Origin of the sequence: Neorickettsia findlayensis, assembly GCF_009856525.1 — a bacterium.
Classification (GTDB): domain Bacteria; phylum Pseudomonadota; class Alphaproteobacteria; order Rickettsiales; family Anaplasmataceae; genus Neorickettsia; species Neorickettsia findlayensis.
The window spans coordinates 173,015-286,472 of record NZ_CP047224.1; the positions used below are offsets into that span (position 1 = coordinate 173,015).

At 41.2% G+C, this 113,458-nt stretch carries 123 protein-coding genes and 6 tRNA genes (2 of these 129 cut by a window edge); 78 read left to right on the forward strand and 51 right to left on the reverse strand.

The window, feature by feature from the left end; translation table 11 throughout:
• From GP480_RS00775 to GP480_RS00785, 3 genes are all read left to right on the forward strand, one after another.
• Nucleotides 1-375: the final stretch of a gamma-glutamyl-gamma-aminobutyrate hydrolase family protein gene (locus GP480_RS00775; protein ID WP_160094980.1), read on the forward strand. Its footprint begins 564 nt before the window's first position; the window shows 375 of its 939 coding nt (coding positions 565-939); its start codon lies off the left edge, out of view; the stop codon is at nt 373-375.
• 149 nt (nt 376-524) lie between these two features.
• The gene (priA, locus tag GP480_RS00780) at nt 525-2,654 is read left to right on the forward strand and encodes a replication restart helicase PriA (RefSeq protein ID WP_160094982.1); all 2,130 of its coding nucleotides are present in this window, start codon (nt 525-527) and stop codon (nt 2,652-2,654) included.
• Between the two features lie 202 nt (nt 2,655-2,856).
• Nucleotides 2,857-3,963 (forward strand): hypothetical protein, encoded by a 1,107-nt coding sequence (locus GP480_RS00785; protein ID WP_160094984.1) that lies wholly within the window; start codon nt 2,857-2,859, stop codon nt 3,961-3,963.
• 5 nt (nt 3,964-3,968) lie between these two features.
• On the opposite strand, the gene GP480_RS00790 is transcribed toward GP480_RS00785, so the two are convergent.
• Genes GP480_RS00790 through GP480_RS00800 form a run of 3 tightly spaced genes read right to left on the reverse strand, consistent with a single transcriptional unit; the run spans nt 3,969 to nt 6,013 of the window.
• Nucleotides 3,969-4,592, reverse strand: a complete 624-nt coding sequence (locus GP480_RS00790) for an exopolysaccharide biosynthesis protein (protein ID WP_160094986.1) — start codon at nt 4,590-4,592, stop codon at nt 3,969-3,971.
• The gene (locus GP480_RS00795; RefSeq protein ID WP_160094988.1) at nt 4,585-5,385 is read right to left on the reverse strand and encodes a TrbG/VirB9 family P-type conjugative transfer protein; all 801 of its coding nucleotides are present in this window, start codon (nt 5,383-5,385) and stop codon (nt 4,585-4,587) included. Before GP480_RS00795 ends, GP480_RS00790 begins: the two co-directional genes overlap by 8 nt.
• Nucleotides 5,369-6,013 carry a VirB8 family type IV secretion system protein gene (locus GP480_RS00800; protein ID WP_160094990.1) on the reverse strand — a complete coding sequence of 215 codons (645 nt, stop codon included), beginning with the start codon at nt 6,011-6,013 and terminating at the stop codon, nt 5,369-5,371. The genes GP480_RS00795 and GP480_RS00800 overlap by 17 nt, the downstream gene beginning before the upstream one ends.
• Before the next feature lie 90 nt (nt 6,014-6,103).
• On the opposite strand from GP480_RS00800, the gene GP480_RS00805 reads away from it, so the two are divergent.
• The 7 genes from GP480_RS00805 to glyA all read left to right on the forward strand — a co-directional run bounded on the left by GP480_RS00805 (nt 6,104) and on the right by glyA (nt 11,009).
• Nucleotides 6,104-6,658 carry a nucleotide exchange factor GrpE gene (locus GP480_RS00805; RefSeq protein WP_160094992.1) on the forward strand — a complete coding sequence of 185 codons (555 nt, stop codon included), beginning with the start codon at nt 6,104-6,106 and terminating at the stop codon, nt 6,656-6,658.
• 41 nt (nt 6,659-6,699) lie between these two features.
• Nucleotides 6,700-7,680, forward strand: a complete 981-nt coding sequence (gene trpS, locus GP480_RS00810; protein ID WP_160094994.1) for a tryptophan--tRNA ligase — start codon at nt 6,700-6,702, stop codon at nt 7,678-7,680.
• A gap of 68 nt (nt 7,681-7,748) precedes the next feature.
• The gene (locus tag GP480_RS00815; RefSeq protein ID WP_160094996.1) at nt 7,749-7,949 is read left to right on the forward strand and encodes a large ribosomal subunit protein bL35; all 201 of its coding nucleotides are present in this window, start codon (nt 7,749-7,751) and stop codon (nt 7,947-7,949) included.
• Between the two features lie 13 nt (nt 7,950-7,962).
• On the forward strand, nt 7,963-8,316 hold the full coding sequence (gene rplT, locus GP480_RS00820; protein ID WP_067978778.1) for a 50S ribosomal protein L20: 354 nt from the start codon (nt 7,963-7,965) through the stop codon (nt 8,314-8,316).
• Nucleotides 8,313-9,290 (forward strand): phenylalanine--tRNA ligase subunit alpha, encoded by a 978-nt coding sequence (gene pheS, locus GP480_RS00825; RefSeq protein WP_160094998.1) that lies wholly within the window; start codon nt 8,313-8,315, stop codon nt 9,288-9,290. The genes rplT and pheS overlap by 4 nt, the downstream gene beginning before the upstream one ends.
• A 37-nt stretch (nt 9,291-9,327) precedes the next feature.
• Nucleotides 9,328-9,768 carry a ribose 5-phosphate isomerase B gene (gene rpiB / locus GP480_RS00830; RefSeq protein ID WP_160095000.1) on the forward strand — a complete coding sequence of 147 codons (441 nt, stop codon included), beginning with the start codon at nt 9,328-9,330 and terminating at the stop codon, nt 9,766-9,768.
• Nucleotides 9,768-11,009 (forward strand): serine hydroxymethyltransferase, encoded by a 1,242-nt coding sequence (gene glyA, locus GP480_RS00835; RefSeq protein ID WP_272898934.1) that lies wholly within the window; start codon nt 9,768-9,770, stop codon nt 11,007-11,009. The genes rpiB and glyA overlap by 1 nt, the downstream gene beginning before the upstream one ends.
• 12 nt (nt 11,010-11,021) lie before the next feature.
• On the opposite strand, the gene GP480_RS00840 is transcribed toward glyA, so the two are convergent.
• The gene (locus GP480_RS00840) at nt 11,022-11,267 is read right to left on the reverse strand and encodes a hypothetical protein (protein ID WP_160095002.1); all 246 of its coding nucleotides are present in this window, start codon (nt 11,265-11,267) and stop codon (nt 11,022-11,024) included.
• 131 nt (nt 11,268-11,398) lie between these two features.
• On the opposite strand from GP480_RS00840, the gene GP480_RS00845 reads away from it, so the two are divergent.
• The 6 genes from GP480_RS00845 (at nt 11,399) to GP480_RS00870 (ending at nt 19,249) form a co-directional block, all read left to right on the forward strand.
• Entirely contained in the window at nt 11,399-12,043 is a 645-nt protein-coding gene (locus GP480_RS00845; protein ID WP_160095004.1) for a thiamine phosphate synthase, read from the forward strand.
• Between the two features lie 180 nt (nt 12,044-12,223).
• Nucleotides 12,224-15,451 (forward strand): carbamoyl-phosphate synthase large subunit, encoded by a 3,228-nt coding sequence (carB, locus tag GP480_RS00850; RefSeq protein ID WP_160095006.1) that lies wholly within the window; start codon nt 12,224-12,226, stop codon nt 15,449-15,451.
• A 193-nt stretch (nt 15,452-15,644) separates the two neighbouring features.
• Nucleotides 15,645-15,718: transfer RNA gene (locus tag GP480_RS00855), tRNA-Ile, on the forward strand.
• Nucleotides 15,719-15,727: 9 nt separating this feature from the next.
• Nucleotides 15,728-17,119 carry a TldD/PmbA family protein gene (locus GP480_RS00860; protein ID WP_160095008.1) on the forward strand — a complete coding sequence of 464 codons (1,392 nt, stop codon included), beginning with the start codon at nt 15,728-15,730 and terminating at the stop codon, nt 17,117-17,119.
• An 86-nt stretch (nt 17,120-17,205) separates the two neighbouring features.
• Entirely contained in the window at nt 17,206-18,459 is a 1,254-nt protein-coding gene (locus tag GP480_RS00865; protein ID WP_160095010.1) for an adenylosuccinate synthase, read from the forward strand.
• A gap of 88 nt (nt 18,460-18,547) precedes the next feature.
• The gene (locus tag GP480_RS00870) at nt 18,548-19,249 is read left to right on the forward strand and encodes a phosphatidylglycerophosphatase A (protein ID WP_160095012.1); all 702 of its coding nucleotides are present in this window, start codon (nt 18,548-18,550) and stop codon (nt 19,247-19,249) included.
• Between the two features lie 109 nt (nt 19,250-19,358).
• Here GP480_RS00870 and GP480_RS00875 read toward each other — a convergent pair whose 3' ends face one another.
• The 5 genes from GP480_RS00875 to secA all read right to left on the reverse strand — a co-directional run bounded on the left by GP480_RS00875 (nt 19,359) and on the right by secA (nt 24,840).
• A complete protein-coding gene (locus GP480_RS00875; protein ID WP_160095014.1) occupies nt 19,359-19,697 on the reverse strand; it encodes a thioredoxin family protein in 339 nt (112 codons plus the stop codon).
• 150 nt (nt 19,698-19,847) lie between these two features.
• Nucleotides 19,848-20,861, reverse strand: coding sequence for an NAD(P)H-dependent glycerol-3-phosphate dehydrogenase (locus tag GP480_RS00880; RefSeq protein WP_237111369.1), 1,014 nt, complete (start codon nt 20,859-20,861; stop codon nt 19,848-19,850).
• Between the two features lie 38 nt (nt 20,862-20,899).
• Nucleotides 20,900-21,610: a RadC family protein gene (gene radC, locus GP480_RS00885; RefSeq protein WP_160095016.1), complete on the reverse strand. Its 711-nt coding sequence runs from the start codon at nt 21,608-21,610 to the stop codon at nt 20,900-20,902.
• 102 nt (nt 21,611-21,712) lie between these two features.
• Nucleotides 21,713-22,147 carry a helix-turn-helix domain-containing protein gene (locus GP480_RS00890; protein WP_160095018.1) on the reverse strand — a complete coding sequence of 145 codons (435 nt, stop codon included), beginning with the start codon at nt 22,145-22,147 and terminating at the stop codon, nt 21,713-21,715.
• A gap of 278 nt (nt 22,148-22,425) precedes the next feature.
• The gene (gene secA / locus GP480_RS00895; protein ID WP_160095020.1) at nt 22,426-24,840 is read right to left on the reverse strand and encodes a preprotein translocase subunit SecA; all 2,415 of its coding nucleotides are present in this window, start codon (nt 24,838-24,840) and stop codon (nt 22,426-22,428) included.
• Between the two features lie 481 nt (nt 24,841-25,321).
• On the opposite strand from secA, the gene GP480_RS00900 reads away from it, so the two are divergent.
• On the forward strand, nt 25,322-26,113 hold the full coding sequence (locus GP480_RS00900; protein ID WP_160095022.1) for a response regulator transcription factor: 792 nt from the start codon (nt 25,322-25,324) through the stop codon (nt 26,111-26,113).
• Nucleotides 26,114-26,208: 95 nt separating this feature from the next.
• Here GP480_RS00900 and purE read toward each other — a convergent pair whose 3' ends face one another.
• The 3 genes from purE to GP480_RS00915 all read right to left on the reverse strand — a co-directional run bounded on the left by purE (nt 26,209) and on the right by GP480_RS00915 (nt 28,864).
• Nucleotides 26,209-26,688 (reverse strand): 5-(carboxyamino)imidazole ribonucleotide mutase, encoded by a 480-nt coding sequence (gene purE, locus GP480_RS00905; protein WP_160095024.1) that lies wholly within the window; start codon nt 26,686-26,688, stop codon nt 26,209-26,211.
• Between the two features lie 179 nt (nt 26,689-26,867).
• Nucleotides 26,868-27,857 carry a tRNA (adenosine(37)-N6)-threonylcarbamoyltransferase complex transferase subunit TsaD gene (gene tsaD / locus GP480_RS00910; RefSeq protein WP_160095026.1) on the reverse strand — a complete coding sequence of 330 codons (990 nt, stop codon included), beginning with the start codon at nt 27,855-27,857 and terminating at the stop codon, nt 26,868-26,870.
• A complete protein-coding gene (locus tag GP480_RS00915; RefSeq protein ID WP_160095028.1) occupies nt 27,854-28,864 on the reverse strand; it encodes a TAXI family TRAP transporter solute-binding subunit in 1,011 nt (336 codons plus the stop codon). The genes tsaD and GP480_RS00915 overlap by 4 nt, the downstream gene beginning before the upstream one ends.
• Before the next feature lie 276 nt (nt 28,865-29,140).
• On the opposite strand from GP480_RS00915, the gene GP480_RS00920 reads away from it, so the two are divergent.
• The 3 genes from GP480_RS00920 (at nt 29,141) to GP480_RS00930 (ending at nt 31,961) form a co-directional block, all read left to right on the forward strand.
• Entirely contained in the window at nt 29,141-30,112 is a 972-nt protein-coding gene (locus tag GP480_RS00920; RefSeq protein WP_160095030.1) for a polyprenyl synthetase family protein, read from the forward strand.
• A gap of 161 nt (nt 30,113-30,273) precedes the next feature.
• Nucleotides 30,274-31,209, forward strand: coding sequence for a sulfite exporter TauE/SafE family protein (locus tag GP480_RS00925; RefSeq protein WP_160095032.1), 936 nt, complete (start codon nt 30,274-30,276; stop codon nt 31,207-31,209).
• Nucleotides 31,210-31,211: 2 nt separating this feature from the next.
• Nucleotides 31,212-31,961, forward strand: a complete 750-nt coding sequence (locus GP480_RS00930; protein WP_237111370.1) for a TIGR02186 family protein — start codon at nt 31,212-31,214, stop codon at nt 31,959-31,961.
• Between the two features lie 91 nt (nt 31,962-32,052).
• Here the strand turns inward: GP480_RS00930 and GP480_RS00935 are convergent, their stop codons facing one another.
• From GP480_RS00935 to sucC, 8 genes are all read right to left on the reverse strand, one after another.
• Nucleotides 32,053-33,570 (reverse strand): hypothetical protein, encoded by a 1,518-nt coding sequence (locus tag GP480_RS00935; RefSeq protein WP_160095036.1) that lies wholly within the window; start codon nt 33,568-33,570, stop codon nt 32,053-32,055.
• Nucleotides 33,571-33,988: 418 nt separating this feature from the next.
• Nucleotides 33,989-35,404, reverse strand: a complete 1,416-nt coding sequence (locus GP480_RS00940) for a Mur ligase family protein (protein ID WP_160095038.1) — start codon at nt 35,402-35,404, stop codon at nt 33,989-33,991.
• A gap of 92 nt (nt 35,405-35,496) precedes the next feature.
• Nucleotides 35,497-36,144, reverse strand: a complete 648-nt coding sequence (gene nth / locus GP480_RS00945; protein ID WP_160095040.1) for an endonuclease III — start codon at nt 36,142-36,144, stop codon at nt 35,497-35,499.
• Nucleotides 36,145-36,222: 78 nt separating this feature from the next.
• Nucleotides 36,223-36,960, reverse strand: coding sequence for a CDP-alcohol phosphatidyltransferase family protein (locus tag GP480_RS00950; protein WP_160095042.1), 738 nt, complete (start codon nt 36,958-36,960; stop codon nt 36,223-36,225).
• Nucleotides 36,961-36,966: 6 nt separating this feature from the next.
• Complete coding sequence (locus GP480_RS00955; RefSeq protein ID WP_160095044.1) at nt 36,967-37,644, reverse strand: phosphatidylserine decarboxylase; 678 nt, start codon at nt 37,642-37,644, stop codon at nt 36,967-36,969.
• Nucleotides 37,645-37,711: 67 nt separating this feature from the next.
• Nucleotides 37,712-38,143, reverse strand: coding sequence for an rRNA maturation RNase YbeY (gene ybeY, locus GP480_RS00960; RefSeq protein ID WP_160095046.1), 432 nt, complete (start codon nt 38,141-38,143; stop codon nt 37,712-37,714).
• Nucleotides 38,144-38,340: 197 nt separating this feature from the next.
• Nucleotides 38,341-39,213: a succinate--CoA ligase subunit alpha gene (sucD, locus tag GP480_RS00965; RefSeq protein ID WP_160095048.1), complete on the reverse strand. Its 873-nt coding sequence runs from the start codon at nt 39,211-39,213 to the stop codon at nt 38,341-38,343.
• Complete coding sequence (gene sucC / locus GP480_RS00970) at nt 39,213-40,391, reverse strand: ADP-forming succinate--CoA ligase subunit beta (protein ID WP_160095050.1); 1,179 nt, start codon at nt 40,389-40,391, stop codon at nt 39,213-39,215. Before sucC ends, sucD begins: the two co-directional genes overlap by 1 nt.
• Before the next feature lie 234 nt (nt 40,392-40,625).
• On the opposite strand from sucC, the gene GP480_RS00975 reads away from it, so the two are divergent.
• From GP480_RS00975 to GP480_RS01015, 9 genes are all read left to right on the forward strand, one after another.
• Nucleotides 40,626-40,699: transfer RNA gene (locus GP480_RS00975), tRNA-Met, on the forward strand.
• Between the two features lie 11 nt (nt 40,700-40,710).
• Nucleotides 40,711-41,616 (forward strand): thiamine-phosphate kinase, encoded by a 906-nt coding sequence (gene thiL / locus GP480_RS00980; RefSeq protein ID WP_237111371.1) that lies wholly within the window; start codon nt 40,711-40,713, stop codon nt 41,614-41,616.
• A gap of 179 nt (nt 41,617-41,795) precedes the next feature.
• Entirely contained in the window at nt 41,796-42,521 is a 726-nt protein-coding gene (tpiA, locus tag GP480_RS00985) for a triose-phosphate isomerase (protein WP_160095054.1), read from the forward strand.
• An 89-nt stretch (nt 42,522-42,610) separates the two neighbouring features.
• Nucleotides 42,611-43,444, forward strand: coding sequence for an oxygen-dependent tRNA uridine(34) hydroxylase TrhO (gene trhO / locus GP480_RS00990; protein WP_160095056.1), 834 nt, complete (start codon nt 42,611-42,613; stop codon nt 43,442-43,444).
• Nucleotides 43,445-43,608: 164 nt separating this feature from the next.
• A complete protein-coding gene (gene gatA, locus GP480_RS00995) occupies nt 43,609-45,069 on the forward strand; it encodes an Asp-tRNA(Asn)/Glu-tRNA(Gln) amidotransferase subunit GatA (RefSeq protein WP_160095058.1) in 1,461 nt (486 codons plus the stop codon).
• An 81-nt stretch (nt 45,070-45,150) separates the two neighbouring features.
• A complete protein-coding gene (gene rpmG, locus GP480_RS01000) occupies nt 45,151-45,330 on the forward strand; it encodes a 50S ribosomal protein L33 (protein WP_160096078.1) in 180 nt (59 codons plus the stop codon).
• Nucleotides 45,331-45,345: 15 nt separating this feature from the next.
• Nucleotides 45,346-45,894, forward strand: coding sequence for a cytochrome c oxidase assembly protein (locus tag GP480_RS01005; RefSeq protein ID WP_160095060.1), 549 nt, complete (start codon nt 45,346-45,348; stop codon nt 45,892-45,894).
• Between the two features lie 525 nt (nt 45,895-46,419).
• Complete coding sequence (dnaA, locus tag GP480_RS01010; RefSeq protein WP_410522090.1) at nt 46,420-47,901, forward strand: chromosomal replication initiator protein DnaA; 1,482 nt, start codon at nt 46,420-46,422, stop codon at nt 47,899-47,901.
• Between the two features lie 66 nt (nt 47,902-47,967).
• Nucleotides 47,968-48,972 (forward strand): aspartate-semialdehyde dehydrogenase, encoded by a 1,005-nt coding sequence (locus tag GP480_RS01015; RefSeq protein WP_160095062.1) that lies wholly within the window; start codon nt 47,968-47,970, stop codon nt 48,970-48,972.
• Between the two features lie 246 nt (nt 48,973-49,218).
• On the opposite strand, the gene rlmB is transcribed toward GP480_RS01015, so the two are convergent.
• Nucleotides 49,219-49,950, reverse strand: coding sequence for a 23S rRNA (guanosine(2251)-2'-O)-methyltransferase RlmB (rlmB, locus tag GP480_RS01020; RefSeq protein WP_160095064.1), 732 nt, complete (start codon nt 49,948-49,950; stop codon nt 49,219-49,221).
• A gap of 75 nt (nt 49,951-50,025) precedes the next feature.
• Between rlmB and GP480_RS01025 the strand changes: the two genes are divergently transcribed.
• The 28 genes from GP480_RS01025 (at nt 50,026) to rplQ (ending at nt 63,046) form a co-directional block, all read left to right on the forward strand.
• Nucleotides 50,026-50,108 (forward strand) — tRNA-Tyr (locus tag GP480_RS01025).
• A gap of 8 nt (nt 50,109-50,116) precedes the next feature.
• Nucleotides 50,117-50,187: transfer RNA gene (locus GP480_RS01030), tRNA-Gly, on the forward strand.
• A gap of 89 nt (nt 50,188-50,276) precedes the next feature.
• Nucleotides 50,277-50,588 (forward strand): 30S ribosomal protein S10, encoded by a 312-nt coding sequence (rpsJ, locus tag GP480_RS01035; protein WP_067978876.1) that lies wholly within the window; start codon nt 50,277-50,279, stop codon nt 50,586-50,588.
• On the forward strand, nt 50,581-51,213 hold the full coding sequence (gene rplC, locus GP480_RS01040; protein WP_160095066.1) for a 50S ribosomal protein L3: 633 nt from the start codon (nt 50,581-50,583) through the stop codon (nt 51,211-51,213). Before rpsJ ends, rplC begins: the two co-directional genes overlap by 8 nt.
• Entirely contained in the window at nt 51,213-51,857 is a 645-nt protein-coding gene (gene rplD / locus GP480_RS01045) for a 50S ribosomal protein L4 (RefSeq protein WP_160095068.1), read from the forward strand. Before rplC ends, rplD begins: the two co-directional genes overlap by 1 nt.
• The gene (locus GP480_RS01050) at nt 51,854-52,138 is read left to right on the forward strand and encodes a 50S ribosomal protein L23 (RefSeq protein ID WP_160095070.1); all 285 of its coding nucleotides are present in this window, start codon (nt 51,854-51,856) and stop codon (nt 52,136-52,138) included. The genes rplD and GP480_RS01050 overlap by 4 nt, the downstream gene beginning before the upstream one ends.
• A 4-nt stretch (nt 52,139-52,142) precedes the next feature.
• A complete protein-coding gene (gene rplB / locus GP480_RS01055; protein ID WP_160095072.1) occupies nt 52,143-52,982 on the forward strand; it encodes a 50S ribosomal protein L2 in 840 nt (279 codons plus the stop codon).
• An 8-nt stretch (nt 52,983-52,990) separates the two neighbouring features.
• Nucleotides 52,991-53,266 (forward strand): 30S ribosomal protein S19, encoded by a 276-nt coding sequence (rpsS, locus tag GP480_RS01060; protein WP_067978900.1) that lies wholly within the window; start codon nt 52,991-52,993, stop codon nt 53,264-53,266.
• A complete protein-coding gene (gene rplV, locus GP480_RS01065) occupies nt 53,263-53,604 on the forward strand; it encodes a 50S ribosomal protein L22 (protein WP_160095074.1) in 342 nt (113 codons plus the stop codon). Before rpsS ends, rplV begins: the two co-directional genes overlap by 4 nt.
• On the forward strand, nt 53,588-54,223 hold the full coding sequence (rpsC, locus tag GP480_RS01070; protein WP_160095076.1) for a 30S ribosomal protein S3: 636 nt from the start codon (nt 53,588-53,590) through the stop codon (nt 54,221-54,223). The genes rplV and rpsC overlap by 17 nt, the downstream gene beginning before the upstream one ends.
• 15 nt (nt 54,224-54,238) lie before the next feature.
• The gene (rplP, locus tag GP480_RS01075; RefSeq protein ID WP_160095078.1) at nt 54,239-54,658 is read left to right on the forward strand and encodes a 50S ribosomal protein L16; all 420 of its coding nucleotides are present in this window, start codon (nt 54,239-54,241) and stop codon (nt 54,656-54,658) included.
• Nucleotides 54,655-54,849, forward strand: coding sequence for a 50S ribosomal protein L29 (gene rpmC, locus GP480_RS01080; RefSeq protein ID WP_160095080.1), 195 nt, complete (start codon nt 54,655-54,657; stop codon nt 54,847-54,849). Before rplP ends, rpmC begins: the two co-directional genes overlap by 4 nt.
• A 1-nt stretch (nt 54,850) precedes the next feature.
• A complete protein-coding gene (gene rpsQ, locus GP480_RS01085) occupies nt 54,851-55,075 on the forward strand; it encodes a 30S ribosomal protein S17 (protein ID WP_160095082.1) in 225 nt (74 codons plus the stop codon).
• 17 nt (nt 55,076-55,092) lie between these two features.
• The gene (gene rplN, locus GP480_RS01090; protein ID WP_160095084.1) at nt 55,093-55,452 is read left to right on the forward strand and encodes a 50S ribosomal protein L14; all 360 of its coding nucleotides are present in this window, start codon (nt 55,093-55,095) and stop codon (nt 55,450-55,452) included.
• On the forward strand, nt 55,449-55,763 hold the full coding sequence (locus GP480_RS01095) for a 50S ribosomal protein L24 (protein ID WP_160095086.1): 315 nt from the start codon (nt 55,449-55,451) through the stop codon (nt 55,761-55,763). The genes rplN and GP480_RS01095 overlap by 4 nt, the downstream gene beginning before the upstream one ends.
• A 15-nt stretch (nt 55,764-55,778) precedes the next feature.
• Entirely contained in the window at nt 55,779-56,312 is a 534-nt protein-coding gene (rplE, locus tag GP480_RS01100; protein WP_160095088.1) for a 50S ribosomal protein L5, read from the forward strand.
• A gap of 17 nt (nt 56,313-56,329) precedes the next feature.
• Entirely contained in the window at nt 56,330-56,635 is a 306-nt protein-coding gene (rpsN, locus tag GP480_RS01105; RefSeq protein ID WP_160095090.1) for a 30S ribosomal protein S14, read from the forward strand.
• Between the two features lie 19 nt (nt 56,636-56,654).
• Nucleotides 56,655-57,050 (forward strand): 30S ribosomal protein S8, encoded by a 396-nt coding sequence (gene rpsH / locus GP480_RS01110; protein WP_160095092.1) that lies wholly within the window; start codon nt 56,655-56,657, stop codon nt 57,048-57,050.
• A complete protein-coding gene (gene rplF, locus GP480_RS01115) occupies nt 57,051-57,581 on the forward strand; it encodes a 50S ribosomal protein L6 (RefSeq protein ID WP_160095094.1) in 531 nt (176 codons plus the stop codon).
• 19 nt (nt 57,582-57,600) lie between these two features.
• On the forward strand, nt 57,601-57,954 hold the full coding sequence (locus tag GP480_RS01120) for a 50S ribosomal protein L18 (protein ID WP_160095096.1): 354 nt from the start codon (nt 57,601-57,603) through the stop codon (nt 57,952-57,954).
• Nucleotides 57,955-57,970: 16 nt separating this feature from the next.
• Entirely contained in the window at nt 57,971-58,489 is a 519-nt protein-coding gene (locus GP480_RS01125) for a 30S ribosomal protein S5 (protein WP_160095098.1), read from the forward strand.
• Nucleotides 58,486-58,935, forward strand: a complete 450-nt coding sequence (rplO, locus tag GP480_RS01130) for a 50S ribosomal protein L15 (RefSeq protein WP_160095100.1) — start codon at nt 58,486-58,488, stop codon at nt 58,933-58,935. The genes GP480_RS01125 and rplO overlap by 4 nt, the downstream gene beginning before the upstream one ends.
• Entirely contained in the window at nt 58,932-60,242 is a 1,311-nt protein-coding gene (gene secY, locus GP480_RS01135; protein WP_160095102.1) for a preprotein translocase subunit SecY, read from the forward strand. Before rplO ends, secY begins: the two co-directional genes overlap by 4 nt.
• Nucleotides 60,239-60,868 (forward strand): adenylate kinase family protein, encoded by a 630-nt coding sequence (locus GP480_RS01140; RefSeq protein WP_160095104.1) that lies wholly within the window; start codon nt 60,239-60,241, stop codon nt 60,866-60,868. The genes secY and GP480_RS01140 overlap by 4 nt, the downstream gene beginning before the upstream one ends.
• A 15-nt stretch (nt 60,869-60,883) precedes the next feature.
• Nucleotides 60,884-61,255: a 30S ribosomal protein S13 gene (gene rpsM / locus GP480_RS01145; protein WP_160095106.1), complete on the forward strand. Its 372-nt coding sequence runs from the start codon at nt 60,884-60,886 to the stop codon at nt 61,253-61,255.
• A 12-nt stretch (nt 61,256-61,267) separates the two neighbouring features.
• The gene (rpsK, locus tag GP480_RS01150; RefSeq protein WP_067978947.1) at nt 61,268-61,630 is read left to right on the forward strand and encodes a 30S ribosomal protein S11; all 363 of its coding nucleotides are present in this window, start codon (nt 61,268-61,270) and stop codon (nt 61,628-61,630) included.
• Between the two features lie 42 nt (nt 61,631-61,672).
• A complete protein-coding gene (locus tag GP480_RS01155; RefSeq protein WP_160095108.1) occupies nt 61,673-62,674 on the forward strand; it encodes a DNA-directed RNA polymerase subunit alpha in 1,002 nt (333 codons plus the stop codon).
• 18 nt (nt 62,675-62,692) lie between these two features.
• Nucleotides 62,693-63,046 carry a 50S ribosomal protein L17 gene (gene rplQ, locus GP480_RS01160; protein WP_160095110.1) on the forward strand — a complete coding sequence of 118 codons (354 nt, stop codon included), beginning with the start codon at nt 62,693-62,695 and terminating at the stop codon, nt 63,044-63,046.
• An 18-nt stretch (nt 63,047-63,064) separates the two neighbouring features.
• On the opposite strand, the gene GP480_RS01165 is transcribed toward rplQ, so the two are convergent.
• From GP480_RS01165 to GP480_RS01225, 13 genes are all read right to left on the reverse strand, one after another.
• On the reverse strand, nt 63,065-63,388 hold the full coding sequence (locus GP480_RS01165) for a MerR family transcriptional regulator (RefSeq protein WP_160095112.1): 324 nt from the start codon (nt 63,386-63,388) through the stop codon (nt 63,065-63,067).
• Nucleotides 63,375-63,884, reverse strand: coding sequence for a phosphatidylglycerophosphatase A family protein (locus GP480_RS01170; protein WP_160095114.1), 510 nt, complete (start codon nt 63,882-63,884; stop codon nt 63,375-63,377). The genes GP480_RS01165 and GP480_RS01170 overlap by 14 nt, the downstream gene beginning before the upstream one ends.
• On the reverse strand, nt 63,871-64,440 hold the full coding sequence (gene infC / locus GP480_RS01175; RefSeq protein ID WP_160095116.1) for a translation initiation factor IF-3: 570 nt from the start codon (nt 64,438-64,440) through the stop codon (nt 63,871-63,873). Before infC ends, GP480_RS01170 begins: the two co-directional genes overlap by 14 nt.
• A 34-nt stretch (nt 64,441-64,474) precedes the next feature.
• Complete coding sequence (gene thrS, locus GP480_RS01180; protein ID WP_237111372.1) at nt 64,475-66,385, reverse strand: threonine--tRNA ligase; 1,911 nt, start codon at nt 66,383-66,385, stop codon at nt 64,475-64,477.
• 88 nt (nt 66,386-66,473) lie between these two features.
• Nucleotides 66,474-66,546 (reverse strand) — tRNA-Lys (locus GP480_RS01185).
• 66 nt (nt 66,547-66,612) lie between these two features.
• Complete coding sequence (locus tag GP480_RS01190; protein WP_160095120.1) at nt 66,613-67,557, reverse strand: hypothetical protein; 945 nt, start codon at nt 67,555-67,557, stop codon at nt 66,613-66,615.
• A gap of 18 nt (nt 67,558-67,575) precedes the next feature.
• Nucleotides 67,576-67,911 carry a ferredoxin family 2Fe-2S iron-sulfur cluster binding protein gene (locus GP480_RS01195; protein WP_160095122.1) on the reverse strand — a complete coding sequence of 112 codons (336 nt, stop codon included), beginning with the start codon at nt 67,909-67,911 and terminating at the stop codon, nt 67,576-67,578.
• A gap of 1 nt (nt 67,912) precedes the next feature.
• The gene (locus GP480_RS01200) at nt 67,913-69,694 is read right to left on the reverse strand and encodes an Hsp70 family protein (protein WP_160095124.1); all 1,782 of its coding nucleotides are present in this window, start codon (nt 69,692-69,694) and stop codon (nt 67,913-67,915) included.
• Nucleotides 69,672-70,151, reverse strand: a complete 480-nt coding sequence (gene hscB, locus GP480_RS01205) for a Fe-S protein assembly co-chaperone HscB (protein ID WP_160095126.1) — start codon at nt 70,149-70,151, stop codon at nt 69,672-69,674. The genes GP480_RS01200 and hscB overlap by 23 nt, the downstream gene beginning before the upstream one ends.
• A 118-nt stretch (nt 70,152-70,269) precedes the next feature.
• Nucleotides 70,270-70,635, reverse strand: coding sequence for a HesB/IscA family protein (locus GP480_RS01210; protein WP_160095128.1), 366 nt, complete (start codon nt 70,633-70,635; stop codon nt 70,270-70,272).
• Nucleotides 70,636-70,662: 27 nt separating this feature from the next.
• A complete protein-coding gene (gene iscU, locus GP480_RS01215; RefSeq protein ID WP_160095130.1) occupies nt 70,663-71,079 on the reverse strand; it encodes a Fe-S cluster assembly scaffold IscU in 417 nt (138 codons plus the stop codon).
• Between the two features lie 55 nt (nt 71,080-71,134).
• On the reverse strand, nt 71,135-72,349 hold the full coding sequence (locus GP480_RS01220; RefSeq protein ID WP_160095132.1) for an IscS subfamily cysteine desulfurase: 1,215 nt from the start codon (nt 72,347-72,349) through the stop codon (nt 71,135-71,137).
• A 37-nt stretch (nt 72,350-72,386) separates the two neighbouring features.
• On the reverse strand, nt 72,387-73,949 hold the full coding sequence (locus GP480_RS01225) for an aminotransferase class V-fold PLP-dependent enzyme (protein ID WP_160095134.1): 1,563 nt from the start codon (nt 73,947-73,949) through the stop codon (nt 72,387-72,389).
• Between the two features lie 342 nt (nt 73,950-74,291).
• On the opposite strand from GP480_RS01225, the gene GP480_RS01230 reads away from it, so the two are divergent.
• The 3 genes from GP480_RS01230 to pth are packed head-to-tail and all read left to right on the forward strand — an operon-like array spanning nt 74,292 to nt 77,087.
• Nucleotides 74,292-75,926, forward strand: a complete 1,635-nt coding sequence (locus tag GP480_RS01230) for an ABC transporter permease (RefSeq protein WP_160095136.1) — start codon at nt 74,292-74,294, stop codon at nt 75,924-75,926.
• Nucleotides 75,910-76,497: a 50S ribosomal protein L25 gene (locus tag GP480_RS01235; RefSeq protein ID WP_160095138.1), complete on the forward strand. Its 588-nt coding sequence runs from the start codon at nt 75,910-75,912 to the stop codon at nt 76,495-76,497. The genes GP480_RS01230 and GP480_RS01235 overlap by 17 nt, the downstream gene beginning before the upstream one ends.
• Nucleotides 76,497-77,087, forward strand: a complete 591-nt coding sequence (pth, locus tag GP480_RS01240; protein ID WP_160095140.1) for an aminoacyl-tRNA hydrolase — start codon at nt 76,497-76,499, stop codon at nt 77,085-77,087. Before GP480_RS01235 ends, pth begins: the two co-directional genes overlap by 1 nt.
• A gap of 72 nt (nt 77,088-77,159) precedes the next feature.
• Here pth and gshA read toward each other — a convergent pair whose 3' ends face one another.
• From gshA to GP480_RS01290, 10 genes are all read right to left on the reverse strand, one after another.
• Complete coding sequence (gene gshA / locus GP480_RS01245) at nt 77,160-78,347, reverse strand: glutamate--cysteine ligase (protein ID WP_160095142.1); 1,188 nt, start codon at nt 78,345-78,347, stop codon at nt 77,160-77,162.
• A 173-nt stretch (nt 78,348-78,520) separates the two neighbouring features.
• Nucleotides 78,521-79,132, reverse strand: a complete 612-nt coding sequence (coaE, locus tag GP480_RS01250) for a dephospho-CoA kinase (RefSeq protein ID WP_160096082.1) — start codon at nt 79,130-79,132, stop codon at nt 78,521-78,523.
• Entirely contained in the window at nt 79,132-79,893 is a 762-nt protein-coding gene (locus GP480_RS01255; protein WP_160095144.1) for an NAD kinase, read from the reverse strand. The genes coaE and GP480_RS01255 overlap by 1 nt, the downstream gene beginning before the upstream one ends.
• Before the next feature lie 2 nt (nt 79,894-79,895).
• Entirely contained in the window at nt 79,896-80,165 is a 270-nt protein-coding gene (grxC, locus tag GP480_RS01260; protein WP_160095146.1) for a glutaredoxin 3, read from the reverse strand.
• A gap of 357 nt (nt 80,166-80,522) precedes the next feature.
• Nucleotides 80,523-80,690, reverse strand: coding sequence for an HIG1 domain-containing protein (locus GP480_RS04075; RefSeq protein WP_160095148.1), 168 nt, complete (start codon nt 80,688-80,690; stop codon nt 80,523-80,525).
• A gap of 5 nt (nt 80,691-80,695) precedes the next feature.
• Complete coding sequence (locus GP480_RS01270) at nt 80,696-82,558, reverse strand: sigma-70 family RNA polymerase sigma factor (RefSeq protein WP_160095150.1); 1,863 nt, start codon at nt 82,556-82,558, stop codon at nt 80,696-80,698.
• A 101-nt stretch (nt 82,559-82,659) separates the two neighbouring features.
• Entirely contained in the window at nt 82,660-84,882 is a 2,223-nt protein-coding gene (locus GP480_RS01275; protein ID WP_160095152.1) for an AAA family ATPase, read from the reverse strand.
• 25 nt (nt 84,883-84,907) lie between these two features.
• The gene (locus GP480_RS01280) at nt 84,908-85,219 is read right to left on the reverse strand and encodes a hypothetical protein (protein ID WP_160095154.1); all 312 of its coding nucleotides are present in this window, start codon (nt 85,217-85,219) and stop codon (nt 84,908-84,910) included.
• Between the two features lie 66 nt (nt 85,220-85,285).
• On the reverse strand, nt 85,286-85,960 hold the full coding sequence (locus GP480_RS01285) for an ABC transporter ATP-binding protein (protein ID WP_160095156.1): 675 nt from the start codon (nt 85,958-85,960) through the stop codon (nt 85,286-85,288).
• A gap of 471 nt (nt 85,961-86,431) precedes the next feature.
• Nucleotides 86,432-88,438, reverse strand: a complete 2,007-nt coding sequence (locus tag GP480_RS01290) for a ComEC/Rec2 family competence protein (RefSeq protein ID WP_237111373.1) — start codon at nt 88,436-88,438, stop codon at nt 86,432-86,434.
• A 276-nt stretch (nt 88,439-88,714) separates the two neighbouring features.
• On the opposite strand from GP480_RS01290, the gene ygfZ reads away from it, so the two are divergent.
• The 6 genes from ygfZ to GP480_RS01320 all read left to right on the forward strand — a co-directional run bounded on the left by ygfZ (nt 88,715) and on the right by GP480_RS01320 (nt 92,877).
• Nucleotides 88,715-89,647: a CAF17-like 4Fe-4S cluster assembly/insertion protein YgfZ gene (gene ygfZ, locus GP480_RS01295; RefSeq protein WP_160095160.1), complete on the forward strand. Its 933-nt coding sequence runs from the start codon at nt 88,715-88,717 to the stop codon at nt 89,645-89,647.
• Nucleotides 89,648-89,997: 350 nt separating this feature from the next.
• Nucleotides 89,998-90,246 carry a preprotein translocase subunit YajC gene (gene yajC, locus GP480_RS01300; protein WP_272898935.1) on the forward strand — a complete coding sequence of 83 codons (249 nt, stop codon included), beginning with the start codon at nt 89,998-90,000 and terminating at the stop codon, nt 90,244-90,246.
• A gap of 15 nt (nt 90,247-90,261) precedes the next feature.
• Nucleotides 90,262-90,996 (forward strand): pyridoxine 5'-phosphate synthase, encoded by a 735-nt coding sequence (locus GP480_RS01305; RefSeq protein WP_160095162.1) that lies wholly within the window; start codon nt 90,262-90,264, stop codon nt 90,994-90,996.
• A 69-nt stretch (nt 90,997-91,065) separates the two neighbouring features.
• Entirely contained in the window at nt 91,066-91,374 is a 309-nt protein-coding gene (gene rpmB / locus GP480_RS01310; RefSeq protein WP_160095164.1) for a 50S ribosomal protein L28, read from the forward strand.
• Nucleotides 91,349-92,239 (forward strand): lipoyl synthase, encoded by an 891-nt coding sequence (lipA, locus tag GP480_RS01315; RefSeq protein WP_160095166.1) that lies wholly within the window; start codon nt 91,349-91,351, stop codon nt 92,237-92,239. The genes rpmB and lipA overlap by 26 nt, the downstream gene beginning before the upstream one ends.
• A 158-nt stretch (nt 92,240-92,397) precedes the next feature.
• Nucleotides 92,398-92,877 carry a type II toxin-antitoxin system RatA family toxin gene (locus GP480_RS01320; RefSeq protein WP_160095168.1) on the forward strand — a complete coding sequence of 160 codons (480 nt, stop codon included), beginning with the start codon at nt 92,398-92,400 and terminating at the stop codon, nt 92,875-92,877.
• A 118-nt stretch (nt 92,878-92,995) separates the two neighbouring features.
• On the opposite strand, the gene GP480_RS01325 is transcribed toward GP480_RS01320, so the two are convergent.
• Nucleotides 92,996-93,808 carry a pyruvate, water dikinase regulatory protein gene (locus GP480_RS01325; protein WP_160095170.1) on the reverse strand — a complete coding sequence of 271 codons (813 nt, stop codon included), beginning with the start codon at nt 93,806-93,808 and terminating at the stop codon, nt 92,996-92,998.
• A gap of 69 nt (nt 93,809-93,877) precedes the next feature.
• On the opposite strand from GP480_RS01325, the gene GP480_RS01330 reads away from it, so the two are divergent.
• The 9 genes from GP480_RS01330 to rpe all read left to right on the forward strand — a co-directional run bounded on the left by GP480_RS01330 (nt 93,878) and on the right by rpe (nt 103,361).
• Nucleotides 93,878-93,951: transfer RNA gene (locus GP480_RS01330), tRNA-Arg, on the forward strand.
• 477 nt (nt 93,952-94,428) lie between these two features.
• Nucleotides 94,429-95,145 (forward strand): CBS domain-containing protein, encoded by a 717-nt coding sequence (locus GP480_RS01335; protein ID WP_237111375.1) that lies wholly within the window; start codon nt 94,429-94,431, stop codon nt 95,143-95,145.
• A gap of 120 nt (nt 95,146-95,265) precedes the next feature.
• The gene (locus tag GP480_RS01340; RefSeq protein WP_160095172.1) at nt 95,266-96,762 is read left to right on the forward strand and encodes a hypothetical protein; all 1,497 of its coding nucleotides are present in this window, start codon (nt 95,266-95,268) and stop codon (nt 96,760-96,762) included.
• Between the two features lie 196 nt (nt 96,763-96,958).
• A complete protein-coding gene (locus GP480_RS01345; protein ID WP_160095174.1) occupies nt 96,959-97,378 on the forward strand; it encodes a ferredoxin family protein in 420 nt (139 codons plus the stop codon).
• Between the two features lie 21 nt (nt 97,379-97,399).
• A complete protein-coding gene (locus tag GP480_RS01350) occupies nt 97,400-97,849 on the forward strand; it encodes a hypothetical protein (RefSeq protein WP_160095176.1) in 450 nt (149 codons plus the stop codon).
• Between the two features lie 117 nt (nt 97,850-97,966).
• The gene (gene cysS / locus GP480_RS01355) at nt 97,967-99,496 is read left to right on the forward strand and encodes a cysteine--tRNA ligase (protein ID WP_160095178.1); all 1,530 of its coding nucleotides are present in this window, start codon (nt 97,967-97,969) and stop codon (nt 99,494-99,496) included.
• Between the two features lie 97 nt (nt 99,497-99,593).
• Nucleotides 99,594-99,788, forward strand: coding sequence for a hypothetical protein (locus tag GP480_RS01360; protein WP_160095180.1), 195 nt, complete (start codon nt 99,594-99,596; stop codon nt 99,786-99,788).
• A 166-nt stretch (nt 99,789-99,954) separates the two neighbouring features.
• Entirely contained in the window at nt 99,955-102,405 is a 2,451-nt protein-coding gene (mutS, locus tag GP480_RS01365; RefSeq protein ID WP_160095182.1) for a DNA mismatch repair protein MutS, read from the forward strand.
• A 299-nt stretch (nt 102,406-102,704) separates the two neighbouring features.
• The gene (gene rpe / locus GP480_RS01370; protein ID WP_160095184.1) at nt 102,705-103,361 is read left to right on the forward strand and encodes a ribulose-phosphate 3-epimerase; all 657 of its coding nucleotides are present in this window, start codon (nt 102,705-102,707) and stop codon (nt 103,359-103,361) included.
• A gap of 153 nt (nt 103,362-103,514) precedes the next feature.
• Here the strand turns inward: rpe and map are convergent, their stop codons facing one another.
• From map to GP480_RS04080, 3 genes are all read right to left on the reverse strand, one after another.
• Nucleotides 103,515-104,327 carry a type I methionyl aminopeptidase gene (gene map, locus GP480_RS01375; protein ID WP_272898936.1) on the reverse strand — a complete coding sequence of 271 codons (813 nt, stop codon included), beginning with the start codon at nt 104,325-104,327 and terminating at the stop codon, nt 103,515-103,517.
• A 180-nt stretch (nt 104,328-104,507) separates the two neighbouring features.
• Nucleotides 104,508-105,035 (reverse strand): demethoxyubiquinone hydroxylase family protein, encoded by a 528-nt coding sequence (locus GP480_RS01380; protein ID WP_160095188.1) that lies wholly within the window; start codon nt 105,033-105,035, stop codon nt 104,508-104,510.
• The gene (locus GP480_RS04080; RefSeq protein WP_160095190.1) at nt 105,013-105,510 is read right to left on the reverse strand and encodes a disulfide bond formation protein B; all 498 of its coding nucleotides are present in this window, start codon (nt 105,508-105,510) and stop codon (nt 105,013-105,015) included. The genes GP480_RS01380 and GP480_RS04080 overlap by 23 nt, the downstream gene beginning before the upstream one ends.
• 503 nt (nt 105,511-106,013) lie before the next feature.
• On the opposite strand from GP480_RS04080, the gene GP480_RS01390 reads away from it, so the two are divergent.
• From GP480_RS01390 to hpf, 3 genes are all read left to right on the forward strand, one after another.
• On the forward strand, nt 106,014-106,880 hold the full coding sequence (locus tag GP480_RS01390; RefSeq protein ID WP_160095192.1) for an RNA polymerase factor sigma-32: 867 nt from the start codon (nt 106,014-106,016) through the stop codon (nt 106,878-106,880).
• Nucleotides 106,881-106,886: 6 nt separating this feature from the next.
• Nucleotides 106,887-108,005, forward strand: coding sequence for a cell division protein FtsZ (ftsZ, locus tag GP480_RS01395; RefSeq protein WP_160095194.1), 1,119 nt, complete (start codon nt 106,887-106,889; stop codon nt 108,003-108,005).
• Between the two features lie 322 nt (nt 108,006-108,327).
• A complete protein-coding gene (gene hpf / locus GP480_RS01400) occupies nt 108,328-108,888 on the forward strand; it encodes a ribosome hibernation-promoting factor, HPF/YfiA family (protein WP_160095196.1) in 561 nt (186 codons plus the stop codon).
• A gap of 257 nt (nt 108,889-109,145) precedes the next feature.
• Here the strand turns inward: hpf and tyrS are convergent, their stop codons facing one another.
• From tyrS to lon, 3 genes are all read right to left on the reverse strand, one after another.
• Nucleotides 109,146-110,321: a tyrosine--tRNA ligase gene (gene tyrS, locus GP480_RS01405; protein ID WP_160095198.1), complete on the reverse strand. Its 1,176-nt coding sequence runs from the start codon at nt 110,319-110,321 to the stop codon at nt 109,146-109,148.
• A gap of 19 nt (nt 110,322-110,340) precedes the next feature.
• The gene (gene bfr / locus GP480_RS01410) at nt 110,341-110,802 is read right to left on the reverse strand and encodes a bacterioferritin (protein ID WP_160095200.1); all 462 of its coding nucleotides are present in this window, start codon (nt 110,800-110,802) and stop codon (nt 110,341-110,343) included.
• A gap of 232 nt (nt 110,803-111,034) precedes the next feature.
• Nucleotides 111,035-113,458, reverse strand: the 3' portion of a protein-coding gene (lon, locus tag GP480_RS01415) for an endopeptidase La (protein WP_160095202.1). Its footprint extends 57 nt past the window's final position; the window shows 2,424 of its 2,481 coding nt (coding positions 58-2,481); its start codon lies beyond the right edge, outside the window; its stop codon occupies nt 111,035-111,037.

A 113,458-nucleotide genomic window follows, 5' to 3' on the forward strand; every position in this document is an offset into this window, starting at 1 on the left:
TATCCGGATAGGTTGATCAGAAAAGTTATGGTCAATCCTGCGAGCAAAGTAGCTGAGGTTATTTCACATGTACCTCTTGAGGTCACAGCGAATGGTTGGTTGATACTTTATATCCCAGAGCTACACTCAGAGGGCGTTGCGCTCAATAAGGACAATCTCAAGCTCCTAAGAGAGTCCGGTTACAATGTGGTTGGCTTTGCCGAAGATGGTGTTGTTGAAATTGTGGAAGATCAGTACGGAAATTTTTATTTTCAGCCCCATATAGAGAGTTTCTTGCTTGAATTTACGCCAGAAGAGATACATGAGCTGCCGGAGAAATTATTGAGAAGTGTCGATGCAGCGAGGTATTTGTTTCTCCATTTTATTGAGTCATAGACTCCTTGTATGTGCCGTGTTTGTCTCTAAAGTTGAACGAAGCATCAGTTTCTTCTGAAGAAATTTCGTTTATACCCTGGTTTGTGTGTGCAATTATTTAAACGCATTTTTCGAATGTTACTATCGTTTCCATTGATTTCCGTATTTAGATGCACCTGAATGTCGTGCTTCCGCTCCCATTGGATAGTGGGTTTCTGTACTCTTCTGGACATTTTGATGCGTATGTAGGGAATCTTGTTAAAGTTGATTTCCGTGGGAGAAAAATAACAGGGCTTGTCACATCCGTAGTACCGGAGAATGATCACGAGTACGTTCTAAAGGAAATCTTGGCTGTAGAACAGATACCGCCTTTTTCATCTGAGTATGTACAATTTCTCTCTTGGGTTGCATGTTACAATTTCACCAAGGTTGGTTTGGTACTACGTTCTGCACTGATTAGGGATATTCCTGATAGTGCTGTATACGTTATGACTAGCCATGATGTTAAAAGATCTAATTTAACCCCAGCAATGTGCCGTGTGCTTGAATTATTTGGAGGAAATCAACATATTACTTCGGATATATTGGACGCAGCAAAGGTTCAAAAGAAAACAGTGCAGAAACTTATCGATGTTGGTGCAATAGAGCGTGTTCATGCATCAATTAGTGAGGTAAAGGCTGTGTCTGAGGAGCTAAAAAAACTTGAGTTCAAGCTTTCGGATGAGCAGAGTGCTGCTAGAAACAAAATCTGTATGGATGGGTTTACTGTATACCTTTTGGACGGTGTTACAGGTTCGGGTAAGACATTAGTGTATCTTTCAGCTGTACTTGAGCTTCTACAGGGGGATGCAGAAGCTCAAGTTATAATGCTTTTTTCCGAGATAGCTCTTGCTTCTTACGTTTTTGAGCGAGTCAAGAAAAGTTTTCTCGGGATGATTGAAATTATAGAATGGCATTCGGAACTCTCTCCTGCACTTAGGAGAAAGAACTGGCACAAAGTTGTGACAAATAAAGCCAGATTGGTTATCGGAGCAAGGTCAGCAGTCTTACTTCCAATGCCAAATTTACGAATGATTGTTGTGGACGAAGAACATGATCAATCATTCAAACAGGATCAAGGAGATTTCACATATAATGCAAGGGATCTAGCCATAACGAGAGGTAAGCTATTCGATATTCCAGTAATTTTGTCGTCAGCCACACCATCTTTGGAAAGCTATTATAATGTGCAAAAAAAAGGGTTTGTCCATCTTAAATTGGAGCACAGATTTGGCGGAGCTCAGCTTCCAGATGTGAAGGTGGTGGATATGCGCAAAGCCCAAAAAGTGAGTCAGCATATCTCTCATGAGTTGTATGAAGAATTGAACTCTACTTTCGATGCTGGTATGCAGAGCCTTTTGTTTCTCAACAAACGAGGCTATGCGTCGATAATAATATGTTCGAGTTGTGGTCATAGAATGAAGTGTCCAGACTGTGTTGCATGGTTAGTTGAGCATAAACAAAACAACACACTTTTGTGTCACTTGTGTGGTTTCAAACGTCCCATGATAACGAAGTGCGAGAAATGTTCATCGGACACAATAATACCATTTGGTCCTGGGGTGGAAAAAATTGCGGAGGAAATCGGTGAACTTTTTCCAAGTAAAAGAGTAGTGATCATGAGTAGTGATACCAAGCTTACCGAGAACATCAGAAAAATAGAAAAGGGTGATGTCGATGTAGTGATTGGTACACAGATCATTGCTAAGGGTTATGATTTTCCTAGGCTCACTCTTTTGGCGATCATTGACAGCGATGTTTCCATGCATGCAGGTGATTTACGCAACTCGGAAAAGAGTTTTCAGATATTGCAACAAGCTATCGGACGGGTCGGAAGGAGAAAAATATATCCTGGTAAAGTAGTGATGCAGAGTTATTCACCAGATAGTGTCGTAATAGAGGCTTTAAAAAATAACGATAGACAAACTTTCTACGAAGAGGAGCTCAAAATGAGGCGCACTGAGGAAATGCCTCCTTTTAGTAGGCTCATCAGTATTATTATTTCTGGATTGATGGAAAGGGAAGTCATCATGTGTGCCAGGAAAATAGCGAAGGCTATTATTTCGGTTAGAGAAATAAATATTTTCGGGCCTTGTCCCGCTGCAATAGGGGTGAAAAAAAATCAATTTAGGTATAGAATACTCGTTGTTGTTCCTAAAAAATTTTCTTCTCGTACTATTTTAACAAACTTGCTTACCCAATTTACCGCTGAAAAAAAAGTAGGAGTACAAGTTGATGTGGATCCCCTGTGTTTTTTGTGAGTTCTAGATAGTAAAATACTTTACATGAACTATAGAATTCACTACCCTGATGGACCCTGTTCTTGTGTAATGATGTTTTTACTTTTAGTGCAGCTGGTTATTTTCTTTGCTTTGTACTTAGTTGTAGTATTTTTCTTTTTGGGATTCTTGTGCGTGCTTTTGTAGCAAATTTTTATCTTCTTTTTTATCTTGGATTGTAAATATGAAAACTCCATCTGAACTTAAAAGTGGCGTTAAAGATGTATCTCCTTTCTTATTAAGTGATATCGATAAGAGGCTGAGCGAGTGTTTTGCTACCTATATGAAACTTAATAAGGCGCGCGATTCTCTTCTTAAGCAAAATGAGGGTGAACACGGATACATATCTGAGGATAATATGCCTCTCCTGGTGGATGCTATAGAGAGAGAGCTTGGCACAGTTGTGGCGAGCTATATGAGGCTTAAGAAGCTGCAGAGAGCTTTTGTTCTTATAGAATTGGCAGCGCTATGTGTATTCACGGGTGGTAGCTTGAGTATTTTTGTAGCGTTACTGCGGCCTAAGTTGCTGATGAGCAGCACACTGGAGAAAACAGTGGAGACACTTTTTCTGTGTGGTACTGCTGCTTTTTTTGTAATTTTTCTTTTAAGGCGTCTTGCTCTGCCTAAGGTGCGTGCAAACATAGGGGCTCGCATCACTTTCTGTGAAGAAATGCTTGTTCCAAGCAAGAAACGGTTATCCAATATTGTCTGCACAATAAAAGACGATTGCAAACCTTCTCAACCTGCTAAGCCCGCTAGAATAGCTACTTATCTTCGGTTTTTTACTTTGCTTGGTGGTTTAATACTTGAGGTTCTTCTTGTCGTCGATCTGTTTCACGATTTCGGGCTGAAAAAAGCACATAAAGACTTTGTCCTCACGGTAGATGACATATTGGAGCTCATGTTTACGTTTATTGGATTGTTATGCACCTCACTATATCTCTACTCATACTACTCACAGCAGCGGAATAAGAGTGCGGGTAAAGCAGATTGTACACCAACAGAAAACAAGCCGTTTCTGCAAAGGACTCCAAATACGCTGTGGGTATTCTTTGGTATTGGAATCTTGTCCCTTGGGAATAGAGTCCTTAGAGGCTTGGAGGGTACTGGCGTTGTGGCGATTTCCATACAGGAGGGCGTACTACGTGTCGGTCTTTTATTTGCTGTGTTGTTATGTCTACTTGATATATATTTGACATGCAGAACACAGGAGGATCTCATTACTTCCGACCTTGCTGATGTGAGTGTGAGTGCCCGTGTTGTGCCTGTAATGATGGATATCGTTCCATAAAAGGATCACAATTTTACTCCTAGGATAGAAAGGAGCTCAATAACCATTTTTTGTCCTAGGATGATCACTAAGGCTGAGATAAAGAGTCCTGCGAATGATGTTACTACCCCTAGTATACTAATTATTCCATCCCTGTTTAATACCCCGAGCGACATTAGTACGATTCCCCCTGCCGGGATGAAATTTGTCAATGGTAACGGAATTGCGATCGAGATGGCACACATAAGAGAAATAACACCGTAAATCCTCTCACCAAAAGCGTTGTTCAAAATAGGGAATCTAGGACGCGTGAATTTCTCCACTTTGCGCAGTATTGGCACCGTTTTCTCGATTAAGAAAGCAAGACTTTTGCGCTTCATTGATTTTTCCCCAAGAAATTTTGGTAACCACGGAGAATCGCATCCAAGAATGATCTGCACAGAAAAAAACAATATAGGGATTGAGAGAACAGTTGTGTAGCCGGGTGGCACAGGCAAGGGTATCGAAAGCGGTAGCGAAAAAAGAAGAAGCAGTAGCGCGAACCCACGCTCATGCAGGGCGTGCTTTATTTCAAATAGTGTAATAGAGTCTGTTACACCATGTACGACAACTGATTCCAACACATCGGAGGTGTTTTGGTCCTTATCCATTTGTAAAAACCTTGGAACCGCCCTTTCTTTTTTTAAGGGCAGTTTTCATGTTGAAAACACATACGTGATCATGTCCATGACGCAATGTGAAAAGCGGTGCAACCTCTTGCACCACCAGATATTTGCCCGAAATATGGTAATTCACTAAAGCCTCGTACCCCTGCGAATCCACTCGAAAAACAGCCGGTAGATTTGCATTTACGCTTGGGAACTGCATATAAGTAAAGCGTCCATCATCAAAAACTTTGATTGGCTTTATTGCATCATATCCAGAAAGTTTATAGTCGAAATTTAGATATGCTTTTTTGCCGATATCAAGCCCGGTACTTTCCACGTTTCCGTTTTGCATGCTTGTGATACCAGCGTTTTGTATGCTGACAGCATTTGAAGGATACCGGAAACGCACTTCGTATGCCAGTTCTGGGTCACGTACATCACGCGCTTCCTTAGCGGTAAAAATGAAATGATAAACCCGCTTACTTGTAAGAATCGTGACGTTCGTTGTTGCGTTGTCTTCGACGGGTTTAAGGAAAAGTCTGTTGCCCTGAGCGTCAAGTTGCCAACCAGTTGAGTCACCCATAGAGATAGTGCTTATCACCTCTCCCTCCTCGAAAACTATGCTGGATTGGTAGCCAAAGAATCCGGTGTACGTGTGAATGCCATTTGGATTGTAAACAATCTCTTTTATATGCGGAGTAGAAGCCAACGAGTGGGCCCTTTGATCAGCAAGTGCTGGCAAACACAGCACGAGATGTAGCATGAGCAAGGTGGCAAAACTATATGATCTCTTCATAACCGCTTACTATTAACTCTAATGGTGTGATGTCTCTATGCGCCAAAATAACATCTGTTGTCCTGAAAGCAATCTTTACCATCTTTTCTTCGTTCTTACCATCTCCATAGGACCTTACCTTTGCTATTGCTACTTTTCCACTGGTTTTAGTATCTTTATGAATCTGTATGTCAATTATTTCGATACGTCTGTTTATCGCACTGGCAATCCTGGATCTAGACTGAAGGAATTTCTCATAAATCATATGAGAGGAATTTAGTTGTATAAACTTGTCTTGCTCTCCTGTTTCTTTTTCCCATACTTCTATGTACTTTGAGAGCAAATATTGATCTATGACCGTCTGCAAGTCATTGTTTTTTTTGTATAAGTCGTACAGCCTAATAGCTCTTATATTATCCGTGTCTATGCTATCTGTGTAACGAAGAAAGTTAGTTGTTGTTTTTAGTGGTAACATAGAGTACATGTTTAGTCCCATCACACAGAGCGTGGAAAAAAGGAGCGCTAGAAACATAAGCAACCAAACACGTTCCACGAAGATGTAGTAGTTCTTTGTGCAGTGCCACGAAAGTCCTTCCTCGTGATACTTGCCTCCTTCAACAAGAGCTTCCTTTAAATCTCGTTCGTGCATGAGAAGTTTTAATTTATCGAATTCGATAATATAACCTATACTGAGCGTATATGATAATAGGGTTAACTGGCAAAAGTTCGTGTGAGAGATATGACTGAGAAACAACCAGAAAAACACAAAAAAGTAGGGGAAAAGGAAAGTGCTGATTCAAAGAAGGATATTCAAGAGAGCCTTTTGAAAGTTGGTTTTATTTCTAAGGAAGAGTTCAACAATGAAAGGGAACAATGGAAGAAGAAACTAGCATACGCCCTTGCCGAGCAGGAGAATATCAAAAAGAGTGCTCAAAAGGAAATAGAGAAGGTGCGAGATTTTGCCATTTTAGATCTTGTCAAAGAGATTCTAGTGAGCGTTGAGAGTCTTGAGAAGGCAGTGGCTCATATGCTTGAGCATAATGTTGAAGGGCCCGTATTTGAAGGTTCAAAGCTTACTCTTGACGCGATTTTTTCTGCTCTAAAGAAAAATGGCATAGAGAAGATCGAGGCCAAAGGGGCTCGGTTTGACCACGATCTGCACCAGGCAGTAAGTACGGTCAAGGCTGCAGATTTGCCTAACAACACGGTTTTTGAGGTTCTACAGGATGGCTATACAATCAAAGGACGCCTTCTGCGTCCAGCAGTTGTTGTAGTAGTAGATAATTTAGAATAAAATCCGTTACTTAAAAGGTAAATAGTTAAATAATACGATCTATGGTAGAGGATAAGACTGTTCTGTCTGGGATACAGCCAACTGGGTATGTTCAGCTTGGAAACTTGCTTGGTGCCGTAGACGTCTGGGTAGAAATACAGTCTCGGTATAAAAGGAAGTTTTTTTTCATGGCTGATCTACATTCCCTCGATGGGGGAACACTAGGTCTGGCGGACGCTTCCGTAGAGATGGCTTGTACTTATATAGCGTGCGGTATAGATCCAAACGATTGTTGTATATTTGTGCAGTCCCATATTCCTCAGCATGCAGAGCTCTGTTGGTTGCTTGGTTGCATCACTCCTATGGGCCTACTCAACAGGATGACCCAGTTTAAGGATAAGTCGAACAGAGCAGGTGTTACGCCGATGCTTTCTTTATATGCATATCCGGTCCTAATGGTGGCTGATATACTCCTATACAATGCGGAAGTTGTGCCGGTGGGTGATGATCAAACCCAACACGTTGAATTGGCAAGGGATGTGGTGCTACGTTTTAATCAACGGTATGGTGAGTACTTCAAGTTACCTACGATTCTCAAAAAGAAGGAAGCCACTAGGATAATGAGCCTCACGGATCCAACAAAAAAAATGAGCAAATCTGATCCTTCGGATTTTTCTAGAATCAATTTGTCCGATCCAAAAGAGTTGATTGAAAAGAAGATATTATCTGCTAAGACAGACTCAATATTGGGCTTCTCCCATGAAGGATTGCAAAAGAGACCTGAGGCATCTAACTTGCTCAATATAGCAGCTTGCCTTAGTGGCAAAAAAGTGGAGCAACTCTGCAACGAGGTAAGTAATTTTTCCGCACTAAAATCTATGCTGATCGATCTTATTCTTGCAAAGCTTCTGCCAATACAGGAGAAAAGGAAGAATCTTGAGAGGGATGCAGTAAAAAGGATGCTTGCTGATTCTGCTGAGGCGATGAGAGAGATAGCTCGTGCAAACCTGACACGCATAAAACAGCTTATGCAGCTCATTTGATCACGTATAGTTTCGATTTGTTGCTGTGAGAAGGAATAGATGTTACTATTCTTTCCGAGGTTTTGAAGATGCCTAAGTTAAAGACTAATTCCAGCGCTAAGAAGCGATTTAAGGTGACTTCCACCGGAAAGGTCATGGTGACGCAGTCTGGTAAGCGTCATAACATGCGTAAGAGAAATAAGAGGATGCTTCTTGTTCAGAAGGGATATACCCTCATCAGTAAGAGCAAGATGCGTCTGATGAAGAGTGTGATGCCTTACAGTTTTTAGTTGGAGGAACAAAATGGCACGTGTAAAGAGGGGTGTACAGGTTAGGCAGCGTCACAAGAAGGTGATTAAGCAAGCTAAGGGTTTTCATGGGAGGTCGAAGAACTGCTATAGAATAGCTCTCCGCAGACTAGAGAAGTCCTGGCAATATGCGTACCGTGACAGAAAGGTTAGAAAGCGCGATTTTCGCAGTTTATGGATTCAAAGAATCAATGCGGCTGTGAGGTCGTTTGGCTTGGTTTATTCTGTCTTCATGAAGGGTTTGAAAGCCGCTGGGGTCGATATGAATAGAAAGGTACTTTCAGAGCTTGCAATAAGCCAGCCTAGTGCTTTTGGTGAGATAGTGGAAAAAGCTAAGGCTGCGCTGTGACTGTCGATTCTGGGGAAGTCAGAGACCGCTTTTACTCACGTCTTGGCTCTGTGTTTTCTGTTGAAGAGCTTAATAGGCTTCGGTTTGAGTACTTGTCTAACAAGGGTGGCCTAGTTAGAAATGCTCTGGCTACCCTCATCCAGCAGGGTACGCGGTCAGAACAGCTGGGTGAATGGACTAGCCTATTGAAGGAATTCAACTTGGCGCTAGCGCGTAGACTAGAGTTTATACGTGAAAAGGAATCAAATGAAAAACTTGCTTCTGAAGCAGTGGACGTGTCCTGTCCTGCCAGGCCTTTTAGGGTGGGATTGAAGCACCCTCTTATCAGAGTTATTGAGGACACTAGAAGGATTCTTACCTCTCTTGGATTGGAATATGTAGAAGGTCCGGAAGTGGAAGATGAATATCATGTGTTCGATGCTTTAAATACACCTGCACATCACCCATCACGGCAAATGCAGGATAGCTTCTATCTCTTTGAGGCAGATAAGCTTTTACGTACGCATACGTCTTCTGTACAGATTCGGATAATGGAGGAACGCGAGCCTCCTTTCTATATTTTCTCGCTGGGCAAAGTCTATCGAAACGATTGGGATGCTACACATACTCCTATGTTCCATCAGGTGGAGGTTCTATGTGTCGACGTGGATATAAATATGTCCCATATGCGGTATTGTGTTAGTTTCTTTCTAGACAATCTCTTTGGATGTGCCAAAATGAGGATGAGGCCAAGTTATTTTCCTTTTACTGAGCCCTCTGCTGAGATCGATATAAGAAGTCGAGATGGTAAATGGCTCGAGGTGATGGGATGTGGCATGGTGCACCCAAATGTTTTGCGTAATGTTGGTGTGTCACCTGATAAATATAGAGGTTTTGCATTTGGTGCTGGGTTGGAAAGGCTGGCGGTACTGAATTATGATATTCATGACTTGCGGAGCCTTTATTCAAATGATTTGAGGTGGAAAGTAAGCTGATCGTGGTGTTTTTGCTGTAAAATAAATTTTAGCTTGGATGAAGGTTTCCATAGGTGCTGATCATGCAGGATTCGCGCTTAAAGCGGTTTTAATAGACTTCTTTAGTGCACGGGGCTACTTTTCGGTGGATAGAGGTGCGTACTGTTCAGCTGTTTCTGATTATCCTGATTTTGCTAAATCTGTTTCCTTAGATGTGTTGGGTGGAAGGGCAGACTTTGGCATTTTGATATGCGGTTCTGGTATCGGGATGAGTATAACTGCTAACAGGTACAAAAAAATTCGGGCTGCCCTGTGTTACGATGTGCAAGCAGCAAAGATGGCTAGGGAACATAATGACGCAAATGTCTTATGTCTTGCGGGAAGAGCTTTAAATGTGTCAAAGTGTCTTGAGATAGTTGAGGCATTTGTAAATAGTAAATTTAGTTGTGAAGAGCGTCACAAAAAAAGGATAGAAAAAATTGATGAGGAAGGGGAATAGTGTTTTTTAAATCTAAAATCTCTGAAATTGATCCAACTGTTGCTAGGATTATTGATGGTGAAGTGAATAGGCAGCGTAAAAATCTGCAGTTGATTGCTTCCGAAAACTTTGCAAGTGCTGCGGTCCTGGAAGCGCAGGGATCCGTATTCACGAATAAATATGCGGAAGGTTATCCAGGTAAACGCTACTATTGTGGATGTGAATATGCAGATCATGTTGAGCGTCTTGCAATAGAGAGGGTCTGTAAGTTATTTGGGTGTTCTTATGCTAATGTTCAACCACACTCTGGTTCTCAGGCAAATCAGGCCGTATTTTTGGCACTTCTAAAGCCTGGTGACACGGTTCTTGGTTTTTCTCTTGCGTCAGGAGGTCACCTTACTCATGGTGCAGGTGTGAATCTTTCTGGTAAATGGTTTAATGCAGTTCACTATGATGTAAGAAGGGATAATTTCGAGATAGACATGGATGAGGTCCGTGATCTAGCAAAAAAACATTCTCCAAGAATGATCATTGCAGGTGCATCAGCATACTCGAGATATATAGATTTTAAGAGCTTTCGCGAAATAGCGGATGAGGTTGGGGCTTATCTACTGGGTGACTTGGCACATTATGCTGGTTTGATAGCTGCAGGTGAGTATCCGTCTCCCTTCCCCTATGTGGATGTTATGACGTCTACAACCCATAAAACTTTACGTGGTCCACGTGGTGCAATCATTCTTACAAATAGTGAGGAACTCATAAGGAAAATAAATTCTGCCATATTCCCAGGGTTGCAGGGTGGTCCTCAGATGCACGCAATAGCTGCTAGAGCTGTTGCTTTTGGTGAAGCTCTTACTACGGAGTTTAGAGACTACATTAGTGCTGTAGTGAGGAATGCGAAGACTCTTTCAAACGTTTTAAGAGATAGAGGTTTTGATGTTCTCTCTGGTGGTACTGATACTCATATCGTTATGATTGACTTGAGGAAACTTAATCTTAAGGGTAATGTGAGTGCCTCAAAACTTGAAAGTGCTGGAATAATCTGCAACAAGAATGCTATTCCGTTTGATGAGGAGAAGCCATTTGTGACGTCTGGTCTGCGATTTGGTAGCCCAGCTGAAACCACACGTGGAATGCGTGAATCCGAATTCACGCATATTGGAGGGTTGATTGCTGACTTACTTGAGGAAAAAATCAGCACGGATAGTGCGGCTGAAATAGTCTCGGACCTCACAAGCAAGTTCAACTTTTACAACGTGTAAGAGTGGTTAGTCTCATTCACCACGGTGCTTGATGAATTCCACAAGATCGAAGAGGGCTTTGCAGGCTAGAGGACAGAGAGATTTGATATTTATAGGTTCTTTTGCATTTATGTCGCAAAGCGCGTCTAGGTATGTCTTCTCTTCTGGGTTTGTAGGTGTGGTTGTAGGGTCTGCGGATGCACCTTCAGTTACGTTAGTAGAAAGCATTGAGTCGAATAAGTAATTTCCAGAATCGATTAAATCAGTAAATTCAGGCATAAAAACTATATATTTTCAAACTAAATCAATCGTACAAGGTGAGTGTTAAGAAGATATAAACAACTTAGAGTTGAATAACTTTATACACTCGTTTTCCGACTGTAAAATCTATAAGTGTATGTTGTTCGTATATGTTGTTGGATAAGACCTTCTATATACTATCACCAGATAGGCAAATTACTGCTCTTGAATATGCTGATCTAGCAAGACTTTTTCAAGATTTTTTCGCATATGTGTATGCATTCCAGCTACGAATCAAGGATAAGAGTTTATTGGAAAAAGAGATACCACGTTTGAGTAGCCTTTGTTGTGAGTATAAAATTCCCTTGATAATAAACGATTTTATTGATTTGGCACTAAGGTTTGAGACAGACGGTGTTCATGTAGGTGCAGGGGACAATACCTTAGAGCAGTGTCGGTATCTCCTACCAAAAGGAAAAATCGTAGGTGTAAGTTGTTATGACGACATTGAGCGGGCAAAAAAGAATCTCTTAGCTGATTATGTGTCTTTCGGATGTTTCTTCGAGAGTCAGACAAAACACAATCCCCCAGCTAAAGCGAGTTTGGCAACACTTGCCAAGTGGAAAAATGTAATTTCCGAAGTTCCTTGTGTGTGTATTGGCGGGATCAACAAAAAGAACTTTGTACAACTTCTGAGAAATGGTGCCAATATCGTTGCTTTTTCAGATTACTTATGGAGAGGAGAATCCCCCTATGAGAAATTTGCAGCACTTGTGGAAACAGGCAAGTATTATGAAAGGTCACTATATGGATGAAAATTGTAGTTTAATCATAATCGGTGCTGAGAGCAGTGAAAGTGTTGCATCCTTTGCATGGAGCTACACGAGAATACCCTGTTTAAATCATTTACCCCTTCCTACTTAGTTGCTTTTATAAGACTGTTGTACAAACTTTCCCGATATTAGGCTACAATCACAGAGAGCTTTCAATAAAGGATGCAGGAGAAGAAGTCTACTATACTTGTAATAGGTGCTGGTCCGATAGTAATAGGACAGGCGTGTGAATTTGATTACTCTGGTACGCAGGCGTGTAGGATCCTGAGGAAACGGGGGTACAAAGTGGTCCTAATAAATCCCAACCCGGCGACTATAATGACAGATCCCGATACAGCTGACGTCGTGTACATAGAGCCAATCAACATTGAGATAATAGAGAGCATAATTGCTAAGGAAAAACCTGATAAGTTGTTGCCGACTGTTGGAGGTCAGACAGCTCTCAATATAGCAATTGAGTTGTTCGATAGTGGGATACTTTCTAAGTACGGCGTTGAATTAATAGGGGCCTCTAAACGTGTAATCGAAAATGCAGAGAAAAGAAGTGTCTTTAATCAGATCATGGGCGAGATTGGTTTACAAGTCCCGAAGAATACTGTGGTTACCCATGTAAATGAAATAGAAAAGGCTTTTGAATTTATCGGTATTCCCGCAATAATAAGACCATCTTTTACTCTTGGTGGACTGGGTGGAGGTGTTGCAACCACAAAGTTTGACTTTTTTACAATTATTAATAACGGTCTTAAATTTTCACCGGTTAGTGAGGTGCAAGTCGATGAGTCAGTCTTAGGATGGCAGGAGTTTGAGCTTGAGGTTGTTCGTGATTCTGTTGGTAATTCGATTGTTGTCTGTTCAATAGAAAACACCGACCCAATGGGTGTTCATACTGGTGACAGTGTAACAGTCTCACCTATTTTAACACTCAGAGACGAAGAATATCAGGAGATGAGGGACGCAGCCTTTAAGGTTTTGGATTACATAGGTGTTACCACCGGTGGTGCAAATGTGCAGTTTGCTTTGAATCCGGAGAATGGCGAATTACGTGTAATCGAGATGAATCCAAGGGTTTCACGGTCATCGGCGCTTGCCTCAAAGGCAACTGGGTATCCAATTGCAAAGGTTGCGGCGCAACTGGCTACTGGGTTTACTCTACCAGAAGTTTATAATGATGCAGTTCCAACAATTCCTGCGTCTTTTGAGCCAGCAATGGACTACGTGGTTGTCAAAATACCTCGCTTCAATTTTGAGAAGTTTTTCCATGCTGAAGAGAGGCTTTCCAGTTCCATGAAATCTGTAGGGACTACAATGGCAATTGGGAGATGCTTTCAGGAAGCTTTGCAAAAGGCTTTCAGTTCTTTGGAGCAAGGTCTTGATGGTCTCAATACTGTCCTTGGTTCGAGTGTTTCTCGTGAGGTTATTAATAGAAAGCTATGCTCCCTTATACCGAATAAAATTCTTATTATTGCAGATGCCATTAGAGCTGGTTTTGATATCAAAGAGATTGCTCATTTGAGCAAATATAATGAGTGGTTTCTTTTGCAAATTGGCGAGCTAGTAAATTTAGAAAACGAAATTAAAAGCGTTGACTTTTCCCCGAATAGGCTTCTGGTTTGGAAGAAGAAAGGATTCTCAGATTCTAGGATAGCGTCTCTGAAGGGTTGCGATGAAGCTTTTGTAAGAAATATCAGGAAGAGGATGGGCATAAATCCTGTATTTAAACGTGTAGATACCTGTGCTGCAGAATTTGAAAGCAATATAAACTATCTCTATTCCACTTATGAGGGTGATACCGTCACTCAACCTGAATGCGAAGCCTATCCTTCAGATAAACAGAAAGTAATTGTTCTAGGTAGTGGGCCAAACAGAATTGGACAGGGGATAGAATTTGATTATACATGTGTACATGCGGTTTCTGCGATAAAGGAACTCGGCTATGAAGCAATAATGGTAAATTGTAATCCGGAAACGGTCTCAACGGATTATGATATTTCAGATAAACTTTATTTCAGTCCGATGAATGTTGAATCGGTTCTGGATATTGTAGAAAAGGAGTCTGAGAAAGGAGAGCTACTTGGTGTGGTGCTGCAGTGTGGTGGACAGACCCCACTTAAACTTGCAAAAGCGATGAGTGAGAATGATGTCAAAATAATCGGAACAAGTTTTGCGTCAATCAATGCTGCTGAGGATAGGAAAAGTTTCAATACCCTGGTGGCAGAATTAGAAATGCTTCAGCCAGAAAATGCGATTGTCTTCGAACGAGAAGAAATAGCCGAAAATGTGAAAAAATTTGGTTTTCCATTGATAGTGCGACCTTCCTACGTACTTGGCGGTGAATCAATGCAGATTATCTATGATGATGCGATGCTTGAGAATTATTTGGAAAGGCATCCGCAGCTCTTCAACGGTTCTTCGTTATTATTAGATAGGTTTCTAGTAAATGCTCTGGAGCTTGATGTCGACGCAATTTCCGATGGTGAGGATGTATACATTGCCGGTATAATGGAGCATATAGAGGAAGCAGGTGTGCATTCTGGTGATTCTGCCTTTGTTTTTCCTCCTCAAAAGTTATCCGAAGAAATACTCGAGAGAATTAAGAGTTGTACCAGAAAGGTAGCGATTGCACTCAATGTAGTAGGATTTCTAAATATTCAGTTCGCAATCAGTGGAAGTGATGTATACGTGTTAGAGGTAAATCCGCGTTCGAGTCGAACCGTGCCGTTTGTTGCCAAAGCACTTGGGGTACCAATTGCTAAGATCGCAACTAAAGTCATGCTTGGTATGAGGCTCAGGGATTTCCAGTTGAAGAGATACGAAGACTATTTGCAACATGTTTTTGTTAAACAACCTGTTTTCTCGTTTGAGAAGTTTCCAGAATCTGATGTTCTTTTAGGGCCAGAAATGAAGTCAACAGGTGAAGTAATGGGTGTCGGTGATGATTTCGATACCGCCTTTGCAAAGGTTTGTATGGCCAGTATGAGGAAACTTCCGACATCAGGGAAGGTATTTTTCTCCATCAGAGACGAAGATAAGCTTAAGTCTGTTGAGGTTGCAAAGATATTATCAGAATTGCAGTTTACAATTCTTGCGACAAATGGCAGTGCTGCCTTTCTCAAGAAGCATAATATTGATGCAGTGACTGTGAACAAGGTAAAAGAGGGTTCTCCACACGTTGTAGATATGATAATGAACAGTGAGATCAGTTTGGTGATAAATACCTCTTCCCACGTATTAGAGTCGGTGAAAGACAGCATGAGTATCAGATCTAGCTCTATTATTAATCAGATACCATGTTGTACCAATATTCATTCTGCTCTGGCTTTGGTAAGGGGTATAAAGAAAATTGTTAAGTGTAAGCTGCCAGTTTATCAGCTCTCCCATGTGCAAAACTGATGTTTTGAAGTCACGCTCCGATACACTTTTGTAGGTCGTTGCTTCTTTAGTTCGGGGTTGATTGAGTTACGTTATTCCTCGGCTACTTGGTTTGTTCTATGACATTCGTTTTGGCCTTGTTTCTTGTCTGCAATGTTTGTTTCTATGTACAGCTTGTGTTACAATGTGCCGCGCCTGCCTGTTTTTGGAATGTGGGCTTGTAGCTCAGCTGGTTAGAGTACACGCCTGATAAGCGTGAGGTCGGAAGTTCAAGTCTTCTCAAGCCCACCGATTTGTATGTTGGATTTCGAAAAATTTGTTCCTGTTATTGTAGCAGCTCTTCATGGTGCTGATGGGGGAGAGCTGTTTGTTGAGTACTCTCTTTCGGAGATTCTAAGGTTCCAGGATGGTGTACTTGCTGAGAGTAGTTATGCCGATTCCTCTGGATTTGGTCTCCGTGCGTTTTATGGTGATAAGGTGCTTTATACACACTCATCACGCTTGAGCGATGCTAGTATTTTTGAGGCTAGTGATTTTATTCGGAAAAATCGTCCGACAGATAGCGCAGCTATGACAGCAGCGGGAATGCACGAGATTGCATATGAGGATTCTCTTTATAAGGTTGAAGTCCAAGATGATTCCTTCTCGTTTGATAGCAAGGTCGCTTTTTTGCGTCGTGTTTACGACTATGCCTTGTCAAAAAGTGAAAACATAGCGAGTGCCTCTGTAACGCTTATGAGGTTTGTCCGGAGAATTGGGATTATTAAAAACACTGGAGAAACTGTAACTGATGAGCAGCCGATGGTGCGTTTAGGGTTTTCGGTTGTGTTGAAGGACGAGAAGGGTGAAGCTCAAGGGGGTACTTCAGGCAAAGGTGGGAGATTCGGGTTTTCTGGGTTGATGAAAGACTGGCACGTAGTTGTTGATCGTGCATTTCACAAGGCTGAGGTTGCTTTGCGGGCTGTACCTTGCCCTTCTGGTGAAATGACAGTGGTTTTGGGGAGCGGATGGCCGGGTGTATTGTTACACGAAGCTATAGGTCATGGACTGGAGGCTGATTTTAATCGTAAAGGGGTTTCCGCTTTTTCTGGTCTGATTGGTAAGAGAGTTGCTTCTGATGTTGTTAGTGTCGTTGATAACGGTAGGATCAATGAAGCCAGGGGTTCCATTAATGTTGATGATGAAGGTACACGATCTTCGCACAATGTTCTAATAAAGGATGGAATCCTTAAGGGCTATATGTTTGATCTCATGAACGCTAAGTTGATGGGTAAACAGTCTACTGGTAATGGGCGTCGCGAGAGCTATATGAACATTCCGCTGCCACGTATGACAAATACGTACATGTTGCCGGGTGATAAAACTCCGGATGAAATAATAAAAAGTGTTAAAAACGGTATTTATGCTGTCGATTTTTCAGGTGGTCAGGTTGATATAACGTCTGGAAAATTTGTATTTTCAGCATCTGAAGCGTACTTAATAGAGAATGGTGAGGTCACAGTACCCGTTAAAGAGGTTACGCTTATTGGCGATGGTCCGACGATCTTGAAAAGAATTTCAGCTGTTGGAAATGATCTCAAACTTGACGATGGGATAGGTACTTGCGGTAAAGATGGGCAGTCGATGCCTGTGTGTGTTGGCCAGCCAACTATTTGTGTGGATAAAATTACCGTTGGTGGGACCGCTTAAGTTCCCGCTTATCCTATCTTCTAAGCTTTTCTTATTACATCCCCTCATGTTACAATCCGTGGTCTTCGGTATGTTTGGGGGACTGTATGGACGCTGCAGTTATAGGCTTACAGTGGGGTGATGAAGGTAAGGGTAAAATTGTAGATTATCTTGCTAGTGACTTCGACAGTGTTGTCCGTTTTAATGGCGGCAATAATGCTGGGCATACAGTCATTGTAGGTGAGAGAACCTATAAACTTAGAGTCTTACCATCGGGCATTTTGAGGGAGGATGTTATTTCCGTTATTGGCAATGGAGTTGTTCTTGATCCACAAGGTCTACTAGAGGAAATTCATCTACTGAAACAGGAAGGTGTCAAGATACATCCAGGTAAGCTGTTGATTGCGGATAACTGTCATCTTGTTCTTCCAATACATAAAGAGTTGGATGTTCTGTTCGAGGAGAAACAGAAACTAGGAACCACTAAATGTGGTATTGGTCCGTGTTATCAGGATAAAGTTGCTAGGCGAGGTATACGCTTATGTGATTTGCGATCCGAAGGGCAATTAAGAAAGACTTTGGCAGCGCTTTCATACTATCATAACGTCGTACGTAAAGGGGCTGGACTGCAGGAGATTTGTCAAGAGAGTCTCTTTTCTTCGCTCTTTGCAATGAGGGATAAGCTACTCTGTTATGCAGTTTCTCCATGTGAATTGAGGGATATTTTATCTGGTAAAAGTAAACTTTATGAAGGAGCCCAAGGGATGCTACTCGACATAGATCATGGTACGTATCCATTTGTAACGTCAGGCTCTTCGGGATTGGGTCAGGTGATGAACGGTGCTGCGCTTGGATGTGTGAATAGAGTTATAGGGGTTATGAAGGGCTATGTTACCCGAGTTGGAGAGGGTGTTTTTCCGACTGAACAAGATAATGCATTTGGTAGCGAGTTACAGAAACTGGGAAAAGAAGTTGGTACAGTAAGCGGAAGAATCAGAAGATGTGGTTGGTGTGACCTTCCCTTAGTGAGGTATGTCAATGCTGTCGCAGGAGTAACAGAAATTGTTATAACAAAACTTGATGTTTTAGACTCTTTTAATGAAATCTTTTTATGTTGTGCTTACAAAGGTAAAAAAGGTAAGTTGATTGAAATTTGTAGCCCTAGTAAACTTTGCTATAGTGAGTACAAAGCGCAGTACATAGTAATGAAAGGCTGGAGGTCGTCAACTGTCGGGGTTGCTTCTTTTTGCGATCTTCCTGATGAAGCAAAAAGTTTTGTGGAGACAATTGAAAAATGTCTTGATCTTCCAGTTACTATGGTTTCTAATGGCCCTGAGAGGACCCAAGTTCTCCATAGGTAATACGGAAATCAAATGTCGTTATTCGTATGGCAAGAGAGTTAGTAGGGATTACTTTGTGAGTGTCCTATAGGGTAGAGATTGCGGTCTTATGTTCAGTGTTTCAACTATAAGAAAGATTGTTGGCGCTATTGTACCGTCCAGGATGATAACAACTTTTTTTTGGATTGGATATCTTCCTGAGTGGCAAAGCCATTGGACCGCTTTTTTTTCGATACCGTTAGCTTTGTTGGTTTTGTACTTTACTGTTGGGTTTTCCGTGCCTGCAGTGCTTGCAGCTCAGGTTTTGCTTATCTTCTCTCTGGTTCTGTTGTTTTTGGGGTTGATTGGTATATATCTCTTCCAAAAGACTGTGTTTTCTGAGAGCAGGTATGAAATCACAATACACGTTGCATTCGGGCAGTGTCTTATGCTTGCGCTTTCTATCCCTGCAGTTATCAAGACTTTGACTCAGATTTTTCTGTTTAATTCCTTCATATGTGCTCACTTCTTGAATTGCGCAGAGTGGTTTTTGAGGTGTTCAACTTACTTTATAACGACGTTGGTTCCATATTTTGTTTTCAGGTTAATAGACATAGTGAAGCCTTGGCCGTCGTATTGGATCGAAAGAGACTACAACAATGCTTTTAGCAATATGATTGAAGGCTTTTGCAACGCCATATATGCTTCTGCCTTGTTTTACGCACTCAATTTCATACTATTTAACCTCTTGCTTGTTGATGTCGTTGAGTTCTATAGACAGGTCTTTTCGGGGGTCTTTCTTAACAGAGGGATTCCCTGGGTGTACTTGTAATTGATAAATGAAAAGAAGAGAGGTGCACCTCCGTGGTGTGTGTTTTACAGGTGGTTCTCACGCACATTACCTAGGAGGTGGGAGAGTGTACTCTTTTAATACTTCTTCCTCATGAAGGCTTATACTTTTCAAGTAGCGCTTTTACAGCCTCTTGAGGTTTGTTGCCTAGCATTCTTGCCAGTTCGTTGTCCGGTGATATATTCTCTGTGAAAATTCCCACAGTCGGAACCGCTCTTACGTTCCATATCTGGCTTGGGCTCTTGCCTTCACTACTGGTGACATCCATCCTATAAAATCTTATGTCTTGGTTCTCTTGTGCGAGTTGTTCGTACGCGGGTGTGAAATTGTTACATGCTTTACATGTTGGGAGGTAAAACTCCACTACGCCGAGCTGCCCCTCTTCGAGTGTCACCCGGTCTGTTGCGCTTAATTCTGTAATGAGGTCCATATCATCTGTCTTGCAAAGTCATTATTAATTATTTAACAGAATAAATAATTTTATATTAACATAGCTGCAGGATATGTCAGAAGCACTATTTTGTATGGTTGTAGTAATATCATTACGATCCTTATTCTAGAACACCTATCCCATCAAACTTTAAGGATTTTTCATGCGACCTAATAGGCTCATAAAAGCCGAGTTGAGCTCTTGTTTGATATCTTGTTCAAAAGAGTTCATGCCGTGTAGATTCAATCGAGTTATAGTGTATAACATTTTCGTTAGCACGCAGTTTATGTTATGTACACGAGCTAATTCGTATAATGATTCTAGTGTTGATTTTCCTTCAACTAGTACGTTGTCATTGTAGTTATCGATAAGCCTGTAACCATATCTAAAATTGCGCGATTTATCTGAAAAGCATGTGAGAACGAGATCCCCGATTCCACAAAATTCCATTATGGTGGCTGGATCCCCACCCTTTATTGTTATAAAAGAGCGAGCTTCTTCCAATGCTAGGCTCATAAGTGCTGACAGAGTATTCGAACCTGCACCTATGCGAACCAATACACCACAAATTATTGCTATTACGTTCTTGAAAGATCCAAGTATTTGAGTGCCGTTAATGTCAGCGATATACTTTGTGAAGAATGTTTCCGTTGAGAGTGCACTTGCTATCTTGTGATAAATGGCTTTGTTGCTTCCAGCCAAGTTGCTAAAGGAAGGTTTCTTGGCAAGTATCTCATGTGCAAAATTTGGTCCAGAAAGAACGAAGACATCATTTTTAGGGAGTTCTTCATGAACGACCTCACTCATTAAAAGTAAAGATCCTCTTTCGATTCCCTTATTACACAGTATAATTTGAGCACTTTCTGCGATATTTTCCCTGACTTTTTGGAGGAGTTCTCGCATACTCTGTGATGGAACAGCTATGAAGATCAACTCTGCGTCTTTCAAGACATTCAAATTGCTTGTAGCAGAAATGTTTCTGTTGAGTGGAAAAGCAGATAGATATTTAGTGTTAACATGCCTCTCGTTTATACTATCGATAACTCCCGTGTTCCTGCAGAGAATTGTCACATGTTGGGTGTTGAATGCAAGAAGGTTCGCGATTGCAGTTCCCCATGCCCCTCCACCAATAACGACTGAGTCCATGAGCCCCCCATACTTCATTGTCGATAGAATGGTACATCAAAGCTACCTATCTGTCATCACAGAAGCCCGTTAACGACAAAGCTGAAATGATCATGTGGTGTTACGATAAAGTGATCTACAAGCTGTACGTCCACTTTCTGACAGATCTTCTTCAACTTCCCAGTTATGAGTAAGTCCTCCTGAGAGGGTAGGGGATTGCCGCTGGGATGATTATGTGCGATGACAATTGCACTTGCACCGCAGGTTAGACATTTTTTAATAATTTCTCTCATACAAAGCGGTGTATGGTCGGTAGCTCCAAGTTCCTGCACATACTCTCTGATCAGGGTGTACTTCTTATTAAGAAAAAGGACGCGTATTGTCTCGACTGGGTTATTCCCGATACTTAAACGTAAGTAGTCTACAACCGATTTCCACGATTTTAAGGTGGTTCTGGAGGTTAGGTCCTTTCTGAGAATTGCTTTCATACTTTCGCGCACGGTTTTGATGAGTGCAACAACAGCGTCATTGACGCCTTTCACACTTTTCAAGTCGTCATGATCAGCAGCGAAAAGTTTCTTAAAATCTCCAAACTCTTTTAGCAGAGATTTGGCCAGAGGCTTAACATCAATCCTTGGATGAGTTGCAAAGAGCAAATACTCTAGCAACTCCAACTCCGACACAGTACCACCTGCACTTTGTATTATGCGCTGGCGAAGCCTGAGCCTATGCCCTTTATGCAACGACCCAGGTATAACTTCCACACCCTTTTGTCCCAACTTTTTCATAGTCAGCTCGACACCCCATTTATCGCGAACCGCTAGAATCAGATAAACAGAAAATCAAATCCTACTGAACTAGAGCATTCTGCAGTGGCTTTGCATCCTGTGCTATTTATTTTTTTCTTCTCCATAAGCCTGAGACATGGTTTTTACCAATGAGAGAACTTTACTTCTTACTGAATCTTCCGTAATAGCCTTGAATGCACGAACCAAAACCAGAAGCTCTTTGTTATACTCATTCTCATGCTCAAACTCTATGCTATTTTCAGAATCATATAACGTATCGCCCTCGTGTTCCTTGTTTAGCGAAGCAAAAAAATAGGAGGGCGAAACTTTACAAAACTTACATATGTCAAGCAGCCTGCTTACACAAAGGCGGTTCGCACCGCATTCGTACTTCTGAAGCTGCTGGAAGGTTACACCAATTTCCTTGGCTATGGCAGCCTGGCTATAACCTTTAAGGGTCCTAAGCCTACGAATCTGCTTTCCAATCATCACGTCAGTTTCCGCACGTTTCTTAAAATTCTCAGAGATTTTAGGCATATAAAAACACTGTACCGTGAATAAACGCAAAGTATTATGCTAACTCCTAACCGGTAGATAAACAACAACAATCATATTGGCATTGTTAACAATGCCAATATGATAAATCCTATTTTCTCTACAAAAAGCCAAGACAAGCCGATCGCTCATAGTAGGAAACACTACGCGTAGGATTATACCAATAGAACCATCAATGAGTCAAGATAATCTGCTTAAATGTACGATACTTCCTAATGTAAAGTAGAAAAATTTAAAGAAAAGGTTCATTTAAAGAGATGCTAAATGACTTTCATGTGCATTCGTTCAACAAGTTTTACTCGGACGAAAGACGCTATAATATTTTCATGCCACCGGTCTGAGAGCCTCTGGAAAGCGTGGAACGCCTCATGTTTAAATTCGATAAGTGGATTTTTCTGTGCGACGGCCTTGAGGTTTATGCTTAATCTAAGATTCTCTAGAAACTGCAAATGCTCTTTCCATAGTTGGTCTAGTATCGCTATCATTATGCGCTTTTTTATTTCCAAAAGAAGTTCCACGTTCGCACGTTCCTTTTCTGCAATGATATTTTTTGTTTTTGAGTCTATGAAGCCTTCAATATCTTCGGTTTTATGTAGTTCTTTAAAGTCCTCGTTGTATATTGATTGCATACTGTGGACCAGAGTTGGAATATCATAAAAACTCTTAGATCGCGCATTTTCAAGAGTTTTAGCGTTTACATCTGACACTATTGGTAACAGATCTATATCATTGCTTTCCATGATATTGTTTCGGTGGCTGAAGACGACTTTCCTTTGTTCATTTATCACGTCATCGAACTTAATAAGGTTTTTTCTGATCTCATAATTACGGCTCTCTACTTTCTTTTGTGCCTTTTCGAGTGAACGTGTTATGTACGAATGTTTTATGGCGCCATTATTGGAAAGCTGCTTTTTTAGCATGTTACGTATTCCCGGTGTACCGAACACACGCAATAGATCATCGTCGAGTGAGAGAAAAAACTTTGATTCACCTGGATCACCTTGTCTACCTGATCTTCCTCTGAGTTGATTATCAATACGGCGGCTTTCGTGTCTTTCAGTACCAATAACGTAAAGTCCTCCAGCTTTTCGAACTATCTCTTCGTTTTTTGCATGCTCTTTTTCAGTTTCATCGTTTGCTGAAACGTTAAAATTAAAGTTGCCCCCCAACTGGATATCTGTTCCTCTTCCAGCCATATTTGTGGCTATAGTTATAGCGCCGGGTTTACCTGCTTGTGCAATAATTTCCGCTTCGAAAGCGTGCTGTTTTGCGTTCAATACGGAGTGCTTTAGCTTTGCCTTTTTCAGTTCACGTGAGAGTTCTTCAGAATTTTCTATACTCGTTGTTCCAATCAGGATGGGTTGTAGTTTCTCATGACATTCTTTTGCGAGTTTTAGAATAGCTTCGTATTTCTCCTTTTTTGAGGCGTATATTTCATCATCATGATCAATTCTGCGTACTGGCAGATGTGATGGTATTTGTACGACTCCTAGCCCGTATATTGTCGAGAATTCCTCCCTTTCTGTTGCAGCTGTTCCTGTCATGCCAGCAAGCTTGTTGTACATCCTGAAGTAGTTTTGGAATGTAATGGATGCAAGTGTTTGATTCTCATTTTGAATCTTGAGATTTTCTTTGGCTTCAAGTGCTTGATGTAGTCCCTCTGAATACCGTCTCCCATGCATCATACGGCCAGTAAACTCATCTATTAAAACTATTTGGCCATCTTTGACGATGTAATCCTTGTTTTTTTGGAAGAGATTGATTGCCTTGAGGGATTGATTCAAACAGTGTACAAGTTGCAGGTTTTGTGGTTCATAGAGCGATGAACCAGTCTCTATGAATTTTTCATCCATCAATAGTTTTTCTACGGCTTCTTGCCCTTCCTCTGTGAGAGAAACGGTTCTTGCTTTTTCATCAACTGTGTATAAAGTGCTATCGAGCTTTTCTGCAAGCTTATTTATGCTTGCGTAAAGGTATGAGGCACCATCCGTCATACCCGAGACTATAAGCGGTGTACGTGCCTCATCGATCAATATTGAGTCAACTTCATCCACGATTGCATAATGAAGGCCCCGCTGCACCATTTCTCCTTTGGAAAACTTCATGTTATCCCGAAGATAATCAAAGCCCAGCTCGTTGTTTGTGGCATAGGTGATATCTGCTTTATATGCATGTGCTCTTTCTGGATCACGCATATCTGAAGTAACACAAGAAACTTGTAATCCTAGATATCTATAGATTTGTTTCATCCACTCGGTATCTCTTCGAGCTAAGTAGTCGTTCACCGTTACTACGTGCACACCTTTTTCAGGGAGAGCGTTCAAATAAGCTGCTAGAGTTGCGACAAGCGTTTTCCCTTCGCCTGTGTGCATTTCACTTATCATTCCCCAGTGCAGCACAATTCCCCCCATGATTTGCACATCGAAATGCCGCATACCGAGGGTTCTGACGGAAGCCTCTCTGACACATGCATATGCTTCGGGCAGTATTTCATCTAGTGAAGCGCTTTGCTTGAACAGTCTTTCTTTGAATTCGTTAGTTTTGTTTCTAAGTTCGTCACTTGAGAGTTCACGAACCCTAGCCTCAAGAGCGTTGACTTGCTCCACACCACCGTTTAGCTTTCCCTTGATCTTTCGATTTCGAGAGTCAAAAATTTTGTGCACTAAATCTAGCATCTTGCCTGGAGAGCGTTACCATATACAGGTCGATATTTTATGCTCTTGTTTGAAGATTAGCAAATATGTGCCTAAATAGGATATATTCTTTGTTTTTATTCTAGAGTAATGAAGTTTGCACATGAATTTGTTTCAGTGTTGTCTTAATGCTACCAGAAAGTGATATTTTTAAGAGAATATTCTACAAAAAGTTTGTACATGTGGAAAACATTCTCAGAAGATGCTATAATCGGAATGGTGTTTTTTGGGGGTACTTGGGACATCAAAGTTTTCGAGTTCTGCGTGAAACCCAAATGTTTGAGGTTTTTGTTCGGTAAGACGTTGATCTTGATTAACATATAGTTAATCGAAAATTTACGAACTATGATGTATAAGTAACCGCACTTGGTGGTCTTTTATATTTTTATGGTGTGAGTGGTGCCTGGTTTGGGGCGTTTTTCTTGTGCCTCATTTGATTTTTTTGCCGTAGGGTGGAGTTGAGATGCGTATATTAGTAGTCGATGACGAGCAGAAGGTAACGGATTATGTGAAGAGTATTATTACCTCTGTTGGGTATGTTTGTGACACGGCTTCCTGTTGCCGTGATGCTTCAGCACTGATTAATTCCAGCAAAGGCGATTATCAGTATGATCTTATTATCCTAGACAGGGTTCTCCCCGACGGGGATGGCTTGGATATGATCTTAAATTTGCGTTGTAAGAACATAAAGACTCCCGTGATCTTTTTCTCTGCTCTCTCGTCTTATGAGAACAGGATTAAGGCTTTCGATTTTGGTGCCGATGATTTCATTGCGAAGAGTGAGCTGCATAAGGGTGAGTTTCTTGCGCGTATAAGGGCTGTTCTGAGAAGGTGCTTCAGCCATCACTTTTCGAAATTCAAGCTTGGTAACATGTTGGTGGACTTTCACATGCAGGTTTGTAAGATGCGTGGCAAAGTTGTGCAGCTGACAAACAAGGAATACTCAATGTTAGAGTTGATGTGTCTTCATGGTAGGGGAGCTATCATATCCAAGGATAAGTTTATAAGCCATCTTTATTCTAATAATGAGCCGACGGAGCAAAAAATCATTGATGTTTTTGCTTGCAAATTACGTAGCAAGCTAGCTGCGTATAACGATGGTGTGAGCTACATAGAGACAGTTTGGGGAAGAGGGTACACGTTGAATGAGAATGTTCCTCCAATAAGAAGTAGTGTGAAAAAATCTAGAGCTATTTCTGCTGATGAGCATGCTTCTGCAGCTGCTGGGCATGAGCTCCAGAAAAGTACCACCTAAGTAAGGGGTTGCATTACTGTGTGCAGGACCCAGCAAGGCTTCACTATTTTTCTCGTCCTAGAAAAAGGCGCATTCGCGTTCTTCTGCTTGGGCTCTTAAGGTCTTTCAGGTACAGCTTCTGTTTGCTTTCTGATCCAGGTTCGTAGTCTGTGTTGCAAATCTTTGTCTTGTAGGGCCAGTATTCTGCAGGCCAGGAGTGCTGCGTTTTCTGCGCCTGCTTTTCCTATAGAGAGAGTACCGACTGGTGTGCCTGCAGGCATCTGGCATATCGAAAGCAAGCTATCCAGACCGTTGAGTGTTTTACTTTCTACTGGTACTCCTAAGACTGGAATATCGCTTATGGCTGCGATCATTCCCGGTAAATGAGCTGCTCCTCCAGCGCCTGCTATTATTGTGCCAATTCCATTGTCTGCTGCGCTTTTCGAAAACTCATACAACCTTGCTGGAGTTCTGTGTGCTGATATCACGTAAGTCTCATATTGTACAATTAACTCTTCTAATATTTTCTCCGCATACTGCATAGTAGAATAGTCAGACGTACTGCCCATTACTACCGCTATCTTTTTAGAACTCATTCTCACCATCTCAACAATACATAGAATTCTAATTCATCCATGAAAGTACTCAATATGCATATACTGTTGTTCCCAAAGAAGTATCAAGAATCAAATTGGATGATCAGGTCCAGATTTCTATACACAAAGCTGTTTTTACACATTCACTCTCAGTCATGATTTTCAGGGAGGTAAAACCTTTACCAGCACAGTCTTGGTTGTGGCTCCAGAGGTAGTTCCGTACAGCCCGCTGTAATTCTCTCTATAGCCGCCCAGGCTATCATTGCTGCGTTATCTGTACATAGAACACCTTCTGGAAAGTGTAGAGATAAGTCATGATTTTTCGCAAATTCTTCTAATATTTTTCTTACGTAACGATTGGAGGCAACCCCTCCAGCTAATACGATCCTAGAATGGCCACAGATTTTCACGGCTTGTTCTAACTTACTGACCATGATTCTTGCTACGCATGCTTGGAACGATGCACAAATGTCGGCCTTATCTTGTTCTGTTATTTGGGGCAACGAAGTAATTATTTTTTTTAGGGCTGTTTTTATCCCTGATAGAGAAAAATTACAACCAGGTTGATTTATCATTGCTGCTGGTAAACGAAAACGTTCGGAGTCACCTTTGCTTGCGAACTTTTCGACAATTTTTCCTCCGGGATATGTAAACCCCAGCATAGTTGCTAGCTTGTCAAATGCTTCGCCAAATGCATCATCGAGTGTTTCCCCAAGAAGAAGATAATCACCTACCTTTTTTGCGTTGATAAGTTGAGAATGTCCTCCTGAGATCACGAGACAAACAAATGGGAAATTTATTTTCTTCGTAAGTCTTGCAGCGAGTAAGTGTCCTTCTAGGTGGTTTATTCCGAGAACAGGTTTCTTAAGCAAAAATGCAAGACCACGGGCCATCATCACTCCAACTATCAGCGATCCAACCAGTCCTGGACCAACAGTACAAGCAATAGATGTCAATTTTTCAAGATCATGTGCTTGAGCCGCCCTTCGTAGTATCTGAGGCAAAATTTTCAAATGCTCCCTGGATGCAAATTCCGGGTAGACTCCGTTATATTTGCTATGATCCTGGGTGAAAATTTCGTGAAAGTAAACCTTTCGTTCTTCAGAAACAATGGCGACTGAAGTTTCATCGCAACTTGTTTCTATGCCTAAAATTAAATGATTGTTCATTCAGGGTAAGAGTCCTCTTTAGAATCCCGGAGGAGCCCGATTTGTTTGTAAAACTGTTTCGCGCCTGAATGGATTGGTACATCCCCAGCTTCCGGAATGAGATCAACCTTTGTTATGTGCGAAAAAGCGGGATGTGTGCTTTGCAAAATGGCAAAATTCGAGAAGACACTGCTCACCAATTTATATGCTTTATCATCAGAAAAATCCTCAAGAACATAAAATCCCGACTTCACCGCAATCGTTTTTATTTCTTTTTCAGCTAATCCTGGATAAAGATCAGCAGGAATATCATAAGAGTAGTAATATGGATGATCTAGAAGTAACTTCTTTCTTGTTTCATCATCTAATGGCACGAGTTGCACATTGCAGGTCGCAGAAGCTTCCTGAAAAAGCCCACTCGGGTGACCTATAACAATTGTCATTACATCAATTTTACCATCACAAAGAGCACGCACCTGCTCAGACGAGTTCAATTCTGTTGTAAGTTTAAAGTCAGTACTTGTCCATCCCTTGGTTCTCATGATTTTTTCTATCGTTCCTCTTACACCAGTGCCGGGTGCACCGATGTTAACTATCTTATGTTTGATTTCATCAAAGCTTTTTATTCCTAGCTCTTTTCGTACAAGAACGGTAAAGGCCTCTTTATGCGTCGAAAAAAGTGAACGAAGTGAGGACATAGGTTGCATGGAGCTAAATAGTCCCGTGCCATTATACGCGTCATAAGCCCAATCTCCTTGTGCTGCCGCAACTTCTAAGTCACCATTTCTGAGTGCGTTCAAATTGTACATAGTACCGGGCGTAGACTGGACCGAACAAGATATATCGAGTGTGTTGTCATTTATCGAGTGTTTCTTAATAAACCTGCATATCGCATTGCCAGTTGCATAATACACTCCAGAGATAGAACCCGTACCCACTCGCATGAAGTAGCGTTCCTCACCAACTGCATGGCTCAAGAGCAGCGATAGAAAGAAGAGCATCGCCAGATTGGAGCGAAAATTTAACATCTAAAACCTCTACAGCCTTCTCGGTTCAATTATATTTGACAACAATAACGAATACAAATGGACTCGAGTACAAGGAAGTCATTCAGTACTTTTTCCTTTAGTTCTGTGGCACCAATAGCGTCCTAGTAACGTATTTTCCAAAATGATGATTGCTTGATTTTTACCAACTGGTTTTGCTATTGCCATGCATGTGGTTTATTCTTTGTTTGCTGTTCGAGATCGGCAGTTCCTATTTTCATTTGGTCTCTGCCTTTCTGGTAGCATATCATAATCTCTATGAATGTGACCGCTTACGATTTTTTGAACGCATTTTTTTCCGAAAAACTGCGCTCTGTAGAAGAGATGTTATATAACTCTATGGCCACTCTTACGAAACTTAGGAGCATAGAGGATGCTAAGAAAATGCTTTCCAGTGGTAAAAGGATACGTGCTTTATTATCCCTGCTTTCTTTTGCTCTTTGTGAAAATTTCGATACCGACGTAGAGATTCGTGCTGCTGCAACAATTGAATTAATTCATAATGCTACACTCATGCATGATGATGTTATAGATGAAAACTATATTCGTCGTGGCAAGCCTAATATAAAAAGTATCTATGGAAATAGAATAAGCGTTCTCACAGGTGACTTTCTTCTAAGTGTAGCGTTTGAGATTATTTTAGAATGTAAGAATCTCAGTGTGGTGTTGTTACTTTCGAAAACGGCAAAGCAGCTTTCTGAAGGTGAAATACTACAGCTTCAGAGTATTGGTGAGATTGTTAGTGAATCTGAGTATTTGGAGGTTATTGCAAGAAAGACGGCTGTTTTGTTTTCTGCTGCTGCAGAAATTGCGGCAATACTGACTGATAAACATGAGTATATTGTTGTCCTTAGGGAAATAGGATTTCTAATAGGTATGGCATTTCAAATTGTTGATGATGTTCTTGACTATGGAGAGTCAAAGGAAGTTGGCAAGAATGTTGGCAACGATTTTCGAGAGTGTAAATTTACCTTGCCATGCGTCATTGCATACAGAGATGCAAAATCCGAGGCTGCGAAGAAATTTTGGCGTGAGGTATTTTTTACAGAGAAAAAAGACATACAAGAAGCACGGTTTTTTATGTATGAGGTGGATGCTCTGGCGAAAGCGATGAAGGTTGCACGCGACTACCTCAGTAAGGCAGAAGAAAAACTCTCGATATTTGAAAACAGTGCAAGTTTATTCACAATGAAGACTTTTCTTAGGTACGCTGTCGAAAGGCCATATTAAATTGATTAGAATTTGTGTAATACTGACCCTGATGTTGGAACATGCCTGCTATAGAAGGTTCTGCGATAAACAATCCGTTCGGCGTAACTGTTGTTGGATTTTCTCTTTTAGGAGATATTAAAGTCTCGTGCTAGGTGATCGTATTTGTCAATTTTTTTGTTATGGCCCAGATTTATTTTCCAATAGCTGAAGCTGCAATATCTTTATATGTGGTAATTGGTTTAGGTCTGATTTCAGGAATTATGGCCGGACTTTTTGGTATTGGCGGAAATATTATTATTATTCCTACCTTGATTTTTATGGGTGTTGCGCCAGCGGTAGCAGTCTCTAGTGCTGTAAATCAGACAATTGCGTCTGGGTTTGCTAGCTTCTTGAACCAATTAAAACAGGGAAATGCAGACTTATCTATAGCCCTTTCTCTTTCCCTTAGTGGGCTATTTGGGATAACATTGGGGTCATTATTGTTAATGTATCTACGCGATAAAGGAAATGTAGATATTGCAATCTTTCTTGTGTATGTTCTCATGCTTAGTAGTACGGGATGCATCATGGCATTTGATAGCATTCGTAAATTACTGTTTTTATTGCGCAATAAAACAGGACTTAGTGAACATACAGAAAAGTCTCATAAAGGTAACTTCGTAAAATTTGTGAATAAGCTCCCTTTTCGCCGCTACTTTCATAGTGCAAAGGGTGACATAAGTCTGGTTGCTCTTTTTCTTTTTGGAGCGGTCGTAGGTTTGATTTTGTCTATATCGGGTATTGGTGGGGGATATATTCTTGTTCCCGTACTCATGTATGTTTTTAATCTTCCTGTGCGCATCGCAATAGGAACTTCGGTTGCTCAATCTGTACTCGTTTCAGTTGTCACTGTTTTTTTTCATGCAATTACCTTAGGTACAGTTGATATGCTTTTGGGGTTCTTATTGAGTATTGGCGCGATTTGTGGAGTGACTTTTGGAGCAAAATTAAACCTAATTTTGCACCCAGTGCTAATTAGATTATTGCTTGCCTTCGTGATGTTTTCTGGTGTACTTAGGTTGCTGTTTACATTACTTGTGACACCTGAAAATCCATATTCTTTTTCTGCTATTTGATAGTGACAATAAAAAGATTTTTTGTTTTTGCTGTATTTTGTCTACTGCCGTGTAAGGTAAGTGGTTTTTCTGTTATAGCCGATCTTTCGCCCAACAGGGTTGAAATACATTCCAAGTTTACTGGGAAAAAAATATTAGTTTTTGGGGCAATTATGGAAAAGGCAGACAATATTATAGTTATCGTTCATGGCCCCAAAAAAGATATTGCCGTACACAAAAAGATCAGAATTTTTGGTTTGTGGACAAATGGAGCTAAGGTCGAGATAAAGATGGTGCCTCTGTTCTTTTCTTTTTCCTCTTCAAATCAGAGATACGATGAAGTTGACAGGGTATTTCATGGAGAATTTACGCCATTTTCACATCTCTTGAGCTCCAGTAGAGAAATGAGTGCATTTGCTGAGAGTAGGGTAGGTGAGTCTCTGTATCAATTCGATAATAAGATTGAGTTAATCAATGAACGTCTCTTTCGTGGAAATATCTTTCTCCCAAGTAATGTACCAAAAGGACAGTATGTTGTCGAAGTTCTGGCACTAAAGGAAAACAGAATTATTGGGATCGAAGTAATGCCACTCCTGATAGTAAAAACAGGCTTGGATGGACGTATTTTTGAATTAAGTCACTCACGCCCACTATTTTATGCATTGACTGCAGTTATCGGTGCGCTGGTTATAGGTTGGGCTGGATTCATCTTGCCACGGACAGCAAGAACCTTACTTAAAAGTAAAGGAGAAGGGTCAAAACTGCCCTCATAAAAACCTGGAGAAGCAAAACAGCAAAGAACGGAAAGCAAGGCCCGCAAACGTTATCTTCGCGGACCTTGAATCACACCATGAAAAGACTAAATTAGTATGACACCTTCACACCAGAAGTTAGAACAAAACCTTTGTTGTTGTCTTCAGCTTTAATTCCAGCTTCCTGAGCAATGAAGCACTTAGTATTGACGTAAGGTGTGAGCTCATACGTGCTTCCAGTGATGCGATAATGCGTACCAAGAGAAACAACTCGGAGCGTATTCACACCAACACTTTTAACGAAGGTGTTATAACTCTCCATATAGTTAAGGCTAAATGCCACAGGGCCTTCTTCATATGCGGCACCAAAAGTCATGTAAGAATTGTCTCCATCTGTCGTTTTAGTTTGTCCGCTATCGTCAAAAGCCTTGCTCAAGTCAAGCTGCATATCTTTCTTTTTTTCAACGCCAGAAAGATACGTGCTACCCCATGAACCAGCAAGCTTTATAGTGTTAATCTGAGCAACTGCACCGACCTCAAAGCGTCTGAGTGGGTGATGAACATCACCGGTCGGAGCGCTAAGACCAGCCTGACCACTAAAAGAGATACCATACTTCAGATTTCCTTTTTGCCCAGCATAGGCAGCACCTAAATCAACGATATCATGGTAAGTACCATCTGCAGTGGAGTTTGTATAACCCAACGCCATCCGCAAATTGCCCAGCCCAGTAGTAATAAAGTTAGCCCTTAGAGGGTTATTATATTGGGTATAGTAATTTGTGTGTACCAAGAAAGGGTGTTGTGCATCCTTGTGGCGGCCACATGTTGTAGTGCTTCCATTCGTGGTACGTGTGGCATTTATAGGGCGTCCCTCTAGGTTAGCAAGTGTCGTCCAATTTAGATCCTCAAAACCACCACCAACGGCAGCGACTGAAGATGCATCGATTCTGAGTGGTTTCACAGCGCTTTCACTGACGCGACCCATTTCGAACCTTCCGTAACCAGTTTCAAAGAAAACGTACGCATTGTCAGCAGAAATCGCATCCTTTTTACTGAATTCTGCTTCTAGGAAACCACCATAAGCGAAATTGCTCAGTGTACGCCTAGCCTCTATTGAAAGCTTGTGTTTGTTAAACAAATCGGTGTTACGTGTGTAGTTGCCTAGAATACCACCATCGGACAGCGCCTTCACATTGTTCGTACTGTTAGCAGTCCCGTTATAAGACGCCTCAATATCTTTACCATTTGTATCTACAAGGACATCAATCTTTGGAAGACCTTTTGCTAATTCAAAGAAATCCTTATTTCTTCCGTAACCAAATGAGAAATCATTACTACCCTTTACCTTGAACACGAAATTCACTGCATCGCAGTTCTCGGTTCCACTTGGGCTAGACGAACCATTACAATTACATCCCGGGGAGCCCATTCCCCCAGCTGGACAATGGTCCGCAAACTTACTTAATCGAGCCTTGACCTGATTAGGGCCTGTTTTATTGCAGACACACATTCTATTTGATGTCGTTTTTTCAACAGCTGGAACCGTATCCCCTGTCAAAGGCACCTCGGACGCGCCTGCGACGTTGGCTAGCGCCACCGTCAAAAGTAATATCTTGCTAAGTTTATACATAAGCTTCTAGTAAAAAATAACATAAAAACGTTTCCATCCAGGTCATGCCTCTACGAGCGTAATAAATAGCGAACCCTTCTCTCCGAATGTTACATGGATAATACGTTTTCGTAAACAGAGAAACTGCAATACTTCCTGAAGATACAGCTTAATTCTCAAAAAGTCCAGCACCAAGTACCGAGCATTTCAGCTATTAAGGGGTTTCGTTGAGACAAAACACCCGATCAGATACAGAAAGACTCGAGTCTCTCTGATAGGCATAATGCGATAGAATAACCAAGGAATACGCCCTTGTTATCACACTTTGTGCGCGAGACAAAAAAGAACGAACGAAGCCGCTGATCAAAATGTAGCCATCGAAGTCTCCAGCATATACAGATGGTATGCCCACGCATAAATGATGAGCTTTGTGGAAAGCCTATTGAGAAGTAACTACTGCTTTTAGCATTGCATCTGCATTGTTGATAATACGACTTTTGTCTGTTGGTGATCTCACACCTTGTATCACAATGATCTCGGACGGTTTGCAGTTATTTATTGCGTATTCCATAGCCTTTCTTCTATCCTCAATTTCAATTGCTTTTGGGCAGCAAAACATAAGTTCGCGCCGAGTTCTTTCGCTTAATGTACTGCCATTGCTATCGCCAGTAAAAATTATCCTGTTTACCATTTTTGCTGCGACTTTGGCCATCTTTAGTGTATTCTTTCCTTCACAATCCTCGCTGCATCTGAGCACAAGGGTGATATCGTTATATGGAAAGTGCCACTTCATAGAGAGTAGAAGGTCCTGCAGTTCACTCGGAGTCTCTGCGCAATCTGTCATAATTTTGCGGTCCTCTCCGCAGCATTCTAGGAATTCCATATACCCAGCTAATGGGCTAATTTGTTCATGTTCAATCCTGGATGGATCTATTCCGCATGAGATAGCTAATCCTATTGCCGTTACAAGATTACTTCCTTGGAATTTGCCAAGTATATTTGTACGAACAACTACTTCTTTCCCAAGGACTTTCATCGTCAGTATTTGCCCTTTTTGTGTTGGCAATTGAGAGATCAATTGTATATCGCTTGCTGCTCTTCCATATGTACAAACCTTTTTATTCGGGCAGCATTGCATTATCCTTGTTGTGTACTCACTGGCGAATGGTAGTACCATAGTACCATCATCAGGTAATATCTCTGAGAGAAGCCTTGCCTTCATCTGAAAGCGTTTCTCTGCATCTTCGGGTTGTGCTAAATCATCGCGTATCAGATTACTGAAAGCAGCCGCCTTTAAATTGACGCTATCTATCATCCTGTTTTCGATTGCCGCACCTGAAACTGCTAAGCAACAATATTCGATCTTTTTATCTGCTAGATCGTCCAGAATGCTATGCATGTTCGCCGCGTCTGATATCATACGATCTTTCCCTTGCCATAGCTCAAGAGTTTCCACTGGTTCATTCGAGACAGTTAAAGTTACGGCCTTTTTTCCGGCTAGTGTACATACCTGAGAGAAAAAATGCCCAACACTTCTTCCTCCACTTGTACCAGTTACTGCACATACGTAAGTTGGCTGTTTCTTCCACATGAAAGAGCATATTCGATGATATATCTGCTGTGGCTGAGTGTGTACAAAGAAATTAACTCCTTGCTTGAGGTATTCTTCTTCATATTCTTGATTTGTTAGTATGCTCTTTGCGCCGCGATTGATTGCTTCCTTGATGTGTGCGTGTTCCTTTTTTGATGGAGCATAAAATAAGAAATCTTTCCCAACTTTTTGATGATCCGAAGTAATGTTCTTGATCCTTCCCTTTGATATTTCTAGGCAAATTTGCTCGTATAGCGCAGCCATCTTATTCCTCCTCTAAATTTACTCCATCTTCTGCGATGAGTTCACCCTATCTGAAGCAGGATTCCATACAATAAATTTACCTTATTTGGCGCTTATTTTATACCCAACTTAAAGTTGCATAGGTCATTGAGAATACAGTTTTCGCATTTTGGTTTCCGTGCTTTGCAGATGTATCTTCCATGCAATACAAGCCATAGGTGTGCTTGTGGAAGAAAGGCTTGTGGAATGCGTTCAAGTAATTGTTTTTCTGTTTCTAAAACATTTCTTGCATCCACTAGTCCTATTCTATTGCTTACTCTGAAAACATGTGTATCTACAGCAATTCTTTTGTCTCCAAAGAGTGTACACAATATTACGTTAGCGGACTTCCTGCCTATTCCTGGAAGGGATTGTAGATATTGGAAATTATTAGGTATGTCAGTCTGTTTATCCGAAATCAGTTTCTTTGCTAGAGCAATGATATTTTTTGCTTTATTATTGTATAAACCAATCGTTTTTATGCAGTTCTTTAGTTCTGCAAGATCCATTTTTGCATAATGTTCTGGTTCGTATGCAAAACGAAATAGATCTTTTGTTACTTTGTTCACACTAACATCTGTGGACTGTGCGGATAGCAATACTGCTATGATAAGTGTAAATTTATTGACATATTCTAACTCGATTTTAGGCTCTGGCATTTGTCTCTGAAACCTTTCCAGGATTTCAACCACCAGTGAATAGGAAGGATATATCTTTTGCATCACAAGCTATAGAGGGTTAAAATCTGTGAAGGAAACTGTGTAAAACTTACTGCCAACTTTGTTGTTCGCTGTTTCACACTACCTTTTCGAATATGTGAAACAAGAAAGTGGCATTGAACAGATGTAACACAGAGCCAAAACAGATATCGTGAGCCACGGCTTAAGTATCAAAGCAACTGCAATGGTGACAGAGATAAACATCAGTGCAGACTCTAGGTAATGTGGAACGACAACATTTTTCAATGAGAAAGTTGGTATACTACTGACAGTGAGCATTGAGACCACTGAAAGATAACCGAGCAAAAAATAATGGTTCATTGCAAATAGCACAACAAAGCCGCAATCGTTGGAGGCGAATATTAGTATTACTGGAAGTACAGCTAAGACTCCTCCAGCTGGAGCAGGAATACCACAAAAGAAATTTTGTAGCTCACTACTTGTCCCGCTTGACATAGCAGTGGCGTTAAATCGTGCGAGACGAACCGCCATACAGACAACAAATACCATCGTGATTCCCCACCCAAAGACTCTGATGTTGTGTAACTCCCACAGGTACAACATGAATGCAGGTGCTACACCAAAACTTACCATATCAGCTAAAGAATCAAGCTCTGCGCCAAAAGTGGAACTCGAGTCAAACATTCTAGCTATACGTCCGTCTATCCCGTCCATAATAGCTGCGACTACAATCGTCCCAATAGCAAGTTCCCAGCGACCTATAAGCGAAAGCCTTATCGAAGTGAGCCCAAGACACAAACTACAGAATGTAATGAAATTAGGGAAAAACCTCGTTATTGGAACAGGACGACTCTTCACAGTCTATCAGTCGAGAAAACGCTCAGTCACAAAAGATACCGTTTCATTAAGCAATGCCACAATCGTTTCCCCAGCAACGACAGTTTGTCCTTCAGAAACAAGAAGAGGCATGCTTTTTGGTATGTATATAGTAACTCTGCTCCCAAATTTGATAATGCCAAACCGCTTTCCCGCAAAAACCTGCTGGTCTTTTTTCAAATCACAAACCACACGCCGTGCAAGGAAGCCTGTCTGTTGGACAACTACCACTTTCCTACCGTCCACCATTTCTATCAAGGTTTCCTGTCTCTCATTTGCGTCTTCAGAGCTATCATAGTCAGCACGCAAATTCTTTCCAGGCACATAATGCAGTTTTCTCACTGTGCCATCAACTGGTATGCGATTCACATGTACATTCAAGGGGCTTAAGTAAATACTCACTTTCTGCATTTCCTCGACTAGCTCACTACTTTGCGGGGGCAAAGCACTTTCGATTTTGCAGATTAATCCATCTGCTGGACTAAGAACAAAATCTTTTGATACTGCTATTGCGCGCTGCGGATCCCTGAAGAAGTAAACGACTAACGCAGTAACACAAATTCCACACAAGCCTAATGCGGGGACGAAAAAAAACGCTACCGCTGTGCAAGCTAAGGCAACACTGATAGTAAGCAAGCCTTCTTTATGAAGTGAAAATTTAGTCACGACGCGAATACAAAAATCCTTTTCCAGGTACTCTCAATTCAGTACTACATCAAAATTCATTTTGCAATTACCCGAGAAGCGCTAATTTTTCTAGAATTTCTTCTTCTTTTTTTTCCATGATCAATGTCTCCTCGTCGGAAGAATGATCATAACCTAGTACATGTAACACGCCATGGATGAACATATGCAACAAGTGGTCTTCAAATTTGATTTCATTTTCCAGGGCCTCGATGACCAGTCTGTCAAAAGAAAGTATTACCTCTCCTATGATCCCAACTCCAATTTGTTCGTTTGTATAGTTGAAGGATAAAACATTAGTTGGAGCATTTTTTCCCCTATAGTTTTTGTTCAAGGCTCTTATAAATTCGTCATCCGTTAAGACGACAGAGAATTCAGCTTTCTTGCCTTCTAGACAGCACTCAAAGGCTTTCTGTAGTAAGGTATCGATATTATTGACTTTTTTTGTCCAACGTGGATCCATAATTCGAATTTCTAGCATACCAACATAACAGATATCGCAGTTGACATAAAAATTAATAATTTTACCTAATTATACAAAAAATTCAATACATTAACGAAATCGGAAATAGCCCAAAATAGACAGAAACGTCCTAGCGAGGAATAACACGGAGTTATCCTAACGAAATAAAAGTACAGAAAAACTGCCTCAATATCTGTTGCTACTACTAAAAATTCTTATGCTATGAGATCTGCAACTGTTTTACCTATCAGAGCCGGGGTTGGCGCAATTACGACTCCAGCATCCTTCATTACACTTATCTTACTTTCTGCAGACTCATCACTACTCGAAATAATTGCCCCAGCGTGTCCCATTCTTTTTCCAGGAGGAGCAGTAACACCTGCAATAAAACCGACTGTTGGTTTTTTAGTTTGTGACGATTTCAGCAATGCACAAGCTTTTTCCTCAGCTGAACCCCCAATTTCACCGATCATGACAATCACGTCAGTTTCCGGATCATCCAAGAACATCTTCATGCAATCCACAAAACTAAGGCCTTTTACTGGATCACCACCTATGCCAATACATGTGGATTGTCCTAGGCCCATTTGTGTTGTTTGTGCGACCGCTTCATAGGTAAGTGTCCCAGAGCGAGATATAATTCCTACTTTTCCACGCTTATGTATATATCCGGGCATTATACCGATCTTGCATTCGCCAGGAGTTATGATGCCTGGGCAGTTTGGACCTATCAAAAGACTTCTAGAGTTGCTTAATGCACTCTTCACGCGCATCATGTCTTGAACGGGGATTCCCTCTGTTATGCACACGATCAGCTCTATCTCCGCATCAATTGCTTCAAGAATTGCATCCATCGCAAATGGTGCTGGAACGTATATTACGGTTGCATTTGCTCCAGTCTCCTTTTTTGCATGATACACGGTGTTAAAAACTGGTAGCCCAAGGTGCATTTGGCCTCCCTTACCGGGTGTTACGCCACCGACCATTTTTGTGCCGTACTCAATAGCCTGTTCAGAGTGGAAAGTACCATGTTGGCCTGTAAATCCTTGACAAATAACTCGTGTCTCTTTGTTAACTAAGATTGCCATTAAATTTCCTTCCTTGTCATTTTTACGATTTTTTGTGCTGCATCACCAAGTTCGGAGGCGATTACAATATTCATTCCTGAGTCCTCAATAATCTTCATTCCAGCAGAGTAGTTGGTTCCGGAAAGACGAACGACCAAAGGCATAGTGAGACCCACATCCCTGGTTGCTGCAACTATGCCCTCCGCGATAATATCGCAACGCATAATACCTCCAAAAATGTTCACTAATATACCAGCGACATGTTTGTCAGATGAAATTATTTTAAATGCATTCGTGACTTGCTCTAGGTTGGCTCCACCCCCAACATCTAGGAAATTTGCCGGACTAGCACCATAGTACTTTATGATATCCATTGTTGCCATCGCGAGTCCAGCCCCGTTCACCATACAACCTATATCGCCTTCCATTTTGATGTAGTTGAGGTTGTATTTTGATGCTTCAATTTCTTGGGGGTCCTCTTCATACAAATCCCTTAGCTCCAGTGTGTCTGGGTGACGATAAAGCGCATTATCGTCAAAGTTAATTTTTGCATCTAAAGCTACGAACTCACCCCTATTATTTGCTATCAATGGGTTTATTTCGAGTTGTGAAGCATCCCTCGTGACAAATAGAGCATACAATTTCTTCACAAGCGGCGTGAAATGCTTAATTTGAGTAAGACTGAGCCCCAGCTCAAATCCTATCTTCCTTGTGTGAAAGTCTGATATGCCAATACTTGGATCCACGAAGACTTTCTTGATTTTTTCAGGGCTCGATTTTGCAACTTCCTCTATCTCCACGCCCCCTTCTTCTGATGCAATTATGGCTACCTTTGCGCTCTCTCTATCAACCACCATGCTTAGGTAGTATTCCTTCAAAATCGACTGTCCAGCCTCAATATAGACTTTTCGTACTTTTTGCCCCGCTGGAGAAGTTTGATGAGTTACCAGGTTCATGCCAAGCATTTTTTTCGTGTTATCTATCGCCTCTTCAACAGAGCGACAAATCACGACACCACCCGCTTTACCTCTTCCCCCTGCATGTATCTGAGCCTTTACTGCAAATACCTCACCACCTAGTCGAGCTAGGCTTTTTGCGATTTCTGAGGTTTCTGTATTCTCTTGGACTAAAAACCCTGTAGGCGTGGGCACGCCATAGACCCGCAGTATTTCCTTTGCCTGGTACTCATGAATGTTCATTTGTGCACTTATCCTGAAAGATTTTTCACATAGTTGAGTACCTATTTAACACGTAAGATTTCCCCAAACAACCTAGACTGTTAACATGACGACTTTGTTTTTATCGAAACCTCGGATGTAAACAGCAGTGACATAACGTCAAGATTATTCTGGCAGATTTGGCTTAATGAGTTGTGTTAAAATTTGCGCTTGTTGTTTTTATGTCGCACAAAGCGTACAATTACGGTCTCACATGGCGATGTAGCTCAGCTGGTTAGAGCGGCGGAATCATAATCCGTAGGTCGTGGGTTCGAGTCCCACTTTCGCTATTTCCTTCTTTATGGACGAGCACCGGATTCTTTCTGAGATTATTTCTAGGATTGCAGAGCCCTTTTCTCTTCTAAACGATGCCTTTGTGCTCGACAATTTTGTTATTACGAAAGATCTGTTAGCAGAGGGTGTCCATTTCTTCCCTTTTGCGGAACCGTATAAACTTGCGAAGAAAGCTTTAAGAGTGAATTTATCTGACCTTGCCGCAATGGGTGCAGAACCAGTCGGTTATTTCCTTGGACTTGTCTTAGGTGAAAAGCATAAAAATTCGACATGGCTGAATAGGTTTGCTGATGGTCTTCTTGATGATCAGAAATGCTACAAAGTTAAACTTTTTGGGGGCGATATAGTTATTCATTCTGGGCCACTTCTAATAAGTGTTACGATGATTGGAAAAAAAGGGGAACGTATTCTCACTCGTTCCGGTGCAGAATCCGGAGATGAGCTCTGCATTAGTGGGCCAATAGGTGACTCGTATTTGGGATTGCTTTCGTATCGAGGTGAATTGCAAGAAAGTTCATACTTGCGTAATAAGTACGATTTACCGGAACCATGTCTTGATGTCAGTAGGGATATAATTTCCAGTGTGACTTCTTGTATTGATATTTCTGATGGTTTGCTAAGTGAGGCCCAACACTTAGCCAGAAATTCTTCTGTTTCTATCACGATTTTTATCGATAAGGTTCCCATTTCTGATGAGGCACGTGTCGTGCTGCCTAAAAAACCAGAAATTCGTAGAAAACTCATAACAGCGGGTGATGATTACCAGTTACTTTTTACTGTTCCCCAAAAACATTCTGTGACAAGAAGATACCCTGTGATTGGCTTTGTTTCAGAAGGTTCAGGTGAGGTGAAAGTGCTTGACCTATCTGGAAGAGAGATTTATTTTGGCAGTCCGGGCTTTGTACATCGTTAAACTGTGTAATAAGTATTTGAGCTGTAGGAAGGAAAATAATTCATGCAACTCAGGATTGGCTTCTTGAGTCATATACATTCGATATTAGTGAGTTGGCAACTTTAGGGTTTTCCGATAAAGGCTTTTTTTTATGTATTGAAATTGATATTATGGATTCCCGCATGGATATATTGGAGAGTATGGAGACGTACGTGCAACGTTTTGTGGTTGCGAACTGGAAAATGAATGGCAGCCAGCAGTTGTGTGATGTTTTTGTCAGTCGCTTTTCTGATTTTAATTTCAACCCTGAGGTTGAAATTGTAATTGCACCTCCGGCTGTCTATTTGGCTCATATGAGAAGTGCCATAATGTCTTCTGGTTTACCCTTGGCTCTCGGAGCGCAAGATTGTGCTTCAGGTGATAATGCTCCTAGCACTGGTGATATAAGTTCTAGGATGTTTAAGGAGGTTGGTGCGAGGTATGTCATTGTGGGACATTCAGAGAGGAGGGCTTTGCACTGTGAATCGAGTAAAATAGTGGGTATTAAGGCCAACGCTGGCTTGCGTGGTCGCCTTATACCGATTATTTGTGTAGGGCAGAATAACAGACCCATAAACAGAGAGACTCTGACTAAGCAGTGTAGAGATTCAATTCCAATGAATAGCCACGACTTCATAGTAGCTTATGAGCCGGTCTACGCAATAGGAACAGGTATTGTGCCTTCGAACACAGAGATTGAGGAGGCGGTCTGTTTAATTAAAGATACTGTTGGGGATGCCGTACCAGTGCTTTATGGTGGTTCTGTTTCTCCAGCTAATTGCTCAGAGATCTTTTCTGTGAAGAATCTTGGTGGAGTGCTTGTGGGTGGTGCAAGCTTAGATCCAGATAGCTTTATCAAGATCTGTGAGGTTGCACATCGGTTTTGATCCTAGGGTCTTGGTCCTTCTTTGAGTTGGATTTGAATCGGTTCTATGCTAGGCTATTCCGCGCTGGTAGATTTTTTGTCGAACTTTTTATGGAGAGGTTTACGCTCGTCACTTTCTATCATTTTGTGCAGTTGGAAAACTACGAAGACATGCGAGACGAACTCCTTTCATATTGCATTGAAAAGGGGTTAAGGGGCACAGTTTTGCTTGCCTTAGAAGGAATTAATGGCACGGTTAGTGGGCACGATGGCAATGTACGTGATTTCCTTGATTTTATTCGGAGGGATGACAGGCTCTGCAGTTTAGAATGGAAAGAGAGTTACGCTAGTTTTCAGCCGTTTCAAGAAATGAAGGTTCGCCTAAAGAAAGAAATCGTTGCGCTCAGGTATCCTGAGCTAGAAAATATGGAAATATGTGAAACTGGTGAGCACGTGGAGCCTAAAGATTGGGCTAATCTGATAACGCGTGAAGACGTGAAAACTATTGACACTCGTAATTTATATGAAACTAAGCTTGGTAGGTTTAAGCATTCTATAGACCCAGAGACGATCAATTTTGCAGATTTTCAGGAATGGGCGAAAAGATGGGTGGATGAGAATAATGTCAGTACTGAGCAGAAAATAGCAATGTATTGCACTGGTGGTGTAAGGTGTGAGAAATCCACTGCATATATGAAGAAGATTGGTTTCAAAAAGGTCTACCACCTCAAAGGTGGGATACTAAACTACCTTCTAAAAACCAAGAATAGAGATGGTGTGTGGGTTGGGGATTGTTTTGTGTTTGATGATAGAGTCGCGGTGAACGTGGATCTTGAGCCCATACAGCTTAAGTGTTTAGAATGTAACACACTTGTGAACACAGATGATTTAAAAAACGTTCCTAGGGGTAGGGTAGTATGTTCGGCTTGTGGACGGAACGGATAGTCTAGCTGAGTAAACCTTTCGAAAAGTGGTGTGCAGGATGAGGTTGATTGCCTTTAGTGAATTACTTTAAAGTTCTACTTTTTCCTTCTGGGGATTGGTTTGTTTGCAATACGTGTTCTATAGTGGTAAACGTTTTCCCGTTTTCTAAGGTGTGAGTAGTGGTAGTGAACGATCTAACTAAATTGAGTGTTGCAGAGATGCATCGTGCATTAGTGCGTAGAGAGATTTCTTCTTTAGAACTGGTTGAAGCTCATCTATCGCGGATAAGGGAGCGAAATCCTTATACCAATGCGTTAATACTTGTAACAGAGGAAGAAGCCAGACTAAGGGCAAAACTTGCAGACGAGCGTCTAAGAAAAGAGGAGAGTGTAAATGTACTTACCGGTATACCATATGTTATTAAAGACATGTATTGCACTAAGGGTGTCAGAACCACCGCTGCATCGCGTGCCTTAAGAAATTTTGTGCCGACATATGAGTCTACGGTAACAAGTAAGTTGATTGATGCTGGCGCAGTGATGCTTGGCAAAGCTAATATGGACGAATTTGCTATGGGTTCTTCCAATACCTCTAGTTACTTTGGGCCAGTTAAGAATCCGCTCAAGGGAAAGAAGGGAGTTGATCTTGTTCCTGGGGGTTCGTCTGGTGGTTCCGCTGCAGCGGTTGCAGATTATTATTCCCCATTCTCGCTCGGCAGTGATACAGGTGGCTCCGTACGGCAACCTGCCTCTTTCTGTGGTCTTATTGGTCTGAGACCGACTTACGGTCGCTGTTCGCGTTGGGGAATGATTCCACTAGCAAATTCTTTAGACCAAGCTGGCATATTCAGCAGGAACGTTGAAGACAATGCAGCAGTTTTTGAAGTGATTTCGGGCTATGATCGCAAAGATTCTACATGCGCTAAACTGGAGCCATTCAAGTATCACAAAAACCCGGATATGCGTTGCATAAGGGTTGGTATACCCAAGGAGTGTAAGGTCAGCGGTCTAAACCCACAAATAGTGAAATTGTGGGAAGGCACTGCTGACATATTGAGGCAACTTGGGGCAGAAGTAATTGATGTGTCGCTCCCATGTGTAGAGTATTCTTTGATGGTGTATTACATCATATGTTCTGCCGAAGCATCCTCTCAGTTGGCGCGCTATGATGGTATACGCTACTCTCATGATCCTTCAATTAGCGCATCTACTATTTCGGAATTGTATGAGAAATACCGTTCGGTTTCTTTTGGTAGAGAAGTGAAACGTAGGTTGTTTATGGGTACGCACGTGCTCTCTTCCTCTGGCTACTCGGATTACTACGCAGCAGCTAAAGAACTGCAAGAAGAGATTGTCAGCGAATATTCTGCGGTGTTTGAAAAAGTTGATGTGATACTCAATCCTACTGCGCCGAATGATGCATTTCCCATCGATGGGAAATTGGAACCATTGGAGATGTACATGAATGATATTTTCACTGTTCCAACAAGTGTTGCTAAGCTACCGTGTATTTCAATTCCTGTAGGCCTATCTGAAGATGATATGCCACTGGGTATGCATCTTACGGCAAATTATTTTGCTGAAGCGTTGCTCCTGAACGTTGCTCTAGCTTTGCAAAATGCTCTTTCAAAGGAAGTTGTGCAATGAGGGAATTTGGTATTCGGGTGTGCTGTCTTTCATTTTTTGCAGTCAAAAGTTATAATACCAGTCATTCAGGATACTGTGTTTATGGCAAAAGCAAAGAAAAAAGGTGCCACTCTCTTTAAGGTGGTCAGTACTGAAGGTACCGGGTTTTTTTATCTTGTGTGCCGTAATCTCAAGAATAAGCAGGAAAAGTACTCGTTTAGAAAATATGATCCTGTTGTGCGCAAGCACGTGCTTTTCAAGGAAGCCAAACTGAGTAAGTAATTCTTTTGGTTATACATGTTCGGTAGAAAGACACGACTCCTGCCGCTGCTTGTTTTGATACCGGTTTTCATGCTGTTCCTTTCGTTTGCTTCTGTTCCACTTTATAGTCTTTTCTGCAAAGCGACTGGCTATGCAGGCACCATTAAGAGGTCAGACCGCCGTTTTGACTTACCAATTGGTTCTCGCGATATAGTTGTGAGATTCAACACGGACGTAAGCAAGAATTTGCCGGTACGTTTTTTTGTCCAAGATCATCCAGTAGTGGTTAAACCAGGACAAAATGCGCTGATATTCTATGCAGTTGAAAACGTTACAGACGAGCCAATTGAGGCGATTGCAATCTACAATGTCACACCCTATAAGGCTGCTAAGTATTTCAATAAGGTTGCGTGCTTTTGTTTTGAAAAGCAGATACTCCCACCAAGGAAAAAAGTGGTAATGCCCGTATCATTTTTTATCGATCCGGAGATCGAGAAAGATCGCCAAATGGATGAAATAAAGACATTCACCTTATCATATACTTTTTTTAGGTATGCGGAATATAATGCAGGATGGCTAAAATAAATTTTATATCACCTAACGCATTTTAAGTAAAAATGTTTTCGGTTTTTCTAGAAGTGAACACAACATATTGAGCTGTGGTGAGAAAAACACGACATGTCGTATCGCAAGTCCAAGAAGCGTCTTGTTCCCCTTGTTTGCTGGGAAAGCGCTATCCTGATATAATATAGCAGTCCTTCACGTTTATACTTTTTAGGCCCTCAGTTTATCATGGGTATTATTAACAATAGGTTCATCAATGCATTTTTGGATGCCCTTCCGTCTCCTAAAAAAAAGGCGCTCGAACCAGTGTTAGAACATAACTCTCAGTCATGCAATGGTGAGTTTGTATTGACGGGATCCACGTTAGGGACCACGCAGACGAGCTCTTTTGAAGTAAATATGGTTCATGTGAGGTCTCCTACGCAAGAATTGTTTCAACGGGCAGCTCGTGATTGCACTTCTGAGGCTGAGGTTATGGATCATGGTCGGCGGGAAGTCCAAAGTGGTATGGCGAATGACTTTTTAGGTGCGGGTTGCGAGAATGGTATGTACCACGACAGACAATGCGTTAATGGTGTCGCGGATGCATATTTCCCAGATGAAGTGTTACTAGCGGAGCAACATAGTAAGTGCATTGATGGTATTGGTCCGACGGAGTGGGATAGGGTAACGAAAAAGTTGCGTAAGTTTTATGGCGAAAAGATTTACGGAAGCTGGTTAAAGTTCATATCCTTTAAGGAGATGAAGTGTGGTCAGGTTTTTCTTTCTGTTCCGACAGGGTTCATAAAAGAGTGGATCACCGTGAATTATTTGAGTAACATTCTTGGGTTTTTACGGAATGAGGATCCTGCAGTCATCTCAATAGAAATATGTGTGAATAAAGAGCATGATAAGTGTCTCGAATCAGACCGTGAAGAGTTAGCTGCACCGTTTGTAAAATCTAAAATCAGTAATGAAGAGGGTCGGTTTGATAGAAAAAGTTTTTCTGAAAATTTAAGTAGCAGCATAGATCGAAGCAGGACATTTGATAGCTTTGTTGTTGGTAAGTCAAATGAGCTTGCGTTTACAGCATCCAAGCGTGTCGCGGAAGCTGTTGAGTTGCCAATTCCAGGTAGCAACCCTCTATTTTTATACGGTGGTGTGGGGCTTGGAAAAACACACCTCATGCATGCGATTGTTTGGCATATAAAAGAGAATTATGAAAACCGTAGAGTTATTTACCTATCAGCGGAAAAATTCATGCACAAGTACATTACTGCATTGAAGAACAAGGACATGATGTCATTCAAGCAGATTTTTAGGTCAGTAGATGTTTTGATGGTTGACGATGTGCAATTTATCAGTGGCAAGGAAAGTACCCAGGAGGAGTTTTTTCACACCTTTAATGCTCTTATAGAGCAAAATAAGCAGCTTGTTATTTCAGCTGATAGGTCTCCTAGTGATTTGCAAGGGGTTGAGGAGCGTATACAGTCGCGTTTGTCTTGGGGACTCGTTGCAGACATTAATCAGACGACCTTTGAATTGCGTGTTGGTATTTTGGAGTCCAAATTGGAACAAATGAAGTCTGATGTTGTTGTTCCAAAGAAAGTTGTGGAGTTCATGGCAAGAAATATAGTGTCGAATGTACGTGAGTTGGAAGGTGCACTTAATAAAGTTATAGCTCATTCAGAAATTACTGGGAGTATCGTCACAGTTGACTCTGCTAAAGATTTGTTGGCTGACATATTGCGGACGAATAGTGTTGCGGTCACTTTGGAAAACATTCTTGCTAAGGTGTCAGAATATTTTAGTATTAAGATTTCAGATCTTAAGTCACAAAGAAGAGTTAAGGATGTTGCATATGCAAGACAAATGTGTATGTTCCTTGCTAAGACGCTTACTCAGAGGAGTCTCATCGATATAGGAAAGTTCCTTGGGGGTAGAGATCACGCTACGGTGATACATTCCGTGAGAAAAATCGAGGTTTTGATTAAGAATGACGCAAGAGTCGCTGAGGATGTCAGGATACTGACAAAAAGGTTGACGTAGTTGCCGAGATTGTCAGTTTTATTGATAGAATAGTGAAAAGGTTTATTATCTAGGTTTGGTCTTACGGTGAGTTCTCATTTGGCTATTGTTGGTGCGACCGAAATTATTGGAAGAGAATTGGTCAAGTTACTCGCCTATAGAGAGATGAAAAAGGAAAGCATTTCTTTTCTTGTCTCTAGGGAGCATGCTGGGGTGCATATCGGTTTTGGTGAAAGCAGTGACGTCACTGTGCAAGATGTAGGTACGTATGACTTCTCCAAGGCTCGTTTGGCCTTTTTTGTCGGTGGGCGTGGAGTTGCTCATAATATTGCCGAACTTGCTGCAACGTCTGGATGTATTGTCTTGGATAGTAGCTCTTGTTTTAGAATGAGGGATGATGTACCGCTTGTGATCCCCGAAGTAAATCCACATGTCTTAAACTCTCTTCCTGATACGAGAATTATTTCTAGTCCTAGCTCACTCACGACGCAGATGTTATTACCTTTGAAGCCTTTGCATGATTTAGCGAAAATTTCCAGGATATGGGTTAGCACCTATCAATCGGTTTCGGATGCTGGAGAGGAAGGAATGGATGAGCTATATGAGAGTACAAAACGTAGATTTGCTTTTGCTCAGGAGAAGCCATGTGTGTTCCCGAGAAATATAGAATTTAATTGTGTCCCGCAGGTGGGAGAGTTAGATGAGCAAAACTTCTGTGACGAAGAAATAAGTCTTATGAGAGAAACCAAAAAGGTTTTGGAAGACTGTTCGGTAGAGGTGTTTCCCACATGTGTACGGGTTCCAGTTTTTGTTGGTCACGCGCAGAGTATAACCGTGGAGTTCAAGGAAAACATTTCCGAAGGTGATGTTTATGAAATTCTTTCAGATGCTGAAGGGGTAGCTTTCTTAAGGAAAGGCTATAAGTGTCAGCCGGAAGTTGTTGGGTATGATGATGTTTTTGTTTCACGATTGAGATTCCATTCTCCACGTATGTTGTCTATGTGGGTGGTTGCAGATAACTTGAGGAAAGGTGGTGCGCTGAATCTTCTCCATATTTATGATCTTCTATCTAGTGTACACGGTTGGAAATAGCATTCTATATTTGGTTTCTGGCTTGATGTTATGGAAAAAGTTGCTTGGGTTGGTGTTCTGTTATGTGTGCTCCCTTCTACCAGAAAGGAGATTATACTTCCATCTCGTTCATAAACAGATTGTCTGTTTGTAAAGTTTAAGTGAGAACTATTCATTGTCGATTGCTGTCTATCATCAAACACGACGCGCGAGTTATTACTTCAAATGAACTAGCTTGCCGGGCTTTAAGTTCATTCTATGAAGGGTTTACTCACTACTGCAAAACTGAAACATTGCTATGGCAGCCGCGTTGGAAACATTAATACTGTCAAAGTTTTTATCAGTGTACATTGGTATAGAGAGGGTTTGATCACATCTGTTTTTGAGGAGATGTGAGACGCCTTTTCCTTCTGAGCCAAGTATAAAGGCGACTTTATCTGGGAATCCTATTTCTGTTAACTTAGAACTCGCTCCTCCATCCAGAGCATAGCAAAAATAGCCATTCTCTTGAAGAATCTTTATTGCATTTGTAAGGTTTGCTATTGTGCAGACTGGTATACTCTCTAATGCGCCGCTGGCTGCTTTCGCGATAACAGAAGTTTCACTTGGCGAATGTCGTTCTTTCACCACAATTGCGTCTACCCCAAAGGCTTTGGACGACCTTAGTATGTTACCAACGTTGAATGGGTCAGTGATTCCATCCAGTATCATAATCAGTGATCTTTTTCGGATGCTTTTTAGCACATTCCTTAGCTCGGGTTGTGAGAGTTTTTCAGTTATTACTGCTATTCCTTGGTGAAGTGCGTCCCTTCCGCAAATCTTCGTAATTTCTGTATTTTCACAAAAAGAAATATTAGGCAATCTAGAGCGTTCGAGTAATGGTAAGTAAACAGCCTTTTTTTCTCTAGCGATGAAGATAGATAAGATATTTCTCTCGGGATTTTTTATCGCTGCCACGGCAGCATGTTTCCCAAATATTACTATCTTCTCCTGTTGCACTTGCTTGATAGAGTGTTAGAATATCACGACGACTGATCTTAGCAAAAAAACTTTGCGCGTTACAGTGTTGTATTAGGAGGGATGGCTGAGTGGTCAAAAGCAGCAGACTGTAAATCTGCCGACGTGAGTCTACGTAGGTTCAAATCCTTCTCCCTCCAGGTTTTGTGCGGGTGTAATTCAATGGTAGAATATCAGCCTTCCAAGCTGGTTGTGTGGGTTCGATTCCCATCATCCGCTCTCCGTTTCCTTTTTATTGTAGTGATTTGGGCGCTTTTGCGGTGATTGGGCCTTTTAATTGTTCGAGTTTTGGGTAGAATGTATCTAGTATGAAGAAAATTAGGATAAAGCTTAAGTCATTCGACAGCGGGGTTCTGCACCGTTCGACAAAAGAGATTGTCATGGCAGCTAAGCGTAATGGTGCTCTAGTTTCAGGGCCAATACCTTTGCCGACTAGGGTGAGCCGTTATACGGTGAATAAGTCTCCCCATGTTGATAAGAAATCCCGTGAGCAATTCCAGCTTGCGGTGCACAAGTGCCTTCTGGAGCTGTCGAGTTTTAACGCCCATCTTTTGAGCACCTTTACGAATTTTCAGTTGCCAGCTGGGGTTGATATAAGTGTTGAGGTGAGAGATGAGTAGGGTTGGTTTGTTGCTGAAGAAAGTTGGCTGTACCTCGGTTTACGACGATCGATTGTCTTTGATTCCGGTTACGCTTCTTCAATTAGAGGAGAATGTTGTTCTTTCCGCTGAAGAGAAGGATGGTTTTGTTGTCACAAAGATCTCGTTTGGGGCGAAGAAGCTCAAAAAGCCGCAGTTGGTGTACTTGAAGAAACTTGGTCTAGAAAGAGGTGGTAAGGTTGTTGAATTTCGTGTTTCGCCTCGTTTTGTGCCAGAGCCGCTTAAATCTCTTACGGTAGAGCATTTTCGTCCTGGCCAGTATGTTGATGCTGTTGGGACAAGTATAGGAAAAGGTTTCGCTGGTGTCATGAAAAGGCATAATTTTGCCGGTTTGAGGGCTTCTCACGGTGTTTCTATATCGCATAGATCAGGTGGATCTACAGGGCAGTGTCAGGATCCTGGAAAGGTTTTTAAAGGAAAAAAAATGGCGGGGCATATGGGTAATGCGAGAGTTACCATACAGAATCTGCTAGTTCAGTTGGTAGATGTCGAGAACCGTCTTATAGGTGTGCGCGGGAGCGTTCCTGGTTGCAAGAATTCCTACGTTTTATTGAGAGATGCGTTGAAAAAAGGTGAGTTTGCGTGATGAGTAGTCTAGAGGTGGGAGTTTTGGATTTTGGTGCCAGCAGTCTGGCGGGGAGTATCGCGGTTGATCGTGCACTTATAGAGGTGCCGTTTCGCCCTGATCTGCTGAGTCTTGTAATAAATTGGCAGCTTGCAAAAAGACGTGCTGGCACTCACAAGACGAAGGGTATCTCTGAGGTTAGTGGTACCACTAGAAAACCGTATAGACAGAAGGGCACCGGTAGGGCAAGACAAGGTAGTTTGCGTGCTCCTCAGTTTCGTAAGGGTGGAATTGTCTTTGGGCCAGTAGTGAGGCAGCATGGTTTCTCTGTCAATAAAAAGGTTAGATCTCTTGCCCTTCGTTCAGCTTTATCAATGAGATTTGCTGAGGGTCGCTTGTTTGTGCTCGAGAGTTGCAAGTTGGGTGAGTATAAAGCTGCCGCGTTACTGAGATGGCTTACTTCAAATACCGAGTTATCTGCAGGTAAGAAATTTCTTATTGTAACAGAGGAAAAAAACGAAAGTCTGCTCAGGGCGGCTTCAAATTTACATTGGGTTAAGGTCTTATGGGGATCGTCTGCTAATGTATACGATGTAGTCTTGCATGACTTCGTGCTGCTCGAAAAGGCATCTGTTGATGTATTAGTTGAGAGGTTGCTGAAATGAGGCTCGATTTAATAGGCCCTTTGGTGGTCACTGAGAAGTCATGTTTGCTAAAGGATTCATTGGGAAAGGTTTCGGTTTTCGCGCCTGTCTCTGCGACCAAGCAGCAAGTTAGGTCCCTTTTCTTGAAAAAGTTCAAGGACATAAAGATTCTTGCAGTTAATTCCGTCCTTACTCATGGGAAGAGTAAGCGTTTTAAGGGTAAATCAGGTAAACGCTCTGATAGGAAAAAGTTTATCCTTACTATAGATGGTGGTTCCCAGCTTGATTTAGGTAGGTTGTAGGGTTATGCCGGTTAAGAATTTAAAGCCTTTTAATGCCTCCTCCAGGGGTGCGGTCTTGATTGATTATTCTGGAGTCTGGCGTGGGTCGCCCGAGAAAAAATTACTTGTTCCCAAGAGATCAGGTTCTGGTAGGAATAATGCTGGTCGGATTACCGTTAGGCATAGGGGTGGTAGAGGTAAAGTAAGATATAGGTTGGTCAGTTTTAGTCGTTTTTCGTCTGGTACTCCGCTTTTCACAAAGGCGGTTGTTGAGAGAATTGAGTATGATCCCAATAGAACAGCGTTTATTGCTTTAGTTCGTGATTCCAAGACTGGTCTGCGTTCGTACATTATTGCTCCAGAGGGTCTTAAGAAGGGTGATGTACTTTCAACAGATGTTTTTGATGATATTGCTCCAGGGTCGTGTATGCCCTTAGAAAAGGTACCTCTGGGTACGGCGGTACACAATATTGAGTTGAAACCCGGTGCTGGAGGGCAGCTTGTTCGTTCTGCAGGTAGTAGTGCGCGTGTGATTGCCAGGGATGGGAATTACACACTTGTTAGTTTGCCTTCCGGAGAGAAGCGGTTGATTCTGTCAACCTGTCGTGTTACGATTGGCACGGTTTCCAACGCGGATAGAGAAAATACTAAGCTAGGTAAGGCTGGAAGGTCTAGATGGCTTGGTAGAAGACCCTCCGTGAGAGGTGTTGCGATGAACCCGGTAGATCATCCTATGGGTGGAGGAGAAGGAAAAACTTCGGGTGGGCGTCACCCTGTTTCTCCTTGGGGCTTCTCTAGCAAGGGTAAGAAAACTAGGAATCCCAATAAGTTGAGCTCGAAGTTTATTAAGTCGAAGAAGAGGTAGTGTTTTATATGCCTAGGTCTGTCTGGAAGGGTCCATTCTGCGATAACTATGTTATAAAGTTAGCGAGAAGAGCTAGAGGCAATCCTAATGCTCTGATCAAGATAAGGTCGAGAAGGTCTGTTATACTCCCTGCTTTTGTTGGCTATACTTTTGGAGTCTACAATGGCAAAGTGTTTATTCCTGTTAAAGTGAATGAGAACATGGTTGGTCACAAGTTTGGTGAATTCTCTCCGACTAGGACATTTAACGGACATAGTGGAGATAGAAAGGTGAACAAAAAATGAGAGCTGAGTACAGAAATATGAAATCAAGTGTCCAGAAGATAAATCTGGTTGCTGATGTAATTCGTGGTAAGGGTGTCGGTGCTGCGAGATCGCAGCTTTTGTTTTTGAAAAAGGCTTTAGCTAGGCCACTTTCTAAGGTTTTGATGTCGTCTGTTGCAAATGCTCAAAATAACTTTGGCGTCGATCCAGATAATTTGTACGTGAAGGAAGTTTTTGTGGGTAAGGGAATGTCTCTAAAGAGGTTTGCTGCTCGTGCACGTGGTAGATCTGCTTCTATTAGAAAGCACTACTCGAATGTATCTATATTATTAGGGGTTTTGGATGGGTCAAAAGGTTAATCCTGTTGGTTTTAGGTTGTGGACACACGGTTCGCATGCTTCTATTTGGTATAGTAAGCCTTGCGATTACGCTAGGACTGTTACCGAAGATTATTTTATTACCAAGTATGTGGAAAGTAGCTTTGCTCATGTTGGTATATCCAAAGTGATTATAAAACGAAAGGGTGCAGCTTGTGATATTACACTTTATTGTGTAAAACCTGGTCTGATAATTGGGAGAAAGGGTGCTGATCTTGAATCTTTCAAGCTTAAGTTGAATAAAAAGTTTGGTTTTATTCCAAATCTAAACATAGTCGAGGTAAAGAAGCCTAACAGCAGTGCGGTATTAGTGGCGAAGAGTATTGCTTTTCAACTTGAGAAACGTTCTTCTTTTAGAAGGGTGATAAAAAAAGCCATAGCTACTGTGATGAGGGAGAGCGATGTGAGGGGTGTGAAGGTTGCTTGTTCTGGCAGGCTGTCCGGAGCTGAAATTGCTCGTACAGAAGTTTTTAAAGAAGGTTCCGTTCCTCTGCATACTATGAGGGCTGATATTGACTATTGGGTCGCTGAAGCTCACACGACGTACGGTGTGATAGGTGTAAAGGTTTGGATATACAGAGGTAACATATTTAGGGTATAGTGGTTTTAGCTTGTTATGCTTGCACCAAAGAAATTAAAGCACAAGAAGTTTAGAAAAGTTAGGTTTTCAGATGCGAGTGCTAGGGGTTCTGAGTTAGCTTTCGGGGAGTTTGGTCTCAAGGCAATTGGGAGTGCTAGGCTCAATGGGAGGCAAATAGAATCTGCACGTAGAGTGATAACCAGAATTGTTTCAAAAACAGGAAAGCTTTGGATAAATGTTTTTCCAGGAATTCCTCTGACGCGTAAGCCCACTGATGTTCGGATGGGTGGTGGTAAGGGCTCTGTCGACTCTTACATTTTTGCTATTTCTCCAGGTAGGGTGCTTTTTGAGCTGGGTGGTGTGGACAGGGAAAGGGCTAAGCTTGCTCTATGCAAGGCGTCTGCTAAGCTTCCTTTTGCTGCGAAATTTGTTGAGAGGGTATCTTCTGAGCTATGAGAATATCTGATATTAGAGCTAGGTCTAATAAAGAACTGATGGAATTGCTTTCCTCTATGAGAGCTGAGTTGTTTACTATTCGTCTCAGAGTTTCCTCTTCTGAGCCTGGAGTCAGGTCCACTTCTAAAAGGTTTATCCGTAGGGATATTGCACGAATATTGACATGTTTGCGAGAAAGTAAAGGGAGTTAAGATGTCCGCGTTGATATTAGAAGGTGTTGCCGTTAGAGATTCTTTGTCTAAGACGGTTAAGGTCAGGGTCACTCGCAAGGTGTCTCATCCGAAATATAAGAAGGTTTTGCATCTTTCAAAATCTTATTTGGCGCATGATGAAGAAAATGTTGTCCGGGCCGGACAGGTGGTTAGGATTCGAGCTGTTAGGCCTATGTCTGCTCGAAAGGCGTGGTTGGTAGTTTAGGTAGTTGTCTTGGATTTATGATAAAAAAAGAAACTGTGTTGGATGTAGCTGACAATTCAGGTGCTAAAAAGGTTTTGTGTATCGGTATCTCGGGTTCGAAGAAGACGGCTTCAATTGGTGATGTAATAACTGTCTCGGTGAAGAAGTGCGTTCCTGTGGGTAAAGTTTCTGCTGGTTCTGTACATAGAGCAGTTGTTGTACGAGTCAAGAAGAGATCTACTTCCAGTATTGTGGTTTTTGGTGATAATGCTGTTGTGCTTCTCAATAAGCAGAATGAAATGATAGGGACAAGGGTTTTTGGGCCTACGGATAGTTTATTACGCCGTAATAAAGGTTTTGCAAAGATTTCCTCTCTGTCACAGGAGGTTTTTCAATGAGAAAGATTGTGTCCGGTGATCAAGTAAGGGTTATTTCGGGCAGTGAAGCTGGTAAGGTAGGCATTGTGCGGAAAGTTCTTTATTCCTCTGTTGGTGGAAAAAAAGAAGTGCGCGTCGTTGTATCTGACGTGAATGTTCGTAGGTTTATCAAGAAAACTCAAGCGGGGAAAAAGTTTGATACCAGGCCTTACCCGATTGCAGTTTCTAATATTGCTCTGCTTGCGGGGGATGGTTTTATCTCAAAGGTTGGCTTTCAATTAAAGGACGGTGCGAAGAGGCGGATCTTCAAAAGGACTGCCGAGTTTGTCTAGTTTGGGTATTTTAAGATGCTTGGAAGTGAATATCATAAAAGTGCGTTGGCAAAGGTGATGAAAGAGGTCGGGGTAGATTCCTCTGTAAAAGCTCCAAGATTTGAGAAGGTGTGTCTCAGTATTGGATTAGGTAGTGCCAGTAGTGACAGTAAGCTCTTGGCTTCTGCTGTGGAAGATTTATCTCTCATAGCTGGGCAGAGAGCTGTGGTAACAGTTGCGAAGAAGTCTATATCTTCTTTCAAATTGCGTAAGGGCTTTCCAGTTGGTTGCCGGGTTACTCTTCGCAAGCAAAAGATGTTCGATTTTATAAACAGGCTATTGTATGTGGCTTTACCTGATCAAAAGGATTTTAAAGGGTTTACGGCGGGAAATTTTGACGGACACGGTAATATGGCTTTTGGTTTGACGGAACACATCGTTTTTCCTGAAATAGATTTTGACAAAACTTATCGAGTAATTGGGATGAATGTTGTTGTTGTTACCACGGCTTCTACTGATCGGTTAGCACGAATCTTGTTATCTTGCTACGGGTTTCCGTTTAGGGATTAGTATTTGGAATTTTTTGTATGGCAAAAAAAGCTTTGGTAGTAAAAGACGAAAGGAAAAAAGCACTTGCGTGCCGTTCTAGAGAAAGGAGGTCCACCGTTCGCAATATGAGGAATGATAAAAGTATTTCACTCAAGGAGAGGATTGCGATTCAGGCGAAGCTTAATTCTCTTCCTAGAAATAGTTCTCCTGTGAGGAGTAAGAATAGGTGCTCGATAACTGGAAGACCCCGGGGTTATTATCGCAAGTTTGGTATCTCTAGGATACAGTTGCGTGTCTTGGCTAACTGGGGAAAGTTGCCTGGTGTTGTAAAATCTAGTTGGTAGTTTTGTTGGAGGGTGTTGCGTGCCGAATAGCTTGATTGCAGATGCTGTTACGAGAATTAGGAATGGACAAATGGCTAAGCTTCGGGAGGTCATCATATATCATTCTCGTATTCTGGTTGAAATAGCTGCCCTTCTCAAGGAGGAGGGTTATATTTCTGGATATGAGGTGGTTGAAATTAGGCCTTCTGTAAAGAGGATAATAATTAAGTTAAAGTATTATTGTGGGAAGCCGGTTATAAGTAAGTTGAAGCTCTTTTCGCGGCCGGGAAAGAGGATTTATTCGCGCGCACGTCAGATACCGAGGTTTTATGGAGAGCTGGGTATTTCGGTTCTTTCTACTTCTAGGGGCATTTTGCCCTCCTACAAGGCTGTAAGCAGCAATTGCGGTGGTGAATTGTTATTTGGGGTGTATTAGATGTCCAGGGTAGGGGAGAGCAGTATTGGTATTTCAGGTCTAGCCTGTTCCTTTGATCGGTCTACTGGTATAGTGAGATTTTCGTCTGGAGGAGTGAGCGTGAATCATGCCCTCCCTAGCGGTATCTCTTGCGAGGTTAGTGCGGAACACATCCAGCTGAGTGCCGAGAGTAATGCAATGTCGATGTTGCTGGGCTTGCACAGAAGCTTGCTTAATAATATTGCTTGCGGTTTGAGAAAAAAGTTCCAGCGTAGGCTTCTACTTAACGGTGTTGGCTATAAAGCTGAGGTGCGGGGTAGGTACCTTATCCTTTATTTGGGATATACGCATAATATTAAGTATTTTATTTTTGAAACGGTTTCTATTACAGCTGTTAAGCCAACTGAGCTGCTTATTGAAAGTTCGGATAAGCATGTGTTAGGTTTAGTTGTTTCGGACCTGTGTTCTCTTAGGAAATACGATCCTTACAAGGGGAAAGGTATTTTTCCAAGTGATGTTGTAATGCCTAGAAAAGAGGCAAAGAAAAAATAGTGGTTGTTTTGTATTGTGAATGTCTTTAAAGTTAAACAAGCGTGACAGACGAGCCTTCAGGGCTCACTATCGGAAAAGGGGAAAACTGCCTTTACGTCTCGTCGTTTCGAGAAAGAATCGCAATTTCCATGCGCAAATTATAGATGATACAAGTGCGAACACGGTGTATCATGTGTCTACTTTGAGTAGAGATTTTGTGAGAAATGGTGGTGTCCTCAATTCATCTATTGTGGGTGATCTAGCTGAGTATTTTGTATCTAGAATACCAGAATCTTTGAAGGGATCTAGGGTTGTGTTTGATAGTGGTGCGTCTGCTTACCACGGATTAGTGGCGCTTTTTGCAGAAAAGGTAAGAGCGTGTTTAGAGTTTTGAGGTCTTTTGTCAGAAAATGAAGAACGTCGATCATAGAAATGTGGATCTTTTTGAGAGCGTTGTTGACATAGCAAGAGTAAGTAAAGTTACGAAGGGTGGTCGTCAATTTTCGTTTAGAGTTGCTGCGCTGGTTGGAGACAAGAAGGGCTCAGTTGGTTATGCTACTGCAAAGCACGATGAGATGCTTGATGCACGCAGTAAGGCTGTGAGAAAGGCAAAAGGTGCTATGATTCGCTTTCCGCTTAAGGAAGGCAGGACTATTCATCATGATTGTTTCTCGAAGCTTGGTGCTAGCAAACTGTTTATAAAACCTGCTCCTGAAGGTACTGGAATAGTTGCTGGTGGTGCCATGCGAAAGTTCTGTGAAATGTTAGGTGTGTCGGATATTATTGCCAAGTCCTATGGTTCCTCTACTTCTGGTATAGTTATACGAAATGCTCTTAAGGCGTTCTCGCTGGTGTGTTCTCCTGAGTATGTTGCTGGCAAGAGAAATAGAAAGAAGTCAAAATTTGTTAGTGGATCTGTTGCCCAATGATTAAAGTAAATGATATTTTGCTCTCCCTTGTGACTCGTCGTTCGAAGCGGCGCGGTAGGGGTATAGGTAGTGGTAAAGGTAAAACCTGTGGTAGGGGTTTCAATGGGCAAGGTTCTAGGACTGGCGTGGCCCTTTCTCGTATGGAAGGGGGACAGCAGTCTTTCCTTCGTGCGTTGCCTAAACGTGGGCAACGGCCCCTCGCAAAAAAGGTTTATTCTCTTGTTAGCGTTGCGAAAATTGCTTCTCTTGTGGAGTCTGGTGTTTTCTCCTCGGGGGAGATCCACATTTCGAAGGAGTTGATGCTCAAATGTGGCTTGATCAAGAAGAATTCGCCGGTGAAGGTTTTGGCTTCTGTTGGTGTCTCGCTTGTTGGTCTTAAGATTTCTTCCTGTGAGTACGACAAAATTTCTGTTTCTGCTAAACGTGCTTTTGGGTTGCCTGAATGAATCAATCGAACTTTGGATTACTTTTGTCATCTAAGGATCTGTTCCACCGACTATGTTTCTTATTGGTGGCTCTTTTGGTTTACAGGTTTGGTACCTTTATAACTCTTCCTAGTGTCAATCCCGCGCATGTGTCAGAGATCTTTGGTGCCAATCTTTCCTCTGGCATAATAGGAATGTTTAACACTTTTTCAGGAGGTGCTCTTGGGAGAATGACACTGTTTGCGCTCAATGTGATGCCATATATAGTCTCTTCGATTGTGGTTCAGGTGTTTTTCTCGATGCTTAAGAGTGAAGGAAAGGTGAGCGCAGAATTTATGAACGAGTCCAGGTTGTCGTTTTACTCAAAATTGGTTGCACTTTTTCTCGCTTTCTTTCAGGGTTTTGTTATTGTTGTTGGTCTCGAAAGGACAAAGGCATTTGTTGGGGGTAACGAAGAATTTTATTCTTTGTTGAAGTATACTTCGGTTTTAACTTTGGTATGCGGGACGTTCTCTTTGATTTGGCTTGGCCAGCAAATTAATTCTAGGGGTATAGGAAATGGTATATCGTTGATAATTTTTGCGGGGATAGTCGCAGAAATGCCAGCAATTTTTGGTAATCTCTTTTCTGGTATTGGATCTCCAAGTTCAGGTGTTCTTGGTGTTTTTGTAAGTTTGTCCTTGCTCTTTTTTGTTGTTTTTTTGGTCGTTCTCGTTGAGCGTGCTTCCAGGAATGTTCCTGTTCATTATCCACGTCGCAGGACTTGGGGTAGTACACATGGAGACGCTTCTTCTAGTATACCCGTAAAGATTAATGTTTCGGGTGTTATACCTCCAATTTTTGCTAATGCGCTGATTTTATTTCCTTTAACCTTGGCGAATTTTTCTGCGGATAGCTATCTTGGCGAATTGATTATTAGGTACTTTTCTGTGGGTCAACCGCTATATTTTTTATTACACTCTTCTTTATTGGTATTTTTCTGTTTTTTTTATAGTGATTTTGTTTTTAACACAACTGAGATTTCTGACTCGCTGAAGAAGGGTGAAGCAATTGTTGCTGGTAGAAGACCTGGTGTATCAACTAAAAAATATCTTGATTATGTTCTTACGCGTGTTACGGTTGTTGGAGCTGCATATCTTGTTTGTATCTGTGTGGTACCTGAGATTTTTCGTAGCTACTTCGGCTTTGATGCTATTATTAGTGGTACGAGTTTGTTAATAATCATAAATGTCATAACAGATCTGCTTTCTCAGATCCAGGTGCATCTTTTTAGTTCTCATTATTCTTCTTTTTTGAAAAAGGGAGGGGTAATTTTTAACAAGCGATGAATTTAGTAATATTTGGCCCGCCTGGCTCTGGCAAGGGTACGCAGTCCTTGCAGATTTGTTCTTATGTTTCAGCTTCCGTAATTGACTGTGGTAAGCTTTTGAGGACCGCTGCTCTGACTATAACTCAATCTGAGGATCTTAGAGCTGGAAAGCTCCTTCCGGATGAACTGGTGATAGATGTTATAAAGGAAAAATTGAAAGAGCTAATAAAAGTTGGGGATAATTTTATTCTCGATGGTTTTCCACGAAGCGTAGTTCAGTGTCATGCACTATTTGAAATGTCTTCTGAACTGGAGTTTGAGATTTCGTGCCTTGTGAAGTTTGAAGTTTCTGAGAGGGAAGTCTTTGCCCGGCTTTTGGAGAGGTTCGTTTGTAAGGCATGCGGTGGCCTTCATGATGTTGTTTTAGGCAGGTGTATTTCCTGTGGTAGTGTTGAATATGAAAGGCGTAGTGATGATCTCAAAGTTGAGTCTATAAAAAAGAGATTGATGCTATATAGCGCTGTTGAGCGGGATATTGTAAACTTGTTCAGGTCTAGGTCTATAAAAGTGTTGAGCATAGATGCGGGCCGTTCTGTGGACGAGGTTGCAGCTGATCTTAGGACGCAGCTTTTGATGTTTATATGAGATGTATTTGAGTGTATGAGGTTTTTAGGGGTAAACTTGCCGGATAATAAGGCGGTTGTAATTGCTTTGACGTATGTATATGGGATAGGCCTGCCTACCGCAAGAAAAATTTGTTCTAGTCTTGCTATAGATGGATCTGCCAAATTGCTAGACTTAGGGCAGGAACAGCTAAGTTCTATTGTGTCATACATCAAGAACAGTGTTCCATTTGAAGGAGAGTTAAGGAAGTCTGTTGCCTTTTCGATTAAGCACTTAGTGGATATAAAGTGCTACAGAGGGGTGAGACATAGAAAAAATCTGCCTGTTAGAGGACAGAGAACTAGGACAAATGCCCGTACTAGAAAGGGTAAAGTTAGGGTTCCTATTGCAGCTAAGAAAAGAGTTTAGTATTCGATATACATGAAAGAGAAAAAAAGTATCGTTTCGGGTAATGCGCACGTTATTGTAACGTTTAATAACGTCTATATTACTGTCACCGATCATCAGGGTAATGTACAAGGCTGGGCCAGTTCTGGCTCGGTTGGCTTTAAGGGTAATAAGAAGTCTACCGCATACGCTGCGCAGTCCGTTGCAACAACCTTAATGACGAAGCTGAAGCGCATTGGACTGAAGATTCTTAATGTGCATTTAAGTGGTTCTAATCCAATTAGGGAGGCTGCACTTCGCGCAATTCGGAATTCCGGGATTGTAATTATCTCTCTTCAGGACATGACGCCTGTTCCACATAATGGAGTAAGGCTGAGAAGAAGACGTAGGGTTTAGTCTTTTCTTTTATATATGATTTTTGACGTTGTGTAGTTTGTTATGAGTGTTGTATTAAGTAAGGGTTCTTTGGTCGATGTTTTTTCTTCTCCATCTGTTGTTTTGAACCAAATTCGGGAAGGGTACTCTGCTGAGTTCATCGTTGAGCCCTTGCGCGTGGGGTTTGGACTGACAATTGGTAATGCAATGCGTAGGGTTCTTCTTTCGTCTCTTAGTGGTTTTGCTATAAGTGCTGTTGGGATTAAGGGTTTAACGCACGAATTTTCTTGTATACCTGGGGTGCGTGAGGACTTTGCTGACCTTGCGCTCAACTTGAAAAAGGTGGTTTTAAAAAGTATTTCTGGTGCCACATCTGGGAGTTTGCATCTTTCTGTTACGGGTGGAGGTGCTGTATTCTCTAGTATGATTTCTCCTAGTCGCGATTTCGAAGTTGTTAATGGGGATTTACTGATATGCAATGTTGCTGAAGGGGTTTCATTAGAGATGGAAATGAAGGTGAGTAGCGGTTTTGGATATGTTTCATCTGTCTCTGTTAAAAAGGATGAATACGACCTTGAAGGTGCCGTTCCAATAGATGCAATTTATAATCCTGTCCGTACTGTGAATTTTACAGTTAAGCCTACTAGTGCTGGCAGCTTTGTTGGGCACGACAAGTTGACTCTTTATGTTGAGACGAATGGCGCTATTGATCCGAAGAGTGCTGTTCTTGAAGCCAGTAAGATACTGTCGGCTCAAGCGAGGTGTTTTCTTAATATTGCGGACCCCGAACATCGAGTTCATGGAGTTTCTTCTAGTGTTTCCACTTCTGATAGGAATGATGCTAGTGATCTTTTATCCGCGCGCATCGATCGTTTATATTTGTCTGCAAGGGCAAGAAAATGTCTTAATGGTGAGAATATAGTTTATATAAGGGATTTGGTTTCCAGAACTGAGGCTGATTTGTTGAAAGCACCAAACTTCGGTAGGCGTTCTTTAGAAGAAGTAAAAAAGGAGCTGTTTAGTAAGGGATTAAGTCTTGGTATGGATCTCGATAACCATGGTTAAACTTTATGGGAATTTATTATGAAGCACAGGTTAAAGAAGCATAGATTATCAAGGAATTCTTCGCATAGGATGTCGCTTATGTGCAATCTTTCCGTCTCGATAATAGAGCATGGGCGAGTACAAACTACTTTGGCTAGGGCGATTGCTCTAAGGCCGTTTATTGAAAAATTAGTCACTAAAGCTAGGGTACCGGAATCATTGTCTATGAGAAGACTTTTACTCTCTCGTATTAAGAATGAGTCTGCGGTTACAAAACTCATCAATGAGGTTGCACGACGTTATGTAGATCGTCCAGGTGGTTACTGTAGGATCATAAGGACAGGGTACAGAGTTGGTGATGCAGCCCCAATGGCTATCATAGAGTTTGTATAAGGTTTCACCTACGCTTTCTTAATCTCTAGCGAATTTTGTAAGGAAATCTCTAAGCGACCTGAGATGCTCCGTCGCCATCTCGAGTTCTGCTTGATTTGTATCCCCTTCCAAGGCTGACCGTGCACCTCTGATTGTCATTCCTCTTTTGTGAAGCAGTTCTTGTATTTTCTGTATTACCTTTATATCGCTTTGTGTATAAAGTCTTTTTCCAGAGTGTCTTTTTGGTTTAAGTGTTTCAGGAAACTGAGTTTCCCAGTATCTCAATACATATTCTTTTAGACCTATAATTTTGGCGACCTCACGTATTGAATAATATAGTTTTCCTTTTTCAAAGCAAAACATACGGAATAATTAAAATTATTAAGAAAGCAATAATTGCTGCGAGCAAGTCATCAAGCATTACTCCAAAACCTCTGTGTATGTTTTTTTGCACGAAACTTATAGGCCAGGGTTTTACTATATCTAAGAACCTGAACAGTCCGAATGATGTGATGCACAGAAGCAACATGACAGAAGGCTCAAAGCTATTTCCAAATGTACAACTAATGCACAAGAACAAAATTATTTGTGCGACCAGTTCGTCTATTATAACTTCCTTCGGGTCTTCCAATGAGTAGGTTGCTTCATATTTATCACAGCTCCATATACCGATTAGGAACAGGCATGATGAGATTAGGACAACATATACGATGGAGAGCGGAAAAAATATAATCAGCGGAAGAAAAACAAATGCAAGTGCGCTACCCAGCGTTCCAGGTAACGCCGAAAGGTAACCAATACCAAAGCATGTTGCACATTTTACAAATACATCCTGTTGTTTCTTCTTATGATTTTCCATTAGGAGCAAGGATGATAAAAAAATTATTGTTATTCTGCACAACTTCTTTTTCCAATTTACCAACCTCGGATCCGACCTCCTCTACAACTTTGTTCAGTAAGTTGATAGCAAGGTTTTTGTTAGTCATTTCTCTACCACGGAGCCTCACCACAACTTTCACTTTGTCTTCCTCTTGTAAAAATTCCCTAATTTTTTTGAGTTTCGTATTCAGATCGCCCGCTCCTATGGATTGGCGTAACTGGACCTCTTTCACCGTGGCAGACTTTTGCTTCCTTCGTTTGAGGTTAGATTCCTTCTTTGCCTCATATTTGTATTTTCCGTAGTCCAATATTTTACATATTGGTGGAACCACAGCTGAAGACACCTCTACTAAGTCCAAATTTCTATTTTTGGCTAGCTGTAGTGCTTCGGCAATCTTCATCACTCCCATGAACTTATCGTTCACGTCTATCACTCTTACTTCGTTGTTCGCGTTTGCATAACTCCAGACAATTCTTTTGTCTGTATTAGACCTATTTGGATAGCGGCCAGCGAAATTCTTTTCTTTATTCTTCAAATTTATTAAACCTCAAATTCTTCTTATATTAGTGCTACTTAATTTGTCGAACATTTAACTCCCCTAATATTTCTTCAAGGGCTGCGTCAACTGTTTTCACTTCGGATTCACTTGAACCTATTCTTCGTACCGCAACGCTATTACTTTTTTCTTCAATTTTACCAATGATCCACAAAATTGGGACCCTTCTTATTGTATGATACCTGACTTTGTAATCAATTCTTTGATTACTGAGGTCAACAACAGCACGCACACTTGCTCTGGATAGATGATTCACAATTGACTGTGCATATTCTTCAACCTTTTCCGTAATGGTGAGGACTGCTACCTGTGTGGGAGCGAGCCACAATGGAAATTTGCCATCATAATGTTCAATTAAGATACCTAAGAAACGCTCGAATGTACCCAAAATTGCTCTGTGCAGCATTACCGGATGCTGTTTTTTTCCTTCATGATCTACATAAGTTGCATTTAGACGCTTTGGCAATACAAAATCGACCTGTAGAGTACCACACTGCCATTTTCTCTTTAATGCATCTACAAGTACGAACTCTATTTTTGGGCCATAGAATGCTCCTTCCCCGGGATTAAGTGTATAAGCCAACCCAACTTTATCTATAGCAGACTTTAGTGCAATTTCTGCTTTGTCCCAGGTTTCATCATCTCCAAGGCGCACCTCAGGTCGATCTGAAAAGCGTACTTCTACTGCTGTGAATCCAAGATCTCTGTAGACCTCTTTTAGTAGTTCACAAAACGCAGTAGTCTCATCACAGATTTGTTCAGGTGTGCAGAAAATATGCGCGTCATCCTGAACAAAGCCTCTGACCCTCATTAGACCATGCAATGCTCCAGAAGCTTCATTTCTGTGACACATACCAAATTCTGCTAGCCGCAGTGGCAGATCTCTATAACTTTTTAGAGATTGTTTAAAGACCTCAATATGTGCTGGGCAGCTCATTGGTTTGAGTGAAAATTCGCCATCATCCGAACTTATAACGAACATATTCTCTCTGAACTTGGCCCAATGTCCTGATCTTTCCCATATGCACCTGCTGTATACAATTGGTGTTTTTATCTCGCGATAACCATGCACCCTGAGCTTACTGCGAATGTAACTCTCCAATATTCTGTACAGGATAAATCCATTCTCGTGCCAGAAAACCTGTCCTTGGGCTTCTTCCTGTAGATGAAAGAGTTCCATTGTTTTACCAATAGCACGATGATCCCTCTTTTTTGCTTCATGTAAGAAGGAAAGATAATTGTTCAATTCGTCTTTTGTTGCCCATGCGGTGCCATATATACGTTGCAAGGAGTCATTTTTTGCGTTACCACGCCAGTAAGCAGTTGATACTTTCAGTAATTTGAAATGTTTCAACCAACCTGTTGATGGTGCGTGCGGACCACGACACAAGTCAATAAAATCACCCTGCTTGTATACAGAAATCTTTTCTTCAGAAGGAATCTTACTGATAAGTTCAACTTTGTATTTTTCGCCCTTTTTTTGGAAAAACGAAACTGCATCGTCTCTGTTCCATTCTTCGCGTGTTATTCGGTAGTTTTTCTGGATAATTTCTTTAATTTTCTCTTCTATCTTTTCGAAATCACTATCAGAGAAAGGTGTGGGAGTAGAAAAATCGTAATAAAAACCATCATCAATGACTGGTCCTGTTCCTAATTTTGTTTCTGGATATAGCTCCTGTACTGCTTGTGCCATGATATGAGCACAATCGTGCCTTAGTATTTCGATTCCTGCTTCGCTTTCGACCAGAATGGGCTCTATATCTGCATCACATTCGAGACGATAAGAGAGATCAACACTGACACCATTTACATAAGCTGCAACTGTCCTAGAAAAAACTCCAGCATCAAAAGTAGAGATTACAGATCCAACAGTTTCACCAAAGGTTGCGGTTAGAGAAGAGGACAGAAGAGTTACGGTTAACACGATACACCCCAAAAGTGACTCTCAAGCAAAAGCAGTACCGCGAACACAGGATCCAAAAAAAATGCTCCTAAGAAACTCTTATAACCCGTGATCTCGGTGCGATTCGAACGCACGACCCTTTGATTAAAAGTCAAATGCTCTGCCGACTGAGCTACGAGATCAACTGACCGAAATTTTACAATGAAAGGATGAAAGAATCAATTATAATATAGGAAAAGAGGGCAATTTCAGAACATTTTTAGTAGAGGAATCATATTTTGTTTGGTTCCAATTACCAACTCTTCATTTTTGTCTTGCACACATACGTGCAGAGTATCATGGTTCTCATCCACAAATTGACGCATCTTCGCGAAAAATCCATATACCTTTTGTGCTGTGACGCCACTGTCTAAGCTTTTCTCAACTGCTGATAGTAAAGAATTTGCCCCCTGTGCAGTTAAGCATATTTCACCTTTGGCAAAAGATATGTAACCTGCTGAAAGTGCTATTTTTCCAGTTATGTCGCACCTGTGTTCTGGTGTTGAGATATCAAGCTTTTTCACAGCTAACGTATAAGTGGGAGGTCTCTCATATAGATTTACTAGTGTCATATCAGTTTTGATTTTTTTTGTACCTCCACTAGTGCTGAGAATTACGTCGGTCTTACTTTCCAGTGAGCTTTTCTGTAGATGACTAATTCTCAAGGCTAGATCAAAGAGAATCGTATCACCTCTAGTGTTTTTGTTTTGTAGATAACACTCCAGGCTGTCTTTCTCAATCGAAAGGGTAAGACCATTTTGCCCAGCTGACATACTTGATATGGACGCCTCATCTAGGTTTGTGCAGTGAAACTGTCCATCAGCTGCAGAAATAATAACTGTCGTAGTTGGATTCTTTACTTCTATTTCGTTCTTCCAGGGGACACCGGTGAAGATAAGCTTATCGAACTTCACAAGGAGCGGCTTCTCCAGGCCTTCTATTTTGAGAACTGGCTTCGTGAAGGAAACTCTGGATTTGTACTCGAAAAATCCTTCAAGTTGGTAGCCTGAATATTCAAAAAGCGAGAAGTGGTTAAGCGTAGAGGAAATGCTGTTCTTGAGAGACTGTGTTTTATAGAACCAAAACCCCGTAGCACAGAAAGCAGAGAGCACAACAACCAAGCAGCAGTAGAAAAAAAAGCGAACCTTACTCATGTCTTGGTAACAAACCCATTACTTTATATTTCTTGTCGCGCTTGGAAGCTTCACTTTAATCCCATCTATACGCTCATTCATTACGATTTGGCAGCCCAATCTTGACGTAGCAGATAGACCGAACGCAAGGTCTAGCATGTCATCTTCATCGTCGGAGATAGGAGGCAGTTTGTCGAACCATTGTGGTTCAACTATCACGTGACAAGTAGAACACGCAAGAGAACCTTCACATGCGCCCTCTAAGTCAATACCGTTTCTGTGTGCCACCGTGAGAACAGTTTCCCCTTCATGAGCAGTACAACAATGCTCTTTGCCATCCGGTTCAACGAAAGTTATTTTTAGCGCCTTCGACATATCAGATTTTATTTAGGTCTATTTTCATCTTCTTAAAAAGAAAGTCCAACCTACGCTTCAGGAACGGTTCCGAGACTTGTTCCAATTCCTTGGTTGCTTTCCTAATTTCGATGCTATCACATTTTTGTATACTTCTTTCTATAAGTTGCATATGTCTATCGATTATTTTTTTTTCACCGTCGCAGAGTAAAGATGCGTTCTCGAGCAAGGCTTTCTTTAAAACCTGTAAAATACGTTCGGCGTGTTTCTGCGCATCTGTTACTGACCTTCTTTTTATATCTTCTGTGAGGTTAATTAGGGAATCTTCTACCATTTTCTCCACCGTTTCCCTTTTTAATCCATAATGTGGGTTTATTTCAATTGTTTGTGCTTTTCCTGTAAACAATTCGATTGCACTTACCTTTAATATTCCATCTTCATTTATACCAAAGGTAATCTCTATTCGTGCCTTACCCATTGGAAGCGGGGGTAGGTTGTTAAGTGTAAACTCCGCTAAGTACCTATTATCAGAAGCGAATTCTCTTTCCCCTTGTAAGACACGTATCTTAAAAGAGGTTTGATTATCAACCGCATTGGTGAGTACTTGTGACTGTTTGACTGGAATTGGAGTATCTTTCATGATGATTTTCTCCATCGTACCGTCAAGAGTCTCTATTCCTAATGAGAGTGGTAGAACATCTAATAAAAGTACCCTTCTAGGATTTTTATTGTTCAGAAAGCTCCCCATTAGTGCTGCGCCGCAAGCAACAATTGTTTCTGGATTAACTTCGGTTACTACTTTTTCTTCCCCAAAAAAGGCGGAAACTCTGCTTCTTATCATTGGTACTCTCGTTGACCCGCCAACAAGAAGAAGACCATCAATATCTTCTACAGAAAGGGTGCTTGCTCTAAGAGCGCGTTTCACTATGTTGATTGTTTTCTCTACATCTTTTTCTATGACTTTTTCAAATTCATCCAACGTGACGTCAAAACATATGTTTTGTCCTCGGTAGTCAAAGTACTCTGTTACTCTGTTTCGATGAGTCAGTTCTTCTTTGATCTTCACACAAATCGCTAGTAAGACTGCTTTTTCCTCATCTGTGGTTTCAAGTGCATGCTTCTTCGAGAGATGTTCCAACAGTGCCTGATCAAAATTATCACCACCGAGGTAATCATCACCATCGCTACAAGAAACCTTAAAAATACCTTTGTGGAATTCCAGAATTGAAACATCAAAAGTTCCACCACCCAGGTCATAGACGATGTATCTGCCTTTTTCTTTTTTCTCATCAATTCCGTAGAAAAGTGCTGCTGCAGTTGGTTCGCTCAATAGACGCACAACATTTAGTCCAGCAATCGTTGCTGCATCCTTAATTGCCGTGCGAGAAGCGTTGTCAAAGTATGCCGGGACTGTTACCACAGCCATGTTCACACAGTGTCCAAGATATTTTTCAGCTGCACTTTTTAGAGATGCAAAAATTCTGGATGCATACCCTATTGAGAGAGCGCACATCTCCTGTGGATTGTCGCGTATACTTCCCGGAATGCTCGCTTTTTTCGCAATTATCCTCTTTATTGAGAGAATGTAACCTTTACATTTTTTTGCTTCCTTTCCGACAATTATGTCCTTGCCTTTTACACCGATAGTGGACGGAAGAAGGATGCTACCATCCTCCTGAGGAATAACAACGCATTTTCCGCTATCGAATACACAAACAAGAGAATTGGTCGTTCCAAAATCTATACCTATGATGACTTCGCGATCAAGTCTTTGTCTTGGTTCACCGATTGTTATCACTTGCATAGATCCTTTGTTTTATTTTTTCTAAATATTTGAGTCCTACACAGTGCGAGCTTGCCAAGTCGTAATTTTTGCAATTAAAAGCTTCTTCCATTTGTTGCAAAGCATTGGTGTACATTTTCTCTACTAACGGTAGTACCTCTGTGGCTCCGCCGTTTTCTACTTTTTCCTCCAATTCGATGATTTGCATAAGCAGTTCTGGACGGCATCTATCCGAGAGGTTCGTGTAACCAGATAATTCTAACAAATGCTGTGCTCTGTTAACCGGATCTTTTAAAAAGTGGTACGCTTTGTTGACCAATTGAACCTTCCCATAGACAACAGAATCTTCCTGAATTGAATTAGACGTGGTTCTCAATTCTTTCTGCAGAGTGAGATAGGATTTCTCTAATGAATCTGCAGGGTCTAGAGTGAACCTTTCTTCTAACTCCAGGACCCTGAAATAATTTTTTTTTTGCATCTCACGTGGTTAACTAATCCAACTATCTTTCAAACAAGAATAAATGCACACCTACTTTCCTTGGTGTGAAGTTTAGTGTTGCACCCGTCTCGCTCAATTTAGTATCGTACTCACCTACTCAATAGTAAAAACTCTTGCCACATCCACATCTTCCTTTCTCCTTGGGATTTTTAAAAACGAATCCACTTTTGAATTTTGTTTCTTCATACTCTATTTGGGTTCCAATAATTCTAAGCATCGTTTTTGGATCAACAAATAATACTACCTTTCCACCTGGCTCTTGTACTAACTCTACAACTTCATCACATAGTGTTGCCTCTTCGACGTACTCCATGCCGTATTCATTTCCGCCGCACCCCTTGGAAAGTAATTTTATTCTTATTCCCAGAGTCGACTTACCCTTTCTTTTCCTTTCATCAATTAGCTCAACAAACTTTTGAAATGCCAAGGTGCTTACTGTGATAGGTGGTCCAGTTGAGTTCATCTGAATCTAGATATGGAGAACTTTACTTTACCCTTTTTTATCTGTTGGCTCCTCAGCATTAGAAGCACCCTGTTTATCTTTAAAATCTTTGATTGCAGCTTTAATTGCGTCCTCTGCCAGCATGGAGCAATGCATCTTTATTGGCGGGAGGCACAAAGTAGATGCGATCTCGGTGTTCTTAATTTGTTCTGCTTCCTCGATACTCTTCCCGATTAGATATTCTGTTGCTAAAGAGCTTGATGCTATTGCTGAGCCACAACCGAAGGTTTTAAACTTTGCATCTACAATACAACCGTTATCATCAACTTCAATCTGTAACCTCATCACATCTCCACAGGCTGGAGCACCTACTAAACCGGTTCCTACGTTTTTTTTGTTCTTATCAATCGTACCAACATTTCTTGGGTTGTTGTAATGATTTAATACGGAATCACTATAAGCCATAAACGTCCTCCTCCTAAACTAAATATTAATATTACCTATTTTATCAACCATTTGCCTAGCTCGCATCCCATTTTATCGAGTTAAGATCTATCCCTTCCTGAGCCATTTCCCATAGAGGGCTCATCTCACGCAGCCGAATAACTTTTTTCACAAGCAACTCACCAGCCATAGTTATTTCTTCTTCTGTGTTATACCTACCAACCGAAAAGCGTATTGATGAGTGAGCGAGGTCCTCTGTGACTCCAAGTGCTTTCAGAACGTAGGATGGCTCTAAAGATGCTGATGTACACGCAGATCCGGAGCTAACAGATATTTCGGGGATTGCCATAATTATTGATTCTCCTTCAACATAAGGGAAACTGATGTTGAGATTGCCAGGTAGCCTTACTGAGGGATCCCCGTTTAAAACTACGTCTGGTATTCCTGCCTTGATTATTTTGTACAGCTTATTTGCTAGGAACTTTACTCTTTTATGTTCTTCTTCCATTACCTTTGCGGCAACTTCTGCTGCTTTTCCGAAACCAACAATCAACGGAGTAGGAAGTGTGCCGGAGCGAATACCTCTTTCTTGACCACCTCCGCTGAACAACGGTGTCAACCTTATACGAGGGTTTTTTCTACGAATGTAAAGTGCGCCAACACCCATTGGGCCGTATATCTTGTGACCAGAAATGCTCATAAGCGAGATCTGCATTTCTTCCACATTGAGTGGGATTTTACCAAAGGCTTGCGCTGCGTCCGTATGAAAGATTATCCCTGCTTCCTTGCATATTTGTCCGATCTCTTTGAGTGGTTGCAGGACACCTATTTCGTTATTTGCGGCCATGATAGAAACCATCAGGGTTGATGGTTTTATAGCTTTTTTGAGTACGTCCAAATTTACAATGCCGTTTTTCTCTACTTGAAGGTAAGTTATTGCGATTCCACTTGTTTCCAAGTTTCTACAGCTATCCAGGACGCATTTATGCTCTGTAGAAAGGGTAATTATGTGGTTTTTCTCATTTGACCGATAAAAATTAGCCACTCCCTTAATAGCTAAATTATTTGATTCTGTTGCACCAGATGTAAAAATGATGTCTTTAGGAGAAGCGCCAATAAGGTGTGCAATCTTTTCACGTGCATTTTCTACAGCGGCCTCAGCATGCCATCCGTATGAATGTGTTCTTGAATGCGGGTTGCAAGGACGGTCAAAGAAACTGACCATTGCCTCAACGACTTCCCGATCAGGTTGAGTTGTGGATTGATTATCAAGGAATATTGGTAACTTCATTTTTCATTTTCCTAGTTGGAACTATGTAATAATCATTCTATACCCTAATGTTGTATAATATCTCCCATGTTGATACAAGCTTTTTCACCTCTTCTTTTGTATTTGAAATCCCCAAGCTTATTCTAATTGCTGACTTAGCCATGTCATTGTCAAAGCCCATTGCACGTAATACATGAGATGCTTCTAGCTGTCCGGATGAACATGCTGACCCATTGCTGACACATATTCCATGCATATCGAAATGCATTAGTTGAGTTGTCCCATCAATTTCTGGGATGATGATACAACTCGTATTTGGAAGTCTTTGAGCTTTCTGGCCCAATATTACAGCCGACTTCATGCGTTTTGATACCTCATCTTCCATGTAATCTCTTAAAGATCTTATATTTTTCATATTTTTTATAGAGGCATTAATAAATGTTGATGCGCTTCCACATGCAGCTATTGCGGCAAGATTTTCAGTTCCGCTTCTGAGGTTTCTTTCTTGTCCTCCTCCCAGGATGAGTGGTTTCAGTTCTTGCAAAAGATCTTTTCTGCAAGCGAGGCATCCAGTGCCAATAATGCCTCCCATTTTGTGTGCAGAGAAAGTAATGAAATCCGGCTGCGTCTCATTAAATCTACAATGAATTCTGGAAATAGCTTGTGTAGCGTCCGTATGTACAAGCGCCTTATGCTCTTTTGCAATTTCCATTATGAGGTCCAGTGGTTGTATAACTCCAGTTTCGCTATTTGCTAGGCACACCGACACTAATTTATAACCGGGGTTTTCCAATAGAGCTCTTTCTAGACTTTCGAGCTTGATAATGCCGTTCTCGTCCACATCGACTTCGATGGGGTTATTAGCAACCTTAAGCGTCGAACTGTGGTCTGTACTGCAAACTATATGGTGGTAATTGCTTGCATTATGAAAAAGCATGTTATTTGCTTCTGTTCCAGAAGCAGTGAAGATAAGGTCATATTCTTCTAAGTTGAGATTTTTTTTTATCAGCCTACGGGCTTCTTCAATAACTTCTCTGGCTTCTTGTCCACGTCTGTGAATTGAGGACGCATTATATGGACGTTTTAAGAGAGTACACGCTTTCTCCACTGCATACCGGAAAGGGGTAGCTGTGGCATTATTATCCATATATATGATGTCTTCCTGATAAGATTCCAGTATCGATCCGTTTTGTATGTTCTTTTCTTGTCTCAGAATATCATCTGAGATGATGTCGTGAAGTGTGATGGACTCAAAAAAATTGTTGAATCTTTTCTCTAAAACAATCCATAAATTATGGGTATAGCATTTCTTTGTTTCTCCCGTACAGCTTTGCTGTCCATCACCACAACGAGTTATTTTTGGAGTGTCAGCTACGGCTTTTAGGATTTGCATTAAGAAGATTGTATCGGGTTTTTTAGCAAGTCTATAACCGCCTCCGGGACCGAGCAGAGAGTCTAAAATTCCTTGTTTTTTCAGGGGTGGTAAAATCAACTCAAGGAATTTCTCAGATATCTTTTGTCTTGACGCAATCTCCGAGGTTTTTACATATTTTTTACTGTTTGAGTGCAACGCAATATCAATAGATGCCACAATCGCATATCTTGTTTTAGCTGTGAGCATAGCGAGCCATTTTCCTCTAGACAAGGGTTATAGAATAACCACGATTCTAACATGCCTTTGCTATACAGTGCACCATCAAATACCTATCAATAAGTATGACATTCGTAATTTAATTTCTTCTTACAGGAAAAATAATGAGTTGTATCCGTAGTATGAGGTATCACTGAGGAGGTATGTTTCTGCTTGTGATCGACTCCTCATTTCCTTTGTGGAAGCAGCTTTGTTTGCTAAAGTTTCCCTGGGACAAGTGCAAATGATTTTGCTAAAAATCGGAGCCCACCTAACGTTGAATGAGACGTGCATATTTCTTATCATCTCTTTGTATGCTTGGCGGGGCTTGTAATGCAAAAGGTACTACTTAATGGACTGATTCTTCTATTTTTTGCTCCCACGTTTTCACTGATTCTACCATCGTTTAGCCCATACGGGTTTGTTTGTGCTTCTTGCTGGTTATTCGGTGAATATCTACTCAACACTCTTGCACTACTTTCTGGGGTTGGCTTTTTGACTTTTGTTTTTGGGGTTGGTTCTGCTTGTGCGGTTACATTTTTGAGTTTTCCGGGTAGAAGACTGTTGAGAATGCTGTTATTTTTCCCGATTGCTGTTCCAGGTTACATAATGGCGCTTTCCTATGTGCAGTTCTTTGGCTTTTCGTCTGAGTTTTCGAGTTTCTTGAGAGATGTTTTTGGTGTGCAGCACTTGCTGAGAATCAACTCTTTGTATGGGGCAATTTTTGTTATGAGCGTCGCGTTTTACCCATATGTCTACATACTGTGCTTAGCTAGGATTTCTTCTATTGGTGGGGCAATAGCAATATCAAGAAGCTGTGGAAAATCTTTTCTTTCCAGTATGTTTGAAGTTGTGATTCCAATAGCGAGACCAGCTATAGTTGGTGGGATCACACTTGTGTTGATGGAAGTGATTTCAGACTTTGGGATAATGCAATTTTTTGGTCTGCAGACCTTTGTAACGGGTATATATAGGAAGTGGTTCCTACTGAATGATGTCATCGGTGCATCGAGGTTGATTCTGTTTTTGCTACTGTTTGTTGTAGGAATGATTTTTCTCGAGAAACTTCTAAGACAAGGTGCTCTTTATTCTAATGTGATAGGGGACCCTCGTTTAGACTGTTGTTGGCACCTTAAGGGCTACAAAGCCGTCCTTGTTCCGCTTTTGCTGTCCTTACTTCCACTTTCAGGTTTAGTTTTCCCAATAGTTTCACTCGCGATTCTAAGCATTGATGCAGTTCCGGATTATAAGCTCTTGTCTCTTACTTTTAAAAGTATCCAGATTGCCTTAATAGTCTCCTTTTTTACAATTCTGGTCGCATCTTTTTTTGTTTATATGGAGAAAAAGAAAAAGATAGGGGCGACTGCCTTTCAGCTGTCCAATTTAGGCTACTCGGTTCCTGGGTTGGTTGTGGGAATGGGCATAATAAACTTTTTCGCTAGCGGTTCGTCATTTCTGTCATATGTACCACTACCAGGGTTGCACATTTTTACGATTGGGACGTTCACAGCCCTGATTTATGCATATGTCTTTCGCTTTCTTGCTCTGGGTTCTAACAGTATAAAATCTGGCATGGAAAAAATACCCAACGAAATTCCTTGGACTATGATGCTTATAGGAAAAAGCGGTTTCATCGATACAGTGCGTGTTTATTCGCCGATGTTGGTTGGGTCTTTGGTTAGTGCTGCTATGCTTATTTTTCTTGATACGCTTAAAGAACTGCCGTTGACTTTGCTTGTGAGGCCTTTCAACTTTGAAACAATGTCCACACGTGTGTACGAGCTTGTCATGGATGAAAGATATGAAGATGCTGCAATGCCAGCACTCATAATGACAGCTATATGTATTGTAATAACTTGGTTTCTTACGCGCAGTGCATACGCTGGAGATTTGCGTAATCTGAAAAAACGATCTAAAATCGGGTGTTTCTGCGATGTTTGCTTAGGTAAGAATGGTTGTTTCGATTGAGTGTATTCCTAGAACCAGTTTTGGTGGACGCAGTGCTGGTGTTTTGCGCAAATCTGGATTCGTGCCGGCTGTTATCTATGGGAAGGACCGAGAAAATATAAACGTTGCCATTTCTGTTAGAGATGTGAGCAAATATTTTACAGCTTTGTCAGGTAGTGGAATTGTGGAGTTGTCTTGCGAAGGGGAAGTGCATAAGGTAGTTCCTAAAGCGTATGAACTCCACCCGGTTTCTTCTGTTGTGTTGCATTTGGATTTTGTTTTTGCTTGTGAACATGCCTCGAAGTTTCAAGTTCCACTCAATTTTATAAACTCTGGAAAGTCCGAAGCGATAAGGCTCGGTGCAATGCTCAATATAGTCAAGCGGACCGTCCTTGTCAGGTGTACGGCAGCCAATCTTCCTAAAAGTATTCCTGTAGATGTAGAGAATGCTAAGGTGGGTGACTCAATCAAGTTCTCTGATCTGATTTTTCCTGATGGGGTTGTGCCGCTTGCGAAGGATGCAAACTCGGTTGTTGCGACGGTTGTGGGTAAGAAAGCTACTAAGGCTGGTACTGCGACTGCTACCGCGTAATGTCGGAGTTTCGCACACTTGTTTTGTGTGGTCTAGGTAATCCAGGATTGCGGTATGTGAAGACGCGGCATAACCTTGGGTTCATGCTGCTTGATTATATTAGGTGTACCTTTTCTTTCCCGGAGTTTCTTCCCAGATTTTCTGGTCTTTTATCTTCAGGGCGGGTTTCTTCCTCTGTTTTACACTTGTTCAAGCCGGTGACCTTTATGAATAATTCCGGTGGGCCGCTTTTGCAGTTAGTCAACTTTTATAAAGTCGAGCTCGAAAATGTAATTGTCTTTCATGACGATATCGATCTTGATTTTGCTAAAGTGAAGATAAAAAAGGGTGGGGGCTCTGGGGGTCATAATGGATTAAAATCTCTTGATGCCAACTTGGGTACGGACTATTGGAGGTTTCGCTTCGGTGTGGGAAGAGGTATGGGTGATCCGGCTGTATATGTTTTGTCGCGTTTCACTGTGCTGGATTTGGAGCGTTTGAATAAGTCATTTAGATTTATTGGTGCGAATCTTCCTCTTCTTTTAAGTAATATTACTATGCACAAAGAGAAGTTCCTTAATGAATACAGTCTCACGGTCAACAAAGAATAGTCCGATAAAATAGTGTGACACACTTCTGCGTACGAGTTTGAATGGATACCACTATCGGTCCGTTGCGCTTTCCTACTCTAGTCTGAAAGTGCTTGATTCCAGTGCTGCAACGATATTTTTATTGTCTACGGCTTGGGCCTCCTTTTCTGCTGCGATAATAATAAGGTTACTTACAACTTGTAATTGTGTGTCGGTCATTTTTGCGGCGGTGTGATCAACGAAATGCATTCCAGAGCTGTTTAAGTTTTGTCGTGCATCGTGTTTCGTATTATAACGTGTTGCAAACGCAATTTTCTCCCCTAAAACCGAGTACATAAGGGTTTCTGCAGGGTAGTTGAGATAATATTCTTCGGTTTCTATGCCTTCCTGGACTATAACACTTGTAATTGCAGTATTACCTTTAGTAATTCCTAACTTTTTACGTTTTTTTTTGTTCATGGAGAGGACTTCTTTTCCACTGCTTGCGGTAAGAATCCCCATACCGTAACTGCCGCTATTTGCTTTAATAAAAACAAATGGTTTTGACGATATATCATACTTCTCGTAGTTTTTCTGGATCTTTTGAATTATTCCATCTACAACATTTGCGAGTCTTATAAGGCTTTCTTGAGTGTCAAAGTTAATGTTATTACAAGCTTCTGAATAAGCACACAATAACCATGGGTCTAACTCAAAAGTGTTGGAGAATTCCTCTACTGTTTTTTCATAGTACGGGAAATACTGACTTTTTGTTCTTTTCCACCAACCTAATAGTGGGGAAGGAAGACACGGCTGAATCACTCCCAAGAGTACAGAGGGGTCAAGCGAAATCATATCATTGTTCAGCACTATTAAATCTGGAATCACACCGCTTTCCGTGATGATTCTTTTATCTTTTATATAAAAAGTTTCTGTGTTTATGTTTTCTATTTTCTGGTCACTAGGATTTCCGAGAATGACGGTGTTTTTTGCATCCTCAAACAGTTTTTTCAGTGCACGAACGTTACTTAAGTAGTGTGTATTCCGGGTATGCGTCTCTATGATCAATAAAATTGTCTTTCCTGTATAGTGCTCATAAATCAGCCTTGTTGCAAGTGCTCGACTTTCATTATTGAGTAGGTGAAATCCGGCCGGAAAGACGTTTACATCTACCGGGGCAAGTTTAAATTTAGCACTCCTTATGTCTGCTGAGAGATACAACAACCCTCCACTAATTCTACTGCGGCACCACCGATGGATTTCCTCTATATTCGTAGAAACTCTTAAGAAATATCTATCCATTGAGAAGAGCGCTCCTTTAGGGATTTATTGTGTCGCGAAGCATTTGTGTAAAAGGGAAGGGAGCAATTCTAGCATGGATTTTCACCTGTGTAAAATAACATTCTTTATTCTGGAAAATTTCCCTAGGACCACTCTGCCTGACAAACAGGCTTTCTGAGCCTCTACGAAGAAACTCAAGAACACCATTGTTCTAATGTGGTAGGTTTCCGTTTTGTTCGCACGAATTGAGTGTACTTGTAGAGTTCATATTTTGCTAGACCAGATGAAATTACAATCACTCTTCTACCACACTTGTCTCGTTGTAGAAATTTGATCTTACATAATGCATCCAGTTTTGTTGAGTGATGACACCGTTGTTTCAGGCGGGTTGATCTAAGGCCTTCACTTGTTTGCAGAAAGAAGATACTCTCGCAAAGTTTATCTGCGCCGATTCTGAATAAGAGTGGAAGGTCCAGGATAATTGTACTCATTCTTCTCCTTCTACAGAGCTTAATGAACGCGTACATTTTTTCTCTAACTATTGGATGAACAATCTGTTCAATCTTTTCTAGTAGATTGGGTTGTTCAATAATACAAGAAAGAAGCTGAGTCCGATTTACTTCTCTTTGATTATTTCTACATCCAAGAATGTCATTTATTGTTCTTATCAATGTGACGTTTTCCCTGTAAAGTGTATGGACAACTTTATCTGCGTCAAATACTGTACAGCGCAGTAGACGGGACAAAATAGACGAAAAATATGTCTTGCCTGAAGCCATTCTTCCAGTAACACCGATAGCTTTCATCAACGAAATTGAGTCCTTATAATCTTGTCATATAGACTCTCGCTGGCTGCAAACAACGCAGAAACAGTCTTCTTTTTATCTATGGAGATTCTTGCTCTTTCTACTCTTAAAAAGATTTGCGCATCTCCTGCAGCAATCACGGGCCTTCTATCATGGTGGTGGACCTTGATCTCTATTATACTATCTCTTGGTAGCACTAGACTCTTAAACCCTTTTGGTATAAATGAATTAATTCCGGTCAGAACAATGCAATGTGAGTTGAGCGATAATACTGCTCCACCCACAGCTAAGTTATATGCTGTGCTTCCTATTGGGGTCGAGACGATCAGTCCGTCTCCGACAAAATTTTCGGTAAGGGTTTTTCCATCTACCATTATCCCAAGCTTTGCTGCTTTTGTGTGGCTCCTGAGAAAATAACAATCATTTATTGCATTCACCACACTGCTGACGTTTTCACCAAAAAACTCCGCATTTAAAACGGGCAGGGTGTACATACTTGCACTCTCTACATCTTCGAGTAAGCGGTCTGGATGAAATTTGTTCAGTAGAAAGCCAACGTTCCCGCAATTTATCCCATAAACAGGTATCTGGCTTTCGATTGTGCTACGCAAAGTGTCAAGCATGAATCCATCGCCACCTAAAGCGAGAATGATTGATGGGTTTACTGCCTCTGGAGAATCAATGCATTTTATTCCGTAACGTGAATCAATAAATGCGGCAACGGATTTTGCCTTTTCTGAGCCAGAAGAAGAATAAAACACCTTTATTGATCGTTTAACAATAAGAGGTCATTGAGCTTGCCGCTCTCGCTGAGGGCTTTTAGATCATCAAAGCCACCTATACACATGTCATTAATAAAAATCTGTGGAACAGTCTTCTTTCCACCTGATTTTTTTACCACAACTGCAGCTAGATCTGGCTCATTGGTAATGTCCACCACCGTGTATGAGATACCTTTCCTGTTGAGCAGTTCCTTTGCCTTGGCACAGTAAGGACAAGACTCCTTCACGTATATTACAGTCTTACGATTCATAATGTGACCGTGATGATATATTGTGGCATTTATAAGCTCACATGATAGGAATATCAAGCTTTTTTAGGTTTTCTGGTTTGTACATGCATGTCGACGAGCTTTTTTAGGAACTCTAAGGTTGCAGATTACTACTAAGTAAGGGTTACACGATGTATCAACAGAGTGATTTCACAAATGTGCTGGTAACACGTATCCTCAAAATTTATGGATTATCACTGACTCAAAGATTCACACTGCATCAACAGAGAAATGCAAAAAGTATTTACCTTTAAAGTTAATGAGTGCAAGAGCAGCCTTATGTTAATTTGAGTGTAAACGGAGATTATTTACCAATGCACACGCAAGCAGTACGACATACTATTTCGGGGTGGACAACGCGAATAGTGAAACGATCGTTAAAAACTGCAAAACTATCCTAAGGAACATCAGGGTATTTCCTGATTTTTTATTGCTCACGAGTATGGATAAAACTCCGACAACTAGAACAAGAAAAGTAACCAAAAGTAAAGTCAAAAACAGGTACACAACTCCTAGTATTTAAGGAAAGTTCTTAATTTTATAGATCGACTCGGGCTTCTCATTTTCCTTAACGACTTTGATTCAATTTGTCTGATTCTTTCTCTTGTTACATTGTACAGTATACCTACTTGTTCTAGAGTGAGATTTGTTCCCCTATTAAGGTCAATTTTCAGAGACTTTAAGTAGTGCTCATCTTCGGGACTGTGCACACTATTACATAGTCCAAACCTATATCTCAGGATTTTTTCTTCTCTTGGGGAGAGCATTGCAAGCGCTTCATCCAGAACTTTCCTCAAGTTTTTTGAGAGAACCACATCCACTTGGCTTACTGCGTTCTTATCTTCTATAAAGTCGCCAAAAGAACCGCTGTTACTGTCATCGCCCACTGGTGATTCCAGACTGATCGGATCTTGATTTACCTTGAGTGACTTCTTAACCTTATCCGGAGAAATCTTAAGTAGATTTGCAATCTCCTCGACGGTAGGTTCTCTGCCATTGAGGTTGTATAGTCTCCTTCTCGTGCGCATTACCTTATTTGCAGTCTCGTGGATGTGTACAGGTTTTCTTACTATACTTCCACAATCTGCTATAGCACGGGTTATAGCTTGTCTGCACCACCAAGTTGCGTATGTAGAAAACTTATGTCCCCTTCTATGATCGAATTTATCTACTGCTTTCATCAGTCCGATATTTCCTTCTTGAATCAGATCAGGGAATGGCATGCCTCTATTAGTGTACTTCTTAGCAATTGAGATCACTAACCTTAGATTAGCTTCTACCATTCTATGTTTTGCCGCATTTGCATTATCCAGGTGAGTAGCAACCTTCCTACTTAGAAAGCTGATACTTTCGTAGTCCATTCCTTCACTTTTTTCTAGCTCTCTGACTGGAGAGAGGAATTCTTCGAGGGAGAAATGCGCGTCGCAAATATTGTGCTTCTTCAGGAGTTCTGACAGAACCTCAGTATTCAGGATGTGCACTTTACTTTTGATTAGGGTTGTTCTATCCAATCCATGTTCCTCTAGGAATGTTAGGAGTACCTTCTTCTTTTCGAGAATAAGCTCGTTCTTTCTTCGAATACTCTCAAAAAACTCAGCAAGAAGCTTTGGGTTGAGCTTCACTTGGTTCAGATGGTTTACTGCAAGAGTGTGTAGCTCTCCGTATCCTGGGTCGAGTATCACCTCACCATCTACAATTTTTACCATCTGCCCTTCTTTCACTTTATCGAGCGCGGATGTGATTATTCCCCCGAGATCTACAAAGATTTCTAAGACCTTCTCCATGAGCTCTTCGTCAGACATCTGGTTTACTTCTTCCGGTTTACCGTCTATGCCTTCAAAGAACTCATCGCCTTTGCTTGTTTCCTCAGTAAGCTCACTCTTTAATCCTGAGTCCGATTCTATCACTTCACGCAGCGAGATCGTGCCTTCTCTGAGTTTTGTTCCGAGGTCTATTATACTTTTCATTACTGAAGGGAAGAGCAAAACCGCGGAAAGCGACTCGAATTTTTCTGCTACAATAGCCTTTGCTATTTCCACCTCATCATCTCTAGAAAGGAGCTTAACGTAGCTCATCTCACGAAGGTATAGCCTTACCGGATCGTCCGTGTGACCTAATATATCAGCGGCTTCATCCTCTTCTTCATCTTCTTCCTTGACTTCCTCACTGAGCTCATCTTCTTCATCTTTCTCTAAGATGCCTATGCCTGATTCCTCCAGCTTGCTTATTGCTTCTTCTATGCAATTTAAATTTTCAAAGTCCTCATCTGAAAATGAATCGCTCAACTCACCGTATGTTACGAAACCTCTTTTTACTCCTTTGGTGATCAGGGCTTTAACAACTTGATGAAACTTAGAACTGTAACCTTTTATCATATGCTATAAATACAAAACGTCCCACACGCAAACAGGAACGCGCAAGTGGGACGAAAATACTGGTGAAGACTAAAAAAAATTGCAAAAATCAAGGAAGGTACCTACACCAAACAGCCGTCTTTGATGATCAACTCTATTTCGCTAACTTTAGAACGCAACATCCTATCCGAAACCGCCTGCATTATATCATTCCTGATGGTTCTTTCTATAGTTCTGGCACTTATTTTACCAGATGAGTGCCTAGCAACGAGGGATTTTACCACCTCATCTGTAAGTTTAAGCTTGATTCCTCTTTCTTCAAGTAGGGTACGAATCTCAGTTGTAGACTTATTTATTATTTTTTCCACGCTATTTTTGTCAAGTGCATTAAAAACTATTGCAAGATCTAATCTATCAAGTAACTCCTTGTTGAAGAAATTTGCAAATTGAGCTTCCTTAGTAGTTTTCTTGCCATTTTGAGTAAAACCAAGAGAATTATTCTCAATAAAACTACCTCCGACGTTTGTTGTACAGACTATGATACAATTTTTGAACCTACTCTTTTTCCCAGTGCTATCTGTTATGCAACCATAATCAAGAATCTGGAGAAGAATATTTTGAAAATCAGCATGTGCCTTTTCTATTTCATCAAACAGGATAAGTGCACTGCCTTGTTTAAAAAGTATTTCAGCTATAAAGCTTCCTTTATCATGTCCTACATATCCTGGAGGTGCGCCTATTAGTCTCGAGACGGCGTGACCTTCCATATATTCGGACATGTCAATTCTCACAAACTGCATGCATAAATTTTTTGCAATTTGTTTAGCAAGCTCTGTTTTGCCAACGCCTGTAGAACCACCAAACAGGCATGAGGCTAAAGGTTTTTCCCCTTTTAATCCAAGCAATCCGGGCCTCAGTGAGTACACGACCTGCTCTATAACATTGTCTTGATCGAAAATTGTTGCCTTAAGATTTCTTTCAAGTGAAGTGAGCATTTCTTCCACAGTATAATTTAACTGTGCAACAGGAATATTGAAACGTTTTGCGAGTGTCTCCCTAACATACTTAGTGTCTATTTTTCTATCGCGCCTTCTTTTGACATTGAATAACTCCGCATTGTACGATGCGCCCAAATCATCCATTAAATCTATAGCTTTATCGGGGAAGGCTCTACTTGGTATGTATCTGTGTGCTAGATTTACTATTTCATTGAGGGATGCCTTCGTATAATGTACCCTGTGAAAATCCTCGTAATATGACTTTGTTCCATCAATTATGTTCAGTGTGTCACTAATAGATGGTTCTTCCACTTCTACACGCTGAAATCTCCTATCAAGGGCTGCATCTTTTTCAAAGTGTGTAGAGTATTCTCTATAGGTTGTAGCACCAATACATCTGAGAGGACCCTTTGTCAGAAATGGCTTTAGAAGGTTTCCTGCATCAATAGAGCCATTGCTTGTTGAACCTGCACCGACAATCGTATGTATTTCGTCTATAAAAAGTATTGTATTTTTACTGCTGGATATTTCATTCATCACTGTTCTAATACGCTCTTCAAAATCGCCCCTGTACCGTGTGCCAGCAAGTAAAGAGCCTATCTTGAGTGCGTATACGCGTGTATTTCTCAGTTTCTGAGGAACATTACCGCTGACTATTGCATGTACTAGTCCTTCTACTATAGCGGTCTTTCCGACTCCAGGTTCACCAACGTAAATAGGGTTGTTTTTAGTTCTCCGTAAAAGAATCTCTATTGTCCTATCAATTTCTTTTTTTCTATCAATTAATTTGTCAATTTTTCCTTGAATAGCTAGCTCGTTCATATCCGTGCAGTATTCCTTTAAATTATCAAGGTCAGCACTTCTGAGTATATCGGCATTTGCAGTGCTCCTACTCTCGGTAGAGCGGCTTTTCTGGGACTTTATCATATGGGACATGAGCTCTACGAGTGTTATGTTGCTTTCTGTGAGAAAGGAGAATGCATAGGAATCTTGTTCACAGAACAGTTCGATCAAAACATGTAAGCCTGTGATTTGTCCCAATTCCGCTATGTTCGCGTGGATTTTGGTTCTCTGTATGACGCGTCTTAGTCCAAGCGTTGGCTTTATCTTTGCAATATCAACACATCCATTAGAAAAGCGTGCAAAGAACTGTGCTGTGTTAAGAAAATGAATGAGCAAGTCCCTCAACTTAGCGAAATTCATACTTGAGTTGAAGGCAATTCTGGAAACTTCTTCATCTTCTGTGAGGGCAAGAAGAAGATGTTCCAATGTGACGTAAGAATGTGAAAAACTCCGTGCCAAGACAAGGGCATTCTGAAGCGTATTCTCTAGACTAGGCGAGATCATTGCGTAAAAGGAGACAAAAAAGGAACTATTCTTTAAGAGGCGAAATACCCAGTTCCAGTCCGTGTGACCGAACAGATGGACCTAAATCCTGCATGATTGTCTCCGCAAGGTCAGAGTGATATGTCCCGAGAAACCATTCGCCTTGCTGCATCAGCGACTCACATAACGCTTCTACATCATTTTGTCTTAATTTCAAAGTGTCAGTGCCTAAACTCCTAACTCGTTTCAGATCGACGCTTGTAGAGGCTTTTTTAACAAATACTCTGTACAAGGATGGCTTTATCTCAACAACCTCAGATTCATCAAAGCACCACCCCTGTTTTCTTTTGTTTATCATAAGCTCAAAGCCCGAATATCCTGCATCAACTCACTGAGATTCTACGCAAAATAGGTAAAAAAAATCCTATATAGAGCTGATCAAAGAAGAATTAAAAATTTCAAGTACTCTGTCGGCTTTTTGCAGAAACGATGAATCATGAGTTGCAAGAAATACCGCACTGCAATTTTCTTTAGCAGAACGACAAATCAAATCAAAGACGTCTTTCGCAGTATTCGGATCAAGATTACCAGTTGGTTCATCTGCTATTATCAGTGCCGGTTTTTTTATCACCGCCCTTGCGACTGCTACACGCTGCCTCTGTCCACCTGAAAGCGTGTGGACCGATTGGTATGCGGTTTTCTCTAATTTTAGGAGCTCAAGCAAGTTCTTTGCTTTTTTTTGTGCAACTGCTTTTGGTGTTCCAGATATGAGAAGTGGTAGCATGACGTTTTCCAAGACATTGAGCTCGCTGAGCAAATGATGGAACTGATATATAAAACCTATTTTTTTTCTGCGGAGTGCAGTGTCTAAGTAAGGAGCCTCTTCCCCGCAGATTTTCACCTTACCGAAATCCTGCTTGTCTAGTAATCCTGCAATCTGTAGAGTTGTAGTTTTTCCAACGCCAGAGGCGCCGATCAATGCGACAATTTCTCCCGCGTAAATCTGCAGATTTGTGTTACGCAGTATTGGTATTTCATGCTGTGTTTTGTCTCTGAAGAATTTTGAAACATCACAGAACTCCAGTGCTAACTCTGACATGCAATAAGGTAGAGGTTCGACGTTCAATGATGTTGCTGTTGCAAGCAAAGATCAATATTACGGACTACATCGCAAATGAATCAAGCTCCTTTCGGGTTACTTAGATTGCTAAATTAGGTCACCAAAGAATACTAAAATAGTTGGGCGTAATTGTGTGCTTATGTTACTACATGTGAGGAAAGCTGGTGTTTGCATTTTTGTTCTTTACCAGCTTTCACATTATTTTGATGAGCATCCGATATTGTCTTAGTTGTGTTGATCTATCTATGCTCCTCTTTTGAAGGAAAATGCCACCCTGATTGAAATATCATCCCGAGGAGGTGTAATGCCACAATTTGTTACTTTTTAGGAGAGAGTTAGTGCGCGTCATATTAGAGTATGCCTTGTTTGCGTGAGCTAATCCTTTGAATCATTTTTTGATCAGTCCTGTATGAAATTGATTGTATCGCTACTGTACTTATCTCTGTGATGTCATTTTGATGCGAGGATCTCTTGAGGCCAATTTCTTCCCCTTGTCGTTTTTATTCCATTATTCCTTATAGAGATAAACACATTTTGATTTTCTCTTATTTCTAGTAAGGCATATGTCTTTTTGTTGTCTGTCAGTGGTCTATCGATTTGAACAGAAAAGTTATTGCGTGTTTTGTTTTTTGGGTTCTTTGCAAAAGTGATCGTGATTGCTTTGCCATTTTTTGTGTACACATACGAGCCTTCTCGTTTTTCTATTCCGCTATTGAGAGTGTTGGATATTTTGCTTGCCTTGCATCCTGAGTACTGTAGCCATTTCTTTGCGATGAAATTTTGTGGGATTCTTGAGGCATTAAGAAAGTACAGGTTGTTGTCCTGTGATCGTATCGCGATATTCTTCTCTGAGATGAATATGTCTGGTAGCGGTGAGAATTGTATCATCGCAACTCCGATCGCAATTGGAATTATACCTAGGTATCGCTTCCATGTTGTACCTACAAGAAGCGATAAGGTTCCAGTGACCATTACAAGCAGTGTTATTCCAGAAAAGCCTTGCACTTCAAAGTAGCCTAGGTGTAAGTGATTAAACGATTCCATGAGTCTTAGTAGTATTTTTATTTCAACGGAAAGAAGAGTGTATAAAAACTCGGAATCATATAAAGGCATTAGGAGTAGTATTCCAGCAAGTGTCGGTATGATTAAGAAAGATGTGAACGGTATCGCTATAGTATTTGCGGCCAATCCGATCACAGAAAGAGAGTGAAAGTGATATAAAGCGAAAGGGGTGGTAGCGGCAGTCGCAAAAAGAGAGGTTTTTATCACTCCTGATAGGTATGTGAGTGGTTTGAGTATGCTCTTGCAGAATGATTTTGTTTGGCCTTTGTGAAATGAATCAGTGGAGAATTTCCACAAACAGAGAAAAGATCGTCGCGTAGTATCGTTTCGGGGTTTAGTCTGATGTCTTGGTTTTGGTATTAGTGTTATTTCATGTTGTATTACTGCGCTTAACTCCTGTATTTCGAATTTTGACTTTCCCATAAATAGGGGAGTAAATTCTGTATGTGTGTACAAGGATGACCTTCTATTACAGAAGCATATTCCGAGTACAGCAAAGAATGACATTTGAAAACCCGGCTTAAATATACTTTCGGGGTATAAAGTGATTAGAACGGTTGCTGCAAAGATGACAGAACGCAATGTATCTGCTTTTCTATCTAACAGTATTGAAAGGAAGAGAGTGCAGGTCATTATGCAGGCTCTCTGAGCAGATGTTTGCATTCCAGAAAGTTGCAAATAAAAAATACTCGATGCTACTCCAGCGATAACAGAAATCTTTTTTATGTCGTACTTGAGTGTTAGGTGTTCAGAAAGTGTGCAAGCTCTTCTCAGAAGGGAAAAGAAAAATAACCCTACTAACCCCATGTGCAACCCAGAAATTGCTAATAAATGAGACGTTCCTGATTTTCTAAATAGCTCGTTTATTTTTAGATCTATTCCATCCCTTTTGCCTATTGTCAGTGCTAGGGCTATTTCGGAAGGTATTTCCGCCAAGTTGTATTTGAACTTTTCATGAATGACTTTTCTAATACGTGGAAAAATAGATTGGTGACCTGTTGATTTTACTATTGTGATTTTTCCAATGAGTCTTCCTGTAGCCCTTACGCCGCTGAAATATTGAAACATGGCAAAGTCATAGCCTGACGGTGTTGCAGCACCTTGTACTGGAAATATATATGCTGAAAAGTTTACTACGTCGCCCGAGCGTAGATCTGGTAGACTTTTTGTGGAATAGAGTTTTAAAGAACTCCCAGCATGTTTCATCGTGATTAATATGCCAGTTTTTCTGTGTGAAAGACTTTGCACTATACCTGTTGCGTTTTGAAGGTATTGAGGTGTTTTGATCATCTCTGTATAAGAAACCAGAGTTCGAATTTCTGCGCTGATAAATCCCGCGGAAATTATGCCACTTACAAGGAGGGCGGTTCTGGCTTTTCTAACTATATAAGCCAAGCATAGCTGTATCCCTAGTCCAAATATTGTGAATACCAAATGATATGCTTTTGGGTAAAAAGTAGCTTCGAAGAAAAGTATAATCCCGATGCTTAATAGGAAGGGGGTCCACAGGAAAAGATTTATTTGATTCTTTGTAATCAAAATTTCTTTTTAAATTATCAATTGTTAACTATTTTGTTGCACCTACTCATAAATAGCGAGGGTTATCGCGGTAGTTTCATAGTAGATTTCAGGTGATAATCGACTGCTAGGAACATACTTATCTGCAAGTGAATGCACTTTTTTCGGGACAAGACTCGTTTTTATTCTGTTAGTGGCGAGAAGGTGAGAGCTTTTTTACAAGGGATCGTTACCTGCAATGTAGAAACACCAGAAGACTGTATTTATGGGTTGATACTTACCCCAAAGGGGAGGCTTGTTTGTGATCTGTTTGTGTACAGATGTTCGACAGAAACTGAGCTTTTATTAGAAACCAACCGCTGTAATACGGAAGCACTCTTGAGGATGCTGGATCTATACAATTTCAAGAGAGGTATCACCATCCAAGAAAAAGCCTACTTTTCGTATGTAGGGATTCCTAAAGGTTCTGATATATGTGTTGCTCAACCTGAAGAAGGTAATCAATATACATGTAGGGGTACAAGAACAAAAGAGTCAACGGGCGCGATACAGGATATATGCCAGTTTCTGGAAGTGCTTGAAGGAACACGTGAAACGAAAACACAGTTGAGGCTCATTAAGGAATGTTTGTCCTGTGTGCGTGATCCAAGAAATGTAAACTTAGGCTTTCGGATTGTTTTGGCAAGTTCTGAGTTTCCGGTATCCGAAAGTTGCCACGAAGAATATCAACGAATAAGAATCATGAACAAGATTTCGGAGGCTGGAAAGGAGTTGAAGCCCAATATCTTTCCGTTGGAGTATGCAATGGATTACGCTTTTGATTTTAATAAGGGCTGCTACGTTGGACAGGAGGTAATTTCGAGGTTTAGGGTGAGAAATTCTATTGAGAGAGCCTTATTCTGTCTTCAGGTAGAAGAAGGAGCAGGTATCGAAGAGGGTGATAAGATATATCTAGGTGATGACATAGTTGGGTGTTTCAGTTCGTGTTGCAAGAATCAGGGATTAGCAGTGTTACCAAAATATATACTAGAACGGCGCACGAGCATTAAACAAGAATCCGGCAAACCAATCGCAATTCTGGCGTAAAGAAATGAAATCTACTTTTTTTTAGTTAAAAATATGATATTATGGCAAACAAAACACTAATATTATAATATTTTCGCTTTGATACTTGTAAAGTTTTATCTAAATCAGTAGAGTCTGGTGTTGGGAGTAGGTTAATTTATCATTACTTGTTAGCGCTCGGTTTTCGTATTTTACCACGTTTGGTGGCTTGCATTTTAGGTTTTGTCGATCAGTGTTGCATTCTGCATGTTTCCTGGTCCAGGCAGAAAAGGTGAGTGGGGTGTGTTATATTCTGATTGTTTGGCTTGAATGTTTTTATGTCTTTTTCACAGATCTTTACCAGTACTAGCACCGGTTCTGACTCTATATTAATGAGCTTGCTCCCGCTGGGGATTGTTTTTTTTGTGTTCTACGTATTTGTTATACGTCCGCAAAGCAAAAAAATAAGGGATCATCAGAGCATGCTTAAATCGTTAAAAGTTGGGGATCCTGTTATTACAACCAGTGGAATTAGCGGTACAGTTGCGAGGATAGATGAAAAAAATGACATGGTGCATCTTCAGGTAGCTGAAGGGGTGATAGTGAAGATTTTGAAGAATTTTATTTCAGAGAAGAGATAGGGGTATATTGGAGTAATGACGAGAGTAAGTATTAATTTGGATAAGGTTGCGCTCCTTAGAAATTCAAGAAGTACTGGAAGTCCCGATATCAAATATGTTGCGAATCTCGGCATTATGAGTGGTTGCAACGGAATTACTTTGCATCCCAGGGCAGATAAGAGACATGCTTTAGTTGAAGATGTGCAGACAATCCTCGGTTTGAGCGAAGTTGCTTGCGGAGAAGTAGAGTGCAATGTGGAAGGTGATCTAAGACCCGAAATAATAGAACTCGTGGCAAGCAGTCCTATACATCAGTTTACGATTGTTCCGGTTAGAGAAGGTGAGAGGACTACGGAAAGAGGGTTTTCCGTTGGAGAGAAAGCTGCACTTCTTAGGTCAACTATAGACGAGATTAAGAAGAGAAGAGGTGTGCGTATAAGTCTTTTTATAGAACCAGAACCGGCATCTGTGAAGTATGCTGCTGAGGTTGGTTGTGATGCTGTTGAGCTTCATGCTAAGTGGTATGCGCGTGCATTTTGTACTCATCGTGAATCCGAAGAAATCAAGAGACTTCATTTTGCTGCACTAGAGGCGAGAAATCTTGGACTGAAAGTGAATTTAGGTCACGACCTCAGCCTGGTAAATATTTCGACTGTAATAAACAAGATAAAACCAGATGAGATTTCCATAGGGCATGCGCTTATAGTCGAATCATTTTTACAGGGTTTCTCGAGGACCCTGAGAAAGTATGTTTCTATTGCTAGGGGTTGAAATAATGTCTGCCATTTCATCAATCTATGTGGTATAAAACTATAGCTGTAGTAGTTTTTCTGAGCGTCGATGAGTAATTCTTGTGATCTAACGGGCCACGGGTGGCAGAATGGTAATATGGTTTCCCACTCGAATAGAAAGACCAAAAAGCGCTTTATGCCAAATCTTCAGAGAGTTACAGTTTTTAGCGATGTCCTAGAACAAAAATTTAGGTTTAAAGTTTCTGCCAAGACTATCAGGACCATAGATTTTAAAGGTGGTTTAGATGATTTTCTTAGAAACACTAAGAATGCGAAATTAAGCAAGTCGGCACTGGCTTTGAAGAAGCGTATCATGAAGAAGGTGTCGTGTGATGGGACGAACGATAGAAAAGCCTAGGATTCGTGTTTCTGGGGATAATCGCGCTTTTCTCGAGACTTCTAGACTTGTCAGTGCGTCGGGGTTAAACACTGTTTGTCAAGAGGCTGCTTGCCCGAATATTGCTGAGTGCTGGGGCAATAAACATGTCACCGTGATGATCTTGGGTTCTGTCTGCACGAGAGCTTGTAAATTTTGTAATGTTGCGACCGGCAAGCCTGAGTTGCTCGATCCACACGAGCCGGAGAAGCTTGCGTTGGCGGTGGCTAAGCTTGGTTTGAAGCATGTTGTGATAACGTCTGTTGATAGGGATGATCTCGACGATGGAGGTGCAGCACATTTTGCAAACTGTATAAGGAAAATTAGAGAAACTTCACCTGGTACGACTATAGAAGTTCTTACACCGGACTTTCTTGGTAAAGTCGGGGCTAGGGACATTATAACAGCTGCAGCACCGGATGTTTTCAATCATAATGTAGAGACTGTGCCACGTTTGCATCCTAAAATAAGGGTTAAGGCAAAGTACTTTAATAGCCTTTCCTTATTGGAGGAGGTCAAAAGAAAAGATCCACGGATTTTTACGAAGTCTGGCCTAATGCTGGGACTTGGTGAGGAAAAAGGTGAGGTTTTACAGGTAATGGATGACATGCGCGTTGCTGGGATTGACTTTTTGACCATTGGTCAATATTTGCAACCAAGCAAGAAGCACATAGAAGTGCAGCACTATGCAACAGATGAGGAATTTCAATATTATAAGGAAGCTGCATACGCGCGCGGATTTCTTATGGTTGCGTCAAGTGCTTTGACGCGTTCTTCCTATCATGCGGATGAAGATTTTTTGCGCCTAAAAAATGCTAGAGCTGTGTCTTTGGCGAAGTTGGTCTAAATTGCATGGCAAGCTACGGTTTTGTACTATACATGAGTTTGTATTTAAAGTGATCTTTGCAATCATTGTTTAGAGTTGAGTTGTTTAAGCGCTCAGAATACGACCTAGATGGCAAAAGCAGTGGTGTTAAGACTTTTCCGTTATTGATGTGTTGAGAAATGTCAGGACAGTATTCATATCGTGATTGTAAAATTCTCCCTTTTAGTGCCTATCACGCCTTTGTGGTTGTCCTTGATGTGGTACGTTATCCGGAGTTTATACCTTGGTGCGAACAGATACGGATTATTTCTAAGGAGAAAGATACGATTCGCGCTGAAGTTGTGATTTCGTTTAAAGGAATGCGCTCAAGCTATATTTCTGTAATAAAGTTCTTGCCTCCAACATGTGAGGGAGGTGGCCGCATAGAAGTCAGATCAACCGAAGGTGTATTTAAGCACCTATATACCCTGTGGGAATTTTATCCACAAGGAAGCTCTTCAAAGGTGTCATTCTATATAGAGTATGCATTGAGATCGAGGCTTGTAAATTCTATGGTTAGGCTTATGTATAGTGCAGCCCAGAAAAGAATAATAGAAGCGTTTGAGCAAAGATGCAGGACAGTAGCAAATTCATACGAATCATCTCAGAGTAATAAGTAAAGAATCGTTCATAATATCATGGAACGAGCTTCTGCCTCATGATGCTACGCGTCCTCACGACAGGGTTCATAATAGGATAGTCTTTAGAATTTTGCGTACAAGTTACTCGGTATGAGATTTAGTATTTTCTCATTGTGTACTCCTTCATTATTGCTGCAGCAATTTCCTCAACGGATCTGTGTGTGACATCTATAACTGGCCAGTTATTTCTGACGAATGTTTTACGTGCATTTGTAAGTTCTTCCAAGATTTGTTCTCTGTCGGCATAGACTGGGTTATCGTAGTTTTGTGACACAGAGAGTCTTGCTTTTCTTATTTCTATCAGTCTATCTGGGTTTATGATTAGCCCTACTATGAGGACATTTTCTAGAGTAGTGAGTTTCCCTGGTAAGGGTATATTGTTCACAAATGGAATATTTGCGACTCTATAGCCAAGATGTGACAAGTAAACACTGGTTGGAGATTTTGAGGTACGTGAGGGTCCCACTATTATGATGTTTGCCTCATCAAGATCCCAAGCATTTTGACCATCATCATGCGTTAGGACGTAATTCATTGCATCAATCCTAGCGAAGTAGTCCTCGTTAAAAGTTTGATATTCTTCTTTACTTGCATCTATTGGTTCGATTCCTAAATATGAAGAAAGTTCCCTTATTACGCGTGAAAGCACTGCTATACAGGGGATTTTTTTCTTTTGGCAGAAATCTTTTAATGTGTCTCGTATTACCCGTTCCCTTACTGAGTAGAGTACAAAGGAATTTCTCCCAATATGTGAAAGGACCTGTTGTAATTTCTCAATGTTTGTCGTAGACGGCCATAGATGATGTTCTGCGGAGACCAGGTGTTCGAATCTTTCTAAAGATGCCCTCGAGACCGCAATTAATGCATCCACTCCATAGTCCGAAATTAAATGTACATTCAGTTGTTTCATTGTCGTTGTTGATTTATACTTTCCGTCTAGTTCCACGCGCTGTTTCGGATATCAGTTACCAAATTTTACGCGCCCTTAGCTCAGCAGGATAGAGCAACAGCCTTCTAAGCTGTGGGTCAGAGGTTCGATTCCTCTAGGGCGCAGACCATATTGCTTTGGCTTGCACTTTTATTTATCTAGCCTATCTTCCACTATTTGGTGACCGTGGTTTTTTTATATTCGAGTGCTTTGGTCGTCTTTGGAAACAGTATCGTTGCTGCTCTATTTACTATCTCAGGACTTGTCTTTTTATGCACCTTGACCTTAGAAGAAGTGTTTGCGATCTTACAGAGGGTACTGTGTATGCCAGTTTATTAATTTCGTGTTGTGATTCTGTTTTAAAGTTTTACTTGAGTACTTATGTCTTTTGCAGAGATGTTGGGATAACCTGTTCACCACTTTTTGATAATCTTTACTTAACCTCATGCAGGCACGGACCCGAGCTATTTCTGCGAGGTGTATCTTGAGGTGAATTGCTCGGTTTCCCGGAATTTACAAAGCCTTTTTTTTAGATTACAATGGCCTCTCGTTTGTGTGCCTTCTTTCGTCCTATATTTAGTTTTCTAAAAAAGTTCGTTGCAGTGAAACGGAGAGATGTGACTGTTCAGGATGGTTCTTCCCTTGCAAAGTTAGACAGTATATACGTAGAAGACATAATGGTTGAGCGTTCTAAGATTGTTGCGCTTGACGTTTCTGCAAAGAGTGAGGAATTACTCGAAGTCCTGAAAAATATTGGTCACAGTCGGTTACCCGTCTTTGAAGGTAATCTAGACAAAATAATTGGATTTATTCATGTAAAAGATGTGTTGAATCGTGTAGGCACCTTTTTTGATGTAAGGGGTGTTTTGCGCAAAATTATATGCGTTCCACCTTCGATGAAGGTTTCTGGATTGCTGGGAGAGATGAAAGCTGCTCGTGTTCATTTAGCGGTAGTTGTAGACGAATTTGGTGCAACTGTTGGTGTTGTTACAATGAAGGACATTGTTGAGCAAATATTTGGGGATATTCAGGACGAACATGGAGTTGATGCTGAGCCGTTTTTTCTCTGTGTTGGTAGTGGTAGATTTAAAGTCTCAACTGAAATTGAGATGAAAGAATTTCTTGATAAATCTGGCCTAGAATTAGAGACAGGGCATGGGTCCAGGACTTTAGGTGGGTATATATTGAGTATTGCTGGAAAAGTTCCCTTGGTTGGGGACGTTATATCTTCTCCTGAGGGGGTGGAATTTACGATCTTAGACGCAGATAATAAGAGGATTGGAGTCGTTTTAGTTGATGCTTCTCGCGTTGTGAGCTAGTCCGGTGTGTTCTCTGATTATCAATTCTTGTTCTTGTACACAGCCTTTTTTCTATTATGTGTCATTCTTGCATTAGTATTATAAATAGTGGGATAGAGTGCGATTAACTTGGAGGATTGAATGCAAGGTAAAATAGGCCAGTTCGCGCTAAATGCGATTCGTATGGGAAGAAGGGTCGGTGGTGCTGTGGTGAATACTGGCAAGACCGTTCTTCTTGCAACTCCACGTAAGATGAAACTGGGCATCGCAGAGAGATTTGGTGATTTTATTAGTGGTGCAAGGGAGTGGGAAGTCTTACATAAAGCTAATACTAATCGTTTTACCAAGAAAGCCTTAGCGGCAGATTGGGCCAGCTATACGAAGACTTTGGACGGAGCAAAAGATGTTGCCTTTCATGTGCCAAGGGCTCTGGTGCCACAGGATCGGATACATGCCTTTGAAGGTTATCTGAATGCTGTTGCGAATGGTGAGGGGATAGCAGAAGCACGAGAGAAGAATAAAGGGAATCAGCTGTATCTTCTTCATGCGGAGTTTGTTGCCCTGGGTGGTGGTATAGAAGTTAGAGAGAATAGTAGAAACAACCAGGCTGAGCTTGTGATCAAAATTCCACTGTGTGCGAGCAAAGAAGAATTTCGACAGCGAGTTGCGAAAGCTATAAAAGCCGCGGGAATAGAGGATTCATGCTCGGTTGATGAGGCTACTGATAGATTATGGGAGGAAAAAGACGCGGGCTTTAGCAAAAACAGTGATGCTGCACATTGTGATCATGATCATGGTCCTAAGCCTGTTAGTCCTAATGGTCCAGTTAATTATGAGGAACCTTATGATTCTCCTAAGTCTGTTACTTCTGATGATCCAGTTAGTCGTGGGGAAGCTTATGATTCTACTAGATCTGGGAACGAATATGGTGCGATTAGCTCTGAAGGACCGAGCAAGGCAAGTAGTATGCCTAATCTCCACATAGTAGAAAGGGAGGTGCCTGCACCTCCAACTAGATCACAGTCTGTGACTGATCTGAAAGATAGTATTACGGCATTTAAGCTAAGACCAGTTGCAACTCACGAAAAGGCTGCAATTGTTGATGCTGCAGCTCGTCTTTCAGATATGCTAAAATATAGGAATCTAGATGTGCATGGTGGTCTCACGGAGAAAGATTTAGAGAATTGTAAGCGCGTTGTAGCAGAGATGAGGTCCAGTGGTGCTTTAGACCTTTCAGATAGTCAGAGAACCGATGTGGCTCGTGACCTAGTAACGAAATTACATGCGTTCAAGGCAGGATGTCAGCAAAAAATTAAAGACTTGGGACGTGGTAGTGATTGTCGGGGAAGCAGTGTGGATCCACTGCCGCAAGCAACGACAGACCAGATTAGGGTCCATGAATCCGCAGTGAAAGCTGCTGAAAATTTAGTCTGTGCGATTGCAACTCTTCCTTCTTTAGCGAGTCATTGCGGTGTTACGCCGGTGAAGTCTCCTTTTCAATCTTCGCTTGCTGGGGCGCTTTTAAGTGCGACTTCTGGTATGCCAATATGTGATATAGACGAGGCGCAGAATCTAGAGCATGCTCCCTCTCATACTCCGGAAAGCACGGGGCATGTTGTGCATGGCCAAGGCAAATAGGTTAGAAGGAAGAGTTGACTTTCCTGCTGTTCTGTACTGAACACAAGTGATTGTTTTTCTTGAACAGAGTTGATAAAGTGCATTCCTGCCTTCGTTCTTTTGTTTCACACAAAGAATCTTTTATGAAACCTTTTGAGAGTTTGCCAAGTATTGGTATGTCGGTTAGACTATATGAGTTACCTGTTTAAGCGCCTGTATGCCACATGTTGTCACGGAGAAATGCTTGAAATGTAAGTATACGGACTGCGTCGAGGTTTGTCCTGTGGACTGCTTTCGCGAAGCTGGAGAGTATTTAGTGATAGACCCAGATGTATGCATAGATTGTGGTGTTTGTGTCCCTGAATGTCCAATAGAGGCGATAATTAATGACGAAACGTATATCGATGGAAGAAGTCTAGGGGAGATCACTTCTGTGTCGGAGGCTTCTTTGCTTACTAAAAAGCAGCTTGATGCGAGATTCATGGTGGTTTTCAATCGTGTGAGAGCGGCTGAACTGCCTTCGATAATGACAAAAAAGGAGCCTTTGGATGGAGCAGAGAAATGGGCTGAAGTTCCGAATAAAATCTGCTATATAAAGCAGACAGGAAGTAAAGAAAATGGTATAGAGAATAGCTAGGGAGTTGCTTCGTTTGGTCGTATGAGTTCTGATAATAGTGGGTCGTTTCTTGATCGGCTGAAAAAGAAAAAACCTGTGGGTGGTAGCGGAGATGGAGGAGGGTTTGCCTCTCGTTTTACTCAAAGAGCCTCACAAAGCAGTGCTGCCTTTTCTGAAAAGTTTTCTGGAGCGAAACCTAGTGGTGGTTTTGCTTCTCAGAAGGGTGTCCAGAAGAGCAGGAAAGATGCCGCAGGTTTTGCCGAAAGTGTCCGAAAGAAGCGTAGTGATTGTGTATATCTTGTTCGTGGTAAGGATAAGAATAGGGCGGCTTGGCACTACGTTCTCGTGGATAAGGTTAAGAAGGAGATGTTTCTTGCTGCTGCAAAAAGTGGCTCAATAGATGTCAAGGATTACGGAGAAATATTGTATTCTGGTTGGGGAGAGGACCCTCCTGAAGACATTAAGAAAAAAATTGAAGAGGAGTACAGCTGATTTTTCTAGTTGTGGATGTGAAATTGGGCAGCACTCGCTACTTTCTCCTATGTGTGGTGTGTTCTTCCTTTTTCAAGACTTTGTGTGAACATGTGGGTACACTTCTAGGTTAGTGAAATGAAACTAAGGGTTCATAACACACTTTCTGGCTTAAAGGAAGAATTTCTCCCTTTAAGCAGCAAGGTGGTGCGTATGTACGTATGTGGACCGACTGTATACGACATTCCACATATAGGGAATATTAGGGCTTCTGTAGTGTATGACATTGTATATAGGGTCCTATTTAAGCTCTTCCCTGAAGTTGTTTATGTGCGCAATATCACTGACATAGATGACAAGATTATAACTGCTGCATCCGTCCGGGGTGTTAGATATGATGAGATTGCCCTTCATTACGAACATATTTTTCACGAACATTTGCTCTTGCTCAATTGCCTTGCGCCGACTATCGAGCCTAGAGCTACGCAAAGCATAGATCGAATGATTTCCATGATTCAGGCGCTTATAGAAAGTGGGAATGCTTATTCTGTTGGGAGAAATGTCTATTTCGATGTAGGCTCTTTTGCTGAATATGGAGCGCTTTCTAAAAGAAAAAAAGAGCAATTGGTCTACGGTGTGCGCGTAGAAGAGGATGCAAATAAAAAGCATCCGGGGGATTTCATATTGTGGAAAAGTGATGATCATGTATATTGGCCAAGTCCGTGGGGCAATGGGCGACCAGGATGGCATATAGAGTGTTCTGCTATGACGTTGGCAACGTTAGGTGCAGATTTTGATATACATGGTGGTGGCGCGGATTTGAAGTTTCCACATCACGAGAATGAAAGGGCTCAGAGTATGTGTGCCAACCCTGGTTCTAAATTTGCCCGCTACTGGATTCATAACGGCTTTCTCACAGTGAATGGAGAAAAAATGAGTAAGTCCCTGGGAAATGTTGTTAACGTCGATACGCTAGTTGAGTCAGGTGTTACACCAAACGTAATCCGTTTTGTTCTTATTAGTACTCACTACAGTAAGCCATTAGACTGGAACAATGCCATGATAGAAGAAGCAGTGAACTCTTTAATGAAATTTAAACTTGCTCTTTTGGATAATGGCGTTCTGTCTACAAGTGGAAGCCACATAAGCAGCTTAGACAGAGAGGTTTATAACGACGAGTGTAATGCTGAGAATGTAGAGACCGATCTCAGAAGTTGCACCTCTGAAGTTGTCGTTGCACAAACTGAGGGGAAGGCAAATAATTTCTCGGAAAAAATAAAGGAAATTTTTGATAGGTTCGAGAGTTTTGGTGGCGATTGCAGTACTTATACGAAAGAGTTTTTTGACTGTATGATAGATGATTTTAATACCCCTGGTGCTATCGCTGTTCTGCACAGACTTAGTGATAAGATTCGTCTAGTTGGTAGGAGGAAAGTGAACAACTTAGCGTACCTTCTTTACAATTTATTGATCTTCTTGGGTATAGACTTAGGAGTAAAGCAGTCCAGAGTATCCGAAGATTTTATCCGTTCTCAACTGCAGAGGCGTGCCGAGTGTAAGCTGCGAAAGAACTTTGTTGAAGCAGATGAGATTCGCTCTGCTTTGGCTAAAATGGGAGTTCTAATCAGAGATCACAAGTATGCACCTACAGATTGGGTGTCTCTTTAATACTAGCTTTGCTTTTGTAACCGTATTGTGCTTTGTATCGGAATGCGATATACTATATATTTAATCCTCCTGTAGGTTTTAAGCATATACTACTCGTATGCCAGAAGATTTATCATGCTATTTCCCCATTTCTCCACGTGATGCTGATTCGTCTGCTTCAAGTCAGAGTTGTATCTTGCAAGCGAGCGTTACCTTCACTTCTTTAGATCAGGTGCGTGAAAGTGGTGCGGGAGTTGTTCAGCAGTGTGATGTTTGTTCCAATTCTCAAGAGAGTGGAAGGGAGAGAGGGTAGGGTTTCTTTTGTGCTCTAGCTTTTTGTTTCTCCCCTTTCCTTAATTTGCGGTTCGTTGCTCCGTCTGGGTTTTTCTTCATTCTTCGCTCTGTTTGTCCTCGCTACTTCTGGTAATCTTTGCCTTAGTGAGAGAGAATTGTCCCTTTTGGGTTAATCTCGTTTATTTATGTCAGAAGAATTCCCGCCCGCGATGAAGCGGTATTTGGAAGTCCGATGCCAATATCCGGATGCGGTTATTTTCTATAGAGTAGGTGATTTTTACGAAATGTTTTTCGAAGATGCACGCGAGGTTTCTGCGCTGTTGGGGTTGCATCTTACACGGAGGGGTACGTACAAAGGGAAAGATATCCCGATGTGTGGGGTACCGGTTTCTTCTTGTGAAGTTTATATAAACAAATTAGTAAAGCTGGGTCGTAAAGTTGCTATCTGTGAGCAATTGGAAACAGCAGAAGAAGCAAAAAAACGTGGTACCACGGCTATAGTTCGTAGAGATGTGGTTCGGTTGGTGACTCCTGGAACACTGACTGAGGATAATCTCCTTGTAAGTGGGGAGAACAATTATTTATTTTGTGTCGCTCCTGGAAAAAAGGAAATTGGTATCGCATGGTTAGATATCTCTACAAAGAAGATTATATTCACAAATGCCAGTCTAAACTCTTTAGAGAGTTATCTCGTTAAAATTGAGCCTAAGGAGGTATTACTTCCAGATACGGTTGACGCGGAACTGAGAAAATTTATAGAACAACAAAACATCCATATAACGAGACGTCCTAATAATCTTTTTCAGTTTGAGTATGCCGAAAACGAATTGAAGGGATTTTATAATGTTCTTCAATTAGGTTTTATGGATGCGAGATCTCCATGTGAAATTGTGGCTTGTGGTGCTCTGATTGCTTATGCACGTGCAACGCAAATGGGGGAGCTAAAACAGTTGGAATTTCCCAAACGGTATGAGAGGGGCCACTATCTTGAGCTTGATGCATCAACTATCCGTGGTTTGGAGCTAGTAGAATCCCAAACACCAGGTGAGAAGAATAGTCTATTACAAGTAATTGATCAGACTTGTACAGCCGGAGGCAAAAGGCTTCTCAAAAGTTATGTCATTTCTCCTCTAGTATCAGTTGAAGAAATTCAAATCCGTCAAGACAGAGTAGAATTTTTCTTTGTGCAGGAAGAGTTGCGAAAAAAGGTACGTGCTGCACTTTCTAATATTCCAGATGCGGAGCGAGCACTGTCGCGTATTGCACTGAATCGTGGAGAGCCAATTGATTGTCTTGCTGTACTTTCCTGTATGAAAGCATCACTGTTGCTTGCTGAGCACTTTTCCACTTTTTTGAGGAATGATTATATCAGAAGTATATATGACAAATGTGCACCGGATGATGAGTTAATGGAGACCTTGCGTACTGCATTTCTACCAACTTCTAACAGGAAAGTAGATGGTTCATTTCTTGATCCTGCACATCATCCAAAACTTCTAGAATTAAATATGTTATCCACCAATGCTGATGTGGTGATAAATGATTTGTTACTGACATATAGGAGGAATACTGGGATTAACTCTGTGAAATTGGGTAAGAACAACCTCATAGGTTACTATATTGAGGTTCCGAAGTCTGCGCCGATTCTGGATAGTGCAATTTTTATCCACAGGCAGTCCTTGTCGAATAATATACGCTATACAACGCTCGAGTTACAGAATTTGGAGGCACAGATAACAAAAGCAAACGAGAATTACAGAAAGTTAGAATTAGAACTTTTTAGAGAGTTGTGTGAAAGGATTCTTATATCTGAGGGCCCTCTAAAAGAAATGATTGCAGCAATAGAAGAGCTGGATGTTATAGTTTCCTTTGCCGAGATTGCTGTCCAAAGAAAATATGTGCGTCCACATGTTGATGATAGTAACGAACTACGTATTTCTGGAGGTAGACACCCATTTGTAGAACAAGTGAATACATTTGTGCCAAATGATCTAGCTTTCACCACGGAAGAGCGCGTATGTGTGTTAACAGGACCTAATATGGCTGGAAAAAGCACTTACTTACGTCAAAATGCATTGATAACAGTACTGGCTCAAATGGGGTCGTTTGTACCAGCTGATTCTGCCCACATCGGTGTTGTAGATAGAGTTTTTAGTCGCATTGGTGCGTCTGATAATATTGCCAGAGGTAAGTCCACGTTTATGGTAGAAATGATGGAGACAGCAAATATAGTTAACAATGCAACGTGCAGGTCTCTTGTGATTTTAGATGAGGTTGGGAGAGGCACGTCTACTCTAGATGGTATCTCAATCGCGCAAGCTGTTCTTGAGTACTTGCACGACTCCGTAAACTGCAAGACCATTTTTGCAACTCATTACAATGAACTTTGTGATCTTGAAAGTAAACTTTCACGAATGAAGTGTTACTCAGTTGAAGTAAAACGTTGGAGAGATGAGATTCTTCTGATGTATAAAGTTGTTCCTGGGCGGGGTGACAAGTCGTATGGTATACATACAGCAATGCTTTCTGGTATTCCTGAGTCAATTATTCGTCGCGCAACTGAAATAGCAAAGGAAAAGAATTCTAGCGTGGAAGGTTCTCTTTCTAATGAAAGGGTTAGAGTAAAACACCAGTGAGGAATAGTGCGTATCATCTGTTGTTGAATTTTTTTTGAATTTCTCTTGAATCAGTGTGGGTCACCGGTGGGCGTGTGGTATTGTCTAGGTTGCTAACTCGAAGAAGGTATTGTTCACGTATCATGTGCGACGAGGCACCCTACTGAAACAGTTTCTCTTCCTTTTGTGGTTTATTATGTCGGATAAACACAGTAGCGAGTTTTGCGCAATAGAATTGATATAATGACCACTCAAGTTTGAAATTGGGCTTTTCCTGCTATACATTTTAGGATCCACCTTAGCTAATCGTTTTGCATCAGATGGTCAAGATCTCTCCTTCCTTACTGTCAGCTGATTTTTTAAATCTATATTCTGATGTGAAACTGCTAGAAGAATCAGGGGCTGACTCGATTCACATTGATGTGATGGATGGGCACTTTGTACCGAATTTGACTTTTGGGCCTGTGATAATAGAACAAATAAAAAGAATCACATCAATTCCTATTGAAGTACATTTAATGATCCTGAATGCTGAGCAGACTTTTCAGGACTATATCAATGCAGGAGCAGACACCATTTTTGTACATAGTGAAGCCTGTTTCCACTTGGATAGGATGGTTAATGCGGTAAAAAGTCGTGATGTTAAAGTTGGTGTTGCGTTAAACCCAGCCACTTCTGAGGATATATTGCGGTATCTATACACTTCGATAGATGAGGTTTTGATCATGACTGTGAATCCAGGCTTTGCATCTCAGGTTTTTCTTACATCCCAGCTTGAGAAAGTGAGTTTAGTACGACGTCGCATAGTTGAACTTGGCGTTAATGTAACCATTGCTGTTGATGGTGGAATAAATGCCAAAACAGCAAGCCTTGTAGTCTCTGCGGGTGCTGAAACCCTTGTTACAGGGTCGTATCTTTTTTGTCCTGATAGAAAGGATCTTGGCGCTAAGATTGCTTTATTGCGTTCACTTGCATGATTTTAATCTGTATTGGATTTTAGACATGTCTTGACCGTAAAACATGCTTTCTACACCAGTGCGCGCATGTTATTCTCAGAGCTGCGTTTTGATATGCTATGTTGTATACCGGTAGAACGCGCAATGCATTTAGTGTGTAATCGTGCCATGGTTCTAAAATTTTGGAGTATGTAACCCAGCTGGTGAAAGAGTAAAGATCTCATATCCGGTTTGAGTTACTCCGATAGTGTGTTCGAATTGTGCTGACAATGACAAATCCTTAGTTCTCACAGTCCATCCATCCCTCCTGTCGAGTATTACATCAGCCCTACCAGCATTTATCATTGGCTCAATAGTGAAAAACATTCCGGGTGCCATAATAAGATTACTATTTTCATTTGACGCGTAATGTATAACATTAGGTGGCGCGTGAAACGTTTGTCCTATACCATGTCCACAGTACTGATAGACTATTGAGTATTCGTATTGCGAAATGTGTGAGTCTATTGCATGACCAATTGCATTAAATGGGATGCCCGGTTTAACTACTGCAATGCCAGCCATCATTGCTTCATAAGTGGCTTTACACAGTCTCACTGCTTTGACCGAAGGTGTTCCAACGAAGTACATCCGACTTGTATCACCATGCCAGCCGTTCAGAATGACTGTGACATCTATATTGAGTATATCTCCGTCCTTTAAAGGTACCGCATCAGGAATGCCGTGACAGACCACGTTGTTCTTGGAGGTGCATATTGATTTTGGAAAGCCTTTGTAATGCAACGGTGCTGGAATAGCACCTGCAGCAATTATAAATTCGTGACATAAACCGTTTAGTTCATCAGTCGTGACACCTGGTTTTACGTAATCGGTGATGTAGTCCAATACTGTTGCAGCTAGGTAGCCAGCCTTTCGCATGGACTCGAAATCTTCTTCTGAGTGTATCTTAATGTTTGTGACCATAAGCTTGGTAGATCTTTTTTCAATTGTAGTTTCTGTTAGCTCCTCATTATGCACCAAAGTCTTGACCTTTCTTTACTACCCGGCATAAGTATAGAACGGTGTGATCAACTGATGTGTAACGCAAAGCATTTTAGTTCCTTTATAAATCTCGCCGTAGTAGAAGTGCCAGTGGAAAGAGGAATACATAACCTCAAAGGAATATACCTAAAATTTTTCTGCGATAAAAATCCCAAGTGTGCAACCTAAACTTACAACTTTTGTAATGATGGAATGAAATGGTGCTCTATTTGCCTCATTTGCCAATCCTATGTCTTTATGTTCAAGTTCTTCTTGTCGGAATTGGACAATCTTTTTTAAGAGTTGATGCTCATGGGGTTTAGCCTTGGTGAGAAACTTTATTTGTTTTTGGTAGTGTCTATCTATTGTATCCTCAATTGCAGTGGTACAAGACATTGCAACTTGAACGCCCGCCTTTCCGCCCAGGTACCCCACTCCAAAAGCGATGCCCTTACAAAGTCCTAGTAGAATAGTCGGTCTAGCCCTTAATTGAACAATTTGAGAATGAAAAAACTGTAGATGCTTTTGTTCAGTTTTCATCATCTCGTATATCAATTCTCTCTTTTCTGGATTATTTTGAAGGCCACGCAGTTGGCCTCTGTAAATGTAGACAGCAGCTGATTCACCTGCATGGTTGACCCTTAATATTCTGTCAATTAGTGGATCGGTTTTCATTTCTAACACACGCGAAAATTACTAAAAACGCACTCCCTAGAGAATACAACAGATTCAAATAAGTAAGACGTATTCCCAGTAATTTTTGCGGATCATCACAACGCACTATTTCATTTGTGCTAATTTGTTCGTACAGATTTGTGATATTAAGTGTATCTCCGTACGTAATTGTACAATTTTCTGGCATGGTAAAGAGGTGCATTTCTACTCCTATGTGGTAGAGCGTTATAAGCGCCCCTGAAAAGAGAAATGCTACGGCAAAGTAAATGAGAAACCGATTTCCATTTTCCACTAAAAGAAGTCCGATGGCTATTAGTGTACTAATGAAATAGGGCCATCTCTCATATATGCAAAGGGTACAGGGATAATAATGAAATCCGTATTGCAAGATTACAGCTAGGAGAAGTGCTAGCAGAGAAGGCACAAGAAGTGTAACCGCAACCAATCTGGTAGGAGATAGGAGATACCTATACATTACTCTGATATACTACGTGTACATTAATTTAAATATCAAGCTAAAACGCTTATCGATTTGCCAAAGGCTTAAACAAGATACATCTACTGCACCTTAGTAGACTAAGGAAACCAAGCGCCATGATAACATTGTATCATCGATATTGCATCATAGTATGGTGTATGACGCTTGAACCTATGTCTGTTAGCTTACCTCATAACGGGCACTACTTAAACAGATGTTGCGTATATCTAAGCCCGGTTTACAACAAAAACCACTGTTCAAATTTAATGACGTTGTTCTTGCTTTTCTACGAAAAATGCGCGCCTTTAGCGGAATAAAAAAATATGCGCAATGTTGTTCCAAGGTAGGTTTCACATGGAATATGTGGATCATCCGGTACTGTTGTGATCAATCTAAGTTATGCGTGCTCCCTTTTTTATCAACGGAGAGAAAATCATGATAAGCAGCATGTAATCATGAAGTAGGTATGCTATAATCTCTTAGTTTTTAGTGTTGTTTGCATGAGAGAACTCTCATTACCCGTTGATAACTCTGAGTTTGATGCCTATGCGCGGAAGATCTTAGCAATTCCGATACTGCAGGAGGAAGAAGAACGCGACCTTATAGATAGATGGTTTGTTCATAGGGATATCTCGGCGGCTCAGAGGCTTGTTGAAGCTTATCTGAGGCTGGTGGTGAAGGTGACTGTGCGGTTTAGAAATTATGGGCTTCCTCTGATGGATCTTGCTTCCGAGGGGAACATCGGTCTGATGAAGGCTATAAAAAATTTTGACCCGACGCTCGGGCATGGAATCGCCACTTATGCGATATGGTGGATAAAAGCTGCGATAAATGAGTATGTCATAAAGTCTTGGTCTATAGTGAAAATTGGTACAACCGCTGCTCAGCGTAAACTCTTCTTTAATTTGCGCAAGTTAAAGAATTCTGGTAGTGTTGCCGGCCTCGATAAGCAACAGGTGGTGGGGAAGATTTCAGAAATGCTTGAGGTATCAAAAAAGGATGTAGAAGAGATGGAAAGAATTTTAAATGCTCGAGATGTTTCTTTGAATATGCAGTTAGGCGAGGATGGTGGCTCGGAAGTTCACGATGTTATTCCTGTTTCAGAAGTAAGTTACGAGGTTACTCTTTCAGAAACCCAGGAGAGACGGATGAAAAATCGATTGCTTTACGAGGCAGTTGAATCACTTGAAGGGCGCCATAAGGAGATTTTTGTTGCTAGAAGCTTAAGTGTGGTTCCTAGGACGCTTAAAGAGCTTGGTGAGAAGTTTTCCATTTCTCAAGAAAGGGTGAGACAAATACATGCTCGGGCGATGAAGAAAGTAACAGAGTATGTAGAAGAGCATGGAAGAAAACTTGGGATAGTATAATCGAACATGACCTTGCGTTTATCTGTACCGTTGGAACAAAATCACCATCAGAGCTTGCTCTGCCCAAAAATAGCGGTTATCGGAGTCGGCGGGGCAGGTGGTAACGCGATTAATAATATGATTAATTCCGGTCTTCGTGGTGTCAAATTTATTGCGGCGAATACTGATGCACAAGCACTTGAGCATTCTCTTGCTGATGTGAAGATTCAATTGGGTGCCAATCTTACAAAGGGGTTAGGGGCTGGGTCCATACCTGAAATCGGCAGGCAAGCAGCAGAAGAGTCCATTAATGAACTTGCTGAGGCTATAGAAGACGCTGATATGCTGTTTATAACTGCCGGTATGGGTGGTGGTACCGGTACAGGTGCAGCAACGGTGATAGCGAGAATGGCTATGGAACGGAAAGTTCTCGTCGTGGCAGTTGTCACAAAACCCTTTTATTTTGAGGGCGCTCGCAGAGCTAAAGTAGCCGAGGTTGGGCTTGAAGCGTTAAGAAGAGTAGTCGATACCTACATAGTGATTAATAACCAAAATCTTTTCAGGATAGCGAATGAAAAAACAACATTTTCAGATGCATTTAAAGAGGTTGATAAGATTCTCTATTTTCATGTTAGAGAAATAAGTAGCTTGATGGTGAATCCAGGATACATTAACCTTGATTTTGCAGATGTCCGTTCAGTTATGAGCAAAATGGGCAAAGCCCTTATGGGGACAAGTGAAGCTTCAGGTGAGAATAGGGCGGTCAAAGCAGCTGAGAATTCCATAGCGAATCCGTTGCTGGATAATCTTTCAGTGCAGGATGCAAAAGGTATTTTAATTAATATTACTGGCGGTCCAGATATGACGCTTTTTGAAGTAGATGCAGCTGCAAATTGTGTCAGGGAGAAAGCTAATGAGAATGTTAATATAATTTTTGGCTCCACTTGTTCAGAGTCTATGAGTAACGTTGTTAGGGTCTCTGTTGTTGCTACTGGCATTTCGCCGGATCAGGGAGAGTTGAGCGAAACAGGGGATCTAGGTGAGGAAGGTTTTTCTGGGTGGAGAGAGGAAAAGTCTGACGAACAAAAAAAGATGGAGTTGCTTGAGATTCCAGCTTTTATCCGCAGGGTAAAGAAGAAATCTTGATTTTTTCTCGCGTGTTCTAGTCGTGTTTTGTGGGGTTCGTTTTTGCAGTTTTGTTGAATACCACTCTCCTGGTTTGTAGTACCTTCTTTGTTCCGTTTTTTCAGAGAAATTTTACTTTCTTTTGTGGTGCATCCGATTTTCTAGTGTTTGTGATAACCCAAGGAGAAAACTCTTGCGTGGTGTATGCGTCCCTGACGCACTTTTTCTTTGTATTTAAACTATTACTTTTTTATGTGCGGAGAGATTCCAAATGTGCTTTTGCTCAGTTTCCGTAATGTGATCTTTTTGCTAACCTTACCATTTGGGTTGAGTGTTTTTAGAGATGAAAGTAACAGTTTCTGGGCATGGTTTTGATTTGGGTTCTAGCCTATCTGAGTATATCACTGACCGGGTTCTTCTGGGTGTGCAAAAGTATCTCACACAGGCTTTGGGTGCTCGTGTTTCACTTTCTAAGGAGGGACGCTTTTTTCATGTAGATGTAATTGTAAATAGTCCTATATCGTTAATCAAGGCAAGTGGTGAATCTAGTGATCCATATCTGGCCTTTGATAATGCGTTTTCAAAGATATCGTTAAAGTTGCGGCGGTACAAAGATAGATTGAAGGAGCATAAATCTGAGGCCAAGTGCAGCATGAAATTTGCCCTACATCATCATGAGTACAAAACTCAAGGGCCGAGGGCGATTTTGGTTAAGGAGGAGAAAATTCATCTTAGACAGCTTTCACTAGAGGAGGCAATAATGCATATGGACCTTATGGCACTCCCGGCTTTTGTTTTTATTAATCTTGAAACAAATAAGCTCAATATAATTCATAAAGAAGATAATACAAAAGAGACTATCGTTCTTCTGGATACAAACCAGGAATTTAAAGAAGCAGACTGATTGTTGTGATAGGGTATTGAGCGGCCTGAATTGTATGTTGTTTATTGAATTGGCTGGTGAGAGATGCATCTCTTCTTTTTGTATGGGTCAATAGTCTTAAAAGAGTAAAGCTGCTAATAAGCATCAAGATAAGGTAGTTAGGGGTAAGGTTTGCTCAGTACCTTATGTCCTATCGTATGGGAGTCGCACTGCCGAAGAGATGGCCGAAAGTGGACTAAGTGTGCACACAGGTGCCGTTCTTTAGAAGAGTAAGCGTGCTACTTCATGGATATATTGCGCTGTTTTTTTCCAACGCTCACGCTGAACCGCTTAGGCAGTTCAATACTGTAGTTGAAGACCTTCTGCTGGTCTATTTTCACTGCTCCTGATTCTATCAATCTTTTTGCTTGAGTTCTTGAGGAAGCGGCTTCGATCCGAACGATTACATCAATTATGTCTGCATTGCGTGGGATTTCTATTTCTGGTAACTGAGACGGATCATTTTCTTCAAAGGCCTTGACTATACTTTCGCTGATTTTTTCTGCAATTGCGCTGCCGTGACATATTCTAGTTGCCTCGGTGGCGAGTATCTTTTTTGCTTCATTTATTCGAGTATCACTAAATGCTGAAAGAGCTTTGATCTCCTCAATTGGAAGCTCGGTAAAAAGACACAAAAAGCTTTCTACATCTGCATCCTCGGTATTTCTGAAGTATTGCCAATAGTCATATGGCGAGTACAGATTCGGGTCTAACCAAACAGCTCCTGCTTCAGTTTTGCCCATTTTTTTCCCGGAAGCGGTCGTGATCAATGGTACGGTCAAACCAAACATCTCTGTATTTCTCAATTTTCTTCCCAATTCTACACCATTGACTATGTTGCCCCATTGATCTCCTCCTCCTATCTGTACATTGCAGTTGTACAGGCGATTTAATTCAACAAAATCGTAAGCCTGAAGTATCATATAATTGAATTCTAAAAAACTGAGGTGAGATTCACGTTCTAGCCGACTTTTTACACTATCAAAGGTGAGCATCCTATTGACAGAAAAGTGACGTCCCACGTTTCGGAGAAAGTCTATATACCTAATGTTTTCTAACCAGTCAGCATTATTAACAAACAATACACTTCCTATGATGCGCTTCACGATTTCGCTGATGGTGCTGATATTTTTATTTATTTCCTCCCTGGAAAGCATTTTGCGGGATTCGTCTTTTCCAGACGGGTCGCCTATAAGAGTAGTACCACCACCGAGTAGTATTATTACTTCATGTCCATAACTCTTTACCAAGCGCATTAGCATCAATGGCACCAGATGCCCTAGATGTATAGCAGGTGCTGTACAATCAAAACCTAAATAGAAGACAAGCTTCTCACAAGAATCCAAACGATGCTCTAACGCTTTTCTATTTGTACACTGGAGGAAGTACCCCCTTTCCTCAATTATTTTCAGCATAGCTAGGAGAGCTGAGCTTTTAACCGTGCTTTACTAAATACTGTTGGATTCCCAAGCTTTGAATTAGCGATAACTGCTGCTCCAACCACTCTAAGTGCTTTTCCTCGTCTTGTAGAAGAGATCTCATCAGACTCGAACTTACAAAATCCTCGTTTTGCTCGAATTCTACGATTGACTTCCTGTATGAGAAAAGGGCTTTCAATTCAAGATCGCGGTCTTTTTCAAAAATTTTTTCTACACTTCTTGGGCACGTGCCCATGTCTTTATAACCAACTCTCGGATTCCCTTTACAGGAGAATATTCTCTCGAGTAGCGCATCAGCGTGATGCATCTCTCCAATAGAACGATTTCTCAAAGCCTCAGATAAATTAAGGAGACCCATATCCTTTAAAATTTTGGAGTGAACAAAATACTGATTTATTGCTAATAATTCGCTTTCTAAGGCTTCATTTAACCTTTCTATTGAAGAAAAATTTGTCATGGGCACCTGGATGATGATACTAGTGGCAATTGTAGTAGAAAAGTCCACATCTTTCTAGTCTGGGAGTACCTCAAGGGAGAATAACAAAGACATGCAAATACTTAAAAGAATAATTTACATCAACTAAAGCTCACTTATTAACACTCAACTAACAAAAAGATAAGTGTGCAAAACAACAAAACAAAATGCTCCAGAAGAACTCAAATATCACAAAAGAAGTCCGCCCCAGAAACTATACCCTTTGTTCTGATTGTTGTGTCGTGGACAACGGAACATCTGGCCACACGTCGACTGCGAGTGGCGTTGGTTGCTTGGCCAGAGTGAACGTCAGTGCCTCTGATACAGTGGAAACAGGAATGATCTTCACTGCGTTCTTCACCGATTTTGGAATATCCTCTAAATCTTTTTCGTTGCTTATCGGTATTAGGACGGTTTTTATACCACCTCTGACAGCTGCTAGAAGCTTTTCCTTCAGACCACCAATTTCCATTACTTTCCCCCTAAGACTCACTTCTCCGGTCATCGCAACGCTTGAGCAAACTGGTATTCCAGTCATCACCGAGACAATAGAAGTGCATATTGCAACCCCTGCAGATGGGCCATCTTTTGAAGTTGCACCCTCAGGTACATGAACGTGCACATCTTTACTTTTAAAGAACTTCGATGTGAAACCAAATTTATTGCAATTTGAGCAGACAAAGCTATAGGCAGCCTGGACGGACTCTTGCATTACTTCTCCAAGCTTTCCTGTAGAACGAATCTCGCCTTTTCCTGGGAGCAAGACTGCCTCTATCATAATTAAATCCCCGCCGGTTTGCGTGTAAGCCAGACCTGTAGTCATACCCACTAAATTTTCTGGTTCTGCAGTACCAAAAGTACATTTTTCCACGCCAGCATACTTCTTGAGATTTTTAACTGAAATCTCTATAGATTTGACGCCGGACTGCACACCCAACTTTTTGACTGCTTTCCTCATCAAATTTGCCAGCTCCCTCTTCAGGCTTCGTACTCCACTCTCACGAGTGTAACGACGTATAAGCAACTTTAACGCTTCTTTGGAAATACTCCACTCGTTTTTTTTCAAACCATGTTCTTTCCTTAATTTTCCAATTAGATAATGCTCTGCTATCTGCAATTTTTCCTCTTCTGAGTAGGCTTCCAGACGTATTACTTCTAACCGATCCAATAGCGCTGGAATCATATTCAAGCTATTTGCAGTTGCAACAAACATCACATCACTCAGGTCATATTCAACCTCCAAGTAGTGGTCCACAAAGCGCGAGTTCTGCTCAGGATCAAGAACTTCCAAAAGTGCAAAAGCAGGATCACTTCTGAAATCCGAAGACATTTTATCTATTTCGTCCAGGAGAAAGACAGGATTAGATAATTTTGCTTTCTTCATGTGCTGGATTATCTTTCCGGGCATTGCACCTATATAAGTCCTTCTATGACCTTTAATTTCAGACTCATCTTTTATTCCACCGAGTGACATCCTAACGAATGGTCTGCCAGTAGCTTCTGCTATTGCGCTGGCAAGGGAGGTCTTTCCGACACCTGGAGGACCAAGTAAACATAGTATGGAGCCTTTAAACGATTTCGTACGGTTTTGCACTGCCAAGTACTCGATAATGCGCTCTTTGACCTTTTCTATGCCGTAATGGCTCGCCTTTAGAATTTGTTCTGATGCCCCGATATCGGTAATCATCTTGCCCTTCTTTTTCCAAGGAAGAGAAATGACCCAGTCTATGTAGTTACGAACCACAGTTGCCTCAGCAGACATGGGTACCATATTTTTGAGTTTTTTCAGTTCCTTTGAAACTTTTTCTTTCGCTTCTGCAGAGAGCTTGCTATTCCCTATTTTTTTCTCTAGGTCAACAAGTTCATCATATTCTTCACCTTCTTTCTCGTATAGCTCCTTGGTAATTGCTTTCAGTTGTTCATTAAGTAAGTATACCTTATGTGATTTCTTAATTTGACTCTCTGTTTTTTCTTTAATCTGCTGTTTTACCTGCAACACTCCAAGTTCTTTCTCTAGGAATGCATGGACTTTTTTCATCCTCTCTAAGAGGTCTACAGTTTCGAGTATTTCTTGTTTTTCACTGAGCTTTAGGTTTATACTCGCAGCCACCAAGTCGGCTATCCTGCTAGTGGAATCTATTTGTGAGAGGAGTCCAGTGATTTCATCTGGAATTGTCTCGCTCAACTTAACGCACTTTTCGAAATTCTGAACGACCGATCTTCGATATGCCTCTATGTTTACGTCATCGCTTTCTTCCTCTTCTATTGGAAAGACATCTGCTTCGAGTACTCCATCGATTTTTCTGAAATTTACAGCACGTGCACGGCACTCCACGATTACCATAAGTTTGACACCACCATCCTGAAGATTAATCTTCGGTTCGGCAATCTTTGCTATGACACCAACTTCGTACAAATCTTTACCTTCAGGGGTTTCTTTCTTTGGATTCCTCTGTGCAACCAAGAGCATTCTTCCACTATTTTCAGACGTCTCTGCCAGTGCTTTATCCATTGCTTGTATTGACCCCTTCCTTCCTATAAATATTGGAAGGTAATCGCCGGGAAAGAAAATAACTTCCCTAAGAGGCAGGACGGGTAAATTCAAGTGCGCCGGCCCGGATTCAAAGTTAGAATTATC

Excerpts from the sequence above, each read along its gene's own strand:
- rpe (WP_160095184.1), top strand. The coding sequence starts at position 102,705 with ATGGTCAAGATCTCTCCTTCCTTACTGTCAGCTGATTTTTTAAATCTA.
- ygfZ (WP_160095160.1), top strand. The coding sequence starts at position 88,715 with ATGCACTTTTTTCGGGACAAGACTCGTTTTTATTCTGTTAGTGGCGAG.
- GP480_RS01165 (WP_160095112.1), bottom strand. The coding sequence starts at position 63,388 with ATGTTTTGCTTTGAAAAAGGAAAACTATATTATTCAATACGTGAGGTC.
- rplB (WP_160095072.1), top strand. The coding sequence starts at position 52,143 with ATGCCGGTTAAGAATTTAAAGCCTTTTAATGCCTCCTCCAGGGGTGCG.
- secY (WP_160095102.1), top strand. The coding sequence starts at position 58,932 with ATGAATCAATCGAACTTTGGATTACTTTTGTCATCTAAGGATCTGTTC.
- radC (WP_160095016.1), bottom strand. The coding sequence starts at position 21,610 with ATGAAAAAGTTGGGACAAAAGGGTGTGGAAGTTATACCTGGGTCGTTG.
- GP480_RS00800 (WP_160094990.1), bottom strand. The coding sequence starts at position 6,013 with ATGCACGAACGAGATTTAAAGGAAGCTCTTGTTGAAGGAGGCAAGTAT.
- trpS (WP_160094994.1), top strand. The coding sequence starts at position 6,700 with ATGGTAGAGGATAAGACTGTTCTGTCTGGGATACAGCCAACTGGGTAT.
- purE (WP_160095024.1), bottom strand. The coding sequence starts at position 26,688 with ATGAGTTCTAAAAAGATAGCGGTAGTAATGGGCAGTACGTCTGACTAT.
- GP480_RS01340 (WP_160095172.1), top strand. The coding sequence starts at position 95,266 with ATGCAAGGTAAAATAGGCCAGTTCGCGCTAAATGCGATTCGTATGGGA.
- GP480_RS00865 (WP_160095010.1), top strand. The coding sequence starts at position 17,206 with ATGGACGCTGCAGTTATAGGCTTACAGTGGGGTGATGAAGGTAAGGGT.
- trhO (WP_160095056.1), top strand. The coding sequence starts at position 42,611 with ATGGAGAGGTTTACGCTCGTCACTTTCTATCATTTTGTGCAGTTGGAA.
- rplD (WP_160095068.1), top strand. The coding sequence starts at position 51,213 with ATGAGTAGTCTAGAGGTGGGAGTTTTGGATTTTGGTGCCAGCAGTCTG.
- iscU (WP_160095130.1), bottom strand. The coding sequence starts at position 71,079 with ATGGCTTATAGTGATTCCGTATTAAATCATTACAACAACCCAAGAAAT.
- ftsZ (WP_160095194.1), top strand. The coding sequence starts at position 106,887 with ATGACCTTGCGTTTATCTGTACCGTTGGAACAAAATCACCATCAGAGC.
- bfr (WP_160095200.1), bottom strand. The coding sequence starts at position 110,802 with ATGACAAATTTTTCTTCAATAGAAAGGTTAAATGAAGCCTTAGAAAGC.
- GP480_RS01390 (WP_160095192.1), top strand. The coding sequence starts at position 106,014 with ATGAGAGAACTCTCATTACCCGTTGATAACTCTGAGTTTGATGCCTAT.
- rpsN (WP_160095090.1), top strand. The coding sequence starts at position 56,330 with ATGGCAAAAAAAGCTTTGGTAGTAAAAGACGAAAGGAAAAAAGCACTT.
- GP480_RS01170 (WP_160095114.1), bottom strand. The coding sequence starts at position 63,884 with ATGGAAAATCATAAGAAGAAACAACAGGATGTATTTGTAAAATGTGCA.
- sucD (WP_160095048.1), bottom strand. The coding sequence starts at position 39,213 with ATGGCAATCTTAGTTAACAAAGAGACACGAGTTATTTGTCAAGGATTT.
- GP480_RS01095 (WP_160095086.1), top strand. The coding sequence starts at position 55,449 with ATGAGAAAGATTGTGTCCGGTGATCAAGTAAGGGTTATTTCGGGCAGT.
- tyrS (WP_160095198.1), bottom strand. The coding sequence starts at position 110,321 with ATGCTGAAAATAATTGAGGAAAGGGGGTACTTCCTCCAGTGTACAAAT.
- dnaA (WP_410522090.1), top strand. The coding sequence starts at position 46,420 with ATGTACCACGACAGACAATGCGTTAATGGTGTCGCGGATGCATATTTC.
- GP480_RS01120 (WP_160095096.1), top strand. The coding sequence starts at position 57,601 with ATGTCTTTAAAGTTAAACAAGCGTGACAGACGAGCCTTCAGGGCTCAC.
- GP480_RS00785 (WP_160094984.1), top strand. The coding sequence starts at position 2,857 with ATGAAAACTCCATCTGAACTTAAAAGTGGCGTTAAAGATGTATCTCCT.
- hpf (WP_160095196.1), top strand. The coding sequence starts at position 108,328 with ATGAAAGTAACAGTTTCTGGGCATGGTTTTGATTTGGGTTCTAGCCTA.
- rpiB (WP_160095000.1), top strand. The coding sequence starts at position 9,328 with ATGAAGGTTTCCATAGGTGCTGATCATGCAGGATTCGCGCTTAAAGCG.
- GP480_RS00890 (WP_160095018.1), bottom strand. The coding sequence starts at position 22,147 with ATGCCTAAAATCTCTGAGAATTTTAAGAAACGTGCGGAAACTGACGTG.
- GP480_RS01275 (WP_160095152.1), bottom strand. The coding sequence starts at position 84,882 with ATGATCTCGCCTAGTCTAGAGAATACGCTTCAGAATGCCCTTGTCTTG.
- GP480_RS01210 (WP_160095128.1), bottom strand. The coding sequence starts at position 70,635 with ATGAACTCAACTGGACCACCTATCACAGTAAGCACCTTGGCATTTCAA.
- GP480_RS01005 (WP_160095060.1), top strand. The coding sequence starts at position 45,346 with ATGTTCGGTAGAAAGACACGACTCCTGCCGCTGCTTGTTTTGATACCG.
- rplE (WP_160095088.1), top strand. The coding sequence starts at position 55,779 with ATGCTTGGAAGTGAATATCATAAAAGTGCGTTGGCAAAGGTGATGAAA.
- rpmG (WP_160096078.1), top strand. The coding sequence starts at position 45,151 with ATGGCAAAAGCAAAGAAAAAAGGTGCCACTCTCTTTAAGGTGGTCAGT.
- GP480_RS01225 (WP_160095134.1), bottom strand. The coding sequence starts at position 73,949 with ATGCTCACAGCTAAAACAAGATATGCGATTGTGGCATCTATTGATATT.
- rpsK (WP_067978947.1), top strand. The coding sequence starts at position 61,268 with ATGAAAGAGAAAAAAAGTATCGTTTCGGGTAATGCGCACGTTATTGTA.
- GP480_RS01190 (WP_160095120.1), bottom strand. The coding sequence starts at position 67,557 with ATGAGTAAGGTTCGCTTTTTTTTCTACTGCTGCTTGGTTGTTGTGCTC.
- thiL (WP_237111371.1), top strand. The coding sequence starts at position 40,711 with ATGGACGAGCACCGGATTCTTTCTGAGATTATTTCTAGGATTGCAGAG.
- GP480_RS01350 (WP_160095176.1), top strand. The coding sequence starts at position 97,400 with ATGAGTTCTGATAATAGTGGGTCGTTTCTTGATCGGCTGAAAAAGAAA.
- GP480_RS00915 (WP_160095028.1), bottom strand. The coding sequence starts at position 28,864 with ATGTTAAATTTTCGCTCCAATCTGGCGATGCTCTTCTTTCTATCGCTG.
- GP480_RS00880 (WP_237111369.1), bottom strand. The coding sequence starts at position 20,861 with ATGAAGTATGGGGGGCTCATGGACTCAGTCGTTATTGGTGGAGGGGCA.
- GP480_RS01220 (WP_160095132.1), bottom strand. The coding sequence starts at position 72,349 with ATGAAGTTACCAATATTCCTTGATAATCAATCCACAACTCAACCTGAT.
- pth (WP_160095140.1), top strand. The coding sequence starts at position 76,497 with ATGTCGGAGTTTCGCACACTTGTTTTGTGTGGTCTAGGTAATCCAGGA.
- GP480_RS00805 (WP_160094992.1), top strand. The coding sequence starts at position 6,104 with ATGACTGAGAAACAACCAGAAAAACACAAAAAAGTAGGGGAAAAGGAA.
- rplT (WP_067978778.1), top strand. The coding sequence starts at position 7,963 with ATGGCACGTGTAAAGAGGGGTGTACAGGTTAGGCAGCGTCACAAGAAG.
- GP480_RS01280 (WP_160095154.1), bottom strand. The coding sequence starts at position 85,219 with ATGATAAACAAAAGAAAACAGGGGTGGTGCTTTGATGAATCTGAGGTT.
- GP480_RS01050 (WP_160095070.1), top strand. The coding sequence starts at position 51,854 with ATGAGGCTCGATTTAATAGGCCCTTTGGTGGTCACTGAGAAGTCATGT.
- rpmB (WP_160095164.1), top strand. The coding sequence starts at position 91,066 with ATGAGTAATTCTTGTGATCTAACGGGCCACGGGTGGCAGAATGGTAAT.
- GP480_RS00845 (WP_160095004.1), top strand. The coding sequence starts at position 11,399 with ATGTTGTTGGATAAGACCTTCTATATACTATCACCAGATAGGCAAATT.
- GP480_RS01325 (WP_160095170.1), bottom strand. The coding sequence starts at position 93,808 with ATGAAACAACTGAATGTACATTTAATTTCGGACTATGGAGTGGATGCA.
- tpiA (WP_160095054.1), top strand. The coding sequence starts at position 41,796 with ATGGAGACGTACGTGCAACGTTTTGTGGTTGCGAACTGGAAAATGAAT.
- GP480_RS01140 (WP_160095104.1), top strand. The coding sequence starts at position 60,239 with ATGAATTTAGTAATATTTGGCCCGCCTGGCTCTGGCAAGGGTACGCAG.
- GP480_RS01380 (WP_160095188.1), bottom strand. The coding sequence starts at position 105,035 with ATGAAAACCGATCCACTAATTGACAGAATATTAAGGGTCAACCATGCA.
- carB (WP_160095006.1), top strand. The coding sequence starts at position 12,224 with ATGCAGGAGAAGAAGTCTACTATACTTGTAATAGGTGCTGGTCCGATA.
- GP480_RS00900 (WP_160095022.1), top strand. The coding sequence starts at position 25,322 with ATGCGTATATTAGTAGTCGATGACGAGCAGAAGGTAACGGATTATGTG.
- rpsJ (WP_067978876.1), top strand. The coding sequence starts at position 50,277 with ATGAAGAAAATTAGGATAAAGCTTAAGTCATTCGACAGCGGGGTTCTG.
- rplO (WP_160095100.1), top strand. The coding sequence starts at position 58,486 with ATGATTAAAGTAAATGATATTTTGCTCTCCCTTGTGACTCGTCGTTCG.
- GP480_RS00795 (WP_160094988.1), bottom strand. The coding sequence starts at position 5,385 with ATGAAGAGATCATATAGTTTTGCCACCTTGCTCATGCTACATCTCGTG.
- rplP (WP_160095078.1), top strand. The coding sequence starts at position 54,239 with ATGCTTGCACCAAAGAAATTAAAGCACAAGAAGTTTAGAAAAGTTAGG.
- GP480_RS01305 (WP_160095162.1), top strand. The coding sequence starts at position 90,262 with ATGACGAGAGTAAGTATTAATTTGGATAAGGTTGCGCTCCTTAGAAAT.
- GP480_RS00860 (WP_160095008.1), top strand. The coding sequence starts at position 15,728 with ATGTTGGATTTCGAAAAATTTGTTCCTGTTATTGTAGCAGCTCTTCAT.
- tsaD (WP_160095026.1), bottom strand. The coding sequence starts at position 27,857 with ATGAACAATCATTTAATTTTAGGCATAGAAACAAGTTGCGATGAAACT.
- GP480_RS00920 (WP_160095030.1), top strand. The coding sequence starts at position 29,141 with ATGAATGTGACCGCTTACGATTTTTTGAACGCATTTTTTTCCGAAAAA.
- rplN (WP_160095084.1), top strand. The coding sequence starts at position 55,093 with ATGATAAAAAAAGAAACTGTGTTGGATGTAGCTGACAATTCAGGTGCT.
- secA (WP_160095020.1), bottom strand. The coding sequence starts at position 24,840 with ATGCTAGATTTAGTGCACAAAATTTTTGACTCTCGAAATCGAAAGATC.
- GP480_RS00940 (WP_160095038.1), bottom strand. The coding sequence starts at position 35,404 with ATGGCTGCGCTATACGAGCAAATTTGCCTAGAAATATCAAAGGGAAGG.
- rpsM (WP_160095106.1), top strand. The coding sequence starts at position 60,884 with ATGAGGTTTTTAGGGGTAAACTTGCCGGATAATAAGGCGGTTGTAATT.
- hscB (WP_160095126.1), bottom strand. The coding sequence starts at position 70,151 with ATGCAAAAAAAAAATTATTTCAGGGTCCTGGAGTTAGAAGAAAGGTTC.
- rpmC (WP_160095080.1), top strand. The coding sequence starts at position 54,655 with ATGAGAATATCTGATATTAGAGCTAGGTCTAATAAAGAACTGATGGAA.
- lipA (WP_160095166.1), top strand. The coding sequence starts at position 91,349 with ATGGGACGAACGATAGAAAAGCCTAGGATTCGTGTTTCTGGGGATAAT.
- GP480_RS00790 (WP_160094986.1), bottom strand. The coding sequence starts at position 4,592 with ATGGATAAGGACCAAAACACCTCCGATGTGTTGGAATCAGTTGTCGTA.
- GP480_RS01235 (WP_160095138.1), top strand. The coding sequence starts at position 75,910 with ATGGTTGTTTCGATTGAGTGTATTCCTAGAACCAGTTTTGGTGGACGC.
- GP480_RS00935 (WP_160095036.1), bottom strand. The coding sequence starts at position 33,570 with ATGTATAAACTTAGCAAGATATTACTTTTGACGGTGGCGCTAGCCAAC.
- GP480_RS01155 (WP_160095108.1), top strand. The coding sequence starts at position 61,673 with ATGAGTGTTGTATTAAGTAAGGGTTCTTTGGTCGATGTTTTTTCTTCT.
- GP480_RS01285 (WP_160095156.1), bottom strand. The coding sequence starts at position 85,960 with ATGTCAGAGTTAGCACTGGAGTTCTGTGATGTTTCAAAATTCTTCAGA.
- GP480_RS00875 (WP_160095014.1), bottom strand. The coding sequence starts at position 19,697 with ATGGACCTCATTACAGAATTAAGCGCAACAGACCGGGTGACACTCGAA.
- cysS (WP_160095178.1), top strand. The coding sequence starts at position 97,967 with ATGAAACTAAGGGTTCATAACACACTTTCTGGCTTAAAGGAAGAATTT.
- GP480_RS00840 (WP_160095002.1), bottom strand. The coding sequence starts at position 11,267 with ATGCCTGAATTTACTGATTTAATCGATTCTGGAAATTACTTATTCGAC.
- GP480_RS01270 (WP_160095150.1), bottom strand. The coding sequence starts at position 82,558 with ATGATAAAAGGTTACAGTTCTAAGTTTCATCAAGTTGTTAAAGCCCTG.
- rpsQ (WP_160095082.1), top strand. The coding sequence starts at position 54,851 with ATGTCCGCGTTGATATTAGAAGGTGTTGCCGTTAGAGATTCTTTGTCT.
- yajC (WP_272898935.1), top strand. The coding sequence starts at position 89,998 with ATGAGCTTGCTCCCGCTGGGGATTGTTTTTTTTGTGTTCTACGTATTT.
- GP480_RS00870 (WP_160095012.1), top strand. The coding sequence starts at position 18,548 with ATGTTCAGTGTTTCAACTATAAGAAAGATTGTTGGCGCTATTGTACCG.
- gshA (WP_160095142.1), bottom strand. The coding sequence starts at position 78,347 with ATGGATAGATATTTCTTAAGAGTTTCTACGAATATAGAGGAAATCCAT.
- coaE (WP_160096082.1), bottom strand. The coding sequence starts at position 79,132 with ATGAAAGCTATCGGTGTTACTGGAAGAATGGCTTCAGGCAAGACATAT.
- GP480_RS01320 (WP_160095168.1), top strand. The coding sequence starts at position 92,398 with ATGTCAGGACAGTATTCATATCGTGATTGTAAAATTCTCCCTTTTAGT.
- nth (WP_160095040.1), bottom strand. The coding sequence starts at position 36,144 with ATGCAAAAGATATATCCTTCCTATTCACTGGTGGTTGAAATCCTGGAA.
- priA (WP_160094982.1), top strand. The coding sequence starts at position 525 with ATGCACCTGAATGTCGTGCTTCCGCTCCCATTGGATAGTGGGTTTCTG.
- GP480_RS04080 (WP_160095190.1), bottom strand. The coding sequence starts at position 105,510 with ATGTATAGGTATCTCCTATCTCCTACCAGATTGGTTGCGGTTACACTT.
- rplC (WP_160095066.1), top strand. The coding sequence starts at position 50,581 with ATGAGTAGGGTTGGTTTGTTGCTGAAGAAAGTTGGCTGTACCTCGGTT.
- GP480_RS01125 (WP_160095098.1), top strand. The coding sequence starts at position 57,971 with ATGAAGAACGTCGATCATAGAAATGTGGATCTTTTTGAGAGCGTTGTT.
- rplF (WP_160095094.1), top strand. The coding sequence starts at position 57,051 with ATGTCCAGGGTAGGGGAGAGCAGTATTGGTATTTCAGGTCTAGCCTGT.
- GP480_RS01345 (WP_160095174.1), top strand. The coding sequence starts at position 96,959 with ATGCCACATGTTGTCACGGAGAAATGCTTGAAATGTAAGTATACGGAC.
- grxC (WP_160095146.1), bottom strand. The coding sequence starts at position 80,165 with ATGAATCGTAAGACTGTAATATACGTGAAGGAGTCTTGTCCTTACTGT.
- rplQ (WP_160095110.1), top strand. The coding sequence starts at position 62,693 with ATGAAGCACAGGTTAAAGAAGCATAGATTATCAAGGAATTCTTCGCAT.
- rpsC (WP_160095076.1), top strand. The coding sequence starts at position 53,588 with ATGGGTCAAAAGGTTAATCCTGTTGGTTTTAGGTTGTGGACACACGGT.
- GP480_RS01230 (WP_160095136.1), top strand. The coding sequence starts at position 74,292 with ATGCAAAAGGTACTACTTAATGGACTGATTCTTCTATTTTTTGCTCCC.
- GP480_RS00925 (WP_160095032.1), top strand. The coding sequence starts at position 30,274 with ATGGCCCAGATTTATTTTCCAATAGCTGAAGCTGCAATATCTTTATAT.
- mutS (WP_160095182.1), top strand. The coding sequence starts at position 99,955 with ATGTCAGAAGAATTCCCGCCCGCGATGAAGCGGTATTTGGAAGTCCGA.
- rplV (WP_160095074.1), top strand. The coding sequence starts at position 53,263 with ATGAGAGCTGAGTACAGAAATATGAAATCAAGTGTCCAGAAGATAAAT.
- GP480_RS01195 (WP_160095122.1), bottom strand. The coding sequence starts at position 67,911 with ATGTCGAAGGCGCTAAAAATAACTTTCGTTGAACCGGATGGCAAAGAG.
- GP480_RS01360 (WP_160095180.1), top strand. The coding sequence starts at position 99,594 with ATGCCAGAAGATTTATCATGCTATTTCCCCATTTCTCCACGTGATGCT.
- sucC (WP_160095050.1), bottom strand. The coding sequence starts at position 40,391 with ATGAACATTCATGAGTACCAGGCAAAGGAAATACTGCGGGTCTATGGC.
- rpsS (WP_067978900.1), top strand. The coding sequence starts at position 52,991 with ATGCCTAGGTCTGTCTGGAAGGGTCCATTCTGCGATAACTATGTTATA.
- ybeY (WP_160095046.1), bottom strand. The coding sequence starts at position 38,143 with ATGCTAGAAATTCGAATTATGGATCCACGTTGGACAAAAAAAGTCAAT.
- GP480_RS01200 (WP_160095124.1), bottom strand. The coding sequence starts at position 69,694 with ATGCAAGTGATAACAATCGGTGAACCAAGACAAAGACTTGATCGCGAA.
- GP480_RS00815 (WP_160094996.1), top strand. The coding sequence starts at position 7,749 with ATGCCTAAGTTAAAGACTAATTCCAGCGCTAAGAAGCGATTTAAGGTG.